The organism is Salmonella sp. NW722 (genome assembly GCF_051702785.1).
Classification (GTDB): domain Bacteria; phylum Pseudomonadota; class Gammaproteobacteria; order Enterobacterales; family Enterobacteriaceae; genus Salmonella; species Salmonella enterica.
In genome coordinates, this window is record NZ_JAMMIN010000001.1 from 57,136 (window position 1) to 172,478 (window position 115,343).

Consider the following 115,343-nt stretch of genomic DNA (forward strand, 5'->3'; position numbering starts at 1 on the left):
ATCATCGACACATTATGCCCGACCAGCTTACGCCGTTCACGAGAGGAGAGGCGCAGCAAATCGATATCATCAAAACGCATACGGTCGGCAGTGACTCGCCAGTTGTCTTTCGCGACGCCGCAAATAGCTTTAGCAATCAAGCTCTTTCCGGAACCCGATTCACCTACCAGGCCGCGAATTTCGCCTTCGCTTAATGTCATACTGACGCGATCGACCGCTTTTACCCAACCTTCGCTGGTTTTAAATTCAATGGTGAGATTGCGGATATCCAGTAACGGCATTATTCCACCCCCGCAATAATCGCACGACGAATCCCATCTCCGAGCAGGTTTACCAGTAAAACACTGAGCGTTATCGCCGCGCCGGGTAGCATAACGGTCCACGGCGCGACATAGATTAGCTCCAGCGCATCTCCCAACATGGCGCCCCATTCAGGAGAGGGAAGCTGCGCGCCGAGATCTAAAAATCCCAGCGCGGCGATGTCCAGAATCGCCATCGACAGCGCCCGGGTAATTTCGGTGACCAGACCGGCGGTAATATTCGGTAAAATGGCGAACCACAGAATATTCAGCGTTGTCGCGCCATCCAGACGGGCGGCAATGACGTACTCTTTTTCCAGTTCATCATGCACCATGCTGTAGACGGAACGTACCATTCGCGGCAACAGAGCCAGCCAGACGGCAAACATCGCGTGTGACAGATGTGGGCCGGCAAATGCCACGACGATAATCGCCAGCAAGAGCGAAGGGATGGAAAGCAGCGTGTCCAGAATATGGTTCAGCACGGCAGAGCGTAAACCGTGCGTCGCGCCTGCCACTACGCCGAGGACTAATCCACATAGCGTAGCCGCCAGCGTTACGATAAACGCGCCGCCGACCGTGGGCGCCGCGCCGCTTAACAGGCGGCTCAGCACATCGCGCCCCAGATCGTCAGTCCCCAGAAAAAAGGAGACTTCGCCATAGCGTGACCAGGAGGGCGGCAGTAGCTGATAGCCCAGAAATTGCTGATCGATGCCATAGGGCGCGATCCAGCCGCCAAAAATACACAGCAACGCCAGACCGGCGCATCCATACAGGCCCACCATCGCAGGCGCGTCGCTATAAAATTTACGCCAGGCAGTGCGCAGGGTGCCTGGCGGGCGCTTTTCGCTGTAGACGCTATCGTAAGGCATACCATTCCTTATGTTTCAGAGGGTTAGCCATAGCACCCAAAATATCGGAAATCACATTGACCACAATAACCAGCGAGCCAATGACCATCACGCCAGCGGAAATAGCGGCATAGTCCTGCTGACGAATGGCGTGAATTAACCATCGTCCCAGCCCTGGCCAGCTGAAAACCATTTCGGTAATCATCGCCAGCGTTAACATCGTTGAAAACTGCAGGCCAAGACGAGGAATGACCGGCGGCAGCGCATTATGCAACACGTGACGGCGTAAAATCGTAAAGCGCGACAAGCCGCGCGTGGCCGCCGCTTTAACGTAGTTCTGATCGTAGACCTCAATAGTGCTGATTCGCATCAGGCGGATCACTTCTGTGGTCGGCGCGACGGAGAGCGTGAGCACCGGTAAAACCATATGCCGTATGGCGCTCATCACCATTTCATCACGCCATGGCGAATCTGAAATCCAGGCGTCAATGATGGCGAAACCGGTAACCGGTTTAACTTCATAAAGCAGGTCAAATCGCCCGGATACCGGCAGCCACCCCAGCGTGAGCGAAAAGAACAGTGTGAGCAGAAGCGCCAGCCAGAAAACCGGAATTGAGAAACCTAATAGTGCCAGCGCGCTGATAAAACGATCCGGCCATTTGCTACGCGTCACGCCCGCCAGCATCCCGACCGGGATGCCGACCATCAGCGCAAAACCAAAGGCGAGAATGCACAGCTCCATCGTGGCGGGAAACACCTCTTTAAGCTGTTCGGAGATCAGCTGGCCGTTAATGCTGGACACGCCAAAGTCCCAGTGCAGCAGACCGTTGAACCAGAAAACCCAGGCATTCCATAATGATGCGCCTTGTAGCGGCGCGTGCGGCGTAAAATAGCTCAGGCTAAAGCCGATAAAGGTCAGGAAGAATAGCGTCACCAGCAACAGCAATAACCGACGCAGGGTGAAGATAATCATGGTTTTTTCACCTCTTCGTGTTTTTCGCGGGAGACGCCGGCAAAAGACGCATTGCCGAACGGGCTTAACACCAGCCCTTTAATATCGTAGCGGTAAGCCTGCAGGCGTAGTGATGATGCCAGCGGCAGTATCGGCAGCTCTTTCTCCAGGATATTCTGCGCTTCCTCATATGCTTCTATGCGCGAAGCCAACTGCTGCGACGACAGTGCTTTACGCAGCACGCTGTCAAATTCAGGGTTACACCAGTGGGCGAAATTGGTTTGCGAATTGATGGCCGCACAGCTTAACAGTGGTCTGAAAAAGCTATCCGGATCGTTGCTGTCCGTGGCCCAGCCGGATAAGGTCAGATCGTGATTCATATCCATCAGGCGCGCCTCCTGAAAACGACCTTCAACCGGCACAATGACCACTTTTACGCCAACCTGCGCCATATCCGCCTGAATAAGCTCCGCCGTTTTTAGCGGACTTGGGTTCCAGGCCTGAGAACTGGTCGGCACCCAGAGATGCAGCGTAAGATTCTCAATGCCCAGCGCTTTTAGCTGTTCGCGCGATTTTTGCGGATTGTACTCCGTAATTTTGGCATCGTTATCGTAAGCCCATGAGGCTCTCGGTAAAATGGAGGCTGCGGTTTCCGCCGTGCCGTAATAAATCGACTGCATCAGACGCTGGTTGTTGATCGATAAGGCCAGCGCATGGCGCACTGCGGGATTATTCAACGGCGGCTTATCGGTGTTAAAGGCCAGATAGGCGATATTCATCCCCGGGCGCAACGTCAGACGTAAACGCGGATCGTCGCGTAAAATAGTTAGCTGGCTGGCGGCGGGCCAGGCCAGAACATCGCATTCACCGGTCAGTAATTTCGATAAACGCCCGGTACCGCCGGAGCCTAAATCCACCACCACTTGCGGCATCAGCGGTTTGCCGCGCCAAAACCCATCGTGGCGCTGGAGACGAATAAACTGCCCGGCACGGTACTCCGAAAGCTGGAAAGGCCCGGTGCCGACCGGTTGGCGGTCTAGCAGTTCCTGACGATCTTTTCGGCTAAGCTGCGCGGCGTACTCAGCGGACATGACGGAAGCGTAGTGTGTGGCCAGATGCCATAAAAAGGAGGCGTCTGGCTGCGTCAGGCGAAACTCAACGGTGTTATTGTCCAGCTTACGCACGCTTTTTACATTGTCGGCGAACTGTAGGCTATCAAAGTAGGGGAAGCTACTGCCGTTGATGTTATGCCACGGATGTCGACGATCGAAAATCCGCTGAAAGGTAAAGACGACATCATCAGCATTGAGTTTTCGGGTCGGCGTAAACCAGGCGGTTTTTTGAAAGGAAACGTCGCGGCGCAGGTGAAAACGGTACGTTGCCCCGTTATCCAGCACTTCCCAGCTTTCTGCCAGCTCTGGGACTAAACGATAAGTATAGGGATCGACATCCAACAGGCGGTCATATAACTGGGCGGCCAGGGTATCGACGATGAGGCCGCTGCTCGCTTTTTGCGGATTAAAGGTGTTGACCTGCCCGCTAACACAATACACAAAGCCGCTATCGCGAATATCTGCACTCGCAGTTTGTTCGGGCGCAGCCGCAGCCGTAGCCTGACTACTCAGTAGACCCGCTATCACGATCAGAGACGATAAAACCAGGCGCATAATAGTTAAGTTTTTGAAGTTCAATTTGCAAAGTGTATCGCACTTCGGCCCGCCACGTAAAAATGTCGGTGGATAACTGGCGTAAATGTCGTCAATTAGCCGGAGAAATAGCTAAAGCTGATGCTTTTTAAGCAAGGCGCGAAACTGGTGGTAGGTGAGCGCCAGCAAATCGGCGGCTCGTTTCTGGTTAAATTTCGCCTGCTGTAAGCTACGTTGCAGCAGCGCTTTTTCCTGTTGCAGTTGAAACTCCCGCAAGTTGAGCGGCAGGTCAGGCGTGACGGATGCCGCTGGCAGGGCGGGCGCGGGCGGTTCAGCGGGATGGCGTTGAAAAGGATCGATAACAATTTCATCCAAAGGATGTTCACTACTGCCGTGGCGATACACTGAACGTTCGACTACGTTTTTCAGCTCGCGGACATTACCCGGCCAGGCGTAATGCAACAACGTTTCTTTTGCCCGATCGGTAAAACCGGGAAATAAGGGCAGACGTAGTTCACGACACATCTGAATAGCAAAATGCTCGGCCATCAGCATGATATCGCTCTGGCGTTCGCGCAGCGGCGGCAGTTGTACAACATCAAAAGCCAGCCTGTCGAGCAGATCGGCACGAAATGTCCCTTCCTTCACCATGGCGGGTAAATCGGCATTAGTGGCGCATACTAATCGCACATTAACCTGTAACGGCTGGCTGCCGCCGACGCGCTCTAGCTCGCCATATTCAATCACCCGCAGCAGCTTTTCCTGTACCAGCATCGGCGCTGTCGCCAGTTCATCCAAAAACAGCGTGCCGCCATCGGCGCGTTCAAAGCGACCGGGATGGCGTTTTTGCGCCCCGGTAAAAGCACCCGCTTCATGACCAAACAGTTCGGAGTCCAGCAGATTTTCGTTAAGCGCTGCGCAGTTAAGCGAGATAAGCGGCCCCTGCCAGCGTGAAGAGAGATAGTGCAGGCGATTGGCGATAAGTTCTTTACCCGTCCCGCGTTCGCCAATAATCAGTACTGGCTTATCCAGCGGCGCGAGCCGGGAGACTTGTTCCAGTACTTCAAGAAAACGGTTTGCCTCGCCGAGCAGGTTATCTTTAAATTCAGCCATGATGAAAATCGCCACTTGTTAGTGTTTTTCACCACTTTATCTTTTTTTGCTGGCGAGGTAAAACGAAATAATTCCTTTATTATCAGTAACATGAAAAGTTGGCACGTAAATTGTATTAATCATGTAGCAGGGCATCGCCCGTTATCAGAACATTATGTGAGGATTGAAATATGGGTATTTTTTCTCGTTTTGCCGACATCGTGAACGCCAATATCAATGCGTTGTTGGAAAAAGCGGAAGATCCGCAGAAGCTGGTGCGCCTGATGATTCAGGAGATGGAAGATACGCTGGTGGAGGTTCGCTCGAACTCCGCGCGTGCTTTAGCGGAAAAGAAACAGTTATCCCGTCGTATTGAACAGGCCACGACTCAGCAGATCGAGTGGCAGGAAAAAGCGGAACTGGCTCTGCGCAAAGATAAAGACGATCTGGCGCGCGCCGCATTGATTGAAAAACAAAAGCTGACCGATTTAATTGCTACGCTTGAACAGGAAGTCACGCTGGTGGATGACACGCTGGCGCGCATGAAGAAAGAGATTGGCGAGCTGGAAAACAAACTCAGCGAAACACGCGCTCGCCAGCAGGCGCTGATGCTGCGCCATCAGGCGGCAAGTTCTTCCCGCGATGTCCGTCGTCAGCTTGACAGCGGCAAACTGGATGAAGCCATGGCGCGGTTTGAATCCTTTGAACGTCGTATCGATCAAATGGAAGCGGAAGCGGAAAGCCATCGTTTTGGTAAGCAGCAATCGCTGGACCAACAGTTTGCCAACCTGAAAGCCGATGATGAAATCAGCGAGCAGCTGGCGCAGTTGAAAGCCAAAATGAAGCAAGATAATCAATAATGACAATGGCGGCGCCGGTACGCGCCGTCGCTCATCAGCTTTAGGTGTAAGGAGAACGCATGAGCGCGCTATTTCTGGCCATCCCGTTAACCATTTTTGTGTTGTTTGTGTTACCGATTTGGCTGTGGCTGCATTACAGCAACCGCGCCGGTCGGGGAGAACTGTCGCAAAGCGAGCAGCAACGCTTACTGCAACTCACAGACGACGCGCAACGTATGCGCGAGCGCATTCAGGCGCTGGAAGACATTCTTGATGCAGAGCATCCGAACTGGAGAGAGCGCTAATGGGTGGAATCAATCTGAATAAAAAACTATGGCGTATGCCGCAAAAGGGCATGGTGCGTGGCGTTTGCGCCGGGATCGCCGACTACCTTGATGTACCGGTAAAACTGGTGCGTATTCTGGTCGTGCTGTCGATTTTCTTTGGGCTGGCGTTTTTTACCGTAGTGGCCTATATCGTTCTGTCTTTTGTACTGGACCCTATGCCGGATAATCTGGCCGCAGGCAAACCGCAGCCGACCAGCGGCGAACTGCTGGATACCGTAGACAGAGAGCTTGCCGCAGGCGAAAAGCGTTTGCGAGAAATGGAACGCTACGTCACGTCAGATACGTTCACATTGCGTAGTCGTTTCCGTCAACTGTAAGTGATATATCGGGAAGGTGAAGATGAATACTCGCTGGCAACGCGCCGGGCAGAAGGTGAAGCCCGGCTTCAAAATAGCAGGTAAGCTGGTTCTGTTGACCGCGTTACGCTACGGGCCTGCCGGCGTGGCGGGATGGGCGGTAAAATCCGTCGCCCGTCGTCCGCTAAAAATGTTGCTGGCGTTTGCGCTGGAGCCAGTACTTCGTAAGGCGGCGAATAAAATTTCGCAGCGTTACAAATAGCGAGTCTGGTCATAATATTTCGTTAAGCTCTGGCGTATAGTGTGTGCGAAATACATTACGTGTCAGGACGGAAGTATGTTGAAAAAAGGAATATTTGCGTTAGCGCTATTCATAGCCATGCCGCTTTATGCCGCAGAATACTGGATAGATGTCCGCATTCCGGAACAATATCAGCGTGAGCATATTCAGGGCGCGATTAATATCCCATTGAAGGAGATTAAATCTCATATCGAAACGGTAGTTCCAGACAGGAACGATACGGTAAAGTTATATTGCAACTCCGGGCGACAGTCGGGCATGGCAAAACAAATGTTGCTTGATATGGGGTATACGCACGCGATGAATATGGGCGGTATCAGTCGTCTTGATATGCCGAAAGTAAAAAAATAGATAATCTATTGCTCAATACTCATACTAACCGCGGCGCTTAATGCGCCGTTGTTGATCTCTCCGGGTAGTTGATAATAACGTTTTTGCACATATCTATAACGCAGGCTCGTTATTATTTTTTCTTCTCTTCAGGCTCAACAGGATGTCAATGAAGCGACTTAAAACTGAACTCAACGCGCTGGTCAATCGTGGGGTAGACAGGCATTTGCGTCTTGCCGTAACCGGGTTGAGCCGCAGCGGCAAAACGGCGTTTATCACGGCGATGGTTAACCAGTTGCTTAATGTCCACGCGGGCGCGCGCTTACCGTTGCTCAGCGCGGTACGCGAAGAACGCCTGCTTGGTGTAAAGCGTGTGCCTCAACGTGATTTTGGTATTCCCCGTTTTACCTACGACGAGGGGATACTTCAGCTTTATGGCAATCCTCCCGCCTGGCCCACACCGACGCGCGGCGTGAGTGAGATTCGGCTGGCGTTGCGCTATCGCTCAAACGACTCGCTGCTGCGCCATTTTAAAGATACCTCGACATTGTATCTGGAGATTGTGGACTATCCAGGGGAATGGTTACTCGATCTGCCCATGCTGGCTCAGGATTATTTAAGCTGGTCCCGTCAGATGAACGGCTTGTTACAAGGACAACGCGCTGAGTGGGCCGCAAAATGGCGGCAACTTTGCGACGGGCTCGATCCGCTGGCGCCCGCCGATGAAAACCGGCTGGCAGAGATTGCCGCCGCCTGGACGGATTATTTGCATCAGTGTAAATCGCAGGGATTGCATTTTATTCAGCCTGGACGGTTTGTTTTGCCGGGCGATATGGCGGGTGCGCCAGCGTTGCAGTTTTTCCCGTGGCCGGATGTGGACGCCTTCGGCGAGTCAAAACTGGCGCAGGCGGATAAACAGACCAACGCTGGAATGCTGCGCGAACGCTTTAACTACTATTGCGAAAAAGTGGTCAAGGGGTTCTACAAAAATCATTTTCTACGCTTTGATCGCCAGATTGTGCTGGTCGACTGTCTGCAACCGCTTAATAGCGGGCCGCAGGCGTTTAATGATATGCGTCTCGCTTTAACGCAGCTGATGCAAAGTTTTCACTATGGCCAGCGGACTCTGTTTCGCCGCTTGTTTTCGCCGGTGATTGATAAATTGCTGTTCGCCGCGACGAAAGCCGACCATGTCACTCTCGACCAACATGCCAATATGGTGGCCTTGCTCCAGCAGCTTATTCAGGATGCCTGGCAAAATGCCGCGTTTGAAGGCATTAGTATGGATTGCCTGGGGCTGGCGTCGGTACAGGCGACCACCAGCGGCGTGATTGAGGTCAACGGCGAAAAAATCCCGGCTTTACGTGGAAACCGTTTGAGTGACGGCGCGCCGTTAACCGTGTACCCCGGCGAAGTGCCTTCGCGTTTGCCGGGACAAGCGTTTTGGGATAAGCAGGGCTTTCAGTTCGAAGCCTTTCGTCCGCAGGTGATGGATGTTGATAAACCATTACCACACATTCGTCTGGACGCTGCGCTGGAGTTTTTAATAGGAGATAAGCTGCGATGAGCGAACCGTTAAAACCGCGTATTGATTTTGCAGAACCGCTAAAGGAGGAGTCTACGTCGGCCTTCAAAGCGCAGCAAACTTTCAGCGAAGCGGAGTCGCGTACATTTGCGCCTGCAGCTATCGATGAGCGCCCGGAAGACGAAGGCGTGGCAGAAGCGGCGGTCGATGCCGCGCTGCACCCCAAACGCAGCCTGTGGCGTAAAATGGTGATGGGAGGACTGGCGCTGTTTGGCGCGAGCGTGGTCGGGCAAGGCGTACAGTGGACAATGAATGCCTGGCAAACTCAGGACTGGGTCGCTTTAGGCGGCTGTGCCGCAGGCGCGCTGATCGTTGGCGCTGGCGTGGGATCGGTGGTCACGGAGTGGCGGCGATTATGGCGCTTGCGCCAGCGGGCGCATGAACGCGATGAAGCGCGTGAACTGTTACATAGCCATAGCGTCGGGAAAGGTCGCGCATTTTGCGAAAAACTGGCGCAGCAGGCGGGGATTGATCAATCACATCCGGCATTACAACGTTGGTATGCCGCTATTCACGAAACGCAAAACGACAGGGAAATCGTCAGTTTGTATGCGCATCTGGTACAGCCGGTACTTGACGCGCAGGCGCGACGTGAGATTAGCCGTTTCGCCGCGGAATCGACTCTGATGATCGCCGTCAGCCCGTTAGCGTTGGTGGATATGGCGTTTATTGCCTGGCGTAATTTACGCCTGATTAACCGCATCGCAACGCTGTATGGCATTGAACTTGGTTATTACAGCCGCCTTCGTCTGTTCCGTCTGGTGTTGCTGAATATCGCGTTCGCGGGGGCCAGTGAGCTGGTGCGTGAAGTCGGTATGGACTGGATGTCTCAGGATCTGGCCGCACGCTTGTCCACGCGCGCGGCGCAGGGGATTGGCGCAGGTCTCCTTACCGCTCGACTGGGAATAAAAGCGATGGATCTATGTCGACCATTGCCGTGGATCGATAACGATAAACCACGTCTCGGTGATTTTCGTCGTCAGCTTATCGGTCAGCTAAAAGAGACGCTGCAAAAGAGTAAGTCGTCGCCTGAGAAATGACCTTCCACAGGGCGCTGATTGCCTGGCTTTACGCCGCAGCGCCCGTTTTTCCGTCATGCTGTCAATATTTGTTGACAGAATCCTTCCTGCCAGCCGAATAGTGGCTTATCATCTATTTAATGGTTCATTATTCAGGTGAAGGTTCCCATGCGTCTGGAAGTCTTTTGTGAAGACCGACTTGGTCTGACCCGCGAATTACTTGATTTACTGGTGTTACGTAGCATTGATTTACGCGGAATCGAGATTGATCCCATTGGGCGAATTTATCTTAATTTTGCTGAGCTGGAATTCACCGACTTTAGCAGCCTGATGGCCGAAATCCGCCGTATTTCCGGCGTAACGGATGTCCGTACCGTTCCCTGGATGCCGTCCGAACGTGAACATCTGGCCCTGAGCGCGCTGCTTGAGGCGTTGCCGGAGCCGGTGCTCTCATTGGATATGAAGAGTAAAGTGGAGATGGCGAACCCGGCGAGTTGTCAGCTTTTTGCCCAGAGCCAGGAGCGAATGCGGCACCATACCGCCGCACAATTAATCAACGGTTTCAATTTTCAGCGCTGGCTGGACGGTAACCCGCAAAGCTCCCATAACGAACATGTCGTGATCAACGGGCAAAACTTCCTGATGGAGATTACGCCGGTACATTTACAAAACGAAAATGACGAATACGTGTTGACCGGGGCGGTCGTGATGTTGCGTTCCACGATTCGTATGGGGCAGCAGCTACAGAATTTGTCCACGCAGGATCTGAGCGCGTTTAGTCAGATTATTGCCGTGAGCGCAAAGATGAAGCACGTCGTTGAGCAGGCGCGCAAACTGGCGATGCTCAGCGCGCCGCTGCTGATTACCGGCGATACGGGAACCGGCAAAGATCTTTTCGCCTATGCCTGTCACCAGGCAAGCCCTCGTTCAGCGAAGCCGTATCTGGCGCTCAACTGCGCTTCAATCCCGGAAGATGCGGTAGAAAGCGAACTATTTGGCCATGCGCCGGAAGGTAAAAAAGGCTTTTTTGAACAGGCGAATGGCGGCTCGGTGCTGCTGGATGAAATTGGCGAAATGTCGCCGCGTATGCAGGCGAAGCTGCTACGTTTTCTCAACGATGGTACGTTCCGTCGCGTCGGCGAAGATCACGAAATTCATGTTGATGTCCGCGTTATCTGCGCCACGCAGAAAAATCTGGTGGAGCTGGTGCAAAAAGGACTGTTCCGCGAAGATCTCTATTATCGACTTAACGTTCTGACGCTTAATTTGCCGCCGTTGCGCGATTGCCCGCAGGATATTATGCCGTTGACCGAACTGTTCGTGGCGCGTTTTGCCGACGAACAGGGCGTTCCGCGACCGAAACTGTCTGCCGATCTGAGTACGGTCCTCACTCGTTACGGCTGGCCGGGTAACGTTCGCCAGCTTAAAAATGCGATTTACCGGGCGCTGACGCAACTGGAAGGGTATGAGCTGCGTCCGCAGGATATCCTGCTGCCTGACTACGATGCCGCGACGGTGGCAGTCGGCGAGGATGCGATGGAAGGCTCGCTGGATGACATTACCAGTCGTTTTGAACGTTCTGTCCTGACCCAGCTTTATCGTAGCTATCCGAGTACGCGTAAACTGGCGAAACGGTTGGGGGTATCGCACACCGCGATTGCCAATAAGCTGCGTGAATATGGTCTGAGCCAGAAGAAGGGTGAAGAGTAGAAAACAAGAAGGCCTCCGGATAGAGGCCTTCTTGTGACAAAAGAGCACCGCCTGTAGCACTGACAAACGTAGCGCCAGCAGGCGCTGGCTTATGCCTTCAGGACATTAAGCGCGGCGTCGTAATCCGGCTCGTGGGTGATTTCATCCACCAACTGGCTGAAAATAACGTTGTCGTTTTCGTCAAGCACGATGACTGCGCGCGCCGCCAAACCTTTCAGCGGGCCGTCAACGATTTCGACGCCGTAGTTTTTCAGAAACTCGTTATTACGCAGAGTGGAAAGCGTAATAACGTTGCTCAGGCCTTCCGCGCCGCAAAAACGCGACTGTGCAAAAGGCAGGTCAGCAGAAACGCACAATACGACGGTATTCTCCACTTCTGTGGCCAGTTGATTAAACTTACGAACAGATGCGGCGCATACGCCAGTATCAATGCTTGGGAAAATATTCAGCACTTTGCGTTTGCCTGCATATTGGCTGAGGGAAACGTCAGACAAATCTTTTGCGACAAGAGTAAAAGCCTGTGCTTTGCTACCAGCCTGCGGAATAACGTTGGCAACGGTGACCGGGTTACCCTGGAAATGTACAGTCTGTGACATAATTATGTTCCTATTTACTTATAGTTAACGTCGAAATCCAGTTTAAGTCATTATTCATTAACACGGCAAATACTATTTGTAGCAAGCCGCGTCCGGCGCTATCAGAGGGGAAGAGATGAGATCTGTTAAGGTATATGAGGAAACCTGGCCGTTGCATACGCCTTTCGTTATTGCGCGTGGTAGCCGAAGCGAAGCGCATGTTGTCGTTGTCGAACTGGAAGAAGAGGGCGTAAAAGGCATCGGGGAATGTACGCCATATCCACGTTATGGTGAAAGTGATGCCTCGGTCATGGCGCAAATCATGAGTATTGTGCCTCAGTTGGAAAACGGGCTGACTCGCGAAGCATTGCAGAAACTGTTGCCAGCAGGCGCGGCGCGCAACGCGGTGGATAGCGCCTTATGGGATTTGCAGGCCCGCCAGCGGCAGCAAAGCCTTGCCGGGCTGCTCGGCGTGACGCTGGCCCCGGTTTTTACTACCGCGCAAACGGTAGTGATAGGCACGCCGGAACAGATGGCTGCCAGTGCGGCGGCACTATGGGAAAAAGGGGCGACGTTGCTGAAAATCAAACTCGATGCTCGTCTGATTAGCGAACGTATGGTGGCGATCCGCTCGGCGGTGCCGGAGGCGACGCTCATTGTGGACGCCAATGAATCGTGGCGTCCGGAGGGGCTGGCGGCGCGTTGCCAGTTACTGGCGGATCTGAATGTCGCGATGCTGGAGCAGCCGCTGCCCGCGCAGGATGACGCCGCCCTGGAAAATTTTATTCATCCGTTGCCCATCTGTGCAGATGAGAGCTGCCATACTCGCAGTAGTCTGAAAGCCCTGACGGGGCGCTACGATATGATCAACATTAAGCTGGATAAAACCGGCGGTCTGACCGAGGCGCTGGCGCTGGCAACGGAGGCGCGGGAGCAAGGATTCGGCCTGATGCTGGGCTGTATGCTCTGTACATCAAGAGCGATTAGCGTCGCGCTGCCGCTTATGCCGCAGGTGAGCTTCGCCGATCTTGATGGCCCAACATGGCTGGCGGTTGATGTTGAGCCCGCGCTACGCTTTACGACGGGTCAACTCCATCTTTAGGATGCCAGCGGAGCAGATTCGACATAGCCAGCAAGTATTTTTCGCTGGCTTCATCGGCGGAAACAGGGGGAAACTCGGCGGTAATGCAGTGCAGGTTGAGATCGGCGCACCAGCTGCCAAACGAACCGGGCGTTTCGTAACCTACGCTGGTTACCAGCGGCAACGCAAACGCATCGGCCAGCCACTCGCCTAGCTCGCTGCGACGTGGATCTTCAATGCAGGCTAGCGGATCGTGAAAAGAGACAACCCAGGCGGGTTGGAGTCGATGAATTAACTGGCAAAGCGCCTGGGTTTCCGGTTCTGAGCCGGGATGGTCGCCGGTTAGCAGCACGACATCACGCTCTTGCGCGCGGCTATTCCAGCGATAAACTGTCTCACCCGCTTTCCAGTTGGCGGCGGGAAAGTTACGGTTTAGATCAATGCCATTCGCATTTGCCCTTAACCCCAGTTGACAGCCATCAGGATTAACGGCAAGTACGACATGATGACGGCGAAGGGTTGGATTTAAGGTGCGTAACGCACAGGAGAGCGTCACCATGGATGAGGTTTCATCCCCGTGGGTGCCAGCCAGTATCAGACCGCTTTCGCGATTGGCGGCAGGCGCCGGAAACCAGATTAGCGGCGCGCCTAGTAGCGAACGTCCATAATGTTCAGTGCCTGGCGGAAATGCGCCGCGCTCGGCACGGGGGCGGGTGACAGTCATACGCGTTTCCCGAAGCTGAGACCAGTAGGGTAATCATCGTAGTGTTGTGTAAAACCCGCCGATTATCAAATGGTTTCTATTTACCCTCTTGTATGGCGCGATATCAACTTTCTGGCGGAAGATAATTGCATTTCTTTCTGCTGAAACAAATAATTACGTTGTCATTTAACTCATCTTTGAGGAACTTCTATGAGGCATTCTGTTTCAGTAACCTGTTGTGCGCTGTTGGTTAGCAGCTTTTCCCTGGCATATGCTGCGGATGTTCCCGGCGGAACGGTACTGGCAGAGAAACAAGAACTGGTGCGTCATATCAAAGATGAGCCCGCTTCGTTAGATCCAGCGAAAGCCGTTGGGCTGCCTGAAATTCAGGTGATCCGCGATCTGTTTGAAGGGCTGGTTAACCAGAACGAAAAGGGGGAAATTATCCCTGGCGTCGCCAGCCAGTGGAAGAGCAATGATAATCGTATCTGGACGTTTACGTTGCGGGATAATGCGCAATGGGCCGATGGAACGCCGGTGACCGCCCAGGATTTTGTCTATAGCTGGCAACGCCTCGTTGATCCCAAAACGCTTTCCCCCTTCGCCTGGTTTGCCGCTCTGGCTGGCATCACTAATGCGCAAGCCATTATCGACGGTAAAGTCACGCCGGATCAGCTTGGCGTCAGTGCCGTGGACGCGCACACTTTGCGTGTTCAGCTTGACAAGCCGTTGCCCTGGTTTGCCAGTCTGACCGCTAGTTTTGCCTTTTATCCGGTCCAAAAAGCGAATGTCGAAAGCGGCAAAGACTGGATGAAGCCGGGAAAACTGATTGGCAATGGCGCGTATGTGCTTAAAGAGCGCGTGGTAAATGAAAAACTGGTGGTCGTGCCTAATACGCATTACTGGGATAACGCGAAAACGGTACTGCAAAAAGTGACATTTTTACCCATTAACCAGGAGTCGGCTGCGACGAAACGTTATCTTGCCGGTGATATTGATATCACCGAATCTTTCCCTAAAAATATGTACCAGAAATTATTGAAGGATATTCCAGGGCAAGTTTATACGCCGCCGCAATTAGGGACTTATTATTATGCGTTTAATACGCAGAAAGGGCCGACGGCGGATTCCCGCGTTCGTCTGGCGCTAAGTATGACCATTGATCGCCGTTTGATGGCGGAAAAAGTCTTAGGTACCGGTGAAAAACCGGCCTGGCATTTTACACCGGATGTTACGGCAGGATTTAAGCCCGATCCTTCACCGTTTGAACAAATGAGCCAGGAAGAACTTAACGCCCAGGCGAAAACATTGCTGCGTGCAGCAGGCTACGGATCGCAGAAGCCGCTTAAATTAACTCTGCTTTACAATACCTCAGAAAACCATCAGAAAATCGCGATTGCGGTGGCGTCAATGTGGAAGAAAAACCTGGGGGTGGATGTGAAATTGCAAAACCAGGAGTGGAAAACGTATATCGACAGCCGGAATACCGGTAATTTTGATGTTATTCGCGCCTCCTGGGTGGGTGATTACAACGAACCGTCGACTTTCTTATCCTTATTAACGTCCACGCATACGGGGAATATTTCACGCTTTACTAATCCGACTTATGACAAAATCCTGACGCAAGCGACGATGGAAAATACCGCCGAAGCGCGTAACGCGGATTACAATGCAGCGGAGAAAATTTTAACGGAACAAGCGCCTATAGCGCCTATTTATCAGTATACCAATGGCCGGTTAATTAAACCGTGGGTAAAGGGATACCCCATTACTAACCCGGAAGATGTGGCCTATAGCCGTACAATGTATATCGTGAAGCACTGATGCGTACTGGTTACCTTTTGATGAAAGGTAACCACTGCCAAACTCAGAACTGGCGCGGCTTGCAACGCCAGTTTCTTCTTCTGACCATCTCCTGCTAAAGTTGAAACTGTACTTTCCTGACAGTATTACTGGCGTATTCAAGGAAAAACGGTTGCACTAAATTACGGATAGTACCATCCATTTCCCCTAAAATGGCGGTAGCTTAGAGCAGAGATACCGTTATTTATTCGGCAGGTTGTCGTACACATCCAGTGCGCGTGCTGTGTAGGTGAGGGCTGCCCCAGTGTTCATTTTTATAGCCACGGACAATGCTTCAGAAATCTCTTCCCGGGTTGCGCCATGTTTCACGGCCGCATCGACGTGCACTGCCAGACAACCATCGCAACGGGTAGTAACCGCCACGGCCAGCGCAATCAATTCCTGTGTTTTGGGATCCAGATGCCCATTTTCTAAAGTCCCCTTGTCCATTTGCTGAAAGCCTTTCATGAACTCCGGCTGCAATGTGGCAAATTTACCAATGGCAGCCAGCAGGCCACTACGATACTCATTCCAGTTTGAAAGCATATCTGTTCCTGTTTTATATTAGAGGATTGTGTATTCAGATCACATAATAAATGCGAATATCTGGTGCCTGGTTCAGAAAAGGCTTCAATTCTTCCACAACGTCTTTTGTAAATAATTCACTGGTAAGATACGCCTGCGCTTGAGCAGTAGTTTCAAAGCCATGTAAAACTTGCACGTCTTCATCCCGAATAAGCAATTCTTTTGAGGTCGCTCCGGCAATGGTATTTAAAAATGGCGCTTTATATTTTTGATAAACATTTGCTGCGGCAGGGCGGTTGTGGTTGCTGATATTCAGGGTGATTTGTAAGTAAGCCATAGTATTCTCCTTCAAAAGGGACCGAGATAAGCAAAGTATTCACAGTCATTGACGAATGACAGTAGGGGAATTATCAACATGACCGTCTGATCTAACAAATCACATATTCTTGTGTGGCGGAGAAGATTTTCTATGTTGTGTATTGTCCTGACGAGGACTTAATTCATCTGGGTGAGTCTGGAATATGGAGGCCTCATTAGAATATTTGTTTTGAATAAAGCCCCCTGTATAGGCAATATTAGCGGTGGAGAGGTAGGTTTTTAGTATTGATTGATAACATGGTTTGCCACTTTGCCAGTGTTAAACTCGCCAGTTTTCCCAAAGCCAGATAAAAAGGATGTCCGGCATTCTCAATGAACACCCCGAGGAAACGGGATGACCATGGGAACAGATGCCATGCCAGTAACTGTTCACATTCGCTGTGTCGACGCTGCTCTGCAAGCCAGGCCGCCATCAGTAATAAAGAACCAAAGTGATCTTCTGGCTCATTTTGCTGCATCTCGAACTGAATACTGTTCTCCCGCATCCACTGGCGCAGCGCCAGTGTGGATTCACCAAATAAAACGTTCTCACGATCCAGCCAGACGGAGCCCCATGGCGGTGACGGTAAGGCATAAGGCCCGATAAATAAACGCTGAAAGGACTCAGTAAGAGAGTCATCGCCGCCATCTTTAAACATTCTTGCCAGTTGAGGCAACTCCTCCGACGGCAGCGGCCATTGTGTTTGCCATTCATCAGATGTGAATGCTGAAACCAGCGGAGAGGCTTCAGCACTCTCTGGCGCAAAGTAAAAGAGGGCGCCCAGTACGCGTGCCGTCATGGAAAAATTGTCACATTGTGTGAAATCAGTCATAAAACCATTCCGTAAAGTGCGGGTTCCCCCGCACTAATTTGTTAACCTGCCACTGCCATACCGACAGTCATATGTAGCCCATAAAACAGGCCGCGGCCTAAAATTTCGCCGCCAAGCACCAGGATAAGACCCAGTAGTAACCCAACAATATGTGGCTCTTTGCGACGTACCAATGGGCAGATCCAGCAGCCCAGGCCGATGACAAGAAGTGCCACACGGCAGACCTGCAATACAGCATAATCCGGCATCAGACTGCTGGCCTGCTGTACTGAGCTATGAATGCTGGCCAGAGCCATACCCTGTAACGCGATGACAGCAATACAGACCAATAGAGCAAGTAAGCTGATGCTGGAAAATATCGTGCTGTTAAAGGGGACTCTGGATGCCTGGAACAGGAGTGCGGCAAACAGTGGGCCGCCGAGGAATGCAGTCAGAAAAAAGGCGAGAGTCGTATAGCCAGTATACCAGGTGGGGACGGTTTCAATCTGATAAACGCGGGTCATCGCCAGGATGAAGATGATACCGAGCACCATACTGATCAGCAGCCAGAGTTTACCAAGCGTTTCTGGCATTTTCCCCAGAACGGCCACCAGCCACCAGAAACCGCCGACAGCGAAAAAGATCGACCCTGCGGCAATTTCATTACTTAATCCGGACGCGCCGACGCGGTTGAGCGAGTTGAACGCCCGCATGGGTGAACCCAGATGCATGATTGACGCCAGAAAGCCCAGCCCCATCACCACCCAAAGAAAAAACATACCGCGTACAATACGCTGCCTGGCGGGCGGATCGTTTTTTTCCGCCAGCCAACCAAGTCCGCTGACAACCAGCGCACCCGCGACACACTGTCCCAGTACCGTAAACAGTACCAGCGGCCATTCATGCCATCCATTTCCCATTTTACACCTCCTTCGGATTGGCCAGATAGCCAGTGGTATCGCCACACGGACGTGCATTGGCATTGGGTTTAATCACTATGCTCGGTTTGGTGAAGTGCGCACCCGGCAATGGCGCTACCGCCGCCAGATCGCCATGTTTTTTGCGCAGCTCGTCGATAGGACCAAAGTCCAGCGCTCGCAGCGGACAGGATTCGACGCAGATAGGTTTTTTGCCTTCCGCCACCCGGTCGTAACAGCCGTCGCACTTGGTCATATGACCTTTGGCCGCGTTGTACTGTGGCGCGCCATATGGACAGGCCATATGGCAATAGCGACAGCCAATACAGACCTCCTCATTCACCACGACAAAACCATCTTCCCTTTTGTGCATTGCTCCGCTCGGACAGACTTTGGTACATGCCGGGTCGGCACAATGGTTGCACGAAATGGAGAGATAATAGGCAAAGACATTCTGATGCCAGACGCCGTTATTCTCCTGCCAGTCACCACCCGCATACTCATAAATGCGGCGGAAGCTGACATCCGGGGTCAAATCTTTGTAGTCTTTGCAGGCCAGTTCGCAGGTTTTACAACCGGTGCAACGGCTGGAATCAATAAAAAATCCATACTGGGTTGTCATCGGTTACTCCTTATACCTTTTCGACCTGAACGAGATTACTGTGCGAAGGATTAGCTTTTGCCAGCGGTGAAGTGCGATGTGTTGTCAGAATGTTAATTGAGCCACCGTGGTCGACTTTGTCACCAAACATATCGGCATTCAGCCACATTCCCTCGCCCATAGCAGTAACGCCAGGCATGATACGAGGTGTGACTTTTGCGGGAATCAACGTCTGGCCATACTGATTAAATACCCGAACGGTGTCTCCGTTTTTGATTCCGCGATCCCGGGCATCAATAGGGTTTATCCAAATCTCCTGTAGGCAGGCCTGTTTCAGAACATCAATATTGCCGTAGCTGGAATGCACGCGGCCTTTAAAGTGGAACCCGGTCATTTGCAATGGATACTCGCGACGGGCTGGATCTTCCCAGCCATTAAAGCCTGGAGTGTAAATGGGTAAAGGATCGATGACTTCATCAGGCTTCAGTTCCCATGTTTTTGCGATATTGGCCAGTTGTTCAGAATAGATTTCTATTTTTCCCGATGGTGTTTTAAGGGGATTGGCAATAGGGTCTTTGCGAAAATCCTTATATGCGACAACATGCTCATCCGGACATTTAAGTTTATAAATACCTGCCGTTTTCATCTCTTCATAATCCGGCATATCGGGATGACGTTCTTTCGTTTTGGCGCAAAGATATTGAACCCATTCATGTTGTGTACGGCCTTCGGTAAAAGTCTGGTAAACATCAGGTCCAAGACGTTTTGCTATTTCACTCATTGTCCAGTAAATGGGCTTGCGTTCAAATTTTGGCGATGTTGATGGTTGTCCCAGAATAACATATGCCATATTCCCGGCCTCTTCATGCGGGATAAGATCTTCCTGCTCAGTAGGCATCAGGTCAGGGAGTAAAATATCGCTATATTTTGCTGAGGCAGTCATGAAATGGTCAATGCAGACAATCATTTCGCACTTATTTTCATCCTGCAAAATATCATGTGTGCGACTAATATTGCTGTTCTGATTTATCAGCGTGTTGCTGGCGTAGCACCACATGAATTTTATTGGCACATCTAGTTTGTCTTTACCTCGTACGCCATCACGAGTAGAGGTCATTTCAGTTCCGCGCTCAATAGCTTCGGTCCAGGTAAAGGAGGATATTTCAGTTTTAACAGGATTTTTTAGAGGGGAAAACATTTCAACACCGAGATCAAAGGTGCCTTCTCGATCGCCAGAGTTGCCGCCAGAAATACCGACATTGCCGGTCAAAATGGCGAGCATTGCAATGGCTCTTGACGTTTGTTCTCCGTTTGATTGACGCTGTGGCCCCCATCCCTGGCAAATATAGGCTGGTTTCGCCTGGCCGATCTCACGCGCCAGCTTAATAATTTTGTCTGTCGGAATACCTGTGATTTGAGCTGCCCACTCAGGTGTTTTTGCTATACCATCCGGACCGTCGCCGAGTATATAAGCTTTATAATGACCATTTTTTGGTGCGCTTGCTGGTAACGTAACCTCGTCATAGCCTACACAATATTTATCAAGAAAAGGTTTATCGACCATATCTTCGGTGATGAGAACCCAGGCAAGTGCTGCAGCTAAGGCGGCGTCCGTTCCAGGACGAATGGGTAACCATTCATCTTCTCGTCCGGCTGCGGTATCGTTGTAGCGAGGATCGATAACGATCATCCGCGCATTGGAGCGTTCGCGCGCTTGTTCAACATAATAGGTAACACCACCGCCGCTCATACGTGTTTCGGCTGGATTGTTTCCGAACATTACAACCAATTTAGTATTAGCGATATCATCCGGGCTGTTTCCGCTTCTGCCACCATAGAGATAATTCATGCCCGCTGTGATTTGTGCAGTACTATAGGTACCGTAACGACCTAAAAAGCCACCGCAGGAATTCATCAGGCGGAAGGGCATTGATGATTTAGTAATATTTCCGCCAGCGACACCTGTGGCGTAAATAACATGTACTGCTTCATTGCCATAGTTTGCAATAATTCGTTTCAGATTATCCGCGATAGTATCCAGTGCTTCATCCCAGGATATCCGCTCAAATTTACCTTCACCACGCTTACCAACGCGTTTCATGGGATATTTCAATCGATCAGGATGATTCATACGACGACGAATGGAGCGTCCACGAAGGCAGGCCCGGACCTGATGGTTTCCGTACTCATCGTTGCCTGTGGTATCAGATTCTACCCAATAAACAGAATCATCTTTTACATGCAATCGAAGCAGGCAGCGACTTCCACAGTTTACTGTGCAGGAACTCCAGACGGCCTTATCTTCGACGATAGCGGTTTTGTTCGCGGCTTGACTTGTGAAACTGAATGGTAATGATAATCCTCCCACTGCGGCCATTAGTCCTGTTGTTGCCCCAGCCTGAATTAGCTTTCTCCGGGAGACAGGAACTTCGATTAACCGTTCTTCCTCGCAACGATCCATTACGTTCACCTGTTATTATGACATTGTTTAAAAAGCATACAAAAATAGCCAGTGTTAAAATATGAATATTCATTTTTATGTAATAATGAATGATATTAATTAACATTAGGCTGGCTTTTATATAATATATATGAGTTAAGGGCGAAGAAAGTTTGAGCTATTTACCTGACGGGTAAAATTCAAATTTTTCTCTATTCGGAAAACGAACCCTTTACTTCATTGTGGGTATTATCGAAGCGGATAATGGCACGGGCAAGGGAGATAAACTTTAGTTGCAGTAAAGATTTTCTATCTTAATTGTATGAAAAATAGCCTTTGATGGCTTTAGTCACTAAAATTAAAAGGATGACCTCCTGAAATTCAGGAGGTTGGGCTATTTTTAATCAAAATATCATTAATTAACCAGTCATGAAAAACTTTTACTTCAGGACGCATCACTGCTTTTTGTGGTGTAACAATGTAATAGGACCATGTTAGCGGCCAGCGTATATTTGGATGAAGTTGTATCAGTTGTCCTGTGGCAATTAACTGTTCAACCAGCGCACGGCGGACAATTGCCACACCCTGGCCGCTAAGCGTAGCCATAATAACCGCTGAGGTAGAGTTAATATGCAATCCTGTATAACGCGTAGCTGGAGCTTGCGTTGCGGCTAAGACTTCTTCCCATGAAGGAAAATTTGCACCAGGGTGCAGGGTATCATCATGGATGAGTTTTTGTTCTGCCAGCCATTCGCCGCACGTAATTTTCTCAGGCGGTACAATGCGTGGGCTGCATACCAGAACAGCTTCCTCATCCATTAACCATGTCTTATTTACCCCCGACCAGTCTCCTTTGCCACAACGAACACCAATATCTGCCTCTCCGTGAGCCACATCCATGAGTTTTTCCGTCACATTCAGGCGTAGCTCGATATTTTGATGCGTTTCGGAAAAACGATTTAATTTTTCCATTAACCAGTTCATCACCAGAACTTGTGAGGCCGTGAGAATGACGACGGATCGAGCCTGACGACCGCGCAGTTTATTAAGTCCTGACTCAAGGCTATCGAGCCCTTGAGTGATCTCTTTTAGCGCATCCTGAGCCTCAGTCACGAGCGTGAGCCTTTCTTTACCAGAACGTGTACGGTGTAAAAGGGGGTGGCCTACCCAGTCTTCAAGTGCCCGAACCAGTTGTCCTACGGCTGCCGGGGTGACGCCTAGCTCTTTGGCTGCACCTGTGAAGCTACCATGACGCGCAGTTGCTTCAAAAGCGTGCAGCCATTTCAAGCGATTAAGCGAACGCATTTTATTCTCCATCTCATACAATGGAACTAGTATACGTGATCGAGATAGATTTTCTTCCTCAATTTTCAATGTAAATACTCATGCGGAACCGGATAAACGTTGTTTTGCTTATCTTGAATAAGATAATAAGCTGATGATTTATTTCTTTGTTTATGATGATTTTTTCTGGCATCAGTGATGCCGATACAAAAATCTCTTTAGCGTGTTTTTTTTGCTCCGTCAAGGAATTTATTCTATTTGATGTTGAAATATTTTTTCATTGGTGTTCATTCATTAACAGTGACAGTATATTTAATGTAATAATTTTATATTTTAGGCGATATTATGGAATGGACTTCACTGAATATAGCGCACCATATCACCGCTCCGAATCCGTTAGCCATACGGAAAGAATTTATACCTGCAGCTCATTGTTTTCCTGAGCATAAGCATAAATGGCATCAGGTCGTTTATGCAACAGCAGGTGATTTAATGGTTAAAACAATTGAACAATCATTTTTGATTTCGCCGAAATTACAGGCTGTCTGGTTGCCTGCGGGAACTCAACATCAGGTCGGCTCATCACAAGGGGCTTATTTTAATAGCTTATGGATAGCTAACGATGCTCATAATCAATTTGACATGTCGGAACCTACCATTTTTGATGTTTCCCCATTCCTTAAGGCGCTTATCTTAGAAATATCAGACAGAAGAATAAATGATGAAGTTTATATAGAGAAACTAATACAGTTAATTTTATACCATCTGGGAAATGTTCGTAGCGCTCAATTTATTTTACCTTGGCCTCAAAATCGATCATTGGTAAAAATATGTGAATCATTATGCGAAAACCCGTCGGATACACGATCACAGGAAGAATGGTGCCATGAACTGGGAATGTCGGGGCGTACATTATCAAGACGTTTTACTATCGAAACAGGAATGAGTTTACGTTCCTGGAAAAAACGCCTGCGATTAATGAAAGCTATTGAGTTACTCGACTGTGGTAAAGGAGTAACAGAAATAGCTATAGACTTAGGATATAGCTCGAGTTCTGCATTTGTTTATGCATTTCATCTTACTATGGGACATGCTCCTCTGGATTATATGAAGAGAAGGTATTAGTTTTATTTTATAAATGTGACTTACCTCACTCACTGAATAAGTATGTTAATTTTTATATTTTTCGCTGTAACATAAATGGCGGCTACTCTACATCATTTGTCTTTTTTTAGAAATGACAAACTAGCTATCAGGCGTATAGAATTTTTCGGTACCAAATAATATATAAATGAAAGAACTTAGTAATAACAAAAGTCAGGGCGATAAATTCGGCCAGATGAAAAAATTTATCTAAAGGAGTTTTTAGAGTGAAGATTACGAAGATAGAAACACTTGAAATTGATCTGTCCGGGCAAAATGGACTTGATTTGTGGCGACCAATTTACGTGCGAATACATACCGATGAAGGAATCTCTGGTATGGGGGAAGCGAGCCTTGCTTATGGTACGGCATCAGAGGCTATTGCTCCGATGATTCGTATACTTGCTGAACGTTTTCTTCTGGGACAGGACCCTAATGATACTGAAACGCTATGGGAAATCATGCGACAGCGTTCATTTTGGGCCTTAGGGGGAGGCCCCGTGATATTTGGGGCTATGAGCGCTTTGGATGCAGCACTTTGGGATATAAAAGGCAGAGCCGCAGGCTTATCGGTTCATCGCCTGCTGGGAGCAAAAACACCAGCACCTTTGCGTTGCTATGCGAGCCAGCTTCATTTTGGTTGGACCGATGAATCATTGATGCTTAACGATCCTGCTGAATTTCGAGAAACAGCACAAATTGCGCGAGCTGAAGGCTATGATTGCGTGAAGCTTTGTCCTGTTTATGTTGATGCTAATGGGGAACGTATTCGTAAACGGGGAGTGTTTACTCCAGCCGAACGCAAACTGGCGCGTTCTCGTATGGAGGCGGTCCGTGAAGGAATTGGTGAGGAGTGTGACATCATTATCGAATGGAATTCACTTACTTCAACCTCCGGAGCGTTACAGCTAGCCGATTACTTTTCTGATTTAAATATTTTGTTCATGGAAGAACCTACCCACTACAATAGTCCAGAGGCGCAAATAAAAGTCTCCAGGGAGTCATCCATTCCTGTTGCAACAGGGGAGCGATTATATACCCGATGGGGATTCCTGCCGTATCTACAACAAGGTGCCATCGACATGATTCAACCTGATATTGGCCTGGTTGGTGGTATCACAGAAGGTATGAAGATTGCTCATTTGGCACATGCTTTTGACGTCGGGGTTCAGGCGCATAATTGTGGTTCGCCACTTGCTATCGCGATGGCATTACAATTTGAAGCAGCTATTCCAAATTTTGAGATCCATGAGCACCACTCTTTTAATCTTAAATCTTGTAACCGGGAGTTGTTTGAAGAAGATTTACAGCCAGTAAATGGAAAAATTGCTGTTCCTGTAACACCCGGTTTTGGTATGACACTTAGGAAAGATGCTGAAAAACGGATGAATATAGTAACTATCTGTGAAAAATAATTATTGGTGAAATGAATTCTACTAACTAAATAGTATGGGGGAAATAGTTCTGACAGCAGAATCTTTTCTTCCCATATGATCTAAGTAATAAGATCTAATATAAAGCTTTGCCTACTGAACATCTGTCATGGAGTTTATCAATAAATGAAACAAGAAATGGCATTAGACAATGTTAAGGAAAATGTTGGAAAAAATAAAATCCCATTTACTTCTTATGATGTCGGTTGGGTAATAATGTGTATCGGCATGGCAATTGGCTCCGGAATTGTATTTATGCCATTGCAAATGAGTGTTAAAGGTTTTTGGGCAACTGCGATTGCATTACTCATTACATATCCTATAGTTTATCTATTAACAAAATTGTATATTACCTCTCTTTCAGAAACGAAACAGACAGATTATGCGGGGACTATAACGCAATATTTAGGGAGAAACTGGGGGGCTTTTTTGAGCTTCCTCTATTTTTTTACAATATTGAAGGGGATGCTGGGTTATGCGGCTACTATAACTAATGATACTTCCAGTTATTTGCAGCGTTTTGGTGTTACTCAACATTCACTATCCGATACGTTATGGTTTCCTCTGGTATTGTTGGTAGCAATGGTTCTGGTTGCCTCCCGTGGGGAACGTTTGCTCTTTAAAATTTCCGGGCCATTTATTGTATTTAAACTCATGATTATAATTGTGTTAGGTGCATTGATGGTCCCTTATTGGAACATGAATAATGTCAGCATGGCAAGCCCTGACAGTTTAATTGATTTAATGAGAGATGTTTTGGTTTCTCTCCCTTTTGCATTATTTTCGATTGTATTTATTCAGGTTCTTAATCCAATGAATATTGCATTCAGGAAAATTGAATCAGACCCTAAAGTCGCAACATTTCGCGCTCTCAGGGCAAGTCGGATAGCATATATTATCCTTGTTGTGTCTGTTCTTTTTTTTGCGTTTTCATTTATGTTTTCAACCACCCCGGAACAAGCAAAGATGGGGATTTCTCAAAATACATCAGCGCTGGCGCTGATGGCAAAGATTATTCCTGAAAACACTGGCGGATTTATACCAGTACTTTCGGTTTTACTAAGCATTTCTGCTATTTTAACTTCTTTTTTTGGTATTTATCTCGGTTTTTACGATGCATTATCAGGAATTATTATTAATATTGCAGACCGCTTCATTGTACGTGGTAAGAAATTTAATAATTTTCTCCCTTATTTGGTTACACTTACTGCGATCGTGCTTCTTTGGGGATGGGTTGTTGCCGATGTGTCTACAATGGCATTACTCCAATGGACTGTGGGAACCTTTGGATTAGTTTCTTGCCTTATTCCGTGCTATCTGATCTGGCGAGTGCCATCTTTACAAAAATATAAATCCCCTGCGGTAATTTTCGTATCACTAATGGGCTTTATGCTGGTGGTATCGCCATTATTTAAACTCCTTGAAAAATAAAGGTTTTACAAGTCATTAAACGGTATAACATCTAAGAGAGAATCTGGCTCTTAGATGTTGCTAATTGCGAGATAGATTTTCTTTAGCGGCCAGCAAAATCTTCTGATTCGTCAGTCCTCGTCGTTGAAGCCATCATTAGTTCACATAAAAGCAGTAATCAATTATTTAAGAGGTTAACGATGAGCGCATTATTTACAGGTAAAAAATTGTTAGTAGTAGGTGGTACCAGCGGTATGGGTTTCGAAACAGCGAAACGGGTATTGAAAAACGGTGGTAGCGTGGTGCTGATTGGCAATCGCCAGGACAAAGCAGAGCAAGCCCGTCAGGCTCTGGCGACAGAAGGTCAGGTTGCCATTATTGTTGCCGATTTGATGACAGAAGAAGGAATGAAACATGTGCTGGATACCATCAATGCGGAGCATAAAGACGTTAGCTTGCTGGTGAATGCGGCTGGCGTGTTCTTCCCAAAACCGTTTACCGAGCACGAACCTTCCGATTACGACATGTATATGAGCATTAACCGTGCCACTTTCTTCATTACCCGTGATATTGTGCGCAATATGGTTGAGGCAGGTATTAAGGGATCTATCGTCAATATTGGCTCTATGTGGGCACGGCAAGCTATAGGCGCTACACCGTCTTCAGCTTACTCCATGGCAAAAGCGGGTCTTCATGCGTTGACTAAAAATCTGGCGATTGAGTTGGGCAGCAACGGGATTCGTGTGAACGCAGTTTCTCCTGCGGTCGTACATACACCGATTTACGAAGGTTTTATCCCTAAAGACGATGTGAAGGATGTAATGAACAGCTTCGATAGCTTCCATCCGATTGGTCGTGTAGGGACATCGGTTGATATAGCTGAAACGGTAGCATTCCTGCTGTCTGACAAGACAGGCTGGGTTAGTGGCGCGATTTGGGATATCGACGGTGGTGTGATGGCTGGTCGTAACGCCTGATAACAAGGCCGCACGCAGACAACCGTGTGTGGTTATTAGGGAGCAGATTCAATCCTGTTCACATTATGTCATTGATGCGGATGAACCAGAAGTGTTGGGCGGAGGAAGCATGATAAATTTATTCACATGTTGCCAATCATACGCGGAAAATAACACTAACAAGATTAAGTACGTTATTCGTGTCTGTGGAAATATCCACTAGTTTGAGGAGATCCATTACTGGGTTATTAATGCCTCACTAAATAGATGGTTTATGACACAAAACATAACATTGAGGGCGATTTAATTCCGAGCTGGGGCAAAGACGCACTTTACAAGCTAAAAGCAGGAAAGGAACGTTATCAAATTGTACTCGCCATGAATCAGGATAATTTAACTAATGACATTGGAACACACGCTGCCAGTAGCTGCGCAGAATAATAATATCATTCGCTTATCTTTAGCTCAGGCGCTTGCCGGGGCTAACTCTGTAGTCTTCTACGCTACCGGTGCCATTGTTGGTAATGCCATAGCTCCCAGTGGTGCTCTGTCCACACTCCCCATCACTATATTTGTCCTGGGCATGGCCGCCTGCATTCTTCCTTTTGGCGCACTGGCGAAAAAAAAGGGACGTAAAGCCGCATTTATGGTCGGGACGGGGGCCGGAGTGATTACTGGCTTGATTGCTGCCCTTGCGGTTTTTATTAGTTCATTTTTGCTATTTTGCCTTGCCGCTTTCCTGGGAGGGGCTTACGCTGCAGTGGCACTTAGTTTTCGCTTTGCTGCAACGGATGGAGTGACATCCGAAAGGCGAGCGCGTGCATTATCCTTGGTAATGGGGGGCGGTGTGGTAGCTGGTGTCATTGGACCAATGCTGGTGACGGGAACAATGAATCTTCTGCCACCACACACATTTGTTATTACCTTTATAGCTCAGGCTCTGGTAGCAACTATTTCAGCTTTCATTCTTAAGGGCGTAATTCCTGCCGAGCCAGCCGTGGTAGCCAAATCAGGAGGGCGTTCTCTGAAGGAAATTGTTCGGCAGCCGGGTTTCCTGAAGACCGTGTTTAGCGGCGCGGTTGCGTATATGGTGATGAATTTCCTGATGACCGCAGCTCCCCTTTCAATGCATATGCATGGAATTTCTCAACAAGCCTCCAATCTGGGTATTCAATGGCACGTTATTGCTATGTATGGGCCTGGATTCTTCACCGGTAGGTTAATTAACCGTTTCGGCGCGCTGCGGATTTCCGCAACTGGATTGCTTATTACGGCAGGTTCTGTTCTTGCCGGGCTCAGCGGAACAGATATCTTCCACTACTGGCTCTCTTTGATATTACTGGGAGTTGGCTGGAATTTTGGCTTTACCGGCGCTTCAGCGAAGATCATTGATTATCATCGCCCCGAAGAGAAGACTCAGGTGCAGTCCCTGAATGATTTTGTGGTATTTGGCGTAATGATTGTCGGGTCGTTTTCATCCGGTGCGTTGCTGAATCTTTATGGCTGGAATGCCGTATTATGGGGGTCACTTATCCCTGTTGGCATTGCATTTCTGTGTATCTTAAAAAGGAGTCACAAGACAGTTGTCGTAAAGCATGAGTAATATTTACCTCAGTGTCAGGAAGGTAACCGGTGTAAGTTATGGCAAAATAAGAGGAACGACACCCGCAATCGCAATTCAAGCTGTGGCTTTTTAGTGTTTATCTCTGGGGTGATGAGAACAAGAGAGCACTTTAATATCATTCTTTCCTTTATTCTTGAGGGCGCATTCAGTTTTGGGCCGGAACCGGAAGCTATTCGTGACGCTATCTCTATGGATTAAAGCGTTTTGTTAAAAGCATCGTTAGATCACAAAACGGAAAACTATTTTCCCTACGGTAAAAATGTCGGCATCAGTTTTTGCAGATAAGAAAAAAGCATTATCAGACATGGTGTTACAGCAGGAGCACATAACCAGGCACTGATGCGTACTGGTTTCTTGTTAACGCAAGGTAGCCACGCCCGCCGCCTGATGCTGGCAGAAGGCATGGGAATTAAGCGATCGCCTGATGCCGCCGTTCTCATTGGTGTGTTTTCAGCCAGGCGGCAATATCCTGTGTCGGCAGATGATGTTGTGCATTCCAGGTGTCACTCATCGGCCACCACATACCGTCACCACGCGCAAAGGCGACGCGATAGCGCAGCATTGGGTCATGCGGATGTAAACGGAGCTGCTCCTGTAAGTCAGGTAGCGTCAATACGCCTCGGGTAAAAGTTTGCTGCGTCACGCGTTCGACCGTTTCCGCCAGTTTTGCATAAGAGGTCGTTTCCCCCGCGACAAAGACGACTTCGTTAGTGATACGCGGCTGATGCAGATAAATTTCAGTGGTCAGGCGACCAATATCCGCAGGCGACGTGACGGTGACCTGCATTTCCCATCCGCCGAGGGCATTGATGGTTTTTTTGGCTAAGTTGACCACATCAAAGGCCGGTTCGAAGAGAAAAGAGGTAAATATACCGGTTGAAACAATCACCCACTCTGTGACGTTTTGCTCGCGCAAAAGCGTCCTGACGTCATACTGTTCGTCCCACACCGGCTGGCCGCTGCCTTTGCCGACCACATCGTAATTCACGCCAAACTGCCAGGGGAAATAGCGCTTAACGCCCGCCTCCAGTACCGCGCGGGTGATTTTTATCTGGGTACCCGCACCGGCGACAAACCCCATACAATTGATGATCGTATCAAAACCGCGGAATTGATCTTTTAACGCTGCAACCGAACTGCCCGCGATGTCGACCGGGATAAACCGCGCACCGGCATCTGCCAGTTGTTGATGAATGCTGGAACGTCGTTTGCTCTGTTTATCCCTGGATTGCCCTGACACAATAACGCTAACGGAACCATTACGCTGTGTGACCGCCGGAACCAACGACGCCAGCACTGACGCCCCCAGTTGTCCCGCGCCCAGCACCAATACTTTTTCACCTACCTGATTATTGGATTGTTTCATTTGCCCCTCTCTGTGTTGGTTCACCTGTAGATTAAAGATTACGTCAGGGTTCTGCGTTCGATAAGACGCCGAAGACGGGTTAGACTGTTCTGATAAATGGGATAATTGGCGGGGGGAAAATGGACAAGCTGGAAGCGATGCAGGTCTATGTTTGCGTAGTGGATACCCATAGTTTTATCAGAGCCGCCGAAGTGCTGGGCGTGCCGCGCTCAACGGTATCGCGGGTGGTTAAAGAACTGGAATCCTGGCTTAAGATTCAGCTTTTGCAACGTACAACCCGCAAACTTAGCGTGACCGCAGAGGGGCGGCGTTACTACGAAGAGTGCAAAAGAGTACTGGCAGATATCGCGGCCATGGAGTCGTCATTTCCCGGCCGGGCGGCACAACCCAAAGGGCGTTTTAAAGTAGGGATGCCGCAATCTCTCGCCCGGCATTGCATTATTCCCACGCTCCCGGCCTTTTTGCGCCAGTATCCGGAGCTGGAGCTGATACTTTGTTCCAGCGATAGCGTGGAGGATATTATCCTTCAAGGGTATGACTGCGTGATTCGGGCCGGCAGAATCGATGATTCCACCACGCTGGTTGCCCGTCCACTTGCTAGCTTTAACTGGGTGATAGCAGCATCGCCCACTTACATTGAGCGTTACGGTAGCCCTGAAAATTTAGATGATCTGCAAAAACACCATGCGGTCGGCTACCTGAACCACCGCACCGGGCGTACCACCGACTGGTTTTTTACGCGTGAGGGGGAGGATTACGCGATGCGGGTGCAGGAGACGCTGGTTGTCGATGATACGGACGCTTATATTCAGGCCGGAATACAGGGGCTGGGGTTAATTCGCGTCGCCAGCTATCTGGTTGCGCCGTATCTGCACAGCGGGGCGCTGGTGACCTGCATGGACAACCATTTTTATGATTTGCCGCTTGCGCTGGTCTATCCGCAAAACAGGTTTCTGCCGCCTGCGGTACGCGCTTTTTATGACTGGTGCAAAACGGCGCTGAGCCAGCCGGCGCCTCTTCGCTAAAAAATATTATTCCGGATATCGCATTGCCTGTTCAGAAAACTTTTTCACAGACGGTCAAAATGACGGTACTGGTTTTTGACGCATAAGTAAAAGGCATTATCAAACAGGTGCTACACGGCGAGGATATAGCAAGCACTGAACGTTTGGATGCAATAAAAAATCTGTACAACTGTTATTAATGAACTTTTTGTATAAATATAATCGGATTTAACAATACTCATTGTACCTGTATTTTTCTCTTATCATGGCGTCTTTGCGACGAAAGGGTGCTTTAGCGTGGAATATTCAATATTAAGTAACAACCTTAAAATGCCTATGGTGGGTTTTGGCGTTTTTAAGGTAACCGACAAAGAAGAATGTCAGCAGTCAGTGTTAAGCGCTATTCGCAGCGGTTATCGTCTTATCGATACCGCTGCGGTATACGGCAATGAAGATGCCGTTGGTGACGCTGTTCGTGAAGCCATCGCGACAGGCCTGTGTACCCGTGAGGAGTTATTTATTACTTCTAAACTGTGGGTGCAAGATATGGCTAACTACGATCTGGCCAAAGCAGGTATTGAAGCGTCGCTGAAAAAATCCGGGTTAGATTATTTTGATCTCTATTTATTGCATCAGGCAATGGGCGATTATTTTAGTGCGTGGCGCGCGCTGGAAGACGCTTATGAAGCCGGTAAACTAAAAGCCATTGGCGTGTCCAACTTCTATGCGCATGTGTTAGCCAACTTCTGTGAAACCGTCAGAATTACGCCAATGGTAAACCAGGTCGAATTGCATCCATACTTTGCACAACCCGCCGCGCTGGAAACCATGAAGCATTATAACGTTCAGCCTGAAGCGTGGGCGCCGTTAGGCGGCGGGAGACATAAACCGTATGAAAATGTCATGCTTCAAAGGATTGCCGATGCCCATCAAAAAACCATCGCGCAGGTTGTCCTGCGTTGGAACGTGCAGCGTGGCGTCACGGTTATTCCTAAATCCACTCGACAGGAACGTATTGAAGAGAACTTTGCCATCTGGGATTTCTCACTAACGGATAACGAAATGGCTCAAATCAACGCCCTTGATTTAGGCTACGTTGGCGAAGCGGTGAAGCATTTTAATCCTGAATTTGTTCGCGGTTGTCTTGGCGTTAAAATCCACGATTGATCCCGGCGCTTGCGGATGTTTTCTCGCATGAACAGCTTCTAACACGGTTGCCGGAGCGTAGACGGCAACCGTGTGATATTCGCCTGGCCGTCAGGCTCCGAAGGCACCATCGATGGTGTGCATCGCGCCGGTGACGAAAGAGGCTTCCGGACCGGCAAGCCATGCCACCATTCCAGCCACTTCTTCAGGTCTTCCGTGTCGTTTGATCGCCATGAAACTGTGCATCAGCTCTTTCATGGGGCCATCTTCCGGATTGATGTCGGTATCAATGGGGCCTGGCTGCACCACATTTATCGTAATCCCGCGGGGGCCAAAATCACGGGCCAGGCCGCGCGCCAGCCCTTGCAGGGCTGATTTACTGGCGGCGTACGCGGCCATTCCCGGTACGGGCATCCGATCGCCATTCACGGAACCGATAATAATAATGCGTCCACCTTCCGGCATGTTGCGGGCTGCTTCGACTGACGCATGGTAAGGCGCATGGATATTAATACGGAACAAACGATCTATCGCATCGCTATCTTGTTCCAGCGCATCGCCGAAGAGAGCCACGCCCGCATTGACGACCAGAATATCCAGTGGTCCGTACTCACGCACGAGGCTGATGACGGCATCCTGATCGGCGCTATCCGTCTGGATGGCGATGCTTCCGGTTTCCGCTGCCAGTTTTTCGGCAGCTTCACGCGATCCGGCGTAGCTGAAAACGACCGATGCGCCGTCAGCGCTAAAGCGTCGTACAATAGCCGCGCCGATACCACGACTTCCCCCTAAAACCAGTACAGATTTATTGCGAAATAGCGTCATCAGGATGTCCTTTATAATATTGTAGTATCCACTACAATATGCGTAATGAAATCATGCCGTCAAGGAGTTATGTAGTAATGACTACAAAACATAGCCGAACACCGGGTCGTCCTCGCCAGTTCGATCCGGAGCAAGCCATTGAAACCGCTCAACACTTATTTCATTCGCGCGGCTACGACGCGGTGAGCGTAGCGGATCTGACAAAAGCGTTCGGGATCAATCCTCCCAGTTTCTATGCGGCGTTTGGTAGCAAGTTGGGGCTGTATACTCGCGTATTAAAGCGTTACAGGATGACCGACGCGATTCCGCTCGGGGCGCTTCTGCGTCACGATCGCCCGACCGCGAAGTGTCTTATCGATGTGCTGATGGAAGCGGCAAGACGTTACGCTGCCGATCCTGATGCCACTGGATGTCTGGTTCTGGAGGGCGCTCATTGTAACGATAAACCGGCACGAGAGGCCGCCTGCGAGTTTTACATCGCTGCTGAAAACCTGATTCGCACTTATGTCGCCATGCGGTATCCGCAAGAGGCTGACCGGACGACGGACTTTATGGGGACGCTAATGGCGGGGCTTTCCGCCAAGGCGCGAGCGGGGTATGGCCTGGAGCGTCTTCAGGAGAGCGTGCTTCTGGCTGGGGATGTGCTGGAGCGATTACTGCCGGATTAACGCAGCGCATCAAAAAACCTGAGCCAGTCAGATACGGACAAACAGGGAGCAATAGCCCTAATCATCCATCTTGCCGTTGCGGTATTCGGTAAAGTACATCAAAAATAGAGGTGCCAGGGAAACGAGAAATGCAAAAATGTAGTCTTATTACGGTACTTAGCTTATCAGTGTTGATGCTAGCCGGATGTACAACGACCTATACCATGACGACCCGGACGGGAGAGATTATTGAAACGCAGGGTAAGCCGGAGGTTGACACCGCAACCGGAATGACGAAATACGCTGATGCTTATGGTTATCATCGCGTTATTAAAACCAGTGAAATAGTGCAGACGACAGAAGGCGCATCGAAGCTGGACTGGTAATGCGCTAAAGCAGTTGGGAGGCCGTGTCCAGTATGGGTACCGGACGGTTTCTGGGCCTGAATTGAATAGAGCGCCTGTATAGCCGAATTCCGGGTATCGGCTTGATTTGTGTTGTCAGTTATTTGGTTGTTCCCTGTATAGTGAAGATAAACAGTACTCATGGCTAACGGTCTGTTTTGGATTGCTAACTATCCCGGATTCTGCGCGTTTTATTTAGTCACAACCGTGGTTAAGAATATTTTGGGTCAGACTTACACGCCGGGTATTAAGATAATCCGTCGCATAGAGAGCTTGATCGGCATCATTCGGTTCAAGAAGAAACGGCGTGACTTTAGGTATGAGATCAGCAAACAGGTTATATTGATCCACAGAGGCAAAATGCCGGGTAGCGCTGGCCCAGGGCATTCGCATCAGCTCTGCGTAAGAAGGGGATAGTTGAACTGGCAAATCAAATTCTTTCAGATTAGCAAGCATCTCCTTACTCATATAAAATGTGACCCTGTTTCGCGAAAAGGTGTTAAGCACTGCCTTCAGTCGTTTAACTTTTGCTTCTTTACTCATGCTATTATCAAAAAAACGTGGTGAAAGCATAATAGCAATCGATGCATTTGGTGAAATAACATTATGTAGTGGTTTTAGGGCTACAACAATCTGATCGTTTGTGAAGATACGCTGCGTACCAGAGGAAGTAGTATAGTTTCCACCCAGCCAGATCACATAATCTGTTGTTTTGAGGGGAAGCGCTTTTTCCGGTATATTACCCCTGTCAGGTGCCACTGTTTCAATTGCTAGTGAGTCTTGTCCCCAGACATTATTTACTTTAGAACTCAAAAAATTATATTCTGAAATATTCCTTAGTTTTAGTAGAGTTATCTGCGAGCGGGTAAAAAAGAGATTGAATCTCACTTTGTTCTGCAATTGCCGAAGTAATCTGAGCGTGTTCTGATCGATCAGATGACTATACAGACCAACCGTTTTTCCGGAAAGTATTGCTGAGGCATTGTTCGCAAGAAGCATCTCTTTTATAGCTCCTTGCCCAATAATCAGTACGCAACTGTATTTTTCTGGTCTGATTTTATCTATGGGGATATCGGTAAGATTGACCAGGTCAGGAGTGCCATGCCGCCAATTATCATGAATGACTGTGGCTCCGGAGGCGTCTCCTCCGGCTCCCCTGGTGATAATAAGAGGAGGGTGGGTACTGGCATGTGCGATATACGAAAAACAAGCTACCATTGCTAGCGCTGTGTTTCTGATGGTTGTATACATATCGTCTGCCCTGATTTCGAAAATATGAATAATGTCTCCTCTTATAATGTACATCAAAAAGAGAGCATTTTAATTAAACGTTATCTCAACGAGATAAAAGGTTAGCACAGGAAAGTATAGAGAGAATGTAATCATACCAACATTATAGATGTGGGAGCATGAAGGCCCCGCAAGCCGCCCGGCCAGCATACTCCCATTAATAGTTAAAGTATGGACTTTGCTTTTACCGTAAACTGTAGCCAATATTACCTGATCACTACACCGTACAGTACTGTCAGAAATCTGTCCCCGGTGTCGCGTGCACGCAATTTATTTTTTCAATTCTTTCAAAAAGTTAACTACATTTAATAGTCACTTATTTTACCAGAATCAATACTGAGAGTTTTATTACCGTTCTGAAAAGAGAAGACTTTTCAGATGAAATGCGTGGATGGTACGAAGTCATTATAGTACAGGGATGTAATAATAAAGATCGACAATGGATTCATTATTCTGTTGCTTTTGGACGGATGCCAAATGGAAGTATTCAATATCTTCTCCTTCTCTCCTGATAAGATTCAGTTTTGGCAATATACACATATATATTGTATTGGAAAATTGTTGATATTGTTCCTTATGACCAACGAAATGGAATTTTGCATATTTACCACATTTTATTACCTTCGACATGGGTATTTTGCCTCCATCGACGGAATTATGTTCCATACCAAAAAAACTGCTTACGGCGATGACCTGGTCTTTGGTATTATCCGGCTTAAAAGACGAGAGACAATACACATTTTCGCCCCACGTTCTGAGCGTCTCATGAATGATTTTCCATTTTATAGGCGACGCTTTTTTAGGAAGGTCATTTGTTGCGATCTGATGAGATGTTTGAAATCCGAAAATTTCTTTTGACGTAAGCTGACAAATTTCGAACTGATAATGCTCATCACAGTCAAGCCAGTAAGGAGGCCGTAGGTTTCTGAGATCCCAGAAATCAGCCTTGCGATAGTTATTGGGATTGACGCCAAATGTTTTTTTGAACTCTCGACTATAGGACTGCACTGAATCAAACCCCATTCTGAACGCGATATCTGTGACCGACTGAGAGGTCAGCTTTAGCAGAGTGGCGCTTCTGCTCAACTTGCGTTGTCTGATATATTTTCCGATAGAGACGCCACACTTTTCTTTAAAAAAATCCTGCAAACTCCTTCGCGAATAACCTGTTATAACAACCAGCTTTTCAATATCAATCCTCTCTTCAAGATTTTTTTCTATTTGCTCTAATACTGAGATTATTATGGCTTTTTTCATCATCATTCCTCTTTATTGAAGCCGAAAATATAAACATTTAAGGTGTTTGACATACTGTGTTATTAAACTGGTGGGGGGGTGTTAGCTTTTCTGGCAAAACAAGAAAGATTTAAATTGCTTGACGTTTCTGAATAAACTTTACACTTGGAGATCGGCTTTTGCCAGTAAAGCTAAGTAATTAGCATGGCGAAGGGCATAATTTCACAGGCGGTTAAAATGATTGAATAACCCTGAATTTTTAGCCCGTGAGATTATAAATCTCGTAATTATTTCTAATGATTTAATAAAAGGGAATTGTTTTGTACTTCAAAAGATCTTTATTAGCGTTAGCGATTTGTGCATCCGTGGTCTCAGTAGAGGCGGTGGCGAATACCAGAGCCAATGATATGGCTTCTTCTGCTACGCCTGCTTCTGTTGGTCACCGTCCTGTGGCAACTACTAATGCAAAAAAGATAGAAGTGTCTGGGGAACTGACGACCGGTTCAACCCTCCAGATAGCGGATGTTTTTATTGAGGATGAGGATGGGGATCTCTTATCGCTGGATAAAATGAATAATGCCGACGATATTAAATGGTATCTGGTGGATAATGAGGCCGCCGATCCTTCTGGAACCCCGGCGGCAACCGGGACGGCTTTTACCATTCCTGCTGATGCAGGCGGTAAAAAAATTAAAATCGTTTACCGAATTAAGACGGCAACGGGGACGCCGGATAGTGCATTCTTGCCTGCCACTGTCTTATTAACTGCTGCATCTTCTGGGGTGAGCGGCGACTCCGCCGCAGACGGTACAATTTCTAATAAGCTACGTTCTGTCACTATCAAAGTCGTGAACGAAAACAACAAGCCAACTCCAGAACTCAACGGTACCAATGACGCCAACACTCCAGTGGTAGGCGGCACCCTTGAAGCGGTACTGGAATGTGCCGCCACAGCGGCGGCTGAGTGTGAGGTCAGTAATTATAACTTTACCTGGCAGATGGCGGATGCCGGGACACCAGATAAGTTCACCGATCTGAATAATACCAACGTTGAAAAGCATAAATATATTATTAAGGGAACTGAGCAGAATAAACTGTTCCGTGTCCACGTTACGCCTAAAACGACGAAAGCCACGCCGGAGAATAAACGCGCTATCCGTCGCTGATGGTTATCGCTAAATAAACATCTTATTTAAATACTCCCCCTGCCAGGCAGGTGGGTATAGCAGGAGGCAATAAAGTGGTTTTTTCTAAAAAACCTATTACTAAATATATAACCTGGGCCATTGTTAGCAGTCAGCTTTCACTCCCGGTTATCGCTGATAGCGATAATGAAATTCAGTCGTGGATTGCGGGGACGGCATCGTCTATTTCTCCGCATCTGCAGGAGGGGACGCTGGAGGATTATGCCAAAGGAAAAATAAAGGCATTACCAGGGCAAGCCGCTAATCATCTGGTGAACGAGGGGATGAAGAGCGCTTTTCCGGAGATTATTTTCCGTGGTGGCGTCAATCTTGAAGATGGCGCGAAATATCGCTCATCAGAGTTCGATATGTTTATTCCCGTCCAGGAAACAACATCGTCTTTACTCTTTGGTCAGCTTGGCTTTCGCGACCACGACAACAGCAGTTTCGATGGCCGCACCTATGTTAACGTTGGTATGGGTTACCGCCAGGAGGTCAATGGATGGCTGCTCGGCGTCAATACGTTTCTGGATGCCGACATCCGTTATTCCCACTTGCGTGGCGGCATTGGCGGGGAAGTCTATAAAGACAGTCTGGCCTTTTCCGGCAACTATTATTTCCCTCTCACCGGCTGGAAAACGTCAGCAGTTCATGAATTACATGATGAGCGTCCGGCATATGGCTTTGATCTGCGAACAAAAGGCACGCTTCCCGATTTTCCCTGGTTCAGTGGCGAGCTGACATATGAACAGTATTACGGAGATAAAGTTGATCTATTGGGTAACGGTACATTAAGCCGGAATCCCCGCGCCGCAGGTGCGGCGCTGGTCTGGAATCCTGTCCCCTTGCTTGAGGTCAGAGCAGGATATCGGGACGCCGGTAACGGCGGCTCGCAGGCAGAGGGCGGTCTGAGAGTCAACTATTCCTTCGGTACGCCGTTACATGAACAGCTTGATTACCGCAACGTTGGGGCGCCGTCGAATACGACTAATCGGCGTGCCTTTGTCGATCGTAATTACGATATCGTCATGGCGTATCGGGAGCAGGCCAGTAAAATCCGCATTACGACAATGCCGGTGTCAGGCCTGTCCGGGACGCTGGTGACATTAATGGCGACGGTAGATAGCCGTTACCCGATTGAGAAAGTTGAGTGGTCGGGTGATGCGGAGCTTCTCGCCGGACTCCAGCTTCAGGGGAGTCTGGGCAGCGGCCTTATCCTTCCACAACTTCCGCTGACGGCGACCGACGGTCAGGAGTATAGCCTTTATTTAACGGTGACTGACAGCCGGGGTACTCGCGTGACCTCCGAGCGTATCCCGGTAAGGGTGACACAGGATGAGACCAGTTTCCGTTCATGGATAAATGTTATCAATGACGATGTTCAGGTTGAGGACGGCAACTTTGTTATCAGTACGCCGCTTCCTGCCGGAGAAGAGGGGAAGGTTATTGAGTGGCACTACGTGCGCGAGCGTTCTGAAGAGGAGTGGGCGTCGCTCAAACCACGTCATATTAAGTATCAATCAGATATGCCGGGTCTGGCATTTAAAGCGCTCGGTGGTACAGAGCGTGACGGCCATTGGGTTGAACGGGTTCTGGTGACCCATATCGGCGATGATGCCCGCTCGCTCAAATTACATATTGAAGCAAGCGGACCAGACGATAAACATCCGGTGAAGGGTACCGTACTACTACAAGCGCAGTCAGACAGTATTGCGCAGAAGGTCACTTCTGTGGAGGTGCTTTTTACGCCGGGTACTGAAGAAGCCAACGGAAGCGTTACTGCGCCAGTCGTCGGAACAGAAATGCGAGCCAGAACGCTTTGTGTAAATAACACGGACTGTACTGATGCGTTTAATTATCAGTGGGAAATCTCGGATGAAATGAAATCCTGGCAATCCGTACCGGGGGCGACAAAGGCCACCTGGCTTCTTCCTTATAGTCTTAATGGGGAATCGCTTCAGAATAAATATATCCGCGTCAGAATTATTTCTGATAAAGAAAATGCCAAGAGTTCTACCGCAGCATCTGATGCGAATTAATGTTTTAAAAAGGATCAACAGTGTGTATGTCGAAACATAATCTTATTATCTATAGCCTGCTTCTGGCGGCTGCGCCGATAAGCGTCTTGGCGGATTCGCCAACAACGTCCGCGGCAACCGTCGGGATGTTTTCTCCTCCTACGGCGCCGAGCGTTGGGCACAGGCCTGGAACACCTCGTGATACCTACGAATTGCAGTTTAATGGACTTGGCTTTTCTATTGAAAAGTATACACCTTTTCCGGGAATGACTATTGCGAGGAATGCCAGAAATGTAGGCATCAGAGATCCGGATAATAACTATCAGTCTGCGGAAACTTTTACTACAGTATGTACGTATTATCAGATCAATAAAGATAACTCTCAGCATATACTTAAACGTGAAAAGCCATGTGAGCATAAATTTAATATCCAAAAGGAACATCGGGGTTCAAAGATTAAACTAGAAATTTATAATGAAACGGATATGGCTTCAGCGTCAGGGTACACGCCTGTGCCATCGGTATCTGAGTTCCAGTATATTGAAACAGAAACTATATCTAATACGCCAAGCCCAGATTTAACAGTTATGAGTATAGATAAGTCTGTATTATCGCCGGGTGAAAGTGCCACCATCACAACTATTGTTAAGGATATCGACGGGAATCCTGTAAATGAAGTTCACATTAATAAGACTGTAGCGCGTGAAAATTTAAAAGGCTTATGGGATTATGGCCCTCTTAAGAAAGAAAATGTTCCAGGTAAATATACACAAGTTATAACCTATCGTGGGCATAGTAATGAACGTATTGACATATCTTTTCAATATGCAATGAGTTTCACGAAAGAAATTTCCATCAGAGGAAGACTATAAAACTATATTAATTATTATGTCTAATATAATTCTTTTTATCACCATCATCTTATTATGGATGTTCACCTGGTTTTTTAGCGGATTGCTAAATAATTATTATGGCTAAAATAATACAAACGTTAAAAGGAGAAGTTTTTATGACGCCAACAACAACACAGGATTATATCTCATTGGGTCAGGAACACGCTGTCACCTTTGGCAAAACGCAACTGACCCTCAAACCCGGTATACTGGCTGAAGGCGAACCATTACCCTGCACAAAGGGGCTGGTGAGCCATAATTTATTACCGGGTTACTGTATCCCGGGGATAAAAAAGCGGATTATTGTCGTCCCGTCACTGGATACGCCGGTTTGTGAATGGCAGGTAAAAGACTATAGTGACCGCCTTAAATCAGCGGGTAGCCACTCAAACCGGGCGGTATATGTGCTGAGTATGGATACGCCATTTGCTCAGGCCCGTTTTATTCGGGAACATGATATTCATCCTGGCATAATTTTTGTTTCTGACTACGCTTGCCGCCAGTTTTTGGATAATTCCGGGCTGAAAATTAATGAGCTCAGTATTTTTGCCAGAGCGTTGATAGAGTGCGATGAAAACAATGTGGTTACGCGTGTTAGTGTACCACGAGATATCACTCATCTTCCTGTTTACTAATCACTTATATCAGCACCGCCCCTGCACAGAGAACCGAATAACCGGCAATGCAGGGGCGCAGGCATTCTCTTGTGTGCCCCCACATTTAATATATATGCTATTGCATCACGCATAAGGAACTGAAAATGATGCCAGCGGATGGGGCAGGTTAACGTTATGGCACCCCTGAATTTCTGCAATAATCGTCTGGTAACCGGAAAGCCACTTATGACTTTGTGATTTGGCCTGCTGGTGCTGTAAATTATTTATCAATAGCTCCATTGATTCGCGGGTCTGCCAGTAATAATTATTAACCATTCTTCCGCTGGCGGCATCGGTATAGCTTTCCATCCCAATATAGCCATCAATAGACTGCGTATAGCGCTCAATCCAGCCATCCAGTTGATAAAACTCTTCGTCATACTCTTTTTTTTCGAAAATAAAACTTGTCAGAAACAGCGACATGGTATTTCTCCTGTTACGCAATATCAATCAAACACCCATCAACGTGGATTCAAAACGTAAACCCGGCATCATTTTTTCAAGGCCGTCAGTCAGCATGTTTCCTGCCGCGTACAATTCATCAACCGGCATTTCCGGCAAGCTTTCAAGGATAAACCACATCGCTTTATCTGAAGCGCTTAGTCGGGTACGTACTCCCTGACGCCAGTTCCAGCGCCGACAGGTGACGCCTCTGTCATCGCGCCAGATAACTTCGCCCGGTTCTGGCGACTCGGTGGCGGGTTGTCCTTCTTTCAGGGTATCAAATGTTTCACTACCGTCTGCGAAAACCAGCCGCGGCGATCCACAATAAGCCGCGCTATTTTCGCCGCCTACCGGTACGGCATAGCGCAGGCTCACGGCGTTATAAAGATCAACGACCGGGTCCAGCGACGCCATTGTTCCATCCTTCAGCACGCGTTTTCGTAGCGCTTCAGCCGAGCAGGGGGTGCGCTTTGGTTTTGCGCCGAATGCTTTAAACACCGCATTCCAGGCGTCTATATGCGCCTGTGCCCACGTCGGTTGGCCGTTAATTACGGCCTGACAGGCCTCTTTTAACGCGATTTCTCCGACCTGCGCATCGCGAATCGGAGCGGCAATAACATTAATACTTAATGCACGAAAGCCGGGAGCGATACGGGCCAGTTCCGGGCTGATTGACGGTAACATAGAAGACATCGCATAATCCTGTAATGACTATTTTATTCTATGATATCGACCAATGACCAAAAAAGTCAACTTATCGACCACGGCGGGCGCCGACGTCAGCACAATAAATGAAGCTGTTTCCCAACGTATCAAACAATTTCGTAGCCAAAAAAAGATGTCGCTGGATGAGCTTGCGCGGCGTTCCGGCGTCAGTAAAGGAATGCTGGTGGAAATTGAAGGCTGTAAAGCCAATCCAAGCATTGCGCTGTTATGTAAGATCGCGGCGGCAATGGGAGTGTCCGTGGCGGATGTTGTCAACGTCGCCAGCGAGCCGATGGTCCATCTTATCGACCGGGATGCTATTCCGGTGTTGTGGCGCGGCGAGAAAGGCGGCAGCGCAAAACTGATGGCGGGAACCAGCGGGCCGGATATGCTGGAACTCTGGCAATGGATAATGCATCCTGGTGAACAGTTTGAATCGGCAGGGCATCCGGCAGACACCTGTGAATTACTGTTTGTTAATCAGGGAACACTGACATTAACAGTCAATGGTAGACGCTTTATTATTCGGGAGGGCTGCTCCGCTGTAGCCAGAACCGACATGCCTCATGCCTACGTTAACGACACTAATGAGGTGCTTGAATTTACCATGACGGTGAATGAAAAGAGCCGTTGATCACCGTAAGGTGCTAACAACCCGTCATCCGGACAGGGAAGCCTCGGTGCCCGATAAGCGTTATCGGGCACCGGCTATCTTTTATTTTGTCGCAGGCGCGGCCTCCGGGTCATCGATATAGAGCGTCTGGCTTGGGAAGGCGAAGTCAGCGCCGTTTTCCTGGACAATCGCAATAATTTTCAGGTAAACATCCTGCTGTACGGCAAGCCATTCCTGCCATACTGTTGTTTTGGTAAAGCAATACACCATAATATTCAGCGAAGAGTCGGCGAATTCATTAAAATAGACCAACAGCGTCTGTTTCTGATCGATATCGCTGTGCGCCTGCAGCATGTTTCTGATAGCGTCAACAATGAGGCCAATTTTGTCGGCATCTTCGTAACGTAATCCAATAACCGTTTTTATTCGACGGTTGGTCATCCGTCCCGGATTCTCAACGCTAATGGATGAAAAGACGGAATTAGGCACGTACAACGGGCGGTGGTCGAATGTGTTAATTCGTGTAATTCGCCAGCCGATTTCGGCGACCGTACCTTCGATATTTCTGTCAGGAGAACGAATCCAGTCTCCGATACTGAAGGGGCGATCGAAATAGAGCATAATACCGGAGAAAAAATTGCTCAGGACATCTTTGCCCGCCATACCAACAGCGATACCGCCGATACCGCCAAAGGTCAGCAGACCGGACAGACTCATGCCAAAATGTTCGCCATACAGTAAGACAATCGCGACAATAATGGTTATTTTTATGACCCGTGCCAGAATACGTGTACTGGTGACATCTCTACCTTTATTGACCTGTGCTTTTTCAAATTGGTTAATAATCAGGAAAAGTTTTATCGTCAGAATAAGCGCAATGAGCGAGGTGCAGATAAAATCAATGACCCCGGAAGAGATAAAACGCAAATTATAATCTTCAATAGCATTATTCAGTATGCTCCCGATGGTCCCAATAATAATCGCGTAAATAAAAAACTGTGCCGCATGGAACGTGAATCCTTTCTTCCACTGTACGTTACGGCTGAGCCAAAATCTCACGACCAGCAACGCCATACCGCAACTGAAAAGTATCGCCAGATTAAATGCGTTTTTGAGAAAAAATTCAGTGAACATTATTGTTTTCCGCTCCTTCCTACGATAACAGCTCAGAATGACCTGATTAACAGGTATTTTACCCAGGATAAACGCGTAGATCATCGATAAGTAAAAAGAAGAAATAGTGCTATCAGCTTTAATCTCAGCGGTTTACTTTTTATGTAAATACAATGTCACGTTTTATAGAGCAGACATCGCGCGATTGTCATGGTATTGTTGCTATCAGGTAAAAAGTCATCTGTAAAGGACAATACTATGATCATGATGAAGCTGAAATCGGCGAAGGGGAAAAAATTTCTGTTATGCCTGCTGGCAGTGTTTATCGTTGCGGCATCGGTGGTAACGCGCGCGACTATCGGCGGTGTGATTGAGCAGTATCATATTCCACTGTCCGAGTGGACAAGCTCTATGTATGCCATTCAGTCGGCAATGATTTTCGTTTACAGTCTGGTGTTCACTATTCTGCTGGCGATTCCTTTGGGGATCTATTTCCTCGGCGGAGATGAGTAACAGGAATAGGGTATTGGCCGGATGGCAGCGCCATCCGGCAGGACGCAAGAGGGATTAATCGTCCTCGTCGTCCAGTTCAACCGGTGTTTGATACTCATCAGGCTTAATGACTAACAGGTCGCAGCGCAGATGGTCAATGACCTGTTCGGCCGTGTTCCCCAAAAACGCGGCCGAGAGTCCGGTACGTCCAACGGTGCCAAGCACAACGATCCCCGCCTGGAGATGTTCGGCAAGATCCTGGATAACTTCTTCCGGCAAACCTTTTTCTACATGCGTAACTTTTTCATCGATGCTGAATTTCTGGCGCAGCGCTTTCATCGCCAGTAAATGCTGGCCTCTGATGGCGTCGTTATACACGCTGGGATCAAATTCCGGCAGCTCAATGGCGATATTGATTGGCGTAACGGGGTAGGCGCCGACCAGGTGTACTTCGGTATGATTAACCTGCTCCGCCAATTGTAAGGTCTCTTTTACCAGCTTTTCGTTGAGAGCATTGTGATAGGGCTCTTCGCTTGCCAGGTTCACGGCGACCAGGGCTTTGCCGCCTTCTGGCCACGGCTGATCTTTGACCATCCACACGGGGCTTGGGCATTTACGCAGCAAATGCCAGTCGGTAGGGGTAAAAATGACCGCTTCCAGTCGATCGTGCTGATGCGCCATTTTCAACACCAGATCGTGACTGCCGGCGATAACCTCCTGGATGATGGCCTCAAAGGGACGATTGTGCCAGACCACTTTAATTTCAATGGGGACACCGGCTTCAAGATAATATTTCGCCTGCTCACGTATCCAGGCTGTGCGTTGACTTATTACGCCCTGACGCATTGCGGTGCGTTCGTCAGGAGAAAGCAGGGTGGTCATCTCATACGAGAAATCGTAAATAGGCAGGAAAGCTTTAATTTTGCCGCCAATCCGTTGATGCAAATAAACTGCTCGCCGTAATGCGGGTTGGTCGTCCTGATTGGGATCGATGACCACCAGCATATTTTGATACATAGCCATACAGGGTCTCCTTACAACTGTCATCGCAGTTTGTAACTAAAGAGTAACTCAAATATGGTGAATGAAACAGAGGAAGCGCTTCTGCCAGATCAATAAATGAGAAAAATTTAACGATATGGCAGAAGATAACATCAATGGTTTAGCTGACGTTTAAGCGACGTTGCGGGTATGACCGGCGAGGGCCGCCAGCGCATCGCTGTTTTCAATAGTAATATACTTACCTTTCACCGCCAGCATACCGCTTTTCTGGAAACGCCCCAGCAGACGGCTAATGGTTTCGACTGTTAAGCCCAGATAGTTGCCGATATCGCCACGGGTCATCGTCAGGCGGAATTCACGCGGTGAAAAACCACGCTGCGCAAAGCGGCGGGACAGGTTGTAAATAAACGCAGCCAGACGTTCTTCGGCGTTTTTCTTCGACAATAACAGGATCATATCCTGATCGCCTTTAATTTCACCGCTCATCAGGCGCATCATTTGCTGACGCAGGTTAGGCATTTTGCCGGACAGGTCATCCAGCGTCTCAAAGGGAATTTCACATACCATTGAGGTTTCCAGCGCCTGTGCAAAGCTCGGATGATGACCGCTGCCAATGGCGTCAAAACCCACCAAGTCGCCTGCTAAATGGAATCCAGTAATCTGCTCATCGCCTTGCTCGGTAATGGTGTAGCTCTTAATCGTTCCGGAGCGGATAGCATAGAGCGATTTCAATTCATCACCTGCTTTAAACAGAGTTTGCCCTTTCTGAATGGGCTTTTTGCGCTCGATGATATTATCAAGCTGATCAAGCTCATGCTCGTTAAGTGTGAACGGGATGCAAAGCTGGCTGATACTGCAATCCTGGCAATGGATAGCACAACCGCCAGACTGAATGCGCCGTATAATTCGCTTTTCCGGGATCATAGGTCTGCTCAAGCCGTAATTGATATTTGTCAATTTTAACATCTTTTTGGTGAGCGCGTAAGTCTGAGCTATCCCGGAGAAGGAATAATTCAAGTATAAGTTTGATGAATACTTTTATCTATTTGAAAACACGTAATTTATTTGTTGTTGCTTTACATAAAAGTGTGACCGATAAGGCACTTTTTGCCTGTATTTTCATAATAAAAGATAGCCTTCATGGCGTAATAGCCACTCTTTTCGCTGCACGCCGCCTGCGTATCCGGTCAGAGTGCCGTTACGCCCAATGACGCGATGGCAGGGAACAACAATACTGATGGGGTTCGCGCCATTCGCAGCACCGACTGCGCGTGCGGCGCCCGGTCGTCCCAGTTGCGCCGCCAGCTGACCATAGTGCATCACCTGCCCGCAGGGGATAGCGCGCAACGCCTGCCATACTTCCCGTTGAAAAGGCGTGCCCCCCGTGGCGGTTTCCAGGGTATCAATTACGGCGAGATTGCCTGCAAAATAATCTGCAAGCTTATCGCTGAGTCCACCGGGGTTAGTCGCGGAAACGCGTTCATAGCCTTCGTGACGGTAGTGGATATTGAGCAGTTGCTCCATACGATCGCGGTACTGTTCCCACTCAATGGCCCGCAGTCGAAACTGCTCATCGCAAACCACCCATAACGGACCTAATGGCGTGGCTATCTTCTCTTCAAGTAATCTCAGCATCCGTTCTCTCACATCGTCTTAGCCTAACGTAAGAGACAAGATATCATGCCAGGAATACCCGCAACCATACTCCTTAAAAGATAGTCAGGGATAACACATTTAGCGACAGTAATATCGTTGGCGGAGAAAAAGAGAGCCGGGCGAGGCGGTTAATTGCCTTACATTGTCGCTGTTATTGGAAATAACTGTAAACCGTTGTCGGTATAACAGGGCACGGTTATGATAACGGCAGTCGCAAAAACGCTGGAGGATGAACCATGAACCTTGACGATAAAGCGCTGTTTCTTGACGCCATGGAGGATGTCCAGCCGCTGAAACGCCATACTGATGTACACTGGCAGCCAACGCGTAATCTTAAAACGCCCCAGCGTATCGACACGCTTCAGCTTGATAATTTCCTGACGACGGGCTTTCTGGATATTCTGCCGCTGAATGAACCGCTGGAATTTCGTCGGGAAGGATTGCAGCAGGGTGTCATCGACAAGTTACGCAGTGGGAAATACCCTCAGCAGGCCAGCCTCAATTTGTTACGCAAGCCGGTCGAAACGTGCCGAAAAATGCTATTTCGTTTTATCCTTGAGGCGCAGAAAGAGGGGTTGCGTAATGTCCTGATCATTCATGGTAAAGGGCGAGAGGCGAAGTCGCATGCCAATATCGTCCGAAGCTATGTGGCCCGCTGGTTGACAGAGTTTGAAGATGTACAGGCTTATTGTTCGGCGCTGCCGCACCATGGCGGCGGCGGGGCATGTTATGTCGCGTTACGTAAAACGGTGCAGGCTAAACAGGATAACTGGGAGCGCCATGCGAAGCGTAGTCGGTAAATCGTTGCCGCTGGCGGACAGGACCGCCAGCGCAAGCTCGCGCGAACCCGATTTTATGCCTGATGCTCAGGATTCTGCAAGAGAACGGGCGATAACGCTGTCCGCGGTAATAACACGGAGAAACAGTCATTCGCTTATTTAAGCGTCTATTAAAATATACTGGCTTTCGACTTAACTATTAAGCAGAAAATGGTGATAAGTACATCAGTTGTCAATATGGATGGATGAATATCCTGGCATAGCGAATATAGGTGATTTTATCTGTTGCACTAAGGGAAATGGCGATGGTCTGGTATTGAATATGGAGAATGTCAAAGAAACGAATGGCAATAGCTATCTGAAATGCTATAAAAATAAAACCTGTCTCCTATCCTGGTTGTAGGCCGTACAAAAATGTTGAGAAATATCAGCGTCAGGACATGCATTATTCTATTCATGGTATGTACGTTTCTTTTGGTGGATACTTTACAAATAGCTTTTCTGCACGACCTCCCTATTTTAATTACGTGTAATATCATTTATCTGATCTCGGCATTACTGCTTTGGTGGTATATGACCTGCTATCTGGTAGTGCCAATTAATACCGTGAAGAAAAGTATTGAAGAGGTCGCAGCAGGAAACTTGTCTATTTATATCTCCGAATTTGGCAATAATTGCGCCGGGCGACTCATCCCCGGGATTAATAGCCTGTCGGAGAATATTTCCGCGCTGGTACGTGAAATCAGATCCTCTTCGCAAACGGCAATGACCCTTTCCGAACAACTGGCGGCGCGCAGTCTGTCGCTATCCGTAAAGACGGAACAGCAGTCGGCCTCGCTAATTCAAACTGCCGCCAGTATGGATGAAATGGCGGCGAGTACCAAAAACAATGCGGATAATACCCGAATGGCGAGCATACAGGCGGATTGTGCAACCCAATGCGCCCGTAAAGGCGGTGAATTAATGGTGCGGGTTACAGAAAATATGCGTTCTATTACCGACTGTGCCTCGCAGATGACGGAGATTATATCATTGATTGACGGTATCGCATTCCAGACTAATATTCTGGCGCTTAACGCGGCGGTAGAGGCTGCGCGGGCGGGCGATCATGGAAAAGGTTTCTCCGTGGTGGCTGGGGAAGTGCGTAATCTGGCGCATCGTAGCGCCGAGGCGGCAAAAAATATCAAGGCGCTGATCGACGTTACGCATGACAATGTGCGGCAGGGGGCCGCCATAGTGCAGGAGGCTGAAAAAAATATGCAGGAGATTGTTGGCGGTTCCGGGCAATTAAACGTGCTGATGAGTGAAATTTCCACCACCACGCGGGAGCAGGAAAAAGGCATTAACCAGATAACACTGGCGTTGAGCGATCTGGAAAGCGCAACCCATAGCAATGTCTTAATGGTTGAAGCGCTATCTGCTTCTTCGGATGTTTTAAAGGCGCAGGTGATCGAGTTACAGACTAAAACCGACAAATTTCGTTTAAGCCAGCCGGGTTACAGTGAACATGCGCTGTCGCGCTCTCATGTATCACCTCTTTCGACCATCACCAGGCGCGGCCAGGCCTGATAATACATGTTTGGTAAGCGCCTGTTGCTAAGGCGCTTTTTTCGCACGTTCCCGTAATTCTTTTTGCGCAATGAGAAAATGAGAGATTGCTTAACCTTTCCCGAAAGCTAGACTAACGGCATCAGAGTTGTAACGTGGAGGCGCTGTGGAAGCCATTAAGGGATCGGATGTGAACGTGCCGGATGCCGTTTTCGCATGGCTACTGGATGGTCGTGGTGGAGTAAAACCGCTCGAAGATAATGATGTGATCGATAGTCAGCATCCCTGTTGGCTACATCTTAATTATACCCACCCGGACAGCGCCCGCTGGTTGGCTTCAACGCCTTTACTCCCCAATAACGTGCGTGATGCGCTGGCTGGTGAAAGCTCGCGCCCGCGCGTAAGTCGTATGGGGGAAGGGACGCTCATTACGCTGCGCTGTATTAATGGCAGTACTGACGAACGCCCGGATCAATTAGTGGCAATGCGTTTATATATGGACGAGCGATTCATTGTGTCTACCCGTCAGCGAAAGGTTCTGGCGCTGGACGATGTGGTCAGTGATTTGCAGGAGGGCACCGGGCCCGTAGATTGCGGCGGCTGGTTAGTGGATGTGTGCGATGCGTTAACCGATCACGCCAGTGAATTTATTGAAGAGCTACACGATAAAATTATCGATCTGGAAGATAATCTTCTCGACCAGCAAATCCCACCGCGCGGTTTCCTCGCATTGCTACGTAAACAGCTAATTGTTATGCGCCGCTATATGGCGCCGCAGCGCGACGTCTATGCCCGGCTTGCGAGTGAACGGCTGCCGTGGATGAGCGACGATCACCGGCGCAGAATGCAGGATATCGCCGACAGGCTGGGAAGGGGGTTGGATGAAATTGACGCTTGTATCGCGCGTACTGGCATCATGGCGGATGAAATTGCCCAGGTGATGCAGGAGTCTCTGGCGCGCAGAACTTATACCATGTCGCTTATGGCGATGGTTTTTCTGCCCAGCACCTTCTTAACGGGGTTATTTGGCGTTAACCTGGGCGGTATTCCCGGCGGCGGATGGCGGTTCGGCTTTTCTCTGTTTTGTATTCTGTTAGTTGTCCTGATCGGTGGTGTTACTTTATGGTTGCATCGCAGTAAATGGTTGTAACAAAAGCGCTTTTCAGACCATTTCGGGTGAAAAAACGCCGAGAAATTTGAGCGAAGTCAATAAACCATCTACCTATTCGGGGCAATATCTCTCTCGCAGGTGAATGCAACGTCAAGCGATGGGCGTTGCGCTCCATATTGTCTTACTTCCTTTTTTGAATTACTGCATAGCACAATTGATTCGTACGACGCCGACTTAGATTAGTCGGCTTTTTTTTGCCTGTAGACTATCTGCGTCTACCCTTTAAGAGTCTGAATGACATTCTGGAGGGTAATATGAGCTGTCTTTTGACCTTATTATATCTACACTCGTCCTTGTCGGACCCGATTCCCACTGACCCTGTTCCCATTCCTGAGCCGCTTCCCCGTCCTCAGCCGATGCCCGACCCGCCGCCGGACGAAGAACCGATTAAAATGTCGCATCAAACGCGCGGATCTGCGAGGATACGCGCCTGCTGACTATGAGTCGTTACCGCGAGAGTAAATTGTGACCGCTTTTTCAACCCTGAATGTTTTGCCCGCCGCCCAGCTCAATAACCTTACTGAGCTGGGCTATCTTGAGATGACGCCTGTTCAGGCCGCAGCATTACCCGTCATTCTGGCGGGAAATGATGTGCGTGTGCAGGCCAGGACCGGTAGCGGCAAAACGGCGGCGTTTGGTCTTGGGCTCTTGCATCGAATTGATGTCACTCTGTTCCAGACACAGGCGTTAGTGCTTTGTCCGACGCGGGAGCTGGCGGATCAGGTAGCCGGGGAGTTACGTCGCCTGGCCCGTTTTCTGCCAAATACCAAAATTCTGACCTTGTGTGGCGGGCAACCCTTTGGCGCACAGCGCGACTCGCTTCAGCACGCTCCGCATATCATTGTCGCGACGCCGGGGCGCCTGCTGGATCATTTACAAAAAGAAACCGTATCGCTGGATGCGCTGCATATTCTGGTAATGGATGAAGCAGACCGAATGCTGGACATGGGATTCAGTGACGCCATTGATGAGGTGATCCGCTTTGCGCCTGCGACGCGCCAGACGTTGTTGTTTTCAGCAACCTGGCCTGAGGCCATCGCGGCGATTAGCGGTCGTGTACAGCAGCAGCCAATACGTATTGAAATCGATACGGTAGATGCGCTACCGGCTATCGAACAACAGTTCTTCGAAACGTCTGCGCATGAAAAAATTTCGCTGCTACAAACGTTGCTTAGCCAGCATCAGCCAGCGTCCTGCGTGGTGTTTTGCAATACCAAAAAAGATTGTCAGGCCGTTTGTGATGCGCTTAATGCGGTAGGACAAAGCGCGTTGGCGCTCCACGGCGATCTGGAACAACGCGACCGCGACCAGACGTTGGTGCGTTTTGCAAATGGTAGCGCGCGCATTCTGGTTGCCACCGACGTTGCCGCGCGAGGATTAGACATTAAATCGCTCGAACTGGTGGTTAACTATGAACTGGCCTGGGACCCGGAGGTGCATGTCCACCGTATTGGCCGTACGGCGCGCGCGGGAAGTAGCGGTCTGGCGATCAGTTTCTGCGCGCCGGAAGAGGCGCAGCGGGCAAATATTCTTTCAGAAATGCTGCAACTCAAACTGAACTGGCTGAATGCGCCCGCCCGGCAGTCGTTGCTTCCTCTGGCCGCAGAGATGGCTACCCTATGTATTGACGGCGGCAAAAAAGCGAAAATGCGTCCGGGAGATATTTTAGGCGCGCTGACCGGCGATATTGGATTAGACGGGGCGGATATCGGCAAAATTAATGTGCATCCAATGCACGTTTACGTCGCCGTACGTCAAGCAGTAGCGCAAAAAGCCTGGAAGCAGTTGCAAAACGGGAAGATCAAAGGCAAGTCATGCCGGGTACGACTATTAAAATGATCGATAGTATGGCGTCTCAGCGGAGTGCTGAGACGCCTGCAGATTATTTCACTTCGATAACATCAAGCCGCAACGCCTCTAAGGCGGTGTCATCTTCTTCCGGCTGCCAGCCAGCGGGCTGCAAGGGAATCTCTTCACGATCGAACGCTAAATCGCCGCCGTCGACGACCTCGGAACCGTGAGTGATCCCTTTGAAATCGAACAGGTTAGTGTCACAAAGGTGAGACGGCACGACATTCTGCATGGCGCTAAACATCGTCTCGATCCGTCCAGGATAGCGCTTATCCCAGTCGCGTAGCATGTCGGCAATCACCTGGCGTTGCAGGTTGGGTTGCGAACCGCACAGATTACAAGGAATGATAGGAAAGGCTTTGGCCTCAGCAAAACGGACAATATCTTTCTCGCGGCAGTAAGCCAGCGGGCGGATCACAATATGTTTGCCGTCATCGCTCATCAGCTTCGGCGGCATCCCTTTCATTTTTCCGCCATAGAACATATTCAGAAACAGGGTTTGCAGAATATCGTCGCGATGGTGGCCCAGGGCGATTTTGGTCGCGCCTAATTCAGTCGCCGTACGATACAGGATACCCCGACGCAAACGCGAGCACAGCGAGCAGGTGGTTTTTCCTTCCGGAATCTTCTCTTTCACAATGCCGTAGGTGTTTTCTTCGACGATTTTATATTCTACGCCCAGCTGCTCAAGGTAGGCTGGCAGGATATGCTCCGGAAAACCTGGCTGCTTTTGATCGAGGTTGACGGCGACCAGTGAAAAATTGATCGGGGCGCTTTGCTGCAAATTACGTAAAATTTCCAGCATCGTATAGCTATCTTTGCCGCCAGAAAGGCAAACCATAATGCGATCGCCTTCTTCAATCATATTAAAATCGGCAATCGCTTCGCCAACGTTACGGCGCAGGCGCTTTTGCAACTTGTTGAGGTTGTATTGCTCTTTTTTTGTATTCTTTTGAATTTCTTGCATTATTTCAGTTCTCTGGTACTAAATGGGGCGAACTTTGCAACTACGATAACCGCGCATTCAACATCGCTACTTGTTCGTCGTTCATGTCATCAATCTACATACCGTAAATTTCATACACCATCTGCGCAGTTTCATGCCCCATTTGGCTGGCGATAAATGCCGGGTTCGCTCCTGCCGTCAACAGCCAGCAGGCAAAAGTATGTCGCGTATGGTACGGATTACGGCGACGAATGCCAGCACGTTTTAATAGAGATAGTACCTTCGGATATTGTCAACTGTATACATCATGCAGCCAGGTCCGTTAAGAAGTGACGGGCTCAACTGAAATTCAGGCGCTGCTGCGTCCTGATGATGGTACGTTTCAAGTGGTTTCGTGGAGTGAACCGGGACTGGTGTAAAATGATATTCGGCACACCCTTTTTGCTCTTTTATTGGTGATATAAAATAACGTATCAGTATTTTATTATCTAATAAGATAGTGCAGAGTGTTTAATTATCGTTGGGTAAGATCATTTTACCGTATACTATTTAAAATTTTCTTGTTTATTCTGGTGGTCGTATTGAATTAAAAATAGCCTGTATCATATGTACAGTTCAGACAAATTATTTGCGATGAGAATTGCTACCTGATATCTACACCTTATGAAGCATACCATAATTCTGGCTGGAGAACGTAATGCGTATAACAGTAAGTGATATATCAACCAGAGAATCACAGCAGACGGTACAGATACAAGCTATCAGAAGTTGGGATACCATACCGTACCTTTCAATGTTGGATGGACTTTATCAGGACGATATCTTTCATGAGCAAGTGTCTAATTTACCAGAAGAATATATTAAGCTGGATGAGATGGCCAAAGATGAAGAAAAGAACAGATTAAATATTTACGACTTCTTCTTTGAGTCAACACATGAAATTATATATGAAGATATTAAGTCAACATTGGATTTTTATTATTCAAATAGCGCAACCTTCCGTAGGTTGGTTAATTATAAAGTAGAGCGCAGTATCAATGACGATATAGATACCAATAAATGCGAGGTAAAGATATCTCTAAATTACAGTTACGAAAATATTGATGGGGGGCGAGGATATTTATCGCTTCCATTTGATAAGAACGGCTATCCAATTCCCCCTGACTTTCACAACTGTGTGAATGGAATCACATCAGAAAAATTGTTTTTAGATCTATTTCTAAAACATATATTGCACGATCATTTAAATGCAAACGGTGAAGTTACAAACGTTTACGCCAATGTTATTTATAAAGAGATTGATCCTGCTGCAATTGCACATACATCGTCGTGTTTTTCTCAGGTAACGATGAGTGGTGAACATGAGCTATTTAATGTAGATAGCGTAACTGTTCCACCTAAAAGTACTGAGCAAATTATATCTGAGGGAAAGGAAATTCAAAGGCAAATTTTCTTATCTTCCCATAGCAGCAATCATCTTCAGCCAGTAACCATTCATAAAATGGACAGGAGTATTAAAAACATTGCAGTAACTGGTTTGTTATTATCATCAAGATTAGCAGTAACATCTGGTGATTATAGGATAAAAAATGGTAATTCAGAAGGTGAGAATAATTTTTTACCCGTTAAAGAATTACAGAGATATGAAAGGGCTCTCCCGGAGGATCATCCTGCCCCAACTACGGAGCCTAACCTGGCAGGTAAGGTGTTAGATGGCCTATTTGAACACTTTACATCTATGGCGGGAGGACGCCTTATCTCAATACTCAAACTACTGGTAAAAGAACAAGAGGCAAATAGTTATAAAAGAGGCTATCATGAATTACTTGCGTTTTCTCAAACTGGGCAGTGGACGCATGATGGAAGAGCTATTGCCGCTGAATATATGTTCAAAGGTCTTTTAGTTCATTTAAGTGATCGTCTCATTGTTCTCGGTGAGGGAAGTTTCATTTCTGTTCTATCTTTTGTAAGAGAAAATATTCAACATCAATATAAAATATATGAGCTAATGGCGCGTGATATGCTGGTTCATCCTATGCATTTCAGTACTGAGCCTGAACCACTCATGATAGACAGGCCTTTATGGACAAGGGAAAGCCACTATGCGAAAGTCCTGTATGAAAAGTTTCCTGCTATTTCTGGTTCAAGCTTTGACGTTTTCTATGGTAAGGATGCTATTATTACAGCATTAGAAATAGTATCTTTCAATAGACAAGAAAGAGGAAAGAGCGCTTTTAATAAAAAAAGGATGAATCATCTTTTTAAGCTGATTCAATTAGTGATACACCATTTATCCAGCAATGGTGGTGATAGAGTATTGCTTAGCCCTGAAGGCATAAAAAATAATTTTATTATTATGCGTAATATTATTTTTTGGTGTGCAAATATAACGGGGCCAATTAATGATGAAAAAATAGACACAATAGCAAGAAAAATTGTGGTTAATAATAAATTTACCAAAGGTGTTAAATCAACACTTCCCAAAAGTAACGATCCTTTAATATTGTTAATGAAAGCTGCGATCAATAAACAGCTAGACTGGGCGGAGAAATATTATCGAGCAGAGACTCATATGAAGGAACATATGCAGGAGTGTGATATCTTAGGACTAATGGATATCAACAAAATGGTGCAAGAGGTCGTTGTTGGGCTTATTCACGAGATCAGTGATATTGCGCAAAGCAGTTGGCTGACATTAGAAGAACAACATGAGAGACAGGCTCAGGCTCTCGAATCGTTCAAGGAGAAGCTTTCCTCCATGAATGGCGGGCAAGAATTCGTTTATGCATTTAATAAGATTATTCAGGAGGGGTTGGGAGGATTAATTGAGCTGAGCTTTGATCTTGATGATACTATACATCATCGCACAACTTCCTCATTAAGTCCGGCTGCAAGGGCAGGACTTCACCTCTTAGGAACGGTCTGGAATATTGTAATGGGTCTTGTCCCTGGTTTTAACGCTCTGGCTGGTACCAGCAGTATTCTTAACCGGGCTGTTGTGGAAAACTCTGCGGATGTATGTGGTTACGTACAGGATATTGTACGTATCGGTATGGAGGCTGTTCCTGTTGCTGGAGCGAAGTTCACAGAAAGAGCGGCAAATGCAAAGTATACGGGCCTCCGATTTGTTGAAGATAAAATACAAAGAGGTGTAATACGAGCGCCGATTCAAAAGGGGAGTAATTATAAATCTATAGAGTCAATAGAAAATACAGATTTTATTTATCAAAAGAGTGGTCAGAAAGTTCTTGAGTTAGGTCCGGCGGGAAACGATGGGCTCTATCGCGCTACCGGTTTTGATAAACAAACGTATGGTTATTACAAACCGTCAGGAGAAGGCTTTTACAGAAAGCAAGCCTCATATCCACCGCTGTCATCGGAAGCGCCTAATACGATAAAATATGGCGACAGAGAGCTCGTTTTAACTAAAGAACCCGGTTCAGAAACGTATCGGGCAACCTATTCGGATAGCGGAAAAGATTCAGCTATGACATTTTACCGATCTTCTGATGGAAGATTTTATCAAGCGTCAGGGCTGAAAGGTGGGGGGCTTATTCGCCATATTGATAAGCCTTATTCAGAGTTAAGAGAAGGAGACGCGGGTTATGATGAAGAGCTTCTGGATATTACGGATGATTCCCCCTTACTGGAAGATATACTGGCCTCTCTGTCAGAAGATTTATACCCTACATCAGAAGAAAATGTACAAAGTATTTATAAGAAATACCGGAGTGGGGATGTAGCAGCAGGGGAGACTGAAGTTGTATTATGCCGAGGTACAATAGGTCCGCAGGCTGAAAATATTGTTAGTTTTAAAACAGCAGGCGGTATTGAGGGGGGCGATGTAGAGGTATTGCCTGTCTCTGCTAAAATAGCCCAAGAGCAGGTTCGAAGTGGAAGAATCGTACCTGAATATACCACGGAACTTAGTGTTGCAGACAGGTTCAGCAGGGAGCATTTTCTTATTATCGTTAAGGTAAAAGTCAGATATCTTACACGAGGTAGTGTCAGCGAAAGCGGCTGGGTTATGCCAAAAAACACACCAGTGGACCCTGTTGGTATAATTGACAGGACATATGGTAAAGCAGAAAATACGGGGCAGGCAAACGCTTCTAAGTAATCATAAATCCTGAACAAGTTTATTGTTTTTATCTCTTGTGTATGAAAGATTGCTTTTATACTTTAAATAATTCGACTTGCAGGAAGGCGGCAAGCGAGCGGATCCCCAGGAGCTTACTCAAGCAAGTGACTGGGGTAAGGGAACGCAGCCGCAGCACATGCAACCTGAAGTATGTTATGGCGAGATACGCAACGGGTCAAAAGCGTCTTTATTCTGTCATCCGTATTAATTAAGATGTCACCACGACCCGAAAAATATCGGAACGAAGAGATGTATGACTAAAGAAGCTGTAATCTTTCTATTTATCGCCATCGTGGTAGAAGTTATCGCCACGATCTCATTAAAATTATCGGATAGTTTTACGCGTCTGGTACCGAGCCTCGTTACCATCATCGGATATTGTATCGCGTTCTGGTGCCTTACCATCCCAATGCGAACCATCCCTGCTGGTATCATTTATGCCATTTGGTCTGGGGTAGGGATTGTTCTTATTGGATTGATAGGATGGTTGTTTCTTGGCCAAAAACTGGATGTGCCGGCTATTATTGGCATGTTGCTTATCATCTGCGGCGTAATCGTAATCAATCTGTTTTCAAAAAGCGTCAGTCACTAGGCGATGATGATGGTTGATTTGAGCCCGCACTCTCTTATGCGGGCTCGAGTATTTAGCGCACCACCAGTACGGAGCATTCCGCATGACGCACAACGGCTGCGGCGTTGGAACCCAACAGATAGGTAGTAATATCCGGACGATGCGAGGCGATAATCACCATATCGGCCGGTAATTTTTTTGCCATTTCCAGAATCTTATCTTTAGGAGAGCCTTCTGCCACGTGCGCCTGCACGCGGTCCGCGGGAAGGTTGAATTTCTTGATAATCGCTTCCAGTTGAGATTTGGCTTCGGCTTTCAAATCGTCCATTGCGGGGAGCTCTGCTGAATAAGCCAGTCCCAGTGAAGCGTAATAGGGCAAAGACGGGATTACAGTCAAAAAGTGCACTTTAGCGTCGTCAATCTTTGCTTCGGCTTCAACATGTGAAATCACGCGTTGAGTTAATTCTGAATCTGAAATATCGATGGGTACAAGAATCGTTCTGTTCATAAAACCTCCTGTTTAAGTATCCACTGAAATTCTACTCCCTAAAGGCACTTTATGTACAATGACATACGTCACATTTTAGGTGCTGCTCCACGATACTCTGCGGGGACTACCAACAGGGGAGGACGGCGTAATATTAAGCGCATTCCCCGTAAATAATCAGCGAGTTGACGTTAAAACGTTATTTCTGCCTTGTCAGGAAAGACCTAAAAAGAGATGTTACCGTTTAATTCAATAATTAATGAAATAATTCGCAGTGAAATAGATATAATTTATACGAATGCTTTTGGGAGTATTATACGAAATAAAAATTATACAATATCATTCGGTTACGATATTCTACGCCTGTTATATGCCTTTATTGTCACATATTCATTTTGTCGCTGGGCCATTGCGTTAACCTTTGCTTTCCAGCGTATAAATTGACAAGCCCGAACGAATGTTCGGGCTTTTTTTGTTTCCAGGTTAATCCTTAGAATATTTTTTAATCTGCGCCGGGTTTTTCCGCTTTTCCTGCCAGCAAGGCAAGAAAGTCATAGCGTTTTTGCAAATCCAATGCGGCATCTCGCCATAATTGTTCAGCTACTTCAGGCTGTTGCGCATTCAGGCGACGGAAACGCTGTTCATTAAGCAACGTTTCCGCAAGCGCATCTGACGGTGGCCGAGAGTCCAGAGCCAGCGGCGGCTTGCCTTCATCCGCGCGGCGGGGATCAAAGCGGTATAACGGCCAGAAACCGGTCGCCGTTAACTGGCGCATCTGGTCATGGCTTAGCGCCAGATCGTAACCATGTTCCTCACAGGGGCTATAGGCAATGATCAGCGACGGTCCTGGCCAGGCTTCGGCCTCCTGGATGGCTTTCACCGTCTGGTTTAACTGCGCGCCCAGCGAAATTTGCGCGACATAAACATGACCATACATCATCATGCTGACGCCAAGATCTTTACGGGCTTTACGCTTGCCATGTTCGCCAAACTTAGTGACGGCGCCAAGCGGCGTCGCCTTCGACGCCTGGCCGCCAGTATTGGAATAACACTGCGTATCCAGAACCAGAATATTGACATTCTCCGTCAGGCTTAACACATGGTCTAAACCGCCAAAGCCGATGTCGTATGCCCAACCATCGCCGCCAATCAGCCAGATTGATTTTTCTACCAGCGCATCAGCATCCTTTAACAGTTCCTCTGCGCCCGCAACCGATTTCAGATGTTGGCGTAATGCGGCGACCTGCTCACGCCGAACGTCAGGCGTTGCTTCGGCATGCAGCGCATCGTTTAATTCCGCCGGAATGCGATCGGCGAATTGCGCCAGTAAACGCATGACGCGCGCCCGGTGCTGATCCACGCTCAGACGGAAACCGAGACCAAATTCCGCGTTATCTTCAAATAACGAATTCGCCCATGCCGGGCCGCGTCCGTTGGCATCGGTGGTATAAGGCGTTGAGGGTAAGTTACCGCCGTAAATAGAGGAACACCCCGTGGCGTTAGCGATTAACATTCTGTCGCCATATAACTGAGTCAGCAGTTTAATATACGGCGTTTCACCGCAGCCGGAACAGGCGCCGGAATATTCAAACAGCGGCGTAATAAGCTGCGATGTGCGGATATCAATTCGTTCCAGTTTGCTGCGATCGATTTCCGGTAAGTCGAGGAAAAAGTCATAATTCACTTTCTCTTCTTCCACATGCTCAAGGCGCGACATCATGTTAATCGCCTTGATCTGTGGATTTTGCCGATCTTTAGCCGGGCAGACCTCTACGCATAAATTACAGCCAGTACAGTCTTCCGGCGCGACCTGCAGCACATATTTCTGGCCGCGCATATCGCGGGACTTCACGTCCAGCGAATGCAGACTGGCTGGCGCGTTCTCCATCGCCTGCGGGGAAACGACTTTTGCACGAATCGCCGAGTGAGGGCAGGCGGCGACGCAGTGATTACATTGTGTACACAGTTCCTCTTTCCAGACAGGAATCTCTTCGGCGATATTGCGTTTTTCCCAGCGGGTGGTGCCCATTGGCCATGTTCCGTCCGGCGGCAGCGCGGAAACAGGCAGTGCGTCGCCAAGGCCCGCCAACATTGCGGCGGTAACGGTTTTCACGAAATCCGGCGCGGCGTCGGAGACGACCGGCGGGCGATGCGCACTGTGCGGATTAACCGCCTGCAACGGCACTTCCGCCAGCGATTCCTGCGCCAGAGCCAATGCCTGCCAGTTACGCTCAACCAGATCCTGACCTTTGCTGCTATAGCTTTTGGCAATCGCGCCCTGCAGCTCAACCAGGGCGCTATCGCCCGGAAGAATATGCGTCAGGTGGAAGAAAGCCATTTGCATGACGGTATTGATGCGGGCGCCAAGTCCACATTCGCGGGCGATTTTCGCCGCGTTAACCACGTAAAAACGCGCCTTTTTCTGATTCAACACCGCCTGAACTTCTTGCGGCAGACGCGACCAGACCTCGTCGGCGCTGTACGGCGTATTAAGCAGAAAGATACCGCCGGGCTTTAGACGCTCCGCCATCTGATATTTATCGATAAACTGTAATTGATGGCAGCCGACAAAATCCGCCTGAGCAATTAAGTAAGCGGAACGAATGGGTTTTTCGCTGACGCGCAGGTGCGATACCGTGAGCCCGCCAGCTTTTTTAGAGTCATAAACGAAATAACCTTGCGCATACCACGGCGTAGAATTACCGATAATTTTAATATTATTTTTCGTGGCGGATACGCTGCCGTCGCTTCCCAGGCCGTAAAATAACGCTTCAAGTTTAGCGCTGCCGGGCAGGGTATTTTCCGGTAATGGCAGCGAGAGGTTAGTAACGTCATCATAAATGCCCACCGTAAACCGTGGTTTGGGTTTCGCGCGGCTGAGTTCATTAAAGACCGCCAGTACGCACGCCGGGCCGAACTCTTTGGATGATAGCCCATAACGGCCGCCAATGGTGCGCGGCAACGTTTCGCGCTCGCCATTATTAAAGGCTTCCGCCAGTGCGGTCATCACGTCCAGATAAAGCGGCTCGGCCTGCGCGCCAGGCTCTTTGGTGCGATCCAGCACGGCGATAGCGCGAACGGTTTCCGGTAATGCCTGTAACAAATGTTTGGCGGAGAAGGGGCGGAACAGACGGACTTTCAGAACGCCGACCTTTTCTCCGCGTATCAGTAACTCGTCCACGACCTCTTCGCAGGTGCCGAGGGCGGAGCCCATCATAATGATGACGCGTTCAGCCTGGGGATGGCCATAATATTCAAATGGCTGGTACTGACGGCCCGTAGCGTCGCCAAATGCCTTCATCGCCTCTTCAACATGATCATAAACGGCGTTGTACCACGGGTTGGTCGCTTCGCGAGACTGGAAGTAGGTATCCGGATTCGCTGAAGTTCCACGAATCACCGGATGTTCCGGATTCAGCGCGCGGGCGCGGTGAGCGTCGATCTCCGCCTGCGGCATCAGGTTCAGAATGGTTTCATCCGTTAGCGGTATAATTTTGTTGATTTCATGCGATGTGCGGAAGCCATCAAAAAAATGAATAAACGGAACGCGGCTTTTCAGCGTAGCTCTGTGCGCGATCAGCGCAAAATCCTGCGCTTCCTGAACGCTGGCGGCGCATAACATCGCGCAGCCTGTCTGGCGGACCGCCATCACATCGGAATGGTCGCCAAAAATAGAAAGCGCGTGTGTGGCGACGGTGCGTGCGGCAACGTGCAGTACAAACGGCGTGAGCTGCCCCGCCAGTTTATACAGCGTTGGAATCATCAGCAGCAGCCCCTGCGATGATGTAAATGACGTAGAAAGCGAACCGGTTTGTAACGCACCGTGAACGGCGGCGATCGCGCCGCCTTCCGACTGCATCTCTACCACACGCGGCGTATCGCCCCAGACATTTTTAAGCCCATTACTGGCCCAGGCATCCGCTTGTTCAGCCATTGTTGAACTGGGCGTAATCGGGTAAATGGCGATAACCTCGCTGGTACGGAACGCCACCGACGCTACCGCGCCATTACCGTCAATTGTTTGCATATGACACCCTTACATTGCGCAAAAAAGAGGGACACGCATAATCGTGAGCGCATCCTGTAGTTATCCTTTTATTTTAGCAAAGCCCTTCAAGCCCCATTTTCGCTTTTGTGTCCCTGGCGGGAGGAGAATGGCGATTTCTTGCCGAAAAGACGTAAAAAATTGCCAATAAATGTTAATGAAGCGCATAAATGCGCGCTTTGCCTCTCGACGCGTCAGTTTCTGCTGCCTATTATTTAGGGCGGTGTCGTTTGGATGAATAAACAGAGGGGAGAGAAATGCGCGCAGCGTTTTGGGTGGGATGTGCCGCGTTATTATTGTCGGCTTGCAGTAGCGAGCCTGTTCAGCAGGCAACTGCGGCGCATGTTTCGCCAGGGATGAAAGCGGCGATGTCCAGCGCCGGCGAAGCGAATTGCGCTATGATTGGCGGTTCGCTTTCAGCGGCCCGGCAGCTTGATGGTTCAGTAATTGGTATGTGCGCGCTACCCAACGGCAAACGTTGTAGCGAACAGTCGCTTGCCGCCGGAAATTGCGGGAGTTATTAAGCGCGGCGTTTCGCCTGACGCGTATAACTTTTCACTTAATGGCTTAGTGCGCTAAATCCGCCAGTTTATACATTAGCGTTGTTTCTGCGGTCGCCAGCGTTAATTGGTTCGCGGTTAAATCGACCTGCGCGCCTTTGCTGAAGAGCTCGCTGAGGGTGCCGTCCAGCGCATTAAGCTGCGGATCGGCGCACATCATTCGGGTCATCGCTAAATTTTTCACTTTTAATTCGCCGTCCGATAGTTTTCCTTCGCCGGTGAATTGATTGCACATTTTGCCGGATACCGTCATGTCCTCGCCAAAGCTGAGCTCCGGGCCGGTGACCGTTTTACCGTTTACGCTTTCCAGAACAAAGCGGTGGTGCTCCAGTTGCTCGCGTTTGACGGACACTTTTCCACTGCTCACACACCCCGTCATTATGATGCTCAGGGCGACCAGCGTGACGATTTTCTTCATTGATATTCTCTGTAATCTGATTGTTAACACTGACTATAGTAATGATATGACCGGATAGATCTTCAGGGGTTATCCGAAAATGCTCCCCTGAGCGCAGGGGAGCGACAGGATTAGAACAGCGCGTTCGGGCAGGCTTCGCCCTTCTCAAGCTGGCTTAAGTTTTGTAACGTGGTTTCAGAGATGCTGATCAGCGCTTCTGCGGTCAGGAATGCCTGGTGCCCCGTAAACAGTACGTTATGGCAGGCCGACAGACGGCGGAAAACATCATCCTGGATAACATCGTTTGACTTGTCTTCAAAGAACAGGTCGCGTTCGTTTTCATACACATCCATCCCCAGCGAGCCGATTTTCTGATTCTTCAGAGCTTCGATAGCCGCCTGGGAATCAATCAGCGCGCCACGACTGGTATTAATGACCATAACGCCATTTTTCATTTGATCGAATGCCGCATGGTTCAGTAAATGGTAGTTTTCCGGCGTGAGCGGGCAGTGCAGGGAAATGACATCCGATTCGGCAAACAACGTTTGCAGATCCACATACTCTACGCCGAGGTCAAGCGCGGCGGTGCTGGGATAGGGATCAAACGCCAGTAAACGCATTCCGAAGCCTTTCAGGATACGCAGCGCGGCGACGCCGATTTTACCGGTACCAATGACGCCAGCGGTTTTTCCGTGCATGGTAAAGCCGGTCAGTCCCTCAAGGGAAAAGTTAGCGTCGCGGGTGCGTTGATAAGCGCGGTGGATACGGCGGTTCAATGTCATCATCATGCCAATCGCATGTTCAGCGACGGCTTCCGGAGAATAAGCCGGTACGCGCACCACCTGCAAACCGAGCTCTTTAGCGGCATCCAGGTCGACATTATTAAATCCGGCGCAACGCAGCGCGATGTATTTCACGCCGTGTTTTTTCAGCTCTTCCAGTACCGGTCGGCTCCCGTCGTCATTCACGAAGATACAAACTGCTTCACATCCATTGGCGGTTTTCGCCGTTTTCTCGGTTAGCAGAAAATCAAAAAACTCCAGTTCAAAACCGAACGCTTCGTTCACTTGCTGTAGATATTTCTTGTCATACTGTTTGGTACTATAGACGGCGAGTTTCATATGACCTTCTCCAGTGATGTTAGAATCACACAAATATGCTTAAAATTATCTTACAAAAAATCAAAAATAATTGATAGTCATACATATAATGAATAATTTTAGGTTATCATTCTCCACAACGCCTCAAATAGCCGGAGGGCGTCCCTGCAACATGAACTATTAGGCTATGTACGGGCAATCATGCCAAAATAAAGAGATAGCCGACTGAATTTTTCGTTAAATCAGGAAATTAATGGCCCATGAAGGGTAAATATAAAGCCGCCCTTGCGCTACTGTTACTGCTGATTCTTATCCCTCTGACGCTACTGATGACCCTCGGGCTGTGGGTTCCCACTCTGGCGGGAATTTGGCTACCCGTCGGTACCCGTATCGCTCTGGAACAAAGTCCACGCCTGACACGTCATGGGTTAGTGATTCCCGATCTTCGCTATCTGGTCAATGATTGTTCGTTAGCGCATATTACCCAGGCGGAACTGACGCATCCCAGCCGTTGGTTGCTGAATATTAAAAGCCTCAAACTGGATGCCGCATGCCTGGCGAAACTGCCCGCTACGGAAGCTTCTCCCGCCGCGCCGCGTACGCTGGCGCAGTGGCAGTCAATGCTGCCCAATACCTGGATTAACGTCGATAATGTCATTCTCGCGCCCTGGCCGGAATGGCAGGGCAAGCTGGCGATCTCCATGACGCCGGTCATTCAGCAGATACGTTATCAGGGCGAAAAAGTAAAATTTCAAGGGCAGCTACGCGGTCAGGCATTGACTGTGAGCCAACTGGAGATCGCCGCGCTGGCCAACCAGCCTCCCGTTAGCCTGGCGGGGGAGTTTATGTTGCCGCTGGTACCGGATGGCCTGCCGGTCAGCGGTCATGCGGCAGCGACCTTGCGTCTGCCGCAGGAACCGTTGCTGGTGGATGCGGAACTGGAGTGGCGTGATAACGCCGGACAGCTCATCGTGATGGCGCGAGGTAATCCTGACCCGATTCTCGATCTCCCCTGGGCGGTAACGCGTCAGCGGCTTACCATCAGCGATGGCCGCTGGAACTGGCCATATCAGGGATTCCCCTTGAGCGGACGTCTGGCTTTTAATATCGATAACTGGCAAGCCGGGCCAGATAATGCGCGAGTCAGCGGACGCCTGAATATTCTGACCCAGGGCGATGCCGGTAAAGCGAACGCGGTACTGACTATCGGCCCGGGAAAACTCAGCATGGATAGCAGTGAGATGCCTCTACAGCTTACCGGCGAGGCTAAACAGAAGGATTTAATCTTTTATGCCGTATTGCCCGCTATGTTCCGCGGCAGTCTGGCCGATCCGCAGCTCACCTTTGCACCTGGCGCATTGCTACGCTCGCGCGGACGGGTGATTGATGCGTTAGATATTGATGAAATTCGTTGGCCGCTGGCGGGCGTTAAGGTGACGCCGCGCGGCGTTGATGGTCGATTACAGGCTATTTTACGGGCGCACGAAAATGAGATGGGCGATTTCGTTCTTCATCTTGATGGCCTGGCGAATGATTTTCTCCCTGATGCTGGTCGCTGGCGGTGGCGCTATTGGGGGCAAGGAAGCTTTACGCCAATGCGCGCCCGCTGGGATATTGCCGGACAGGGCGAATGGCATGATAACACCATCAGGTTGACCAGTTTGTCCACCGGTTTTGATCAGTTGCACTATGGCGCAATGACCGTCACATCGCCAAGACTGGCGCTGAATAAACCTATTGTCTGGGTTCGCGACGCCACAACGCCGTCGCTACAGGGCGCGCTGTCTCTGGAGGCGGGAAAAACCGTATTTACCAGCGGGAGCGTGCTGCCGCCTTCTACCATTAATTTTAGCGTTGAAGGGCGCGAGCCAACCCTGTTCCAGTTTAAAGGCGACCTCCGGGCGGGGGCGATAGGGCCGGTACGGCTGAATGGGCGCTGGGATGGCGAACGCCTTCGCGGGCAGGCCTGGTGGCCGAAGCAGTCGCTTATCGTTTTTCAGCCGTTGCTTCCACCGGACTGGAAAATGACGCTGCGCGAAGGCTCACTGTATGCGCAGGTGGCTTTTTCCGCCGCACAGGGGCAGGGGTTTGAAGCAGGTGGACACGGCGTGTTAAAAGGCGGTAGCGCCTGGATGCCGGATAACAAAATCAACGGCGTCGATTTCATTCTGCCATTTCGCTTCCACAACGGCGCGTGGCAATTGGGGACGCGCGGGCCCGTCTCGCTGCGTATTGCCGGGATAGTTAACCAGGTCACGGCGAAAAATATCACCGCTGATTTACAGGGCGGTTATCCCTGGAGCGAGTCGAATCCATTACTGCTAAGCGATGTCAGCGTAGACGTGCTGGGCGGTCAAATCATTATGAAACAGTTGCGAATGCCGCAGCACGACCCGGCGCTTTTGCGGGTGCAAAATATTTCATCCAGCGAATTGATTAGCGCCATAAATCCAAAGCAATTCGCCATGTCTGGTCCGGTCAGCGGCGCGCTGCCGCTGTGGCTGAACAATGAAAAATGGATAATCAAAGATGGCTGGCTTACGAATCCCGGGCCAATGACGTTGCGCATCGATAAAGATACTGCGGATGCGGTGGTGAAGGATAATGTTACGGCAGGCTCGGCGATTAACTGGCTACGTTATATGGAGATTACGCATTCGTGGACGAAAATTAACGTTGATAACCTGGGCGTACTAACGATGCAGGCGGCTATTACCGGCAAAAGCCGGGTAGATGGTAAAACCGCGATCGTTAACTTGAACTATACCCATGAAGAAAATGTGTTTACGCTGTGGCGCAGTTTGCGTTTTGGCGACAATTTACAGGCATGGCTTGAACAAAATACAGCGTTGCCGCAACCTCCTTGCCGGAAAGACAAGGACTGTGAGGATAAATAATGAAAATGAGTATTGCCATGCTGTCAGCGCTTGCGTCATTTATCGTGGTGGGCTGCACGCCACGTATTGAAGTCGCCGCGCCGGAACAGCCGATTACCATCAACATGAATGTAAAGATCGAGCATGAAATACATATCAAAGTCGATAAAGACGTTGAAGAACTCCTGAAATCACGCAGCGATCTATTCTGAGGCCATAATGAAAAAGTATTTAATACTATGGGTGCTGACGCTGAGCTTGCTCACACCTTCTGTGTGGGCCTTAACCCTGGACGAAGCGCGCACGCAGGGCCGGGTCGGGGAAACGCTGAATGGCTATCTGGTGGCCTTAAAGAATGATGCCGAAACCCAGAAACTGGTGCTTGATATTAATCATGCCCGCCGCGCCAGTTATCAGCAGTTAGCGGATAGCAATCATCTTCCCGTGGACGAGGTGGCGAAGATGGCAGGGCAAAAACTAGTTGAGCGCGCCAGGCCGGGAGAATATGTCCAGGGAATTAATGGCAAATGGATGCGTAAATAACCGCTTTCCGACAATTTTTTTACCGCAAAATGCATTTTTATATGGGTAATTTCTGAATACGAAGGTCGTATTTATATTAGGCGAACCGGAAACGCCATTTCTATACTGTTGACTGGTATCACTATTCGCGAGAGTAACCAGGTATGACGTCTGAAAAGTTATCTGCTGCCTGCCATTGTGGCAGCGTCGTGTTTACCGTTCAACTTAGCGATGGCTTTCATACCGCCAGGCGCTGCAACTGTTCGTTTTGCCGGATGCGCGGAGCGGTGGCAGTGTCTGCGCCGCTATCGGGTATTAAAGTGCTAAAAGGGCAGGATAAGCTTACCGAATATCGCTTCAATACGGGCAAGGCGGTGCATTTTTTCTGTTCGGTATGCGGGATATATACTTTTCATCAACGTCGATCCAATCCCGATCAATATGGGGTCAATGTGGCGTGCATCGAAAATGTGTCGCCTTTTGATTTCGCCTGCGTTGAAGTCAATGATGGGGTAACGCATCCCAGCGATGGCGGCAGTAGCGGCGTGGTAGGATATTTGCGCTACGAACCGAAGAAGTCACCTCCCGTCGAAACGGGAGGCAAAAATATTTAAGCGGCCACTACGCTGTCAATCGCGGCTTTTGCGTCGGCCTGGGCTTTAGCCGCCACTTCCGGCCCGTAGGCGATGCCTTCGGCAAAGACAAAATTCACGTCGGTAATACCGATAAAACCAAGGAACACTTTCAGGTAAGGCGCAATCAAATCCGTCGGGGTGTCTTTATGGATACCGCCGCGACTGGAGAGAACCACCGCGCGTTTACCGGTTACCAGACCTTCCGGGCCTTTTTCGGTATAGCGGAAAGTGATACCGGCGCGGGCAATCAGATCAAAGTAGTTTTTCAGCTGCGTCGGGATATTGAAATTGTACATCGGCGCCGCAATAACGATGACGTCGTGGGCTTTCAGTTCAGCAATGAGTTCATCAGACAGCGCCAGAGCGTCCTGCTGACGTGGCGTTAAAGGCGCATCGCCCGGACGCATCGCGCCCACCAGCTCGCCATCCAGCACCGGAACAGGGTTGGCCGCCAGATCGCGGACAGTAATTTCATCTGCGACGTGTTTTTCGCGCCATTGTTCAATAAAATAGTCAGTCAACTGACCAGACTGAGAGTACCCTGCCAGAATACTGGATTTAAGAACTAATACCTTGCTCATGGGTGTTTCCTTTTATGTGTTTGAAGGGGCGTGCCCCGTTGCTTGTTGACACTTTATTCACAAATATGTCGCAGGGATAGCGCAATATATCGAACCCTTTGTTCGAAATTATTGAACAACACAAAAAAAGCCCCAATGTGGTACTCTATACCTATCATTTAAAACGATTTTAAACAGGCAGAATGCTGCCCAAGAGCTTTATGACTGAACAATCTATGTTGACGCTTCAGGTGTTACAGCAGCGGCTGGATGCACTGATGCTGCGCGACAAACAGCGCTTTGCGCGCCGCCTGCATGGCGTAAAGAAAGTAAAAAATCCTGATGCGCAACAGGCCATTTTCCAGACGATGGCGAAAGAAATTGAACAGGCTGCGGCGCAGGTCGCCCTCCGCGAAGCGGCGCGCCCCTCAATCACTTATCCGCAAAATCTGCCTGTTAGCCAGAAGAAACAGGACATTCTGGAAGCGATCCGCGATCATCAGGTGGTGATCGTGGCAGGGGAAACCGGTTCCGGTAAAACCACCCAGTTGCCGAAAATTTGTATGGAACTGGGACGCGGAATTAAAGGACTTATTGGGCATACTCAACCGCGTCGCCTGGCGGCGCGCACCGTCGCTAACCGTATTGCCGAAGAGTTGCAAACGGAGCCTGGCGGCTGCATCGGCTATAAAGTTCGTTTCAGCGATCATGTCAGTAGCAACACCATGGTCAAACTGATGACGGACGGTATCCTGCTGGCGGAAATCCAGCAGGACAGGCTATTGATGCAGTATGACACCATCATTATTGATGAAGCGCATGAACGCAGCCTGAATATTGACTTCTTGCTCGGCTATCTGAAAGAGCTTCTGCCGCGTCGCCCCGATCTGAAAGTGATTATTACCTCTGCGACCATCGACCCGGAACGCTTCTCGCGCCACTTTAATAACGCGCCGATTATTGAAGTCTCTGGCCGAACGTATCCCGTAGAAGTTCGTTATCGCCCCATTGTGGAAGAGGCTGACGACACTGAACGCGATCAGCTACAGGCAATTTTCGACGCTGTCGATGAACTGGGGCGTGAAAGTCCCGGCGATATCCTGATTTTTATGAGCGGAGAGCGGGAAATCCGCGATACCGCCGACGCCCTGAACAAGCTGAACTTACGGCATACCGAAGTGTTGCCGCTGTATGCACGCTTGTCGAACAGCGAACAGAACCGCGTTTTCCAGTCGCACAGCGGACGCCGTATCGTGCTGGCGACTAACGTGGCGGAAACGTCGCTGACGGTGCCGGGTATCAAGTATGTGATCGATCCTGGCACTGCGCGCATCAGCCGCTACAGCTACCGCACTAAAGTGCAGCGCCTGCCGATTGAACCGATCTCACAGGCTTCCGCCAACCAGCGTAAAGGGCGTTGCGGACGCGTATCGGAAGGGATTTGCATTCGTCTGTATTCGGAAGATGACTTTTTGTCACGTCCGGAATTTACCGACCCGGAAATTCTACGTACCAACCTGGCGTCGGTTATTTTGCAGATGACCGCCCTGGGGCTGGGTGACATTGCCGCCTTCCCGTTTGTCGAAGCGCCGGATAAGCGCAATATTCAGGATGGCGTGCGTTTGTTGGAAGAGCTGGGGGCGATTACCGCCGACGAACAGCAAACGGCATATAAGCTGACGCCGCTGGGCCGACAATTATCCCAGTTGCCGGTCGACCCGCGCCTGGCGCGTATGGTTCTGGAAGCGCAAAAGCATGGCTGTGTGCGCGAAGCGATGATCATTACTTCCGCACTCTCTATTCAGGATCCGCGCGAGCGCCCAGTGGATAAGCAGCAGGCTTCCGATGAGAAACACCGGCGCTTCCATGATAAGGAGTCCGATTTTCTGGCGTTTGTTAACCTGTGGAATTACCTCGGCGAGCAACAAAAGGCCCTGTCGTCGAATCAATTCCGCCGTCTGTGTCGCACCGACTATCTGAACTATTTACGCGTGCGTGAGTGGCAGGATATCTATACCCAACTGCGTCAGGTGGTAAAAGAACTGGGGATTCCGGTAAACAGCGAACCCGCAGAATACCGGGAAATTCACGTTGCGTTGTTAACGGGGTTGTTGTCGCATATCGGGATGAAAGATGCCGATAAACAAGAGTACACCGGCGCGCGTAACGCCCGATTCTCTATTTTCCCCGGTTCCGGTTTATTCAAAAAACCGCCGAAATGGACAATGGTCGCAGAACTGGTGGAGACCAGCCGCCTGTGGGGGCGCATCGCTGCCCGCATTGAGCCAGAATGGGTGGAACCGGTAGCCCAGCACCTGATTAAACGTTCATATAGCGAACCGCACTGGGAGCGGGCGCAAGGCGCGGTGATGGCGACGGAAAAGGTTACTGTCTACGGTCTGCCGATTGTCGCCGCGCGCAAGGTGAATTACAGCCAGATTGACCCGGCGTTGTGTCGCGAGTTGTTCATCCGCCATGCGCTGGTGGAGGGGGACTGGCAAACCCGTCATGCCTTCTTCCGTGAGAATCTAAAATTGCGTGCGGAAGTCGAGGAACTTGAGCACAAATCTCGCCGCCGCGATATCCTGGTGGATGACGATACCCTGTTTGAGTTTTATGACCAGCGTATTAGCCATGACGTTATTTCCGCCCGCCACTTTGATAGTTGGTGGAAAAAAATCAGCCGCGAGACGCCGGATCTGCTCAACTTTGAAAAAAGTATGCTGATTAAAGAAGGCGCGGAAAAAATCAGCAAACTGGATTACCCGAACTTCTGGCACCAGGGCAATCTCAAGCTGCGTTTGAGCTATCAGTTTGAACCGGGCGCGGATGCTGACGGCGTGACCGTCCATATTCCGTTGCCGCTACTTAACCAGGTTGACGAGAGCGGTTTTGAATGGCAGATCCCGGGGCTGCGCCGTGAATTAGTGATTGCGCTGATTAAATCGTTGCCAAAACCGGTACGTCGCAACTTTGTTCCGGCGCCAAACTATGCTGAAGCTTTTTTAGGTCGCGTAACGCCGCTGGAGCTGCCGCTGCTGGACGCTCTGGAGCGTGAACTGCGCCGGATGACCGGCGTCACGGTCGACCGGGAAGACTGGCATTGGGATCAGGTGCCCGAGCATCTGAAAATCACGTTTCGCGTGGTGAATGACAAAAACAAGAAACTGCAGGAAGGGCGTTCGCTCGCCGAGCTTAAAAATGCGCTGAAAGGCAAAGTGCAGGAGACGCTCTCGGCGGTGGCGGATGACGGCATCGAGCAGAGCGGGCTGCATATCTGGAGTTTCGGCGAGCTGCCGGAAAGCTACGAACAGAAACGCGGTAATTATAAAGTGAAGGCGTGGCCGGCGTTAGTGGATGAGCGTGACAGCGTCGCTATCAAATTGTTTGATAATCCGCTGGAACAACAACAGGCGATGTGGTGCGGTTTACGCCGTCTGCTGTTGCTCAATATTCCTTCACCGATTAAGTATCTGCATGAGAAATTGCCGAATAAAGCCAAGCTGGGACTGTACTTTAACCCGTACGGCAAAGTACTGGAGTTGATTGATGACTGTATCGCCTGCGGGGTAGATAAGCTGATAGATGCCAACGGCGGACCGGTGTGGAGCGAAGCAGGTTTCACCGCGCTGCACGAAAAGGTACGCGCCGAGCTGAATGATACTGTGGTGGATATCGCGAAGCAGGTCGAGCGGATCCTGACGACCGTATTCAATATCAATAAGCGTCTGAAAGGGCGGGTGGATATGAGCATGGCGTTGGGGCTTTCCGATATCAAGGCGCAGATGAGCGGTCTGGTATACCGTGGTTTTGTGACTGGCAACGGCTTTAAACGTCTCGGCGATACGCTGCGTTATCTGCAGGCAATTGAAAAGCGGCTGGAGAAACTGGCTGTCGATCCGCACCGCGATCGGGCGCAAATGCTGAAAGTCGAAAGCGTCCAGCAGGCGTGGCAACAATGGATAAATAAATTGCCTCCAGCGCGTCGCGAAGATGATGATGTTAAAGAGATCCGTTGGATGATTGAAGAACTGCGTGTCAGTTATTTCGCGCAACAGCTCGGTACGCCTTATCCTATTTCCGATAAGCGTATTTTACAGGCCATGGATCAGATTACGGCCTAAAAAGCCAGGCGACGATGTCTTTCAAAGAGATCCGGTACAAGTTCGGAACAAAAAGGAGGAATTATGAATACAACGCCATTTCCGGCGCTCTCTGCGGAAACATTGCTGGCGGTGAATACCGTCGGACAGTGGCTGGCGCAAAATGATTTTTCCGGCGAACAACCTTATTCGTCGGATTGCGTCGTCCTGGCGGGCAATGCGGTGATCCCCACTATCGACGCGGCCTGTCGCATCGCCAAAGCGCAAGGCGTTCCTTTACTGATTAGCGGCGGTATAGGTCATTCGACGCCGTTTTTGTACGCCGTGATTGCCCGGCATCCGCGCTACCACACTATTCGTACAACCGGACGCGCTGAAGCCGCGATCCTCGCGGATATCGCGAACCAGTTCTGGCATATTCCGGCTGAGAAAATTTGGCTGGAAGATCGGTCAACTAATTGCGGCGAAAATGCCCGTTTCTCTTGCGCACTGATCCGTCAGGCGAAAGAAAACATTAACACGGCTATCGTTGTGCAAGACCCCACCATGCAGCGGCGCACTATCGCGGCATTCCGGCGCGTGACAGACGACGACACCGATGCGCCGCGCTGGCTGAGTTTTCCTGGTTTTGTTCCGGTACTGCGCCACCTTAACGGCGGTACACATTTTGCCAACGTTGAAGAGGGCATCTGGACGGTGGAGCGTTATCTGTCTCTGATTGCCGGCGAGCTGCCACGTTTGCGTGACGATGAAACAGGGTATGGACCGCGTGGTAAAGATTTTATCATTCACGTTGATATCCCACGCGATATTGAAAAGGCATGGCAGGTATTGCAGGCAGATACTACGCTGCGCAGTGCGTTAGAACAGAGAGCTTTACGCTAAAAATCGCCCGTTTGCGAGGGTGAACGGGCAAGTGCGACCACCATCTCATAAATTTGATGAATTATTTATAAAAGCTGGTTATGTTGTCGCTTTACGGTTTTCATTCAGGACGCGCTATGGGCAATAAGTATTCCGGCCTGCAAATTGGTATTCACTGGTTAGTCTTTTTTCTGGTTATTGTGGCTTACGCCGCGATGGAGCTACGCGGTTTTGCGCCGCGTAGTTATCGGCCCTGGTTTAATATGACGCATGTTTCATGTGGTATCACTATTTTGCTTTTAATGGTGGCGCGCTTGATTATTCGGCTGAAATATCCCACGCCGCCCATTGTTCCTCGTCCAAAACCGATGATGACCGGAATGGCGCATTTAGGACATCTGGTGATTTACCTGTTATTTATCGTGCTGCCTGTTATTGGTCTGGTCATGATGTATAACCGCGGCAATCCCTGGGTCGCATTTGGCATTACTATGCCGCATGCCGCCGAAGCTAACTTTGAACGCGTAGATATGCTGAAATCCTGGCACGTCACGCTGGCGAATCTGGGCTATTTTGTTATTGGACTTCATGCCATCGCTGCTTTGATGCATCACTATTTCTGGAAAGACAATACGCTGTTACGGATGATGCCGCGTAAGCGTGACTGACCGTCCTGCATGACGTTTGTCACTGGTGGGGTTAACTGCTTTAGGCAAACAAGGCATCTATCGGAGGGGATGGCGTATTCCATACAGAAAACGCCTGCGTCTAACCAGGACCCGTGACGCAGGCGAAGGAGGACGGGTCTACATCGGAAGCGGGTATTATACTTATTTGTATGACAAATAAAATAAGCAATTGCTATCCCGTAATCCAATGTTTAATCAACGGGTTAAACCCACATGATCGCGCTGCCGACCGCTCGGAAGTGCCTGTACTTACAATGAACGTGGCATAGTGGCGGAAAATAGCGCAACGGCGCCATGTTGCTCCAAAGTCACCTTAGCGAAATGTTCGTCCAACACGCTGCGTAACGTATCGGCTGAATCATTGGTATTACTGAATATTCCTTTCTTGTTATAAACAGCCATTAATTTCTTACCAAAAGCATTGTGAGGAACCTCTTTGCCCAGAATCGTGGCGCCAAAAAGTGTGCCGCCGGGTTTAAGCGCCATACCGGCATTTTTAATTGCCTTCGCTTTTGTTGTCATCTCACCAGGTAAGCAGTGCAGAAGATAGTACATCGAAACGGAATCGAAGCGCCCGTGCCAGTCCGCCGGGAACGTGTCGAAAACATCGTGTTGTAGTGTGGCGCGGATTTTCGTATTACCCACTCGGCTGGCGGCTATTTTCAGGCTATCCGGATTTAAATCCATCAGCGAAATGGCATGAGTCGCAGGTGCATGTTTCAGGTAATAACCTGTACCTACGCCAATATCCAGGTGAGTCTCGCCCATGTGATGCAGGAAGAAAGGAAGTAGTCGTGTATCAGTAGGACACTTCCAGGCATATTTGTTTGAGATATTGAGTACCCACCAGTCATATAAGCTAAGCGTGAATGGGTTATAGACTTTTGCGCCTGATTGTTGTGTATGCTTCATTGTTCTCTCACTAAATAATTTCGCGCTGGAATTAAAACAACGAAGCAATCGTTAGGCAAGCATTAATCAGGTGAGTGAGTAATTTAATGCGATGAATAAAGGCGATATTATGAATTAAACGGCTATCTTAAAGAATATAGAGGATAATAATAGCTGATAAATGAATTGGACAGTCATATTATCATAAGCTGATAATTAATAATCGTTAATATAAATATATTAAGCCTTATGATAATAGCAATGCAATTAAATGCATGAGGAACAATATTTATTCATACACATAAAGCGATTATTGCACATTAATTGATATTTTAAATGTTACGCTGAGATAGCCATCTTTATTTAATATCACCTACCTGGAGGCGATATGATTGAGGTTTTTGAAGCGTTTGGCTGGACCTTACTTTTAGGCGGTCTGGCAGTGGCAGTACTGTTTATCACTGCACTGGATAAAAAACGGTAATCATTGCATTTGACGCGCCTGTTGAGTTGGTATTACAAATAATTGTACCTGAAATCTACCACTTCTGAAGTTTGCGATATTTTGCCATTCTGACGGCAAGGGGTAATCCTGACTGAAGTTACCGCCGCTTATCAACCAGACACGATGGTAACTTTTTGAAAGCGTTGTCAGATTATCAATATATGTCTGATCGGCTTGCGCATAAAACAGTGAACCAAAGCCATAGGCATTCGGTCTGCCTGATGTTCCGTGTGCGTTAGGCGGTGTATAAAGAAACGTACGATAATCTCGCTTATTATAATAAACATAACTTAAATAATCGAACATTTTACTGACTACCACGGCATCATTAGGCTGGTGACGGGTATTAATATAGTTTACCAGTGGTTTAAACTCATCTATGTGCTCAGGGTTATTATGATATGAACCATAGCCGAATAATAAAGTGAATAAGATAAACCCGAAGCCACAAACCGCTTTTTTTGCGCGGGTAAGTAATACCGCGAGCAGGGGAGGAATGCTCAGCGATGAGAAGAAGAAATAACGATCGATAAATAACGGCATCCACCAGGAAATGATGAAGACCAGCATTACAGGGATGACCAGATTACAAAATAATATCAGCTGATATCTTTCATATTCTCCGTTGCATAAAGATATTCGCCCCACAGTACCGATAAAACCTCCCACAGCCAGCCACAGAATGAACGACGGAAAACCCTGTCCGTTGTTTCCGGTAAAGAAATGCCAGAACATCGCAGGCAGGTCACGCCATGTTACGGGGGGAATCCAACCGATATCATTACCGGCTCTCAACTGCGCCAGATGAGTCAGTAAATTAAACAATACGGGCAACCAGGGGAGATAAGCGACAGCAATCGCCAGGTTAGCAAACCACCAGCCAGGAAGTTTAAGGTAGCAGGCCGTTTTATGGCTTTGGCAGGATAATATTGTTACTGCGATCCAGTGGGCAATAAGTGCAAATAGGGTGAAATAATGGGTGTAAAAGCTGAACGTCATAAGTAAAGCATACGCGACAAGGTAGCGATTATGGGTGGGTGTTTTTATCCACATCATCAATGCTAACGCGGCAGCGAGCGTTAGCATTCCCATTAACGCGTACATGCGCGTTTCTTGACTGTAATGGACTGCCATCGGCATCAGGGCGGCGAACCATCCCGCCAATAAGGCTGTACGTTCATTTGCCAGCCATCGCGTAAGCGCGATAACCAGCACAACTGTCAGGATCCCAAAGAGTAGACTGAGAGAGCGTACCGCTGCAATGCTATCACCCCATAATATCATCCAGTCATGCAGTAACAGATAATAAAGCGGGGGATGCACGTCAAAAGCGGCATGGAAGAGCAGATTATCTACGCTATGTCGACTAATCAGCACGCTGGACGCTTCGTCACACCAAAGGTAGCGGTCAGTTAAAAACAGCAACCGTATAAGGACGGAGAATATAACAATGAGACAAACATGATATTTATACTTTATTTTTCTTAACCCATCGCCGGGCTGCCATATTGATAGTTGTGGTAGCGCCATAATATCCTCAATGGAGTAAGACTTAGACCAGAATGGACACCTAACGCAATAATGAAGGTTAAAATCTTAACCAACACTAAATAAAAATAACTTTGATAATGTCAGCGATGAATTAATCAGAATAGTGCAGTGCAACTCAGTCATCCTGACCGTAATGGCGAAGCAGTCTATGCTCTAAAAACCGGGTCAAACCGACGATAAAGGTAACGCCAATAAGATACACTATGGCGGCAAAAAGGTAAGCATGGAAGAATTTAAAGCTAGTTGCAGCAACCTCCTGAATTCGCGCGAAAAACTCAGTATATTGGATAAGAAAAACGATGGTGCTGTCTTTAAGGTTATTAATCACCTGATTCGTTAAGGCTGGAATGGAAGACAGCAATACCTGAGGCAGTATAATCCACAAAAAGACCTGCCGTTTGTTCAACCCCTGAACGACTGCTGCCTCCGTTTCATACTTATTCAATGCGTTATAGGCCGTTGTCATGTACGCGGCATTATATGCGCCGACATTTAAGGTAAAACCTGTAACCGCCACGGTAAAAGAGGACAGGTGAATGCCAGATTGAGGTAAACCATAATAGATAACAAACAGAATAAGAATGAGTGGCGTACCGATAAAGAAATCCATGTACAGTCGAGTTATGGCTTTTACCACGGGTCGACGGCTAAGACTCAGAAAGAAAATAATAATTCCCCACAAAAAACCGGTGATGGAAACAATCAGCGCAAGTTTACAGGTTTCTTTAATACCGTCCACAACAAGTGGCAGTTGTTCAGTCAGGTCATTAAAGAAAAGAGACCAGCCAGCGATCATCGTTGTGCCTCGCTAAAAAAACAGTGGATATCTGGATCCGTTTCTCGTAAGGCAAGATCGGTAAAAGCGCCTTCTGCACGAATCTTGCCATGATTAAGAAACGTTACGTTATCGCTTAGTAATCTGGCGAGGCGAATATCATGAGTGACGCATAATATAGTGACGCCATTGTCGTGAAGTTGTTTGATCAACATTCCGACTTCACGAGTCATGAGCGGATCAAGCGCAGACGTCGGCTCATCAAAAATAATGAGTTCTGGGTCGGTGACCATTGTTCGGGCCAGGGCGACGCGCTGCTGCTGGCCGCCCGATAATTGCGAAGGGTATTTCGCGCTATGCGAGGCCATATCAAGTTTTTGTAGCTCATGTAAGGCTTTCTCCCGGGCTAGTTGTCCCGGCATGCCAAACACTTTACATAGGGCAAGGGTAATGTTATCCATGACGTTAAGATGGCGATACAAAGCGTAATTCTGGAAGACACAACCGACTTTTTTTCTGAACTCAAGAATAGTAAATTCCTTGTCATAAATATTTCTCCCGTGAAAATAAATATCACCATAATCAGGCTCTTCTAATCGAAGCAGACAGCGTAAAAGCGTCGTTTTTCCACAACCCGATGGCCCCATTACTACTTTCATGTCTCCCGATTGAATTTTTAGACTAACCGTATCAAGAACCTTTTTTCCTGAATATTCCTTACTTATCTCTTTTAGTTTCAGTAAAGCCATGAGTATCACCTCTATTTTTATGCTTCAACTGATGCGATATTTTTTCTCAAACACTCCGGCCAGAAGAGTAAAAACTTTATAAATAATGAAATATAATACCCCGGCAAGAGTATAAATCTGTAACCCGTTCAGCGTGATGGCTGTCAGTGACATTGCCTGCTTCGTTATTTCAGCGATGCCGACAGTATAAGCAAAGGGCGTCGCTTTTAATACAGAAGAAAACTCATTGATAATACCGGGCACAGAAAATCGCAACATCTGTGGCAGTTCAATATTTATTATAACCTGTAATTGACGCATTCCTGCTACTTTCGCTACCGTTATTTCGAATGGCTCAACTAATTTAAGCGCTCCTCTGAACACCTCGGCAAGATAACTCCCGCTGATTAAGCCGACGCTGAGGTTCATGGCCACCAGAGGTGAAACATATATGCCAATCGATGGCAATCCAAAATAAACAAGAAAAACAGCAATAAGTATTGGAATTCCCCGAAGAATAAAGACCAGTACGTCGAGTATCTTCTGTAGTGGAAGGGGGGATAGTCGCCGTAATACGGCGACTGTAAGCCCGAACAAAAACGCTGAGAGAAAACAGGTAAAGGTTACAAGCAGCGTATTACCAATCCCTTCCAATAGGAAATAAAATATAGCCAGCATATTACCTGATGACATAGCTTACTATTTCATCCAGTTATCGACGATGCCAGATATTTTTTGTGGCCCTTGCTCTTTAAGCCATAAGTTAAAATCATCGCGCACGGGCGAGCCTTTCTTAAAGGCAATGCCAAGCTGATCAACATTCTTGAAAACATAACGACTTTCTATCGGCATCTTTTTCTTATTTTTGAAGGTAAAATAAACCGGCTCTTCTATAAAAGCCAGATCAAGATTGCCATTTTTTAGATCAGCCATCGTCTCATTATAGGTTGGATACAATTTTACTTTACTTAACGAGTAGTATCCTTTGGGCTCCAGATCGTTTTTGATAAGGTCGGAGTAAGCCATTCCTCGAGGGTATCCAATAGAATATTGATTTAATTCATTGAGGTTATTGAGCGTTATTTTATGATTGGCCATACTGACCAGATAAAAAGAGTTGATGTAATAAGGTTCAGAAAAATCAATAACTTTCTTACGTTTATCTGTGATTGAAATTCCCGAAAATGCGACATCTGCCTGACCACTCGCCACTGCGCCAAGCATTCCATCCCAGGCATATTCGGTGATGTTTAGCTTACAATGCCGTGACTGACAGTAAGACGAAAAAAGCTCCAGATCTATCCCCTGCAATTTGCCATCAGCACTTTTAAATAACATAGGGGGAGAGGCCGGTGATACTGCGACATTGAGTGTTCTCCCTTCAACGATGCTATCAGCAAACGCTGAAGACGACATTATTCCCAACACTATCATCGATAAGCCAATTTTTTTGGATAACATGCTATCTATTTCCTGTGGTAAGGTAATGCGTATTATAAATTAAGCATTAGGGCGTGAACCTGACATTTGCAGGCGTAAAGTACTTAACGTTATGTATTCCATCGCTGTTAACTAATTTAATCAGGAGGTTTGACAGGAATCATCAAAGGGAATGGATTGAATATACCATGAGATATCAACTGGATATGAGTGCAGCGGCCCCATGAAAGGTGAAAATGTAAAGATACCATAGACATTAGTATACTGGACATAGTTTATGCTCCATTTACGCATACATATTTACATGATAAGCAGATAAATGCTTCAGTGACGGTGTATTTAATGTCTCTAAGTATCATCTTATCACTCTATCCAGGGCCAATATAAAGACTTATCTTTGCTTGTCAAATACATTTTCTGAGCTAAGTTGATTTGCGTGCTATCTATATTTGCAAGCATATAAATTATTTATCCTATGAACAAACGACAACAGATCAGGATTTCTGACGATGTTGTTATGTTTATCAAAACGTTAACTTGTTTTAATCGATAATAATCTTAATTCAGAAATATCTTAATATATGCGGTTGTCGAGATAAAATTCTCAAATTAACATCGTACATCTTATGTAATAAATATAAATACGATAAATAAATCCAAAACTGAGACTGCCAACCGGATAACAAACAGCAATAAAGAGGGCTCTCCATTAAGTTATCCTGGCAATGGTTAAGGTGGTAACATTTTTGGTGGCTTTACCCATTTTAATCGTGTTCACAACACGTTAATTACCTTATGATTACCATGGTAATTAAAAATGAATCCTCGATGATTCGATGACTCGATGACTCGATGACTCGTTGGCTGAATGAAAAGAAAATTCTGCATCACATAGGCGCATGTATCGCGTATAATGGGCTCCGATGACCCTAATCATTGCTATGACATAATAATATGTATCTTAACCGCTTTTGTTATTTACTCCTGATCTCCGCTGCGGTCGGAAGCATTTTTACATCGCATCCCGTCGCGATGTGGTTCCTGCTCGCCAATGTGCTAACGCTGGCGATCTACGGTGTAGATAAAACGGCGGCACGTAAAACCTGGCGCAGAGTGCCGGAATCCACTTTGTTGGTGTTTGGGGTTGTCGGTGGGTGGCCTGGTGCGATTGTTGGTCAACAACTTTTCCGTCATAAAACGCAAAAGCAGCCATTCAAAACATACTTTATCGTCAGTGTGATAGTGAGTACCGTAGTTACGGTGGCGATCTATCGACTCTATCCATTTTTGTCCTACTGAACATAGAGTATGGATCACTTATTGACCAACCGGCAGCAAAGACAACCTCATATTTTCATGCCACCGGCACTATGATATTGAGCGGTGTTTTGCTCAAGGCATACCGCAGCCGATGGAACATTATTCAGTGGAATAATGATGAGCTATAAAACTTTCTAACATTGTGGCAAAACAATGATGGACTTCCTGGGTTGGATGGACAAAGTCATTGAAGACGTATTGCGGACATATATCCAGTTGAGGGTCTTTAGCCCCGGGAAGATGTACATAGCCGTGGTGAGTATAAGGGTTTTCCGTATCATAACCAATGTTACTGGCCACCTCCATTATCATCTTAAATGCATCGGCAGTCTCGAAATAGCATATTTTGTGCTGGGGGTATTTTTCTTTTAATTCTTCAACATTAGTTTTTAGCAGGGCATTGTGAGCGGTGCTTTCATCCTTAAGTTTTCTTTTTTCATCAGAATATTTGCCATAGGGCGTCAAAGACAAATCGGGAATCCCCATGACTAAAATATTATTAACTCCACCGGAAATTATTTTTTCAATATCATCAATTTGTTGCTCAACGACCATCATTACATTATCTTTGTGTAGTGTCATATAGTCATTAGCCCCCAATAAAAATATCGCCAGGTCCTGGTGAGAAGGGGTGTAAGATGCGACTTGTCTGTCCGTATTTGATACAAAGTCACCGAGGCAATTAAAGCAGGAATAGCTTGCCGATGTACTTCCCCCTTCAGCAAAATTAAGCATCTCTTTACCTAAGAAGTGTGGAGATGATAAAAACTCAGTCCAGGTAAATCCATTAGTAAACCTTCCGCCAAAGTATTGACCATAGGAAGGTAAAATATGATGTGTTTTTTCAAACATACGCCCCATGGAGTCAGATAAACTGTCGCCAAAAAATACCAGTCTGGTAATATCACCTAAAGAAATATTTTTTGGCTTGGGATGTAATTTATTGATTTCTTTGGCAAGACCAAAAGCTTCCGGATGACATTCAACCTCAATAGATAAAATATTTTCACCATTATCATCTTTAATAATCAACTTATCGGCCTGTTCCTGTGATTCTATAATAAATTGTTCTTTACATCCCTGAGACGCTAAGGCTCGAAGTTTGATGTAGGCTCCGCGAACTTGTACCGGTGTTAGATTCAGTTCCTGATAGTGGTAAAGTTTAAAGATACATTCGAGCGCTTCTGCATGGTAGGTGGTGAAGAAATATGCTTTGATTTTCTCCCATAAACTTAATTCCGGAGGGCGTGCGCTTTCTTTTATCACATTAAATCTTTCAGCACTGATAGATGATGTGAAATACCCCTGTCCAACACTCAATGGCATAGTGTCCTCCTTACTCTATTAAACGCGCTTTAGTAAAGTATTAACTAGCAAATATTAGCAAGTAAAGTAATCAGGTAAATGGTGTATATGGAATTGCGCTTCTTTAACAGTTTGCCGTCGCCAATAAAATACATGCAATATTTATTATTTTTCAACGAAGTAAATATATCATCAACAACGTGAGGTTAATGCCGGGTACATATTATCTGACTGCTATCATTATTGACTGTGCGTCTGGTTAAGGCAAAGCTCTAAAAAAAGTAGCCACTCCTGATTTTAGTGTGCTGGCGTGGGTATGAGCTGGCTTGATACTCAGGAAAATTAGGTAAACTTATCATCCAGCTATTATTTCTAAGGGGGGCGTTTTATATAACGTGTTGATTTCTATTTTCATATTAAATCTTTGTTAAGTGAGTTAACTATAATGAGTGATGATTCAATTATTAAAAACTCTTCAATGCTTTTGGCCTATTTAGGTGGTCTGGGATGGGGGAGCGCCTATTTTTATGGCTGGGGCGTCTCCGCGTACTATGGTTTCCCGTGGTGGTATGTAGGCGTCGGCCCTGACAACATTGCCCGAAGTCTATTCCATGCGATTAGTCTGATGGCTATATTCATAATAGCATGGGGAGTGGGTATCCTATTGTTTTTTCTAGTAAAGCAAAAAGCACGTATCCACGACCTTAGCTTCTTACGCCTTTTTTTGGCAGCGGTTTTGTTCTTTATTCCAATTGTTATCGAGTTTTCTCTCTTAACAGAATCGTTTTTGTGGGAGCTTTTTTTTATCATTTTACTGGTGGCTTTATGCTTATCGGTGGGGATGCGTTTTTATAGTAAATTGATGCCAGTGATTTGTTTTACGCAACTCAGTTGGGTGCGAAGGCATTGTTTCACTATAGTTATGCTTGGTTTTATTATATATTTTTTTATATTTTCTTTTTTTGTTGGGATCTATAAGCCACAATTAAAGAAAGAATACGAAATGATATTGTATGATGGAGGCTGGTACTACGTCCTGGCCAGATATCATGATAGTTTTATTTTGTCGAAATCCTTTACTAAAAATAACAATAGATTTATTATTTTTAGACCAGAAGATGGACACTCTTATGAAATTACCCTGGTAAAAGTCAGACTTTAATAAAATACTGGTTGGCAAGAGCGTGAAATGACGCCAGAGCTTCCCATAGCAGAGATTAGAGAAAGAACTGAGCGCCCATATCTGTAGGCTGTGGAATAGCAATGCCGGGAAGGGCATGGCATGACACTTTATCTGACATTACCATTTGAGTGACAGGTTAGCAGATGTTTCAGGCCAAACCCAACTTGAACTGGAGCGCTCAGAAGCCGATTACCTACATAACAAATATTGGCCGCAAGCTTATGCTGTGGGCGAAATATACGACCGCTATTAGCCAGACTGGCTGTTAACTTATTTACCTTCCCATAGTAACCTATAACAGGGCTCCCTGAGGCATTGGCTAGCATCTGTGCATTGGAAAAACAGCTTCCATTTGCACTATAGCAACTTATAAAGTTTATTGCCTCATGAGAGTTGCTAATATGGTGGATTGATTTTGAAAGTAATGATGACTGACTTGCCCCGGAACCGTACCGATTTTCATGTTGAACAACAAAAGGAGCACCATGTTTACAAATCGAAATAGGCATGGATTATTACCTGAGATTGATTTCAAATTAACAATAATGATGACGCTTTTGGGTATTAAAAATCTTTCAAATAACGCTCATTTGATTTTTTGTCCACATTGACTAAGCCTGGAAAGACACGGGGTTGAGATATTTTTGCTACCCGTCGGCGGTGTATCGCAGTTGTGATGTTACGTTCTTACAAGACTGACATCTGCATATCATAACCTTTATTCATTACCACCTGGTGAGTAAGTAAAAACTATTGAGCAAATATTTACTTCTGGGTAATGGGACTGGATTCACACGGCATTACCTCTGTGCCCCAGTCGGGCAGAACATTGCAGCTTAGAAAGGAAGCTTTGGCGTTTATTGTCTGTGGCCAGAAAAAGTTCCCGTGAGCTGAATATGCTGAATGTGAACTGATTCTTGATGACCTATGCCGGTAAGTTATAAGCGATTGATTTTTATATTGCGTGTAATTTTACAATTACATAAACATTAAATTCTGATAGTATACCCCCCTATAGTATATGGAGGTCGAATGCCGCATTCACCTGAAGATAAAAAACGTATCCTTACCCGTGTTCGTCGCATACGCGGGCAGGTCGAAGCGCTGGAGCGGGCGCTTGAGTTTGGCGAACCTTGTCTGGCGATTCTGCAACAGATTGCCGCCGTGCGCGGCGCGTCTAATGGCCTGATGAGTGAAATGGTTGAAATCCATCTGAAAGATGAGCTGGTCAGCGGGGAAACTACGCCAGATCAGCGCGCGGTCCGGATGGCGGAAATCGGCCATCTTCTTCGCGCTTATCTAAAATAACAATTTCCCTCACCGTAACAGGAAGAGATATATGAAATCACGTGCAGCAGTTGCTTTTGGTCCCGGTCAGCCGCTAAAAATTGTCGAGATTGACGTTGCGCCGCCGAAAAAAGGCGAAGTTCTGGTCAAAATCACCCATACCGGCGTTTGCCATACCGATGCTTTTACCCTTTCCGGCGATGATCCGGAAGGCGTATTCCCGGCAGTCCTGGGTCACGAAGGCGGCGGCGTGGTAGTCGAGGTCGGCGAGGGGGTAACCAGCCTGAAACCCGGCGACCATGTTATTCCACTGTACACGGCGGAATGCGGCGAGTGTAAGTTCTGTAAGTCCGGTAAAACTAACCTTTGTCAGGCCGTACGCGCCACTCAGGGAAAAGGGCTGATGCCGGATGGCACTACCCGCTTTTCTTATAACGGCGAACCCGTTTATCACTATATGGGAACCAGCACGTTCAGCGAATATACCGTTTGCGCGGAAATTTCTCTGGCGAAAGTGAACCCGCAGGCGCCGCTGGATAAAGTGTGTCTGTTGGGCTGTGGCGTGACGACGGGTATTGGCGCCGTCCATAACACCGCTAAAGTGAAAGCGGGCGACACCGTTGCCGTTTTTGGTTTAGGCGGTATTGGGCTGGCGGTTATTCAGGGCGCGGTTCAGGCTAAAGCCGGGCGTATTTTAGCTGTCGACACGAATCCGGAAAAATTTACGCTGGCGGGCGAAATGGGGGCCACGGACTTTATTAATCCGAATGATTACGACAAACCGATCCAGGACGTTATTGTTGAGCTTACTGATGGCGGCGTAGATTTCAGTTTTGAATGTATCGGCAACGTTAACGTGATGCGAGCAGCGCTGGAATGTTGTCATAAAGGCTGGGGCGAAAGCATTATTATTGGCGTAGCGGGGGCAGGGCAGGAAATCAAAACCCGTCCCTTCCAGCTAGTGACCGGTCGCGTCTGGCGTGGCTCCGCTTTTGGCGGCGTGAAAGGGCGCACGCAGCTGCCAGGGATGGTAGAAGATGCGATGAACGGTAAAATCCATTTAGATCCTTTTATTACTCACCGCCTGCCGCTGGAGCAGATTAACGATGCCTTTGAACTGATGCATCAGGGTAAATCCATCCGTACTGTTATCCACTTTAGCGATAACTGATTCATCCGCCAGCGGATTTTCCGCTGGCGCTTTTCTGAATTTTCTGGAATGAATGTTGTGAAAATGTGACGAAGGCGATGCTTTTCGCGGTAAGCAAACGTCACGAAGTGCCGATGACTATCTAACGGGCGTGTTTTTACGCATTAAACCTACAAGAGAGTCGACGGTCATGGGCAACACATTCTCGATGCAAGCCTCGCATAAACTGGGCTTCCTGCATCATATTCGGCTGGTTCCGCTGTTTTCCTCCATTCTCGGTGGCATCCTTCTTCTTTTTGCTTTGAGCGCCGGGCTGGCAGGCTATTTTCTGTTACAGGCCGATCGCGATCAGCGTGATGTCACGGACGAGATTCAGGTACGGATGGGATTATCCAACAGCGCTAACCACTTACGTACCGCACGTATCAATATGATCCACGCTGGCGCGGCGAGCCGGATTGCTGAAATGGATGAAATGAAAGCCAATATTGCCGCTGCGGAAACGCGGATCAAGCAGTCTCAGGACGGCTTTAACGCTTATATGTCCAGAGCGGTGAAAACACCCGCCGATGACGCATTGGATAACGAGTTAAACGCCCGCTACACCGCCTATATCAACGGCCTGCAACCGATGCTGAAATTTGCCAAAAATGGCATGTTCGAAGCGATCATTAATCATGAAAACGAGCAGGCAAAACAACTGGATGCCGCATATAACCATGTCCTGTTGAAAGCGATTGAACTGCGCACCGAGCGGGCAAGACTACTTAGCGAACAGGCTTACCAACGTACCCGGCTCGGTATGATGTTTATGATTGGCGCATTTACGTTGGCGCTGGTATTGACGTTAATGACCTTCATGGTGCTGCGTCGCACGGTGATACAACCCTTGCAGCAGTCTGCGTCACGTATCGAACGCATTGCGGCCGGCGATCTGACCATGGCTGACGAGCCCACAGGACGCAGTGAAATTGGTCGCCTGAGCCATCATCTTCAGCAGATGCAGCATGCGTTGCAACAAACGGTAGGGGCGGTGCGTCAGGGGGCGGAGGAAATTTATCGAGGCACCAGCGAAATTACTGCTGGTAATACGGATTTATCTTCTCGTACTGAACAGCAGGCTGCCGCCATTGAACAAACCGCGGCCAGTATGGAACAGTTGACGGCAACCGTTAAGCAGAATGCGGATAATGCGCATCACGCCAGCAAACTGGCGGAAGATGCTTCCGGTAAAGCCAGTCGCGGAGGCCAGATGGTTTCCGGGGTCGTACAAACGATGGGGAATATTTCCACCAGCTCGAAAAAAATCTCGGAAATTACCGCCGTCATTAACAGTATCGCTTTCCAGACCAACATTCTGGCGCTGAACGCGGCGGTCGAGGCGGCACGCGCCGGGGAACAAGGACGCGGTTTTGCGGTGGTCGCCAGTGAGGTTCGTACCCTCGCCAGTCGCAGCGCGCAGGCGGCAAAAGAGATTGAAGGCTTGATCGGCGCATCGGTCAGCCTGATTGAACAAGGATCTGAAGAGGTTATCGCTGCGGGGAGCACCATGAATGAGATTGTGGATGCCGTCAAACGCGTCACCGATATTATGCTCGATATCGCGGCAGCCTCTGATGAGCAAAGTCGCGGTATTGTTCAGGTCAGTCAGGCGATTTCTGAGATGGACAAGGTTACGCAACAAAACGCGTCGCTGGTCGAAGAGGCGTCCGCGGCGGCGGCTTCGCTTGAAGAACAGGCCGCCCGCTTGACGCAAGCCGTTGATGCGTTTCATTTACAGGATACTGGCGCGACGATGCGATCATCCTTCCTTTAGTAAGCGTCGCGCCAGCGGGCTATTTTAGCCGCGGGCGCGGTTAATGTCCGACAGCCGCTATCACAGCGGCATCGATTTACGGATCGCCGCAATCAGCATTTGCGCCCCGGTTGAGAGCGGGATATCAACTCGCGTAAGAATACCTATCGGTTCGCCTGCGCTCTGGGTCGGCACGGGTAATGAGACCAGCGTCGCCTGGCGAAGATCTTCTTTAACCGCGCCAGAGGGGACGAACCAGACGTAATCGTAATCTACGGTCAGTTGTCGTGATAACGATGCGGATAGCGTTTCGATACATCCGGCAGGCATTTTACACCCCTGGCTTTGCAACAGGGCTTCCGCATTCTGGCGCGGTACCGTGCCTTTTGGCGAGACGACTACCGGCCACTCCATAACCCGACTGAGCGTGATCGTCTCCTGTAACAGGGGATGACCGGGGCGTACCACTAATTTAAGCGATTCTAAAAACAGCAGTTCGTAATTTAAACCGCCCATTAATTCCGGGTCTGACATGCGGCCAATACCCAGATCGATCTCGCCTGATTTCAGACCTGCAAGCAACATCGTATTGTTCATGGTCGCGACCTGTAACGAGGTCGATTTTTGCTGTTGATGGAACCGCCCAATAGCCGCCGGGAGTATACCCAGCGCAGCGGTGGGGAGCGCGCCAACACGCACCACATCGGCGCTGGCGTCCTCTTTGCGATTCAGCGCCTGCCCGGCGGTATTCAATGCATCTAATACTTTTACCGCATGAGTCAAAAATTGTTCGCCAGGAACCGTTAATTGCGCGCCCAGTCGCCCGCGTTCGAACAGACGGGTTCCGGTGAGTTGTTCCAGTTCGTTCAGCGTTTTAGAAAGCGCTGGCTGGCTCAGGTTAAGGGTTTCAGCCGCGCGCCCCAGAGTTCCCTGTTGTGCAACGGCGACAAATGTATGAAGGTGGCGCAACCGAATGCGCTGACTAAACAGACCATTTTTTTCCATAAGTGATGTTAAAAACAGAGCCGTGCGGGTGACAAGTAAAGTTGTTTGTTTTTGATAACCTGATAGCAAAATATTATTAACATTTTACCATTTCAAGTTACAACTGTTTTATTTTACTGATGATTCAACTGCCGTTAAGCGTGTTAAGCCGCGATCTGGTCGGGGATACGCCAGCTCATGTCAATCCGTTCTGCATAATGAATTCAGACCGGATCACACTTTATAAATTCTTCTCCCCGGAATGGATGAGGTTTTCTACACTCCAGGTAACATTCACTGGAGGCATGACATTATGGCGAACACCATCACGGCAGATGAGATTCGGGAACACTTTTCGCAGGCAATGTCGGCAATGTACCAGCAGGAAGTTCCGCAGTACGGTACGTTACTGGAACTTGTGGCTGACGTGAATCTGGCGGTGCTGGAAAATAATCCCAAACTGCATGAGCAGTTGGCTAATGCCGATGAACTGGCGCGATTGAACGTGGAACGACATGGCGCCATTCGTGTTGGCACCGCAGAAGAACTTTCTACCTTGCGTCGGATATTCGCCATCATGGGGATGTACCCAGTAAGTTATTACGATCTCTCTCAGGCGGGCGTGCCTGTGCACTCCACGGCATTTCGTCCCATTGACGAGGCTTCGCTCTCGCGTAATCCCTTTCGCATGTTCACTTCGCTATTACGCCTGGAGCTCATTGAAAACGCGGCATTACGCCAGCGGGCGGCGGAAATCTTATCGCAGCGGGATATTTTTACATCGCGCTGCCGACAATTGCTGGATGAGTACGACGAGCAGGGCGGTTTTAGTGCTGCTCAGGCCGAAGAGTTCGTCCGTGAAACGCTGGAGACTTTTCGCTGGCATCGTCAGGCTACCGTTGATGAAGAAACGTACCGCAGCCTGCATCGTGAGCATCGTTTAATTGCCGACGTGGTCTGTTTTCCGGGATGTCACATTAACCATCTGACGCCGCGTACTCTGGATATCGACCGGGTACAGGCCATGATGCCGGAGTGCGGCATTACGCCTAAAACTCTTATCGAAGGTCCGCCTCGCCGCGAAGTGCCTATTCTGTTGCGGCAAACCAGTTTCAAAGCCCTGGAAGAGCAGGTGCTCTTCGTTGATGAAAAGCAGGGTACGCACACGGCGCGTTTCGGCGAAATTGAGCAACGTGGCGTCGCGCTGACGCCAAAAGGTCGTCGATTATATGACGAACTGTTGCACAAGGCGGGAACGGGTAAGGATAACTTCACGCATCAACTCCATTTGCGGGAGGTCTTTAACGCCTTTCCGGATAGCGAATTTCTGCTTCGCCAGCAGGGGCTTGCCTGGTTCCGCTATCGCTTAACGCCATCCGGCGAGGCGCATCGTCAGGCGATCCATCCTGGCGACGATCCGCAGCCGCTTATTGAGCGCGGTTGGGTGATCGCGCAGCCGATTACCTATGAAGATTTTCTTCCGGTCAGCGCAGCCGGCATTTTTCAGTCGAATTTGGGAAATGAAACGCTGGCCAGAAGCCACGGCAATGCCAGCCGCGACGCCTTTGAACAGGCGCTGGGATGTGCTGTACGGGATGAATTTTCGTTATATCAGGAAGCGGAAGAACGCAGTAAACGCCGTTGCGGTCTGCTTTAAAAGCGGTAAGCTTCACAGGCTGTGAGGATACTGTAAAAGGAAGGCGTTATGTTGAATCCCTCCATCCCGCTGGTGGCGACGCGTCACGGTAAAATCGTGGGCGTCGTACAGGAAGACATCCATATCTGGCGCGGTATACCTTATGCCGCGCCGCCAACAGGGGAGCTACGCTGGCGTGCGCCGCAGCCTGTTACGCCCTGGCAGGATGTGCGCCAGGCGGATTGTTTCTCCTGCGCCAGTTGGCAGGATATTACATGGTGTCGTGAACTCGGCGGTGGCGATCCGGGAAATTTTTCCGAAGACTGTCTCTATCTGAACGTCTGGGCTCCCGCCGTGCGTCATGAACCGTTGCCGGTCATGGTCTGGCTACACGGCGGCGGTTACACCATTGGCGCGGGGAGTTTGCCGCCCTATGACGGTCAAGCGCTGGCGAAGCGCGGCGCGATCGTGGTGACGGTCAATTATCGGCTTGGCCATCTGGGCTTTTTCGCGCATCCGGCGCTGGAAGGCGAAGGGGCGGAGTGTATTCATAATTTCGCTTTACTCGATCAAATCGCTGCGCTGCGTTGGGTGCAGGACAATATTGCCGCGTTTGGCGGCGATACGCAGAATGTGACGTTATTTGGCGAATCCGCCGGCGCCCGCAGCGTGCTGTCGTTGATGGCTTCGCCGTTGGCGAAGGGGCTTTTTCATAAAGCGATTATTCAGAGTGGTTATACGCTGCCGGATACGCCCCGCGAGGTGGCGCTAAAAAAAGGCGTTGCGCTGGCGGAACATTTTGGCTTAGCCCATGCCACTGCCGAACAGCTACGCGCTTTACCGGCAGAGACGTTTTGGCCGCTGGACGCGCCTTTTAAAATTGCGCCGACGCCGATTTCCGGCGACGTCGTGCTGCCGCATCCGATGCTGGAAACCTTCTTTGCGGCGAAACAGCATCCCATACCGGTGATGATCGGCTCGAATAGCGATGAAGCCAGCGTATTGGCAGTTTTTGGCGTCGATATTGCCGGTCAAATTCAAAAAATGCGCCGTGAGCGGCGTGTTGGCCTGGGGTTAATCCGGCTGCTTTATCCTGGAGTGAAAGGCGACGAAGCGCTAGGGCGGCAGGTCTGTCGGGATATGGTATTTACCACGTTGGGTTATGTCGTCATGCAAGCGCAGCAGCGGATCGGCGAACCGTGCTGGCGTTACTGGTTTGATTATGTCGCCGAAGCGGAGCATAACACCTACGCGAATGGCGCCTGTCATGGCAATGAAATACCGTATGTATTCGATACGTTAACGCGGGCTGAGCCCACATGCCATTATGTGAATGAGAATGACCTGGCCTTTGCCTCGCAGGTGGCGGATTACTGGGTGAATTTCGCTCGTCATGCCAGCCGCACGCGCGACGTGCTGCACGGCCCGGTTCGCTGGCCCGCCAGCATTCGGGGGCGAGATCGTCTGTTGCGGATTGGGCTGAACAAACTTGCCGGTTTTAAAGTGGAAAACCGCTTTATGCGTGCGCGTCTGGCGCTGTTTAAACGAGTCATGAAACATCACGTTAGTCTGGAATAAACTTTTCATAACCTGAAGAATGCTGCGTGAGGTTTACATCCGATTAGGTCGGTTCTTATCGACATAAAATATTTACGCTTTTGCACAGTTTCCAGGCGACCAACAATTGGATTATTAATGAATTTTGTCTAGAGTGAGCGGTCAGAAACGGGCACATTCTTGCTGCTGAAAAAACCAGCGCGGGACCATTCACAAGACCAGAAGGACTCATTTTCAGGTATGAATCGTAGACGATTTATTAAAGGTTCAATGGCAATGGCCGCCGTGTGCGGTTCCAGCGGTATTGCTTCCCTCTTTTCTCAGGCGGCGTTTGCCGCGGAATCCGATATTGCGGATGGTAAAATTGTCCGTTTTGATTTTGCTGGTCTGCAATCAATGGCCCAGGCGTTAGCGAAAAAGCCCTGGGGCGGCGCGCCGGGACCCTTGCCGGATACGCTCGCCAATCTGACGCCGCAGGCCTATAACAGCATTCAGTATGACGCGGCGCATTCACTCTGGAACGGTGTCGCCAACCGGCAGCTCGATATTCAGTTTTTCCACGTAGGGATGGGCTTTCGTCGTCGCGTACGCATGTTTTCCGTTGATACGACGACGCATCTTGCTCGCGAGATCCATTTTCGCCCGGAACTGTTTAAATACAACGATGCCGGCGTCGATACGACGCAACTGGAAGGGCAGAGCGATCTCGGTTTCGCCGGTTTCCGTGTCTTTAAAGCGCCGGAACTGGCGCGGCGCGATGTCGTCTCCTTCCTGGGCGCCAGTTATTTCCGGGCGGTAGATGATACTTATCAGTATGGCCTGTCGGCTCGCGGGCTGGCGATAGATACCTATACTGACGGTCAGGAAGAGTTCCCTGACTTCACCGCATTCTGGTTTGACACCGCGAAGCCGGGCGATACTACGTTTACCGTTTACGCTCTGCTGGACAGCGCCAGCGTGACGGGCGCGTATAAATTTGTGATCCATTGCGAAAAATCGCAGGTGATCATGGATGTAGAAAACCATCTCTACGCCCGTAAAGATATTAAGCAACTTGGCATTGCGCCGATGACCAGTATGTTTAGCTGTGGGAATAATGAACGCCGGGTATGCGACACCATTCATCCGCAAATTCACGATTCCGATCGGCTGGCGATGTGGCGGGGTAACGGCGAGTGGATTTGCCGCCCGCTGAATAATCCGCAGAAATTGCAGTTCAATGCATATATGGACGATAACCCGAAAGGGTTCGGCCTGCTGCAACTCGATCGCGATTTCTCGCATTATCAGGATGTGATGGGCTGGTACAACAAACGTCCGAGCCTGTGGGTGGAGCCGCGCAGTAAGTGGGGGAAAGGTGCAGTTAGCCTGATGGAGATCCCAACCACTGGTGAAACTCTGGATAATGTGGTCTGTTTCTGGCAGCCGGAAAAAGCGATCAAAGCCGGGGATACGCTGGCGTTCAATTATCGTTTGTACTGGAGCGCGCAGCCGCCGGTACAATCCCCGCTTGCGCGGGTCATGGCGACCCGTACAGGGATGGGTGGCTTTCCCGAAGGTTGGGCGCCGGGCGAACATTACCCGGATAAATGGGCGCGCCGTTTTGCTATTGATTTTGTCGGCGGCGATCTGAAAGCGGCCGCGCCAAAAGGCATTGAGCCGGTAATTACACTCTCCAGTGGCGAGGCGAAGCAGATTGAGATCCTCTACGTAGAGCCTTTCGACGGTTATCGTATCCAGTTTGACTGGTATCCGACCTCGGATTCTACGGCACCGGTGGATATGCGAATGTTCCTGCGCTGCCAGGGGGAGGCTATCAGCGAAACCTGGCTGTATCAGTATTTCCCGCCCGCGCCGGATAAGCGCCGTTATGTCGACGATCGTATCATGCGTTAGTCAGTTTGCCTTCTGTACCGCCACAAAGGCGGTACAGGTTGCGGAAATTGCCCTGGCATAAACTCATTCGTGAGCTGCTGTTTTTGTGACGCGGCCTTTTCATCGTTCTATTTTTGCAACAGTCCTTCCTGTTTATCCCTCTCGATCCTGCGGACAGGGGACATTAAGATAGCTTCACCTTATTTAAGATATAAAGTGAATATAATGAAAAAGAGTTTTCTTGGTGCTCTCCTGTCTCTGGGTTTATTAAGTGCTGCTCATGCAGATGTATATAAATTTGATAATACGCATACCAATGCGGTATTTAATATCGATCATTTCCAGACCTCAACCAATCATGGCGGGTTTTATGCTATTAGCGGCGAACTGAAATATCAGCCGGAAAAGCAAGTCGCAGAGATGCGTGTGGCGATTCCCGTGAGCGCCTTAAATACCGGGGTGGATGCGTTTGATAACCATATTCGCAGTAGTGATATTCTGGATGCGGAAAAATATCCAGAAATAGTATTTAAATCGACAAAATGGCATTTTGAAGATAATAAACCAGTTTCTATTGACGGTTTGTTAACAATGAAGGGAGTAACTAAGCCCGTCACCTTAACCACCACCAAGTTTGGCTGTTATATGAGCCCGATATTCAAGGCGCAGGTTTGCGGTGGTGATTTTGTCACGCAAATAGATCGCACCCAGTGGGGTGTAGATTATCTGGTCGATATGGGGATGACGAAAGTTGTCGATATAAAAATCCAGGCAGAAGCGGTTAAGCAATAAAGGGAATGATGATGAAAATTATTGTATGTTAAGGGGGATTGGCTATTTGAAGCTTCGCTGATTTCAGGCCGCACTGCCACGATTTTAAAGTGGGACTATGTCACTAAATAGTTGATGGCAACTATTTCGGATTCAGATATGTTAAATTGTCCTACTACTTGAGCTTGTAACCAACGGTTATTTTGTCCCTGATGTCTCTGTAGATTTGATTTTTTCGATCGCAATAATATTGCCTGACATCGCTTCATTGAGCACTTCGACGGCCGTGCTGGCATCGCGATTCTTTATCGACATGTAGACCTTGATATGGGCTTCCACACTTTCAAGGGTAATACCCAGCGCACGGTTAAGCTCTTCAAGATAGTAGTAATAGATGTCTTTAATCGAGCTCATCACGTTGTAGAACACGCTGTTGTGCGATGCCCTGACAATCGCCAGATGGAACTCGTAGTCCGCTTCCGAGTATTTTTTATAATCACCTTTGTGGATCAGCATGTTGTTCAATGCTTCCTCGAGCTGGCGAATGTCATCATCGGTGGCGTGTGTGACGGCGAGCTCCACGCATTTGAACTCCACGGTCTGACGAAAAATCATCATATCGTGAAACTCTTCGCGGCTAAGGTGCATGATTGGGCGGGGATCGTTACTCAACATCTGCGGGGTGAAGTTTTCGCTCACGTAGCTGCCGCTGCCCTGACGCGTCACTACAATCCCCAGGTCACGAAAACGCTGTACTGCGCTGCGAACGCTGACCCGGCTGACGTTAAATGAGGTGGTCAGTTCCGCTTCTGAGGGCAAACGGCTACCCGGCGCCCAACTGCCATCCAGCAGTTTGCTGCTTATCTGATCATAAATTTCATTTACAACATTCTGTTTTTGAATGGATTTTATGCTCAAGATGGGTATCCGTTAAGATGTCGCCGAAGTGCTTTATTATATAACAATTCTCTTTTAAGAACAAAGCGCCCGGCCGGGCGCTTTTCACCGTTAATCGAAACGAATGAGTACCTTAGCAGAGACATTTTTGTCTGTGGCGGTAATCAGCGCGTCTTCAATTTGCTGGGGCGGGAACTCGGCGCTGATAAGCGGGCGAGGATCGACACGCCCATCTTCCAGCCAGCGTACCGCGGTGATGAACTCACCGATAAAACGGAATGAGCCGACCCAGTTGAGTTCTTTAACCAGCATCGTTGACACCGGCCAGCTTACCGGGCTGGCGCCCATCCCCACCTGAACGATAGTGCCGGCAGGGTGGGTGAAGTCGACGCTGGATGCCACGGCAATCGGCGCGCCGGAGGCCTCAAACACGACATCAAAGTAGCCTTTATGCTGCTGATAATGAGCAACCTGTTCTTCATCGCGCGGATCCATCACCGCTGTGGCCCCCATCTGGCGTGCCAGTTCCAGACAGCGTGGGCTGAGATCGGATGCCACCAGTTCAGATGCTCCGGCACTGCGTGCCGCCGCGAGGATCAGACAACCAATGGGGCCTGCGCCAATCACCAGTACGCGTTTGCCGGTCAACTGGCCCGCCTTTTTTACTGCATGAATGGCGACCGCTAGCGGTTCCGAAAAGGCCATTACGTTTGCGGGCACGCGCCTGTCATAAGGAATGCATTGCTCCGGTTTTACCACCACGTATTCAGAAAAACCGCCATTCACATGCGGATTGAACTGCGCGCTGCCCATAAAGCGCATGGAGCCGCACAGATTTTGATGGCCGGAAAGGCACATCTCGCACTGATTGCAGGGGCTGGACGGGTTCACCGCAACCGTCTGGCCCACTTCCAGGTCGCTGCCTGCTGGCACTTTGCTGATCACGCCAACAAACTCATGGCCAATCACCATCGGATGCTTGAGGACAGACATCCCCGCGCGGCCATGCTGATAGTAGTGAATATCAGAGCCACAGATGCCGCCGCAGGCGACCTTCACGACGACGTCATGTTCACTGTGCTCGATTTCACGTGATTCAAAGCGTACGTCTTTTTCCGCATGGGCCAGACAAGCGTTACAGGTTATTTTTTCCATTTTGATAATGACCTCATTATTTGTTGGCAGTTGCCGGGTTAATGGCATTCTTATCCACAGTGTCGGCATTCTTTTTTTCAGGCAGGATCACTTCAATTTTGCCCACCAGGAATATGTAGGCTAATAAGCCCAGTCCGGCGACGCCTGCGATATACCACATGGCATACTGGAAGTTTTGCGTGCGCTGGAGAATAACCCCAATAACAATTGGGCTAACGATCCCTGAAAGGTTGCCGCAAATATTTAAAAAGCCACCCATAGTGCCGAGAAAATTACGGGGAATTACATCGCTCCAGACCACCCAGCCCAGGTTTGAAAAGGCGTTGGCAAAGAACGCAACAGACAGAATGACAATCGCAATAACCGGCTGGTTTTCAAAGAAATTGACCAGGCCAATAATCATGGTGACGCACAGGCCAGCCATAACGGGTAATTTTCGTGCCAGCGTTCGGGATTTTCCTTTTTTCAGCAGCATGTCGCTTAGCGTACCGCCACAGAGCACCCCAAGCATCGCCATAATATAGGGCAGCATGGCGCCTATCCCGGCTTTGGAAATAGAGAGATGCAGTCCTTTTTCCAGGTAAACAATAAACCAGGTCAGGAAAAAATAGAGCGTAGACGAGCAGGCAAACTGGGTGATGAACAAACCCCAAATCGTTTTTTTGCTGAGGAAGAATTTAATATTTTGCCAGCTGATTTTTGCACTCACGGAGGATTGGTTCTCCGAGCCATAGCCGCCGCCTGCTTTGATATAATCCAGTTCGGCCTGGTTCACAGCAGTGCTGTGCTGTGGATCGCGGTAATACATAAGCCAGTAGATGCCAAACAGAATACCGGCGCCACCGGACAGATAAAACGACATTTCCCAACCGTAGTTAGCCACAATAAAGGCGAGGGCAGGCGTCAGCAGCGCGAGACCGATATATTGTGCACTGGAATAAATCGCGGTCGCACGGGCACGTTCATGGTCCGGGAACCAGGTGGCGATTATTTTTGTGTTAGACGGGAAGGATGGCGCTTCGGCAACACCAATTAATGCGCGGCAGGCCAGAAGCATTGCAAATGAAGCGGTTGCCGTCGCGAATAAATGGTGTGAGGCGAACCCCATCATAAAGGTAAAAATACTCCACAGAATAATCGCACCACCATAAAGAATACGTGAGCCAATGCGATCAAGAACATAGCCGACAGGAATTTGACTGGCAGCGTAGGCCCAGGTAAACATGGAGAAAAGCAAACCCAGTTGTGTTGGCGTCAGACTGAAATCATTCTGGATATTCGAACCAGCAACGGCAAGATTGGCGCGATCCATATAATTAATTGCAGTCACAATAAACAGCAATGTGAGAATAAAGAGTCGTTGTCTTGAAGCCTTCATAATAATACCTGTGTTATATCGGCATGCATCGGGGTAAACACATGCCATCAATTTTAAAGGCGAGTAGGTAGAGTGCGGGCGACTTATAAAACTGCGAGCCAGCCACCATCGACGTAAATAATCTGCCCGTTGATATAATCTGATGCTCTGGATGATAAGAAGATGGCGGTGCCGATGAGCTCTTCCGGACGACCCCAACGTTGAGAAGGGGTGCTGCTTTTCACCCAGCTATCGAACTGCTTGTCTTCAATAAGCGCGGTGTTCATGTCGGTCAGAATGTAGCCAGGTCCAATGGCGTTGGTCTGGATATTAAACTGCGCCCATTCAGCAGCCATCGAGCAGGTGAGCATTTTGATGCCGCCTTTTGCTGCCGTGTACGGGGCAACAGTCGGGCGGGCCGCCTGGCTGGTGAGCGAGCCGATATTAATAATTTTGCCGCCGCTGTTGCGGGCGATCATCCGTTTTGCTGCCGAGCGGGAGACTAAAAATGCGCTGGTCAGGTTAGTGTCGATCACCTTCTGCCAGTTTTCCAGCTCCAACTCGACCATTGGTTTGCGGTACTGAATACCGGCGTTATTGATCAGGATATCAACATGGATCCCTTCTGCATCAAGTTTGCTAAAAGCTGCCTCAATCGCCAGTTCATCGGTGACGTCAAAAGCCACGCCATGCGCGTCGTAGCCTTTTCTGGTCAGCGTATCCACTGATTCGGCCAACAGCGTGGCGCGAATATCATTCAGGATAACCCGTGCACCCGCAGCGGCAAGACCCTCTGCGTAGGCAAAGCCCAGTCCTCGTGCAGAACCCGTTACCAGCGCCGTTTTCCCAGTTAAATCAAATAAAGCGGTCATGTTGTTTCCTCACTTGTTTAATTTGTATGACGACTATCCTTTTTAGGTTGAATTTTCGCCCTGATAAAATCAACAGTTCACCCATGAATTTGCAACAAGGATCACAAACAGCTCCACATGGCGATCGCGTAATTAATATTAATTAATTGAATTATATGTATATATTTGATTTGAATTTAACGCAGTTTGATCGCTGTCACAGAATGGCACTCGCAGCGATCCGCTGTAAAAGAAGCGTGATATAACAGCGTAAAGTTGTAGGACAACTTACGTATATCTGTTGTATCATCCACAACGGTATGACATGCGGTAAATTCGCTGAGTTAAGGAGTGAAAGTGAGTAACCTGAAAATTACCAACGTGAAAACGATTCTGACGGCGCCGGGCGGCATTGATTTGGCAGTCGTTAAGATAGAAACCAACGAGCCAGGGCTGTATGGGCTAGGATGCGCGACATTTACCCAGCGTATCTTCGCGGTAAAAAGCGCGATCGATGAGTACATGGCGCCTTTTCTGGTTGGCAAAGATCCGACCCGTATTGAGGACATCTGGCAGTCAGGCGTGGTGAGCGGCTACTGGCGCAATGGCCCGATCATGAACAATGCATTGTCCGGCGTGGACATGGCACTGTGGGATATCAAAGGTAAGCTAGCGGGGATGCCGGTTTATGATCTGCTGGGCGGCAAATGTCGTGATGGGATCCCACTGTACTGCCACACCGATGGTGGTGATGAAGTTGAAGTGGAAGATAACATCCGAGCCAGAATGGAAGAGGGTTACCAGTACGTTCGCTGCCAGATGGGAATGTATGGCGGTGCGGGGACCGATGACCTTAAACTGATCGCCACGCAGCTAGCTCGTGCGAAGAACATTCAGCCGAAACGTTCACCGCGCAGCAAAACGCCCGGCATCTACTTTGACCCGGATGCCTACGCCAAAAGCGTTCCGCGTCTGTTCGACCACCTGCGTAACAAGCTCGGTTTTGGCATCGAATTTATTCATGATGTACATGAGCGCGTGACCCCGGTGACTGCCATTAATCTGGCCAAAACGCTTGAACAGTATCAACTATTTTATCTTGAGGATCCGGTGGCACCGGAAAACATCGACTGGCTGAAAATGTTGCGCCAGCAGTCTTCCACTCCGATATCCATGGGTGAGCTGTTTGTGAATGTGAATGAGTGGAAGCCGCTAATCGACAACAGGCTCATCGACTACATTCGCTGCCACGTGAGTACCATCGGCGGCATTACGCCGGCAAAGAAACTTGCTGTCTACAGCGAACTGAACGGTGTGCGCACCGCATGGCACGGGCCGGGCGACATTTCTCCAGTCGGGGTTTGCGCCAATATGCATTTGGATTTGAGTTCACCGAACTTTGGCATTCAGGAATACACGCCAATGAACGACGCGCTGCGTGATGTCTTCCCGGGCTGCCCTGAGATTGACCACGGTTATGCCTATCTGAACGATAAGCCGGGTCTGGGTATTGACATTGATGAAGCCAAAGCGGCGAAATATCCGTGCGAGGGGGGAATCCCATCCTGGACAATGGCGCGCACACCAGACGGTACGGCCTCAAGACCGTAAGCAATGAAGGCCCGGCTTGCATCTGCCGGGTCTTATTCCCGACGTCCTGATGGACTCCGTTTTAGAAACAGGAATTATTGTATATTGAGGCTGCTTTTTAATCAGTGACCACTTCTCTATAAGGAGCCTGAATATTTCCCTCAACAACGCTTTCGGTAGAAAATGACGCGCTCTGTTTCCTCAAATCCTAACGCCTGGTGAACTTTCTGGGAAATTGTATTTTCCGGCGTGGTATCAGAGGCCATTTCCCGACACCCTTTATTCGTTCCCCATCGTTGCACCGCTGCAATCAATTGTTTCGCTACGCCGCGTTGACGGAACGAGGGGAGAACAAAAATACCTTCAAGAAAAGCCACGGGCGAACTGTCACAGCCATTGACATAATCGTGGCGGATTGAGGCATCCGCAAAGCCAATCGCCACCCCGTCTGCCATCGCAATAAATGATGCCAGATGATCGGCTTGCAGAATTTCTTCGCCGTCCGCCAGATGGGCGTCATCCGGGTGACCAGGCCAGAGCTGTTTTCGCAATCCGCGCCAGTGATCCAGATGGGTTCTGTTCATTTGCCTGATGTCCATTAACGCACTCCTGATGAGGGGTCTGACATGATGAGACGGCATCCCGCTTGCTGATAACGTCGGGCGATAGCAGACGGGAGCGCACTGTCGCTAAGAATGGTAGTAATACAGGACAGCGTCGCCACCGCATGGGGTTCTACAGTATCAAACTTTGAGTGATCGGCCATCAATATGACCTCGCGTGAGCGCTGAATAATGCGCGTTTTAACGCCCACTTCAAACATGGTAGCGTTGGTGATGCCCGTTTCAATCGACAGCGCATCGCAGGAGATAAAGGCGCGTTCAACGGCAAAGGCGTTAATCATCTCCAGCGCCAGACTCTCGCCCACCGAAAAGTAACCGGGGCGAATCAGTCCGCCGATAATGTAACTCTCTACGTGTGGGAAGCCCCCCAGTTCATTAGCGATTTTGATGTCATTGCAAATGACTTTTACTTTGGCGTCGACCAGACATTTTGCCAGTTCCAGACAGGTGGAGCCGGAGTCGAGAAAAAAGCAGTCTCCATCCTTGATGAACGTGCGGGCGAGGGCGGCGATTTCGCGTTTCGCCTCGCTTTGTAACGTTCGCTTAACGTCGAAAACATATTCTTTATCTTCCGTACTGTCGTCGAAGTCAATACAACCATGGCCGCGAACCATACCGGGATAACGGCTGGCAATATAGTGAAAATCCCGGCGCACGGTTGCCTCTGCATAGCCAAAAAGCTCAATAGCTTGCTGTGTTGAGAGGTGCCTGTGTTGCCAAAGGTAATGCAACATCTGTTTGATACGGTCAGGGCGCTGTTGGCTCATCAGCATATGACTCCTTTATAGCGCGGTGAATTGTGACAACGTCACATCATAGTTCGCCGTCGTGAATAACGCCCGGCCAATCACCAGATGCTGTGCGCCTGCGGCGGCAAGCAGCCGTGCGGCGCGAAGTGTAATACCGCCGTCCGCCCAGCATTCCGCAGCAGGGAAATGCTCTCTGCTTTGGCTCACTTTTTCACACATCGCGGCGATAAATTGCTGCCCGCGCCCGTCGGGTTCGCTGGTCATGATCATCAGCGCATCCAGTTGCAATGCCAGATAACGATAAGGCAATAGCGGCGTTGCCGGGTTAAGCGCCAGTCCTGCTTTCGCCCCGATAGCGCGAATATCCGCCAGAATCTCTGAGGGGTTTTGCACGCTTTCGGCATGAATGAAAATCCAGCCGGGGCGGATAGCTGCAAGCCAGGGTAGCCAGCGTTGCGGTGATGAGACCATCAGGTGCAATGAGAGCGGATGGCGAGTGTATTGTGCGACTGCCTGAATGGTTTTCATACCGAAGGTAATATTGTTGATGAAACTGGTATCTTCGATATCCAGATGCAGCGAGCCGATAGGCGCATCGTGTAAAGCGGTCAACGCCTCGGCATAGCGCAGCGGATCGGCGGAGGCCAGTGAAGGGTGCAGGATCATCGAAACCTCCATCAGCGCAATGCGGTTAATTGCGCGAAAAGCGCGGCGTCATTTGGCGCATCTTGCAGCATCGCGACGCTTTCCGGCGAGTCGAGCCACTGGCTGATGCGTTGAATGGTGCGAATATGTGCTTCGGCATCCGTGGCGCTGGCGCAAAGCAACAGCCAGATGGGATCGCAATCCGCATTGCCGAAAGCGACCGGCGTTGCTAACGTAGTGACGCTGATTTGATTATGGTTAGCGCCTTGCTCCGGTCTGGCATGGGGCAGCGCAATCCCCGGCGCGATAAGATAATATGGCCCCCATTTAAGGGTGTTCTCAATAATACCGTCCAGGTAGCAGGGGGCCGCCGCGCCGAAGGTAATCAGCGGACGAACGGCGATATCCAGCGCGTGTCGCCAGTCGCTGGCATGGCGTTGCGCCTGAACCCACTTAACATCATTAATCATCGATCGTTGACTCCTTGCCGGTTCGGGTTACTCTGAAACCGATCCCCGGCGTGTCTTTTGGCGAAGGCGACGGAGATCGGCAGAAGAGTTATCGCTCTCTGCAGGGGATAAGCGTTTTGCTTATCCCCATTTTATTGTCGGATATGGCGTACTTTCTCCATAAACTTCGCCACGCGCGCCTGGTCGACAAAGTTGGCGAAGACGCCGTCTTTTTTAAACGTGGTTGCCGTTACGCATCCGTCGGCAATGCAGAGCTGCTCCTCGACGTTTTCCAGACACACCCCGGTATTCGCCAGCACGACCGTGTCGGGAACGGTCTCTTTTACCCGCTTCAGTATGGCGCTATCCGTGCGGGCGCCCGCCGTCAGCCCCGAGACGCACAGGGCATCGGGGTTATTGTTAAATACGGTCGATTTCGCAATTGAACAGACATCCCGGTTTCCCAGATACACCGCCGCTTCCGGCACGATGTTAAACAGCGTTTTCACGTGACTTGCGCCGATGCGATGCTGATGGCGAATGGTTTCGCCGACATTCGTATCCCAGACGCCAAAATCGCTGGCGTAAGCGCCGGTGAAAATTTCGCGAATAAATTTTGCGTCGGTCGCCATTGCCAAATCAAACGAGGCCACAGGGTCCCACAACACGTTTACCCCAAACGGTACGCGAATTTCACTCATTAACTGACCGATGATTCTTGCCATCGCGGTGGTCGTTTCCGGTCTGACTTTCGTTAAATAAGGCAGACTAAATTCGTTGGAGAACATCACCGCATCCACGCCGCCATTTTGTAGCGCCATTAAATCGTCATGGGCGCGGTCAATTACCCAGTTCATGCCTTTCCTGGTATCGAACCCGGGATCGCCCGGCAACGCCCGTAAATGGCACATGGCGATAACGGCTTTTTCTGTTCCTATTACCTCTTTTAGCCAACTCATTCTGGGTTGCTCCTTATTCCGGTAGTTCACGTTTACGTAAGACAAGTATGATGCTGGCGACAATGCCGACCACAATAACCACGCCAATCATGCCCAGCGACATCAATTCAGATATTGACCAGCCAAACATATTTCCCACCGACAGCGCGGTAATTTGCGCGTTTTCAGCGGCGAAGCTAAAGCCGCCTTTGAGCGCCATATCGGTAAAGTACGGCGCGAACTGGGTGGCGATCAGCAAAACGGTAATCATGACAATGATGCCGCTGAGCAGAGTACGAATCAGATCGCCGCGATGAATAACTGTGGCCATGCAGATAAAAAATGGCGCGACCGGTAAATCAGCCAGCGGCAGGACTTTATTGCCCGGCAGTATGCTCGCCAGAATTAACATGATGGGAATTAACAGCAGTCCAACCGCGATGGTGGTCGGGTGGCCTAACGTCACTGCGGTATCCAGACCGATAAAGACTTCGCGCCCTTTAAAGTGTTTCTGGAAGAACTTACGCGCGCCGTCGGAAATGGGCATTAATCCCTCAACGATAAGGCGAATCATGCGCGGAAACAGCACCATAATCGCCGCCACGGTAATCATTAAGGTTGCGCACCCTTTAAAGCCTTCGCCTGCGGCAAGTCCGAAGATCAGCCCGAGAACAACGCCAATGATCACCGGGTCGCCGACCATCCCATACCGTTTTTGGATCTCCTGAGCGTCTATATTGCGTCCTTTCATAAACGGTATTTTTTCGTATATCGCATCCAGCAATACGAACAACGGCACGGAACTGGAGCCATACCCTTGCGGAATAGAAATCCCTTCCAGACCCACAATGTTCTGTACCCGTTTCGCCGTCCAGTCGGCCATTTTCAACGACAAGGCGGCGTGGCAAATCGCGCCCAGTACGCCATAAATCAGACTGCCGGTCATCAACTGGACGACCGTTCCGGTAATGGCGTAGTGCCAGTAGTTATAAATATCAACGTTCATGGTTTTGGTCAGACGAGTCACCAGCATACCGACGTTGAGCAGAAAGATAACGGGAATGATCATCGCGCCGATGGCCGTCGCATAGCCGACGCCGGATGCGGGCCCGGCGCCGACGTCAAACACATGCAGCGTCAGGCCAAAACGCTCAATCATCACTTTAATCGGCGGACTGAGACTGTCGATCGCCATGACGATCACCAACCCCATGCCGACAAAACCGATGCCGACCGTCACCCCGGCTTTCACTGCCTGCAGCCAGGGAATACGAAAGATTAAGCCGATGATAATCATAATGATGGGCACAAAAACGGTGCCGCCGAGAGACAGGATGTAATCAAACATAATGCCCCCTTTATTGTGTTAACAGCGCCTTGATTTCTTGTTTTAATGCGTCGTCGTTGATGCCTGTCAGCAGGGCGGCGCCGTTGAGCGTCGGGATGCCATAGTCACTGTGCGTACGCATGGACGTTACGATGAGATCCATACCGTTACAGTTCAACGGGATCTCATTCAGACAACATTGCGCCGTGGTTGCCGCAATGCCTTGCTCCGCAAGAAAGTCCTGCAGTTTTTGTGCAATCATGGTTGATGTCGACATGCCGGTACCACATGCCACAAGGATCTTCTTCATCATGGTCGTGCCTCTTGTGTAGCGCCTGTTTCAGGCTCAATGGGAAACTGCTCTGGCGACATATTGGCCAGCGCAGTCAGTAAACGGATACAATCAGCCAGGTCGCGCAGGCTGGCGACTTCGGCTGGCGAGTGGGTATAGCGGCAGGGAATAGAAAGACTGGCGCAGGGAATACCGTCCAGTTCAACCTGAATGTAGCCGGTTTCGGTGATGACGCCTGGCGCGACTTCTCGCTGTACGGGAATATTATTTTCGTGCGCGGTGGTCTCCAGCATCCGCAGCAAACGCGGCGGCGTAATCAGTCCCGCCAACGTACCGCGTCCGTGATAGTTCAGACAGGTGATGCCGACGCCGTGGTTGACCCGCACATCCGAGTAATCCTGCAGGTCAGGCGTGTCGCAGGAGGGGGTGATATCAATACCAATCGCCAGGTCGGGGCGCACGCGTCGTAAAACGGGAATAATACCGCGAATATTGAACTCTTCCTGTACCGACGCGACCAGGAATACCGCGATATCAAGCGGTGTGGAGGCGATAGCCTCGGCGACGCCCAGTAGCGCCGTACACCCCAGCCTGTCATCCAGCGCCTTACTGCACACCAGGTCGTTGCCCAGACAGTGCGGCGGGTTGTAAAGGGTTACTGGCGTCCCCACCTGAATACCCATTCGTTCGGCATCCGCTTTATCTTTTGCGCCGATATCAATCCAGAGTTTATCGAGAGCGGGTGGCTGGGTGCGCTCGTCACCCTTCGCGAAGTGATATGCTTTAATACCGATACAGCCCATGATATCGCCTGAACGTCCGGCAAGCGTCACAATCGAACCGGGCATAGTAATTTGCGCCGGGCCGCCCACGCGTTCAAAACGTAAAAAACCGGAGGGTTCGATCTTGCGTACCATAAAACCCACTTCATCCATATGCGCAAAAATCATCAGGCGAAGCGCGTCGGGTTTATCGCTGCCATAACGGGCGACGACATTGCCTAAGCGATCCCGCCAGACGTCTTTGGCCTGCTGTTCAAACGCGTGCTGCATAACGTTTGCAATACTGCTTTCATGTCCTGAAATCCCGTTTAGCCGCAGTAAAGAAAAAAGCGTTTCCTGCACAGAAAAGGTCATTGGCGTCTCCGTGGTGATAAAACAATCAGTCGTTGAGCGTTTTATAGGCGGAGAATGGTTGGATAAGTGTGAAATGTGTCACGCGGAAATACGCTAAATATGGCCAATAAAAAATAATGTGATGGCGATACAATAAAAACGCTCATATCACCTGCGGGTTATCGGTAAACCAGGCTATTTATGTGATTACGACCAACAACGAAGAAGGGCAACGCGATGGTGGAAATTATTCCTGTTAGCACGACGCTGGAACTACAAGCGGCAGATGAAAGTCATGTTCCGGCGCTGCACCAACTGGTACTCAAAAACAAAGCGTGGCTACAACAGTCGCTCGACTGGCCGCAATATGTCACGTCGCAGGAGGAAACGCGTAAGCATGTGCAGGGTAATATGCTGTTGCACCAGCGTGGTTACGCCAAAATGTACCTGATTTTCTGCCAGAATGAGATGGCGGGCGTACTCTCATTTAATGCCATCGAACCGATAAACAAAGCCGCCTATATCGGTTACTGGCTGGATGAGTCCCTCCAGGGACAAGGGATAATGTCGCAATCATTACAGGCGCTGATGACACATTATGCCCGGCGCGGCGATATTCGGCGCTTCGTCATTAAATGCCGCGTTGATAATCAGGCCAGTAACGCAGTCGCACGGCGCAACCATTTTACGCTGGAAGGCTGTATGAAGCAGGCGGAGTATCTTAACGGCGACTATCACGACGTTAATATGTATGCCCGCATTATTGATGCGGATTAAAGGGAACCGACTAAGGGGGTACGCGTAATACGATCCTCGCCATTGATCACTTTTGGGCCGCGCAGGTGAATAGTATTGCCGTCAAAGGCTATCACCGCCGCCCGTCCGCTAATCTCGACCTGGTGCTCAATCAGAATTTCGCCCTGTATACAGGCATGGCCTTCAATCAGCACGCGGTCGTCCAGTAAAATCGGGCCTCCGCGTACCTCAGCATGTCCGCCTACCAGCACATGATGTTTTAACACACAGTTGCCTTCGATTAACGCATGTTCCGCTACCTGTGAGCTGTAGCGAAGGGTAGGGATAGCATCTTCCTCTGTGCCGGCGATAACCCGCGCATGGCCATAGACTTTGGCGCAGTCACAGATCCAGACATTATTGTCTTTGTTGCCTTCGATGAGCGCGAAATCAAAGACCTCCGCCCGGTGCTCAATAAAAGCGAGTGTGATAGTGGCGTCGCCATAAAGCTGTACCTGATGGACAATCCGCGAATGGTTCACGGTGGCGCGATCGTAAATTTGTAAAATCTGCGCATGTTCATGCGTTAGTCCCTGAACGGCGAGAATTTCTGACTGGTTTAACACGCGGGCATCGCCATAAATCGCACACTCTCCGCGCACGGAAGAGGACTGAATGGTGACGTTGTCACTTATCCGTGCGCCATCGCTGATATCAGCGCGATCAATCCAGACGTTATCGCCTATTCGCACGTTATTGTAGAGCGTGCACGGCTGCGTGATACGCGCGTTACCCGTAATTTCCGTGCCCGCAAAGGCCATCGCGTTTTCATCATAAATCCAGCAATCCCCCTGTTGTGACAGCACATTATCGGCATCAACCCAGCCGCCGGAGGTTCCGGCTTTAACATCGTTAAAATCCGTTACGGCAATAACTTGTCGTAATAAGACGCTTTTCTTCTCACCGTCTACCTGATAAGTAAAAGCACGAGGTTCCTCACTCAGTCGATATTTGATCATAGGGAAATTCCGTGTGAACGATTAAGATAACCGTAGCAAAGGTACTGGCGAAACAACCAGAAATTCCATAAAATGCATTTCAAATATACTTTATAAATTAAACAAAATGCGTAATCACAAGCAGAGCGATCGCGTGCTCAATCTGCCTGCGGGCTATTTTGGCATCGTCCTTGGCACTATCGGTATGGGATTCGCCTGGCGTTATGCCAGCCAGATATGGGGAATAAGCCACTGGCCCGGCGACATCATGGTGATCCTGGCGATGATTATTTGGGCACTCTTGACCCTGGCGTTCCTTAGCCGTCTGGTGCGCTTTCCCCATAGCGTGATGGCTGAAGTGCGACATCCGGTAATGAGCAGTTTTGTCAGCCTGTTTCCCGCCACCACGATGCTGGTCGCGATCGGTTTCGTTCCCTGGTATCGCCCGTTGGCCGTTGCGCTATTCAGCGTGGGGGTCGTCATACAACTGGCGTATGCCGCCTGGCAGACGGCGGGACTTTGGCGCGGAGCGCATCCGGAAGAAGCGACAACCCCAGGACTTTATCTGCCCACGGTAGCGAATAATTTTATCAGCGCTATGGCCTGTGGAGCGCTCGGTTACAATGATGCCGGACTGGTGTTTTTAGGCGCAGGCGTCTTTTCGTGGTTAAGTCTGGAGCCGGTTATTTTGCAGCGACTGCGTAGCTGCGGCGAATTACCGGCGGTGCTGCGTACGTCGCTGGGTATCCAACTGGCGCCCGCGCTGGTCGCCTGTAGCGCCTGGCTGAGCGTCAATGGCGGGGAGGGCGACACGCTGGCGAAAATGTTATTCGGCTACGGTCTGTTACAGCTTTTATTTATGCTGCGATTAATGCCCTGGTATTTATCACAACCGTTTAATGCTTCCTTCTGGAGTTTTTCGTTCGGCGTTTCCGCGCTGGCGACCACGGGGTTACATCTTGGGCACGGTAGTGAATCAGGGCTTTTCCATATTCTGGCCGTCCCGCTGTTTATTTTCACTAACGCTATTATCGCCTTATTGCTGGTTCGTACATTTCTATTGCTGGTGCAGGGAACGTTGCTTATTCGCACTGAACGCGCTGCACTGTTGAAAACGGAGGAAAAAAATGACCGTTCGTGACGAAAATTACTTTACTGAGAAATACGGTTTAACCCGCACGCATTCGGATGTGCTGGCGGCGGCAAAGGTTGTCGCGCCGGGCCGAACGCTGGATTTGGGATGTGGCAATGGCCGTAATAGTCTGTATCTGGCCGCGAACGGTTATGACGTTACCGCGTGGGATAAAAATCCGGCCAGTATGGCTAACCTTGAGCGTATTAAAGCGGCAGAAGGGCTGGATAATCTGCAAACCGACATTGTCGATCTGAATACATTGACCTTTGACGGCGAGTACGATTTTATTCTCTCGACGGTGGTTATGATGTTTCTTGAGGCGCAAACCATTCCCGGTTTAATTGCCAATATGCAACGCTGCACAAAACCCGGCGGGTATAATTTGATTGTTGCGGCAATGGATACGCCGGACTTTCCCTGTACGGTGGGATTCCCGTTTGCTTTTAAAGAAGGCGAATTACGCCGCTATTACGAAGGATGGGACATGCTGAAATACAACGAAGATGTCGGCGAGCTTCACCGCACGGACGAAAACGGCAACCGTATCAAACTGCGCTTTGCTACGATGCTGGCGAGAAAAACGGCCTGAGCGATGCAAGTTCTGTAAGTCTCGCTGCGTTCGGCATTTTTTTGTCGGGCGCTGCGCTCAAATTGTGCTGTCGTTACCATTTTTAGTGCATCCAGAATGATTTCGTTTTGCTATTATTTCCTTTGCATCATTGCGAAGACTAAAGGGATCGTTTCATGCGTACTCATACTTTATTTAAAGTTGCAGTGCTTACTGGCTTGCTGGCGTTATCCGGCTGTGCGTCTAAAGTCACACAGCCGGATAAGTATTCTGGATTCTTAAAAAATTATTCGGACCTGCAGGAAACTACCTCCGCCACGGGGAAACCGGTGTTGCGCTGGGTAGATCCACATTTCAATGACTCTAACTATGACAGTATTGTTTACAATCCGATAACATACTATCCCGTCCCCAAACCAACGACCCAGGTCGGGCAGCAAGTTCTTGATAAACTGCTGGCTTATACGAACACTAAAGTAAAATCAGCAATTGAACAGCGCAAACCGCTGGTCACGACGCCAGGGCCGCGCAGTTTGATTTTCCGCGGGGCGATTACGGGCGTGGATACCAGCAAAGAAGGGCTGCAATTCTATGAGGTGATCCCTGTAGCGCTGATTGTGGCGGGCACGCAAATGGCGACGGGCCACCGGACCATGGATACCCACCTCTATTTTGAAGGTGAGCTGATAGATGCCGCGACCAACAAGCCGGTCGTCAAGGTAGTACGCCAGGGTGAAGGTAAAGACCTGAGCAATTCCAGTACGCCAATGGCGTTTGAGACGTTGAAACAGGTCGTGGATGATATGGCGACGGATACCTCTATGTTTGACGTTAATAAAAAATAATTCTGCGGCGCCATCGCAAGATGGCGCAAACCCCGGCAGATTAGCGGCCACCATCAGCCAGACAACGATGGGCGGCGCGTTCTCGTTAATACTGCGTAGCCTATTCCGCCAGCGATCAACCCCCAGAATGCCGATCCGATGCCCATCAGCGTTAGCCCGCTGGCGGTGACGAGAAATGCGATAACTGCCGCGTCACGCTCACTTTCGTGAGTAAGCGCCTGATACAGGCTACCGCTAATCGTACTTAACAATGCCAGACCAGCCAGCATTTGCACCCAGCTAACCGGCAGGGCGACCATCAGCGCGGTTATCGAACCGCCAAACCACCCGGCAAGTAAATAAAAAACGCCTGCGGCGGCGGCCGCTAACCAGCGACGCGTTGGATCGGGGTGTGCGTCCGGGCTTTGACAAATGGCGGCTGTAATGGCGGCAATGCAGATAGAATAAACGCCAAATGGCGAAAGCAGCAGCGCCAGCAACCCGGTAAAAATCATTAACGGAGAGACAGGAAGCTGATAGCCAGACGCCTTCATTGTGGCGACGCCGGGGGCGTTTTGCGATGCCATCGTCACCAGGAAGAGCGGTACCGCGACGCTCAGGCTTTGAGCGAATGAAAAGTGGGGGGGAACGAAGGTGGGCCACACCGGCGCGAAATGAATACCGCTCATCGCCACCTTACCCTGGATGAGCGCCACCGTTATTCCCATCACCATGGCAGCAATAACGGCATAGCGGGGCGCGAATACTTTAAAGAGTAGCCACGCCAATAGCATACCGCCGCACATGACAAACTCTCCGTTGAGCGTCCCGAACGCCTGCAGGCCGAAGCGTAGCAGTATTCCCGCCAGCATTGCGGCGGCAAGAGAATGGGGGATTATCCGCATCAAACGCGCAAACAATCCCGTGACGCCGCACAGCACAATCAGGGCATTGGCGACAATGAATATGCCCACGGCATCTGGCAACGATAATCCCTGAAGCCCTGTCACCAACAGGGCGGCGCCAGGCGTTGACCAGGCGGTTAAAACCGGCGCACGATACCACAAGGTTAACGTTAGTGTGCTTATGCCCATGGCTATACCGAGGGCGGTCATCCAGCCGGCGATCTCTGCGGGTGTTGCGCCAGCGGCAAGCGCCGCCTGCCAGATAATGGCGGCGGAACTCGCATAGCCGACCAGAACGGCGACCAGACCAGATAATACAGTAGGTAACGGCAGTGATAACAGACGCATGATCGCCTCTTGTGCGTTATAACGGTCAGTCAATGTAGCATTGTGCGTTATAGCGTACAAGTGATACGCTATGGCCTTACAGGGGGGGAAAATGGATAACCTGACACACTATCTGGCGACCACGTTAAGAACGTTACGCCATCAGCGAGGCTGGAGTTTATCGCGTCTGGCGGAGATCTCCGGCGTCTCAAAAGCCATGTTGGGGCAGATAGAGCGTAATGAATCCAGCCCGACAGTCGCAACGCTGTGGAAAATTGCGACGGGCCTGAACGTTCCATTCTCAATGTTTATTTCGCCGCCCCAGGCCGAATTTCCGCCAACCTTCGATCCCCAGCAGCAAGCGATGGTAATCACACCGCTGTTTCCGTGGGACCCTGAACTCTGTTTTGACTATTTTTCTCTATTGCTGGCGCCTGGCACGGTCAGCGAATCAACGCCGCATAAAGCCGGCGTTATCGAACATGTGGTGGTGATTCAGGGTCGGCTGGACATGTGTACTGGTGGGGTATGGCAAACCATAGACGCCGGTAAAGGTTTGCGTTTTGCCGGCGATACGGCGCATACCTATCGCAACAGCAGTGACCAGACGGTTCATTTTCACTCGCTGATCCATTACCCGCGTGATTAAGCGGGAAAACTATTTCGTTAGTTTGCGCTTCTGACTACAATAGCCGCCATTTCGCTGCTATTGGATAAGAAAGACTGTATGCGCCAGCAACCTCACTATCTCGAATTGTTAAGTCCGGCCCGTGACGCCGCAATTGCTCGCGAAGCGATTTTGCATGGCGCAGATGCCGTCTACATCGGCGGACCCGGTTTTGGCGCACGTCATAACGCCAGTAACAGTCTGCGCGATATCGCCGATCTGGTCCCGTTTGCTCACCGTTACGGCGCCAGGATTTTTGTCACGCTGAATACTATCCTGCATGATGATGAGCTGGAGCCCGCGCAGCGGTTAATCACCGATTTGTACAACACCGGGGTGGATGCGCTGATTGTGCAGGATATGGGCATTCTGGAACTGGATATCCCGCCGATTGAGCTTCACGCCAGTACACAGTGTGATATTCGCAGCGTGGAAAAAGCGAAGTTTCTTGCCGATGTCGGTTTTTCACAGATTGTACTGGCGCGCGAGCTTAATTTGAGTCAGATAGCGGCTATTCATCAGGCTACTGACGCCACGATTGAGTTCTTCATTCATGGCGCGCTGTGTGTCGCTTATTCTGGACAGTGTTATATCTCTCATGCGCAAACCGGGCGCAGCGCCAATCGGGGCGACTGTTCGCAGGCCTGTCGTTTACCGTATACGTTAAAAGACGATCAGGGGCGGGTGGTCTCTTACGAAAAACATTTGCTATCGATGAAAGATAACGACCAAACGGCTAACCTCGGCGCGTTGATCGATGCAGGCGTACGTTCCTTCAAGATTGAAGGGCGCTACAAAGACATGAGCTATGTCAAAAACATCACCGCGCATTATCGTCAGATGCTGGACGCGATTATCGAGCAACGTGGCGATCTGGCGCGTGTATCGGTTGGTCGGACCGAGCATTTTTTTGTTCCCTCCACGGAGAAAACCT

The 115,343-nt window shown here is 49.2% G+C and carries 110 protein-coding genes and 1 pseudogene (2 of these 111 only partly in view); 56 read left to right on the forward strand and 55 right to left on the reverse strand.

Annotation, left to right across the window (positions count from 1 at the left end):
- The 5 genes from sapD to pspF all read right to left on the reverse strand — a co-directional run.
- On the reverse strand, nt 1–281 hold the 5' end (the start) of the coding sequence (sapD, locus tag NA330_RS00295) for a peptide ABC transporter ATP-binding protein SapD (protein ID WP_001649208.1). It extends 712 nt beyond the left edge of the window; 281 of the gene's 993 nt are visible here — the first part of the coding sequence; its start codon is at nt 279–281; the stop codon falls past the left edge of the window.
- Complete coding sequence (gene sapC / locus NA330_RS00300) at nt 281–1,171, reverse strand: peptide ABC transporter permease SapC (RefSeq protein WP_001146150.1); 891 nt, start codon at nt 1,169–1,171, stop codon at nt 281–283. The genes sapD and sapC overlap by 1 nt, the downstream gene beginning before the upstream one ends.
- Nucleotides 1,158–2,123, reverse strand: a complete 966-nt coding sequence (gene sapB / locus NA330_RS00305) for a peptide ABC transporter permease SapB (RefSeq protein ID WP_000583298.1) — start codon at nt 2,121–2,123, stop codon at nt 1,158–1,160. Before sapB ends, sapC begins: the two co-directional genes overlap by 14 nt.
- Nucleotides 2,120–3,769, reverse strand: coding sequence for a peptide ABC transporter substrate-binding protein SapA (gene sapA, locus NA330_RS00310; RefSeq protein ID WP_001241622.1), 1,650 nt, complete (start codon nt 3,767–3,769; stop codon nt 2,120–2,122). Before sapA ends, sapB begins: the two co-directional genes overlap by 4 nt.
- A gap of 111 nt (nt 3,770–3,880) precedes the next feature.
- The gene (gene pspF, locus NA330_RS00315; RefSeq protein WP_023200298.1) at nt 3,881–4,861 is read right to left on the reverse strand and encodes a phage shock protein operon transcriptional activator; all 981 of its coding nucleotides are present in this window, start codon (nt 4,859–4,861) and stop codon (nt 3,881–3,883) included.
- A gap of 170 nt (nt 4,862–5,031) precedes the next feature.
- Here pspF and pspA point away from each other — a divergent pair, with 170 nt between their 5' ends.
- From pspA to tyrR, 8 genes are all read left to right on the forward strand, one after another.
- Nucleotides 5,032–5,700 carry a phage shock protein PspA gene (gene pspA / locus NA330_RS00320; RefSeq protein WP_000511005.1) on the forward strand — a complete coding sequence of 223 codons (669 nt, stop codon included), beginning with the start codon at nt 5,032–5,034 and terminating at the stop codon, nt 5,698–5,700.
- 59 nt (nt 5,701–5,759) lie between these two features.
- Nucleotides 5,760–5,984 carry an envelope stress response membrane protein PspB gene (gene pspB, locus NA330_RS00325; protein WP_001274953.1) on the forward strand — a complete coding sequence of 75 codons (225 nt, stop codon included), beginning with the start codon at nt 5,760–5,762 and terminating at the stop codon, nt 5,982–5,984.
- On the forward strand, nt 5,984–6,343 hold the full coding sequence (pspC, locus tag NA330_RS00330) for an envelope stress response membrane protein PspC (protein ID WP_000508938.1): 360 nt from the start codon (nt 5,984–5,986) through the stop codon (nt 6,341–6,343). The genes pspB and pspC overlap by 1 nt, the downstream gene beginning before the upstream one ends.
- 22 nt (nt 6,344–6,365) lie before the next feature.
- Nucleotides 6,366–6,584, forward strand: a complete 219-nt coding sequence (gene pspD, locus NA330_RS00335) for a phage shock protein PspD (RefSeq protein ID WP_001097607.1) — start codon at nt 6,366–6,368, stop codon at nt 6,582–6,584.
- A 75-nt stretch (nt 6,585–6,659) separates the two neighbouring features.
- Entirely contained in the window at nt 6,660–6,974 is a 315-nt protein-coding gene (pspE, locus tag NA330_RS00340) for a thiosulfate sulfurtransferase PspE (protein ID WP_000913428.1), read from the forward strand.
- Between the two features lie 148 nt (nt 6,975–7,122).
- The gene (locus NA330_RS00345; protein ID WP_000825858.1) at nt 7,123–8,520 is read left to right on the forward strand and encodes a YcjX family protein; all 1,398 of its coding nucleotides are present in this window, start codon (nt 7,123–7,125) and stop codon (nt 8,518–8,520) included.
- Entirely contained in the window at nt 8,517–9,578 is a 1,062-nt protein-coding gene (locus NA330_RS00350) for a YcjF family protein (protein ID WP_023241601.1), read from the forward strand. The genes NA330_RS00345 and NA330_RS00350 overlap by 4 nt, the downstream gene beginning before the upstream one ends.
- Before the next feature lie 147 nt (nt 9,579–9,725).
- Nucleotides 9,726–11,267, forward strand: coding sequence for a transcriptional regulator TyrR (gene tyrR, locus NA330_RS00355; RefSeq protein WP_001235493.1), 1,542 nt, complete (start codon nt 9,726–9,728; stop codon nt 11,265–11,267).
- An 89-nt stretch (nt 11,268–11,356) separates the two neighbouring features.
- Here tyrR and tpx read toward each other — a convergent pair whose 3' ends face one another.
- Nucleotides 11,357–11,863 (reverse strand): thiol peroxidase, encoded by a 507-nt coding sequence (gene tpx / locus NA330_RS00360; RefSeq protein WP_000084401.1) that lies wholly within the window; start codon nt 11,861–11,863, stop codon nt 11,357–11,359.
- 115 nt (nt 11,864–11,978) lie between these two features.
- Between tpx and ycjG the strand changes: the two genes are divergently transcribed.
- A complete protein-coding gene (gene ycjG / locus NA330_RS00365) occupies nt 11,979–12,944 on the forward strand; it encodes an L-Ala-D/L-Glu epimerase (RefSeq protein WP_023241603.1) in 966 nt (321 codons plus the stop codon).
- On the opposite strand, the gene mpaA is transcribed toward ycjG, so the two are convergent.
- The gene (gene mpaA, locus NA330_RS00370; RefSeq protein WP_023241604.1) at nt 12,919–13,647 is read right to left on the reverse strand and encodes a murein tripeptide amidase MpaA; all 729 of its coding nucleotides are present in this window, start codon (nt 13,645–13,647) and stop codon (nt 12,919–12,921) included. The two genes, ycjG and mpaA, sit on opposite strands and share 26 nt — an antisense overlap.
- 189 nt (nt 13,648–13,836) lie before the next feature.
- On the opposite strand from mpaA, the gene NA330_RS00375 reads away from it, so the two are divergent.
- Nucleotides 13,837–15,450, forward strand: coding sequence for a peptide ABC transporter substrate-binding protein (locus NA330_RS00375; RefSeq protein WP_001216563.1), 1,614 nt, complete (start codon nt 13,837–13,839; stop codon nt 15,448–15,450).
- A gap of 219 nt (nt 15,451–15,669) precedes the next feature.
- Here the strand turns inward: NA330_RS00375 and NA330_RS00380 are convergent, their stop codons facing one another.
- From NA330_RS00380 to NA330_RS00410, 7 genes are all read right to left on the reverse strand, one after another.
- Nucleotides 15,670–16,014 (reverse strand): carboxymuconolactone decarboxylase family protein, encoded by a 345-nt coding sequence (locus NA330_RS00380; protein WP_000950636.1) that lies wholly within the window; start codon nt 16,012–16,014, stop codon nt 15,670–15,672.
- 34 nt (nt 16,015–16,048) lie between these two features.
- Nucleotides 16,049–16,330: a hypothetical protein gene (locus NA330_RS00385; protein ID WP_000323820.1), complete on the reverse strand. Its 282-nt coding sequence runs from the start codon at nt 16,328–16,330 to the stop codon at nt 16,049–16,051.
- Nucleotides 16,331–16,568: 238 nt separating this feature from the next.
- Nucleotides 16,569–17,183 carry a Tat proofreading chaperone DmsD gene (gene dmsD / locus NA330_RS00390; protein ID WP_000129294.1) on the reverse strand — a complete coding sequence of 205 codons (615 nt, stop codon included), beginning with the start codon at nt 17,181–17,183 and terminating at the stop codon, nt 16,569–16,571.
- A 41-nt stretch (nt 17,184–17,224) separates the two neighbouring features.
- The gene (locus NA330_RS00395) at nt 17,225–18,082 is read right to left on the reverse strand and encodes a dimethyl sulfoxide reductase anchor subunit family protein (RefSeq protein ID WP_052894852.1); all 858 of its coding nucleotides are present in this window, start codon (nt 18,080–18,082) and stop codon (nt 17,225–17,227) included.
- Nucleotide 18,083: 1 nt separating this feature from the next.
- Complete coding sequence (locus NA330_RS00400) at nt 18,084–18,701, reverse strand: DMSO/selenate family reductase complex B subunit (protein ID WP_023182218.1); 618 nt, start codon at nt 18,699–18,701, stop codon at nt 18,084–18,086.
- A gap of 10 nt (nt 18,702–18,711) precedes the next feature.
- Nucleotides 18,712–21,141, reverse strand: coding sequence for a DMSO/selenate family reductase complex A subunit (locus NA330_RS00405; RefSeq protein ID WP_024149265.1), 2,430 nt, complete (start codon nt 21,139–21,141; stop codon nt 18,712–18,714).
- Nucleotides 21,142–21,501: 360 nt separating this feature from the next.
- Nucleotides 21,502–22,425 (reverse strand): LysR substrate-binding domain-containing protein, encoded by a 924-nt coding sequence (locus NA330_RS00410; protein WP_001257182.1) that lies wholly within the window; start codon nt 22,423–22,425, stop codon nt 21,502–21,504.
- Between the two features lie 324 nt (nt 22,426–22,749).
- Here NA330_RS00410 and NA330_RS00415 point away from each other — a divergent pair, with 324 nt between their 5' ends.
- The 5 genes from NA330_RS00415 to NA330_RS00435 all read left to right on the forward strand — a co-directional run bounded on the left by NA330_RS00415 (nt 22,750) and on the right by NA330_RS00435 (nt 28,949).
- Nucleotides 22,750–23,529 carry an AraC family transcriptional regulator gene (locus NA330_RS00415; RefSeq protein WP_001649234.1) on the forward strand — a complete coding sequence of 260 codons (780 nt, stop codon included), beginning with the start codon at nt 22,750–22,752 and terminating at the stop codon, nt 23,527–23,529.
- Between the two features lie 245 nt (nt 23,530–23,774).
- Entirely contained in the window at nt 23,775–24,962 is a 1,188-nt protein-coding gene (locus NA330_RS00420) for a mandelate racemase/muconate lactonizing enzyme family protein (RefSeq protein ID WP_000704980.1), read from the forward strand.
- Nucleotides 24,963–25,106: 144 nt separating this feature from the next.
- Entirely contained in the window at nt 25,107–26,411 is a 1,305-nt protein-coding gene (locus NA330_RS00425; protein ID WP_000807034.1) for an aromatic amino acid transport family protein, read from the forward strand.
- 179 nt (nt 26,412–26,590) lie between these two features.
- Nucleotides 26,591–27,367 (forward strand): SDR family NAD(P)-dependent oxidoreductase, encoded by a 777-nt coding sequence (locus NA330_RS00430; RefSeq protein ID WP_023242348.1) that lies wholly within the window; start codon nt 26,591–26,593, stop codon nt 27,365–27,367.
- 379 nt (nt 27,368–27,746) lie between these two features.
- Nucleotides 27,747–28,949 (forward strand): MFS transporter, encoded by a 1,203-nt coding sequence (locus NA330_RS00435; protein ID WP_023242347.1) that lies wholly within the window; start codon nt 27,747–27,749, stop codon nt 28,947–28,949.
- A 457-nt stretch (nt 28,950–29,406) separates the two neighbouring features.
- On the opposite strand, the gene NA330_RS00440 is transcribed toward NA330_RS00435, so the two are convergent.
- A complete protein-coding gene (locus NA330_RS00440) occupies nt 29,407–30,336 on the reverse strand; it encodes an aromatic alcohol reductase (protein WP_000814357.1) in 930 nt (309 codons plus the stop codon).
- Nucleotides 30,337–30,455: 119 nt separating this feature from the next.
- On the opposite strand from NA330_RS00440, the gene NA330_RS00445 reads away from it, so the two are divergent.
- Both NA330_RS00445 and NA330_RS00450 read left to right on the forward strand, forming a co-directional pair.
- Nucleotides 30,456–31,361, forward strand: a complete 906-nt coding sequence (locus NA330_RS00445; protein ID WP_023242346.1) for a LysR family transcriptional regulator — start codon at nt 30,456–30,458, stop codon at nt 31,359–31,361.
- 276 nt (nt 31,362–31,637) lie between these two features.
- Nucleotides 31,638–32,507 carry an aldo/keto reductase gene (locus NA330_RS00450; protein WP_000456775.1) on the forward strand — a complete coding sequence of 290 codons (870 nt, stop codon included), beginning with the start codon at nt 31,638–31,640 and terminating at the stop codon, nt 32,505–32,507.
- Nucleotides 32,508–32,597: 90 nt separating this feature from the next.
- Here the strand turns inward: NA330_RS00450 and bdcA are convergent, their stop codons facing one another.
- On the reverse strand, nt 32,598–33,311 hold the full coding sequence (gene bdcA / locus NA330_RS00455) for an SDR family oxidoreductase (protein ID WP_023242345.1): 714 nt from the start codon (nt 33,309–33,311) through the stop codon (nt 32,598–32,600).
- 77 nt (nt 33,312–33,388) lie between these two features.
- On the opposite strand from bdcA, the gene NA330_RS00460 reads away from it, so the two are divergent.
- Both NA330_RS00460 and NA330_RS00465 read left to right on the forward strand, forming a co-directional pair.
- Nucleotides 33,389–33,979 (forward strand): TetR/AcrR family transcriptional regulator, encoded by a 591-nt coding sequence (locus tag NA330_RS00460; RefSeq protein WP_000208473.1) that lies wholly within the window; start codon nt 33,389–33,391, stop codon nt 33,977–33,979.
- Nucleotides 33,980–34,107: 128 nt separating this feature from the next.
- Nucleotides 34,108–34,344, forward strand: a complete 237-nt coding sequence (locus NA330_RS00465) for a YgdI/YgdR family lipoprotein (RefSeq protein WP_001168016.1) — start codon at nt 34,108–34,110, stop codon at nt 34,342–34,344.
- Nucleotides 34,345–34,557: 213 nt separating this feature from the next.
- On the opposite strand, the gene NA330_RS00470 is transcribed toward NA330_RS00465, so the two are convergent.
- Nucleotides 34,558–35,667 carry a hypothetical protein gene (locus tag NA330_RS00470; protein WP_023242344.1) on the reverse strand — a complete coding sequence of 370 codons (1,110 nt, stop codon included), beginning with the start codon at nt 35,665–35,667 and terminating at the stop codon, nt 34,558–34,560.
- A gap of 390 nt (nt 35,668–36,057) precedes the next feature.
- Nucleotides 36,058–36,915, reverse strand: coding sequence for a GyrI-like domain-containing protein (locus tag NA330_RS00475; protein ID WP_077943775.1), 858 nt, complete (start codon nt 36,913–36,915; stop codon nt 36,058–36,060).
- A 293-nt stretch (nt 36,916–37,208) separates the two neighbouring features.
- On the opposite strand from NA330_RS00475, the gene zirU reads away from it, so the two are divergent.
- From zirU to NA330_RS00495, 4 genes are all read left to right on the forward strand, one after another.
- Nucleotides 37,209–38,054: a two-partner-like secretion system exoprotein ZirU gene (gene zirU / locus NA330_RS00480; RefSeq protein WP_023242342.1), complete on the forward strand. Its 846-nt coding sequence runs from the start codon at nt 37,209–37,211 to the stop codon at nt 38,052–38,054.
- Nucleotides 38,055–38,128: 74 nt separating this feature from the next.
- Nucleotides 38,129–40,111 (forward strand): two-partner secretion translocator ZirT, encoded by a 1,983-nt coding sequence (gene zirT / locus NA330_RS00485; protein WP_023242341.1) that lies wholly within the window; start codon nt 38,129–38,131, stop codon nt 40,109–40,111.
- Nucleotides 40,112–40,131: 20 nt separating this feature from the next.
- Nucleotides 40,132–40,962 (forward strand): two-partner-like secretion system exoprotein ZirS, encoded by an 831-nt coding sequence (zirS, locus tag NA330_RS00490; RefSeq protein ID WP_072103188.1) that lies wholly within the window; start codon nt 40,132–40,134, stop codon nt 40,960–40,962.
- A 98-nt stretch (nt 40,963–41,060) separates the two neighbouring features.
- Nucleotides 41,061–41,618: a redoxin family protein gene (locus tag NA330_RS00495; protein WP_001062626.1), complete on the forward strand. Its 558-nt coding sequence runs from the start codon at nt 41,061–41,063 to the stop codon at nt 41,616–41,618.
- Between the two features lie 105 nt (nt 41,619–41,723).
- Here the strand turns inward: NA330_RS00495 and NA330_RS00500 are convergent, their stop codons facing one another.
- Together NA330_RS00500 and NA330_RS00505 are read right to left on the reverse strand one after the other, a co-directional pair.
- Entirely contained in the window at nt 41,724–42,062 is a 339-nt protein-coding gene (locus NA330_RS00500; protein WP_000051812.1) for an antibiotic biosynthesis monooxygenase family protein, read from the reverse strand.
- Nucleotides 42,063–42,089: 27 nt separating this feature from the next.
- Complete coding sequence (locus tag NA330_RS00505) at nt 42,090–42,776, reverse strand: B3/B4 domain-containing protein (RefSeq protein ID WP_023242339.1); 687 nt, start codon at nt 42,774–42,776, stop codon at nt 42,090–42,092.
- A 43-nt stretch (nt 42,777–42,819) separates the two neighbouring features.
- Here NA330_RS00505 and NA330_RS00510 point away from each other — a divergent pair, with 43 nt between their 5' ends.
- Nucleotides 42,820–43,422, forward strand: coding sequence for a helix-turn-helix domain-containing protein (locus NA330_RS00510; RefSeq protein WP_000163372.1), 603 nt, complete (start codon nt 42,820–42,822; stop codon nt 43,420–43,422).
- An 81-nt stretch (nt 43,423–43,503) separates the two neighbouring features.
- On the opposite strand, the gene NA330_RS00515 is transcribed toward NA330_RS00510, so the two are convergent.
- Nucleotides 43,504–44,535 (reverse strand): mechanosensitive ion channel family protein, encoded by a 1,032-nt coding sequence (locus NA330_RS00515; protein ID WP_000493671.1) that lies wholly within the window; start codon nt 44,533–44,535, stop codon nt 43,504–43,506.
- Between the two features lie 237 nt (nt 44,536–44,772).
- Here NA330_RS00515 and NA330_RS00520 point away from each other — a divergent pair, with 237 nt between their 5' ends.
- Nucleotides 44,773–45,027, forward strand: coding sequence for a DUF2534 family protein (locus NA330_RS00520; protein ID WP_000605645.1), 255 nt, complete (start codon nt 44,773–44,775; stop codon nt 45,025–45,027).
- A 54-nt stretch (nt 45,028–45,081) separates the two neighbouring features.
- On the opposite strand, the gene uspE is transcribed toward NA330_RS00520, so the two are convergent.
- The 3 genes from uspE to ogt all read right to left on the reverse strand — a co-directional run bounded on the left by uspE (nt 45,082) and on the right by ogt (nt 47,643).
- Complete coding sequence (uspE, locus tag NA330_RS00525) at nt 45,082–46,029, reverse strand: universal stress protein UspE (RefSeq protein WP_052894854.1); 948 nt, start codon at nt 46,027–46,029, stop codon at nt 45,082–45,084.
- A 150-nt stretch (nt 46,030–46,179) separates the two neighbouring features.
- Nucleotides 46,180–46,932 (reverse strand): fumarate/nitrate reduction transcriptional regulator Fnr, encoded by a 753-nt coding sequence (gene fnr, locus NA330_RS00530; protein ID WP_000611914.1) that lies wholly within the window; start codon nt 46,930–46,932, stop codon nt 46,180–46,182.
- Nucleotides 46,933–47,127: 195 nt separating this feature from the next.
- Nucleotides 47,128–47,643 carry a methylated-DNA--[protein]-cysteine S-methyltransferase gene (ogt, locus tag NA330_RS00535; protein WP_000945036.1) on the reverse strand — a complete coding sequence of 172 codons (516 nt, stop codon included), beginning with the start codon at nt 47,641–47,643 and terminating at the stop codon, nt 47,128–47,130.
- A gap of 257 nt (nt 47,644–47,900) precedes the next feature.
- Here ogt and smrA point away from each other — a divergent pair, with 257 nt between their 5' ends.
- The 5 genes from smrA to dbpA all read left to right on the forward strand — a co-directional run bounded on the left by smrA (nt 47,901) and on the right by dbpA (nt 53,001).
- Nucleotides 47,901–48,464 carry a DNA endonuclease SmrA gene (gene smrA, locus NA330_RS00540; protein WP_023242338.1) on the forward strand — a complete coding sequence of 188 codons (564 nt, stop codon included), beginning with the start codon at nt 47,901–47,903 and terminating at the stop codon, nt 48,462–48,464.
- Between the two features lie 393 nt (nt 48,465–48,857).
- On the forward strand, nt 48,858–50,012 hold the full coding sequence (locus tag NA330_RS00545; RefSeq protein WP_023242337.1) for a methyl-accepting chemotaxis protein: 1,155 nt from the start codon (nt 48,858–48,860) through the stop codon (nt 50,010–50,012).
- A 145-nt stretch (nt 50,013–50,157) separates the two neighbouring features.
- Nucleotides 50,158–51,141, forward strand: coding sequence for a zinc transporter ZntB (gene zntB / locus NA330_RS00550; RefSeq protein WP_000387373.1), 984 nt, complete (start codon nt 50,158–50,160; stop codon nt 51,139–51,141).
- Nucleotides 51,142–51,416: 275 nt separating this feature from the next.
- A complete protein-coding gene (gene ynaL, locus NA330_RS00555) occupies nt 51,417–51,599 on the forward strand; it encodes a proline-rich small protein YnaL (protein ID WP_015405931.1) in 183 nt (60 codons plus the stop codon).
- Between the two features lie 28 nt (nt 51,600–51,627).
- Nucleotides 51,628–53,001, forward strand: a complete 1,374-nt coding sequence (gene dbpA / locus NA330_RS00560; protein WP_000123688.1) for an ATP-dependent RNA helicase DbpA — start codon at nt 51,628–51,630, stop codon at nt 52,999–53,001.
- Nucleotides 53,002–53,044: 43 nt separating this feature from the next.
- On the opposite strand, the gene ttcA is transcribed toward dbpA, so the two are convergent.
- On the reverse strand, nt 53,045–53,980 hold the full coding sequence (gene ttcA, locus NA330_RS00565) for a tRNA 2-thiocytidine(32) synthetase TtcA (protein ID WP_001156217.1): 936 nt from the start codon (nt 53,978–53,980) through the stop codon (nt 53,045–53,047).
- Between the two features lie 94 nt (nt 53,981–54,074).
- Nucleotides 54,075–54,227: pseudogene (locus NA330_RS00570) on the reverse strand (tyrosine-type recombinase/integrase); the annotation flags it as partial.
- Nucleotides 54,228–54,656: 429 nt separating this feature from the next.
- Here NA330_RS00570 and NA330_RS00575 point away from each other — a divergent pair.
- Nucleotides 54,657–58,079, forward strand: a complete 3,423-nt coding sequence (locus NA330_RS00575) for a DUF4765 family protein (protein ID WP_023242336.1) — start codon at nt 54,657–54,659, stop codon at nt 58,077–58,079.
- Nucleotides 58,080–58,353: 274 nt separating this feature from the next.
- Nucleotides 58,354–58,692: an SMR family transporter gene (locus tag NA330_RS00580; RefSeq protein WP_000159242.1), complete on the forward strand. Its 339-nt coding sequence runs from the start codon at nt 58,354–58,356 to the stop codon at nt 58,690–58,692.
- Between the two features lie 52 nt (nt 58,693–58,744).
- Here the strand turns inward: NA330_RS00580 and uspF are convergent, their stop codons facing one another.
- From uspF to NA330_RS00595, 3 genes are all read right to left on the reverse strand, one after another.
- Nucleotides 58,745–59,179: a universal stress protein UspF gene (gene uspF, locus NA330_RS00585; protein WP_001082296.1), complete on the reverse strand. Its 435-nt coding sequence runs from the start codon at nt 59,177–59,179 to the stop codon at nt 58,745–58,747.
- A gap of 481 nt (nt 59,180–59,660) precedes the next feature.
- Nucleotides 59,661–63,185 (reverse strand): pyruvate:ferredoxin (flavodoxin) oxidoreductase, encoded by a 3,525-nt coding sequence (gene nifJ, locus NA330_RS00590; protein ID WP_023242335.1) that lies wholly within the window; start codon nt 63,183–63,185, stop codon nt 59,661–59,663.
- 60 nt (nt 63,186–63,245) lie between these two features.
- The gene (locus NA330_RS00595) at nt 63,246–63,557 is read right to left on the reverse strand and encodes a hypothetical protein (protein ID WP_031606601.1); all 312 of its coding nucleotides are present in this window, start codon (nt 63,555–63,557) and stop codon (nt 63,246–63,248) included.
- Here NA330_RS00595 and NA330_RS00600 point away from each other — a divergent pair.
- The gene (locus tag NA330_RS00600) at nt 63,461–63,727 is read left to right on the forward strand and encodes a putative hemolysin (RefSeq protein WP_001200679.1); all 267 of its coding nucleotides are present in this window, start codon (nt 63,461–63,463) and stop codon (nt 63,725–63,727) included. The genes NA330_RS00595 and NA330_RS00600 overlap by 97 nt on opposite strands.
- Nucleotides 63,728–63,770: 43 nt before the next feature.
- Here NA330_RS00600 and hslJ read toward each other — a convergent pair whose 3' ends face one another.
- Complete coding sequence (gene hslJ, locus NA330_RS00605) at nt 63,771–64,181, reverse strand: heat shock protein HslJ (RefSeq protein WP_000725242.1); 411 nt, start codon at nt 64,179–64,181, stop codon at nt 63,771–63,773.
- A 110-nt stretch (nt 64,182–64,291) separates the two neighbouring features.
- Entirely contained in the window at nt 64,292–65,281 is a 990-nt protein-coding gene (gene ldhA / locus NA330_RS00610) for a D-lactate dehydrogenase (protein ID WP_000762206.1), read from the reverse strand.
- Nucleotides 65,282–65,520: 239 nt separating this feature from the next.
- Here ldhA and NA330_RS00615 point away from each other — a divergent pair, with 239 nt between their 5' ends.
- From NA330_RS00615 to NA330_RS00630, 4 genes are all read left to right on the forward strand, one after another.
- A complete protein-coding gene (locus NA330_RS00615; protein ID WP_023194745.1) occupies nt 65,521–68,157 on the forward strand; it encodes a YdbH family protein in 2,637 nt (878 codons plus the stop codon).
- Complete coding sequence (locus tag NA330_RS00620; RefSeq protein ID WP_000784063.1) at nt 68,157–68,348, forward strand: YnbE family lipoprotein; 192 nt, start codon at nt 68,157–68,159, stop codon at nt 68,346–68,348. Before NA330_RS00615 ends, NA330_RS00620 begins: the two co-directional genes overlap by 1 nt.
- A gap of 7 nt (nt 68,349–68,355) precedes the next feature.
- Entirely contained in the window at nt 68,356–68,679 is a 324-nt protein-coding gene (locus tag NA330_RS00625; protein ID WP_000760345.1) for a YdbL family protein, read from the forward strand.
- 143 nt (nt 68,680–68,822) lie between these two features.
- Nucleotides 68,823–69,272 carry a GFA family protein gene (locus NA330_RS00630; protein ID WP_001518898.1) on the forward strand — a complete coding sequence of 150 codons (450 nt, stop codon included), beginning with the start codon at nt 68,823–68,825 and terminating at the stop codon, nt 69,270–69,272.
- Here NA330_RS00630 and azoR read toward each other — a convergent pair.
- Nucleotides 69,269–69,874, reverse strand: coding sequence for an FMN-dependent NADH-azoreductase (azoR, locus tag NA330_RS00635; protein ID WP_000048924.1), 606 nt, complete (start codon nt 69,872–69,874; stop codon nt 69,269–69,271). The two genes, NA330_RS00630 and azoR, sit on opposite strands and share 4 nt — an antisense overlap.
- Nucleotides 69,875–70,074: 200 nt before the next feature.
- Here azoR and hrpA point away from each other — a divergent pair, with 200 nt between their 5' ends.
- From hrpA to cybB, 3 genes are all read left to right on the forward strand, one after another.
- On the forward strand, nt 70,075–73,977 hold the full coding sequence (gene hrpA / locus NA330_RS00640; protein ID WP_023137906.1) for an ATP-dependent RNA helicase HrpA: 3,903 nt from the start codon (nt 70,075–70,077) through the stop codon (nt 73,975–73,977).
- A 63-nt stretch (nt 73,978–74,040) separates the two neighbouring features.
- The gene (locus NA330_RS00645) at nt 74,041–74,841 is read left to right on the forward strand and encodes a YdcF family protein (protein ID WP_023242334.1); all 801 of its coding nucleotides are present in this window, start codon (nt 74,041–74,043) and stop codon (nt 74,839–74,841) included.
- A gap of 116 nt (nt 74,842–74,957) precedes the next feature.
- The gene (gene cybB, locus NA330_RS00650; protein WP_000527279.1) at nt 74,958–75,488 is read left to right on the forward strand and encodes a cytochrome b561; all 531 of its coding nucleotides are present in this window, start codon (nt 74,958–74,960) and stop codon (nt 75,486–75,488) included.
- Between the two features lie 270 nt (nt 75,489–75,758).
- Here the strand turns inward: cybB and NA330_RS00655 are convergent, their stop codons facing one another.
- The 6 genes from NA330_RS00655 to NA330_RS00680 form a co-directional block, all read right to left on the reverse strand.
- Nucleotides 75,759–76,421, reverse strand: coding sequence for a class I SAM-dependent methyltransferase (locus NA330_RS00655; protein ID WP_000683309.1), 663 nt, complete (start codon nt 76,419–76,421; stop codon nt 75,759–75,761).
- 463 nt (nt 76,422–76,884) lie between these two features.
- Nucleotides 76,885–78,435 (reverse strand): glycosyltransferase family 39 protein, encoded by a 1,551-nt coding sequence (locus NA330_RS00660; protein WP_023242333.1) that lies wholly within the window; start codon nt 78,433–78,435, stop codon nt 76,885–76,887.
- Nucleotides 78,436–78,571: 136 nt separating this feature from the next.
- Entirely contained in the window at nt 78,572–79,252 is a 681-nt protein-coding gene (locus NA330_RS00665; RefSeq protein WP_000560174.1) for an amino acid ABC transporter permease, read from the reverse strand.
- Nucleotides 79,249–79,980, reverse strand: a complete 732-nt coding sequence (locus NA330_RS00670; RefSeq protein WP_023194418.1) for an amino acid ABC transporter ATP-binding protein — start codon at nt 79,978–79,980, stop codon at nt 79,249–79,251. Before NA330_RS00670 ends, NA330_RS00665 begins: the two co-directional genes overlap by 4 nt.
- Before the next feature lie 24 nt (nt 79,981–80,004).
- Complete coding sequence (locus NA330_RS00675) at nt 80,005–80,652, reverse strand: amino acid ABC transporter permease (RefSeq protein WP_023242332.1); 648 nt, start codon at nt 80,650–80,652, stop codon at nt 80,005–80,007.
- A gap of 6 nt (nt 80,653–80,658) precedes the next feature.
- The gene (locus NA330_RS00680) at nt 80,659–81,420 is read right to left on the reverse strand and encodes a transporter substrate-binding domain-containing protein (RefSeq protein ID WP_001727062.1); all 762 of its coding nucleotides are present in this window, start codon (nt 81,418–81,420) and stop codon (nt 80,659–80,661) included.
- Between the two features lie 933 nt (nt 81,421–82,353).
- Here NA330_RS00680 and NA330_RS00685 point away from each other — a divergent pair.
- Nucleotides 82,354–82,698 carry a DUF1294 domain-containing protein gene (locus NA330_RS00685; RefSeq protein WP_017441316.1) on the forward strand — a complete coding sequence of 115 codons (345 nt, stop codon included), beginning with the start codon at nt 82,354–82,356 and terminating at the stop codon, nt 82,696–82,698.
- 120 nt (nt 82,699–82,818) lie between these two features.
- Here the strand turns inward: NA330_RS00685 and sseJ are convergent, their stop codons facing one another.
- Nucleotides 82,819–84,045 carry an SPI-2 type III secretion system effector SseJ gene (gene sseJ, locus NA330_RS00690; protein ID WP_023203154.1) on the reverse strand — a complete coding sequence of 409 codons (1,227 nt, stop codon included), beginning with the start codon at nt 84,043–84,045 and terminating at the stop codon, nt 82,819–82,821.
- A 424-nt stretch (nt 84,046–84,469) separates the two neighbouring features.
- On the opposite strand from sseJ, the gene NA330_RS00695 reads away from it, so the two are divergent.
- The gene (locus NA330_RS00695; protein WP_001588428.1) at nt 84,470–85,186 is read left to right on the forward strand and encodes a hypothetical protein; all 717 of its coding nucleotides are present in this window, start codon (nt 84,470–84,472) and stop codon (nt 85,184–85,186) included.
- A gap of 128 nt (nt 85,187–85,314) precedes the next feature.
- Here the strand turns inward: NA330_RS00695 and NA330_RS00700 are convergent, their stop codons facing one another.
- Nucleotides 85,315–85,716, reverse strand: coding sequence for an effector protein (locus NA330_RS00700; protein ID WP_077908703.1), 402 nt, complete (start codon nt 85,714–85,716; stop codon nt 85,315–85,317).
- Between the two features lie 523 nt (nt 85,717–86,239).
- On the opposite strand from NA330_RS00700, the gene NA330_RS00705 reads away from it, so the two are divergent.
- The 3 genes from NA330_RS00705 to NA330_RS00715 all read left to right on the forward strand — a co-directional run bounded on the left by NA330_RS00705 (nt 86,240) and on the right by NA330_RS00715 (nt 89,460).
- Nucleotides 86,240–86,515: a metal/formaldehyde-sensitive transcriptional repressor gene (locus tag NA330_RS00705; protein WP_023242331.1), complete on the forward strand. Its 276-nt coding sequence runs from the start codon at nt 86,240–86,242 to the stop codon at nt 86,513–86,515.
- A gap of 31 nt (nt 86,516–86,546) precedes the next feature.
- Nucleotides 86,547–87,665 (forward strand): S-(hydroxymethyl)glutathione dehydrogenase/class III alcohol dehydrogenase, encoded by a 1,119-nt coding sequence (locus NA330_RS00710; RefSeq protein ID WP_017441318.1) that lies wholly within the window; start codon nt 86,547–86,549, stop codon nt 87,663–87,665.
- A gap of 169 nt (nt 87,666–87,834) precedes the next feature.
- A complete protein-coding gene (locus NA330_RS00715) occupies nt 87,835–89,460 on the forward strand; it encodes a methyl-accepting chemotaxis protein (protein ID WP_000528480.1) in 1,626 nt (541 codons plus the stop codon).
- A gap of 60 nt (nt 89,461–89,520) precedes the next feature.
- Here NA330_RS00715 and NA330_RS00720 read toward each other — a convergent pair whose 3' ends face one another.
- Complete coding sequence (locus NA330_RS00720) at nt 89,521–90,444, reverse strand: LysR substrate-binding domain-containing protein (protein ID WP_000414259.1); 924 nt, start codon at nt 90,442–90,444, stop codon at nt 89,521–89,523.
- Between the two features lie 292 nt (nt 90,445–90,736).
- Between NA330_RS00720 and hglS the strand changes: the two genes are divergently transcribed.
- The 4 genes from hglS to NA330_RS00740 all read left to right on the forward strand — a co-directional run bounded on the left by hglS (nt 90,737) and on the right by NA330_RS00740 (nt 96,283).
- Complete coding sequence (gene hglS / locus NA330_RS00725; RefSeq protein WP_000024100.1) at nt 90,737–92,080, forward strand: 2-oxoadipate dioxygenase/decarboxylase HglS; 1,344 nt, start codon at nt 90,737–90,739, stop codon at nt 92,078–92,080.
- A gap of 48 nt (nt 92,081–92,128) precedes the next feature.
- The gene (locus tag NA330_RS00730) at nt 92,129–93,637 is read left to right on the forward strand and encodes a carboxylesterase/lipase family protein (protein WP_023242330.1); all 1,509 of its coding nucleotides are present in this window, start codon (nt 92,129–92,131) and stop codon (nt 93,635–93,637) included.
- Between the two features lie 219 nt (nt 93,638–93,856).
- Nucleotides 93,857–95,512 carry a glucan biosynthesis protein D gene (locus tag NA330_RS00735; protein WP_001081947.1) on the forward strand — a complete coding sequence of 552 codons (1,656 nt, stop codon included), beginning with the start codon at nt 93,857–93,859 and terminating at the stop codon, nt 95,510–95,512.
- 195 nt (nt 95,513–95,707) lie between these two features.
- Nucleotides 95,708–96,283, forward strand: coding sequence for a YceI family protein (locus NA330_RS00740; RefSeq protein ID WP_023242329.1), 576 nt, complete (start codon nt 95,708–95,710; stop codon nt 96,281–96,283).
- Between the two features lie 177 nt (nt 96,284–96,460).
- Here the strand turns inward: NA330_RS00740 and NA330_RS00745 are convergent, their stop codons facing one another.
- The 4 genes from NA330_RS00745 to NA330_RS00760 all read right to left on the reverse strand — a co-directional run bounded on the left by NA330_RS00745 (nt 96,461) and on the right by NA330_RS00760 (nt 100,543).
- On the reverse strand, nt 96,461–97,180 hold the full coding sequence (locus NA330_RS00745) for a FadR/GntR family transcriptional regulator (RefSeq protein ID WP_000023780.1): 720 nt from the start codon (nt 97,178–97,180) through the stop codon (nt 96,461–96,463).
- Nucleotides 97,181–97,270: 90 nt separating this feature from the next.
- Nucleotides 97,271–98,362, reverse strand: a complete 1,092-nt coding sequence (gene idnD / locus NA330_RS00750; protein WP_023242328.1) for an L-idonate 5-dehydrogenase — start codon at nt 98,360–98,362, stop codon at nt 97,271–97,273.
- A complete protein-coding gene (locus tag NA330_RS00755; RefSeq protein WP_000648129.1) occupies nt 98,331–99,692 on the reverse strand; it encodes an MFS transporter in 1,362 nt (453 codons plus the stop codon). Before NA330_RS00755 ends, idnD begins: the two co-directional genes overlap by 32 nt.
- Before the next feature lie 83 nt (nt 99,693–99,775).
- On the reverse strand, nt 99,776–100,543 hold the full coding sequence (locus NA330_RS00760) for an SDR family oxidoreductase (RefSeq protein WP_000125687.1): 768 nt from the start codon (nt 100,541–100,543) through the stop codon (nt 99,776–99,778).
- Between the two features lie 336 nt (nt 100,544–100,879).
- On the opposite strand from NA330_RS00760, the gene NA330_RS00765 reads away from it, so the two are divergent.
- Complete coding sequence (locus NA330_RS00765; protein ID WP_000067285.1) at nt 100,880–102,133, forward strand: D-galactonate dehydratase; 1,254 nt, start codon at nt 100,880–100,882, stop codon at nt 102,131–102,133.
- Nucleotides 102,134–102,273: 140 nt separating this feature from the next.
- Here NA330_RS00765 and aac(6') read toward each other — a convergent pair whose 3' ends face one another.
- The 8 genes from aac(6') to NA330_RS00805 form a co-directional block, all read right to left on the reverse strand.
- Nucleotides 102,274–102,711, reverse strand: coding sequence for a cryptic aminoglycoside N-acetyltransferase AAC(6')-Iy/Iaa (gene aac(6') / locus NA330_RS00770; protein ID WP_001649384.1), 438 nt, complete (start codon nt 102,709–102,711; stop codon nt 102,274–102,276).
- Nucleotides 102,711–103,502 (reverse strand): DeoR/GlpR family DNA-binding transcription regulator, encoded by a 792-nt coding sequence (locus NA330_RS00775; protein ID WP_023195771.1) that lies wholly within the window; start codon nt 103,500–103,502, stop codon nt 102,711–102,713. The genes aac(6') and NA330_RS00775 overlap by 1 nt, the downstream gene beginning before the upstream one ends.
- 15 nt (nt 103,503–103,517) lie before the next feature.
- Complete coding sequence (locus NA330_RS00780; RefSeq protein WP_017441321.1) at nt 103,518–104,150, reverse strand: ribulose-phosphate 3 epimerase family protein; 633 nt, start codon at nt 104,148–104,150, stop codon at nt 103,518–103,520.
- 11 nt (nt 104,151–104,161) lie between these two features.
- Entirely contained in the window at nt 104,162–104,599 is a 438-nt protein-coding gene (gene sgcA / locus NA330_RS00785) for an SgcA family PTS sugar transporter subunit IIA (RefSeq protein WP_000606454.1), read from the reverse strand.
- A gap of 131 nt (nt 104,600–104,730) precedes the next feature.
- Nucleotides 104,731–105,537, reverse strand: coding sequence for a BtpA family protein SgcQ (gene sgcQ / locus NA330_RS00790; protein WP_000118620.1), 807 nt, complete (start codon nt 105,535–105,537; stop codon nt 104,731–104,733).
- 13 nt (nt 105,538–105,550) lie between these two features.
- On the reverse strand, nt 105,551–106,864 hold the full coding sequence (gene sgcC, locus NA330_RS00795; protein WP_000460835.1) for a PTS sugar transporter subunit IIC SgcC: 1,314 nt from the start codon (nt 106,862–106,864) through the stop codon (nt 105,551–105,553).
- A 10-nt stretch (nt 106,865–106,874) separates the two neighbouring features.
- Nucleotides 106,875–107,156, reverse strand: coding sequence for a PTS sugar transporter subunit IIB SgcB (gene sgcB, locus NA330_RS00800; RefSeq protein ID WP_000976132.1), 282 nt, complete (start codon nt 107,154–107,156; stop codon nt 106,875–106,877).
- On the reverse strand, nt 107,153–108,271 hold the full coding sequence (locus tag NA330_RS00805; protein ID WP_000144619.1) for a M42 family metallopeptidase: 1,119 nt from the start codon (nt 108,269–108,271) through the stop codon (nt 107,153–107,155). Before NA330_RS00805 ends, sgcB begins: the two co-directional genes overlap by 4 nt.
- 216 nt (nt 108,272–108,487) lie before the next feature.
- Between NA330_RS00805 and rimL the strand changes: the two genes are divergently transcribed.
- On the forward strand, nt 108,488–109,027 hold the full coding sequence (gene rimL / locus NA330_RS00810; protein ID WP_023206029.1) for a 50S ribosomal protein L7/L12-serine acetyltransferase: 540 nt from the start codon (nt 108,488–108,490) through the stop codon (nt 109,025–109,027).
- Here rimL and ydcK read toward each other — a convergent pair.
- The gene (gene ydcK / locus NA330_RS00815; RefSeq protein ID WP_017441323.1) at nt 109,024–110,004 is read right to left on the reverse strand and encodes a YdcK family protein; all 981 of its coding nucleotides are present in this window, start codon (nt 110,002–110,004) and stop codon (nt 109,024–109,026) included. The two genes, rimL and ydcK, sit on opposite strands and share 4 nt — an antisense overlap.
- Before the next feature lie 106 nt (nt 110,005–110,110).
- On the opposite strand from ydcK, the gene tehA reads away from it, so the two are divergent.
- The 3 genes from tehA (at nt 110,111) to NA330_RS00830 (ending at nt 112,531) form a co-directional block, all read left to right on the forward strand.
- Nucleotides 110,111–111,124 carry a dicarboxylate transporter/tellurite-resistance protein TehA gene (tehA, locus tag NA330_RS00820; RefSeq protein WP_001244002.1) on the forward strand — a complete coding sequence of 338 codons (1,014 nt, stop codon included), beginning with the start codon at nt 110,111–110,113 and terminating at the stop codon, nt 111,122–111,124.
- Nucleotides 111,111–111,707 carry a tellurite resistance methyltransferase TehB gene (gene tehB / locus NA330_RS00825; protein ID WP_000218276.1) on the forward strand — a complete coding sequence of 199 codons (597 nt, stop codon included), beginning with the start codon at nt 111,111–111,113 and terminating at the stop codon, nt 111,705–111,707. Before tehA ends, tehB begins: the two co-directional genes overlap by 14 nt.
- Before the next feature lie 155 nt (nt 111,708–111,862).
- Nucleotides 111,863–112,531 carry a DUF3313 domain-containing protein gene (locus NA330_RS00830; protein ID WP_001259025.1) on the forward strand — a complete coding sequence of 223 codons (669 nt, stop codon included), beginning with the start codon at nt 111,863–111,865 and terminating at the stop codon, nt 112,529–112,531.
- A 53-nt stretch (nt 112,532–112,584) separates the two neighbouring features.
- Here NA330_RS00830 and NA330_RS00835 read toward each other — a convergent pair whose 3' ends face one another.
- Nucleotides 112,585–113,763, reverse strand: coding sequence for a benzoate/H(+) symporter BenE family transporter (locus NA330_RS00835; protein ID WP_001238501.1), 1,179 nt, complete (start codon nt 113,761–113,763; stop codon nt 112,585–112,587).
- 91 nt (nt 113,764–113,854) lie between these two features.
- On the opposite strand from NA330_RS00835, the gene NA330_RS00840 reads away from it, so the two are divergent.
- Nucleotides 113,855–114,391, forward strand: a complete 537-nt coding sequence (locus NA330_RS00840) for a helix-turn-helix domain-containing protein (protein ID WP_000369552.1) — start codon at nt 113,855–113,857, stop codon at nt 114,389–114,391.
- A gap of 78 nt (nt 114,392–114,469) precedes the next feature.
- Nucleotides 114,470–115,343, forward strand: partial view of a peptidase U32 family protein gene (locus NA330_RS00845; RefSeq protein WP_023242326.1) — the 5' portion only. Its footprint extends 1,091 nt past the window's final position; only the first 874 of its 1,965 coding nucleotides appear in the window; its start codon is at nt 114,470–114,472; its stop codon lies off the right edge, out of view.

Coding starts and splice junctions, on each gene's coding strand:
- sapC (WP_001146150.1), bottom strand. CDS start 1,171: ATGCCTTACGATAGCGTCTACAGCGAAAAGCGCCCGCCAGGCACCCTG.
- sapB (WP_000583298.1), bottom strand. CDS start 2,123: ATGATTATCTTCACCCTGCGTCGGTTATTGCTGTTGCTGGTGACGCTA.
- sapA (WP_001241622.1), bottom strand. CDS start 3,769: ATGCGCCTGGTTTTATCGTCTCTGATCGTGATAGCGGGTCTACTGAGT.
- pspF (WP_023200298.1), bottom strand. CDS start 4,861: ATGGCTGAATTTAAAGATAACCTGCTCGGCGAGGCAAACCGTTTTCTT.
- pspA (WP_000511005.1), top strand. CDS start 5,032: ATGGGTATTTTTTCTCGTTTTGCCGACATCGTGAACGCCAATATCAAT.
- pspB (WP_001274953.1), top strand. CDS start 5,760: ATGAGCGCGCTATTTCTGGCCATCCCGTTAACCATTTTTGTGTTGTTT.
- pspC (WP_000508938.1), top strand. CDS start 5,984: ATGGGTGGAATCAATCTGAATAAAAAACTATGGCGTATGCCGCAAAAG.
- pspD (WP_001097607.1), top strand. CDS start 6,366: ATGAATACTCGCTGGCAACGCGCCGGGCAGAAGGTGAAGCCCGGCTTC.
- pspE (WP_000913428.1), top strand. CDS start 6,660: ATGTTGAAAAAAGGAATATTTGCGTTAGCGCTATTCATAGCCATGCCG.
- NA330_RS00345 (WP_000825858.1), top strand. CDS start 7,123: ATGAAGCGACTTAAAACTGAACTCAACGCGCTGGTCAATCGTGGGGTA.
- NA330_RS00350 (WP_023241601.1), top strand. CDS start 8,517: ATGAGCGAACCGTTAAAACCGCGTATTGATTTTGCAGAACCGCTAAAG.
- tyrR (WP_001235493.1), top strand. CDS start 9,726: ATGCGTCTGGAAGTCTTTTGTGAAGACCGACTTGGTCTGACCCGCGAA.
- tpx (WP_000084401.1), bottom strand. CDS start 11,863: ATGTCACAGACTGTACATTTCCAGGGTAACCCGGTCACCGTTGCCAAC.
- ycjG (WP_023241603.1), top strand. CDS start 11,979: ATGAGATCTGTTAAGGTATATGAGGAAACCTGGCCGTTGCATACGCCT.
- mpaA (WP_023241604.1), bottom strand. CDS start 13,647: ATGACTGTCACCCGCCCCCGTGCCGAGCGCGGCGCATTTCCGCCAGGC.
- NA330_RS00375 (WP_001216563.1), top strand. CDS start 13,837: ATGAGGCATTCTGTTTCAGTAACCTGTTGTGCGCTGTTGGTTAGCAGC.
- NA330_RS00380 (WP_000950636.1), bottom strand. CDS start 16,014: ATGCTTTCAAACTGGAATGAGTATCGTAGTGGCCTGCTGGCTGCCATT.
- NA330_RS00385 (WP_000323820.1), bottom strand. CDS start 16,330: ATGGCTTACTTACAAATCACCCTGAATATCAGCAACCACAACCGCCCT.
- dmsD (WP_000129294.1), bottom strand. CDS start 17,183: ATGACTGATTTCACACAATGTGACAATTTTTCCATGACGGCACGCGTA.
- NA330_RS00395 (WP_052894852.1), bottom strand. CDS start 18,082: ATGGGAAATGGATGGCATGAATGGCCGCTGGTACTGTTTACGGTACTG.
- NA330_RS00400 (WP_023182218.1), bottom strand. CDS start 18,701: ATGACAACCCAGTATGGATTTTTTATTGATTCCAGCCGTTGCACCGGT.
- NA330_RS00405 (WP_024149265.1), bottom strand. CDS start 21,141: ATGGATCGTTGCGAGGAAGAACGGTTAATCGAAGTTCCTGTCTCCCGG.
- NA330_RS00410 (WP_001257182.1), bottom strand. CDS start 22,425: ATGCGTTCGCTTAATCGCTTGAAATGGCTGCACGCTTTTGAAGCAACT.
- NA330_RS00415 (WP_001649234.1), top strand. CDS start 22,750: ATGGAATGGACTTCACTGAATATAGCGCACCATATCACCGCTCCGAAT.
- NA330_RS00425 (WP_000807034.1), top strand. CDS start 25,107: ATGAAACAAGAAATGGCATTAGACAATGTTAAGGAAAATGTTGGAAAA.
- NA330_RS00430 (WP_023242348.1), top strand. CDS start 26,591: ATGAGCGCATTATTTACAGGTAAAAAATTGTTAGTAGTAGGTGGTACC.
- NA330_RS00435 (WP_023242347.1), top strand. CDS start 27,747: ATGACATTGGAACACACGCTGCCAGTAGCTGCGCAGAATAATAATATC.
- NA330_RS00440 (WP_000814357.1), bottom strand. CDS start 30,336: ATGAAACAATCCAATAATCAGGTAGGTGAAAAAGTATTGGTGCTGGGC.
- NA330_RS00445 (WP_023242346.1), top strand. CDS start 30,456: ATGGACAAGCTGGAAGCGATGCAGGTCTATGTTTGCGTAGTGGATACC.
- bdcA (WP_023242345.1), bottom strand. CDS start 33,311: ATGACGCTATTTCGCAATAAATCTGTACTGGTTTTAGGGGGAAGTCGT.
- NA330_RS00460 (WP_000208473.1), top strand. CDS start 33,389: ATGACTACAAAACATAGCCGAACACCGGGTCGTCCTCGCCAGTTCGAT.
- NA330_RS00465 (WP_001168016.1), top strand. CDS start 34,108: ATGCAAAAATGTAGTCTTATTACGGTACTTAGCTTATCAGTGTTGATG.
- NA330_RS00470 (WP_023242344.1), bottom strand. CDS start 35,667: ATGTACATTATAAGAGGAGACATTATTCATATTTTCGAAATCAGGGCA.
- NA330_RS00475 (WP_077943775.1), bottom strand. CDS start 36,915: ATGATGATGAAAAAAGCCATAATAATCTCAGTATTAGAGCAAATAGAA.
- NA330_RS00495 (WP_001062626.1), top strand. CDS start 41,061: ATGGCTAAAATAATACAAACGTTAAAAGGAGAAGTTTTTATGACGCCA.
- NA330_RS00500 (WP_000051812.1), bottom strand. CDS start 42,062: ATGTCGCTGTTTCTGACAAGTTTTATTTTCGAAAAAAAAGAGTATGAC.
- NA330_RS00505 (WP_023242339.1), bottom strand. CDS start 42,776: ATGTCTTCTATGTTACCGTCAATCAGCCCGGAACTGGCCCGTATCGCT.
- NA330_RS00510 (WP_000163372.1), top strand. CDS start 42,820: ATGACCAAAAAAGTCAACTTATCGACCACGGCGGGCGCCGACGTCAGC.
- NA330_RS00515 (WP_000493671.1), bottom strand. CDS start 44,535: ATGTTCACTGAATTTTTTCTCAAAAACGCATTTAATCTGGCGATACTT.
- NA330_RS00520 (WP_000605645.1), top strand. CDS start 44,773: ATGATCATGATGAAGCTGAAATCGGCGAAGGGGAAAAAATTTCTGTTA.
- uspE (WP_052894854.1), bottom strand. CDS start 46,029: ATGGCTATGTATCAAAATATGCTGGTGGTCATCGATCCCAATCAGGAC.
- fnr (WP_000611914.1), bottom strand. CDS start 46,932: ATGATCCCGGAAAAGCGAATTATACGGCGCATTCAGTCTGGCGGTTGT.
- ogt (WP_000945036.1), bottom strand. CDS start 47,643: ATGCTGAGATTACTTGAAGAGAAGATAGCCACGCCATTAGGTCCGTTA.
- smrA (WP_023242338.1), top strand. CDS start 47,901: ATGAACCTTGACGATAAAGCGCTGTTTCTTGACGCCATGGAGGATGTC.
- NA330_RS00545 (WP_023242337.1), top strand. CDS start 48,858: ATGTTGAGAAATATCAGCGTCAGGACATGCATTATTCTATTCATGGTA.
- ynaL (WP_015405931.1), top strand. CDS start 51,417: ATGAGCTGTCTTTTGACCTTATTATATCTACACTCGTCCTTGTCGGAC.
- ttcA (WP_001156217.1), bottom strand. CDS start 53,980: ATGCAAGAAATTCAAAAGAATACAAAAAAAGAGCAATACAACCTCAAC.
- NA330_RS00575 (WP_023242336.1), top strand. CDS start 54,657: ATGCGTATAACAGTAAGTGATATATCAACCAGAGAATCACAGCAGACG.
- NA330_RS00580 (WP_000159242.1), top strand. CDS start 58,354: ATGACTAAAGAAGCTGTAATCTTTCTATTTATCGCCATCGTGGTAGAA.
- uspF (WP_001082296.1), bottom strand. CDS start 59,179: ATGAACAGAACGATTCTTGTACCCATCGATATTTCAGATTCAGAATTA.
- nifJ (WP_023242335.1), bottom strand. CDS start 63,185: ATGCAAACAATTGACGGTAATGGCGCGGTAGCGTCGGTGGCGTTCCGT.
- NA330_RS00600 (WP_001200679.1), top strand. CDS start 63,461: ATGCGCGCAGCGTTTTGGGTGGGATGTGCCGCGTTATTATTGTCGGCT.
- hslJ (WP_000725242.1), bottom strand. CDS start 64,181: ATGAAGAAAATCGTCACGCTGGTCGCCCTGAGCATCATAATGACGGGG.
- ldhA (WP_000762206.1), bottom strand. CDS start 65,281: ATGAAACTCGCCGTCTATAGTACCAAACAGTATGACAAGAAATATCTA.
- NA330_RS00615 (WP_023194745.1), top strand. CDS start 65,521: ATGAAGGGTAAATATAAAGCCGCCCTTGCGCTACTGTTACTGCTGATT.
- NA330_RS00620 (WP_000784063.1), top strand. CDS start 68,157: ATGAAAATGAGTATTGCCATGCTGTCAGCGCTTGCGTCATTTATCGTG.
- NA330_RS00625 (WP_000760345.1), top strand. CDS start 68,356: ATGAAAAAGTATTTAATACTATGGGTGCTGACGCTGAGCTTGCTCACA.
- NA330_RS00630 (WP_001518898.1), top strand. CDS start 68,823: ATGACGTCTGAAAAGTTATCTGCTGCCTGCCATTGTGGCAGCGTCGTG.
- azoR (WP_000048924.1), bottom strand. CDS start 69,874: ATGAGCAAGGTATTAGTTCTTAAATCCAGTATTCTGGCAGGGTACTCT.
- hrpA (WP_023137906.1), top strand. CDS start 70,075: ATGACTGAACAATCTATGTTGACGCTTCAGGTGTTACAGCAGCGGCTG.
- NA330_RS00645 (WP_023242334.1), top strand. CDS start 74,041: ATGAATACAACGCCATTTCCGGCGCTCTCTGCGGAAACATTGCTGGCG.
- cybB (WP_000527279.1), top strand. CDS start 74,958: ATGGGCAATAAGTATTCCGGCCTGCAAATTGGTATTCACTGGTTAGTC.
- NA330_RS00655 (WP_000683309.1), bottom strand. CDS start 76,421: ATGAAGCATACACAACAATCAGGCGCAAAAGTCTATAACCCATTCACG.
- NA330_RS00660 (WP_023242333.1), bottom strand. CDS start 78,435: ATGGCGCTACCACAACTATCAATATGGCAGCCCGGCGATGGGTTAAGA.
- NA330_RS00665 (WP_000560174.1), bottom strand. CDS start 79,252: ATGATCGCTGGCTGGTCTCTTTTCTTTAATGACCTGACTGAACAACTG.
- NA330_RS00670 (WP_023194418.1), bottom strand. CDS start 79,980: ATGGCTTTACTGAAACTAAAAGAGATAAGTAAGGAATATTCAGGAAAA.
- NA330_RS00675 (WP_023242332.1), bottom strand. CDS start 80,652: ATGTCATCAGGTAATATGCTGGCTATATTTTATTTCCTATTGGAAGGG.
- NA330_RS00680 (WP_001727062.1), bottom strand. CDS start 81,420: ATGTTATCCAAAAAAATTGGCTTATCGATGATAGTGTTGGGAATAATG.
- NA330_RS00685 (WP_017441316.1), top strand. CDS start 82,354: ATGTATCTTAACCGCTTTTGTTATTTACTCCTGATCTCCGCTGCGGTC.
- sseJ (WP_023203154.1), bottom strand. CDS start 84,045: ATGCCATTGAGTGTTGGACAGGGGTATTTCACATCATCTATCAGTGCT.
- NA330_RS00695 (WP_001588428.1), top strand. CDS start 84,470: ATGAGTGATGATTCAATTATTAAAAACTCTTCAATGCTTTTGGCCTAT.
- NA330_RS00700 (WP_077908703.1), bottom strand. CDS start 85,716: ATGCCTATTTCGATTTGTAAACATGGTGCTCCTTTTGTTGTTCAACAT.
- NA330_RS00705 (WP_023242331.1), top strand. CDS start 86,240: ATGCCGCATTCACCTGAAGATAAAAAACGTATCCTTACCCGTGTTCGT.
- NA330_RS00710 (WP_017441318.1), top strand. CDS start 86,547: ATGAAATCACGTGCAGCAGTTGCTTTTGGTCCCGGTCAGCCGCTAAAA.
- NA330_RS00715 (WP_000528480.1), top strand. CDS start 87,835: ATGGGCAACACATTCTCGATGCAAGCCTCGCATAAACTGGGCTTCCTG.
- NA330_RS00720 (WP_000414259.1), bottom strand. CDS start 90,444: ATGGAAAAAAATGGTCTGTTTAGTCAGCGCATTCGGTTGCGCCACCTT.
- hglS (WP_000024100.1), top strand. CDS start 90,737: ATGGCGAACACCATCACGGCAGATGAGATTCGGGAACACTTTTCGCAG.
- NA330_RS00730 (WP_023242330.1), top strand. CDS start 92,129: ATGTTGAATCCCTCCATCCCGCTGGTGGCGACGCGTCACGGTAAAATC.
- NA330_RS00735 (WP_001081947.1), top strand. CDS start 93,857: ATGAATCGTAGACGATTTATTAAAGGTTCAATGGCAATGGCCGCCGTG.
- idnD (WP_023242328.1), bottom strand. CDS start 98,362: ATGCCATTAACCCGGCAACTGCCAACAAATAATGAGGTCATTATCAAA.
- NA330_RS00755 (WP_000648129.1), bottom strand. CDS start 99,692: ATGAAGGCTTCAAGACAACGACTCTTTATTCTCACATTGCTGTTTATT.
- NA330_RS00760 (WP_000125687.1), bottom strand. CDS start 100,543: ATGACCGCTTTATTTGATTTAACTGGGAAAACGGCGCTGGTAACGGGT.
- NA330_RS00775 (WP_023195771.1), bottom strand. CDS start 103,502: ATGAGCCAACAGCGCCCTGACCGTATCAAACAGATGTTGCATTACCTT.
- NA330_RS00780 (WP_017441321.1), bottom strand. CDS start 104,150: ATGATCCTGCACCCTTCACTGGCCTCCGCCGATCCGCTGCGCTATGCC.
- sgcA (WP_000606454.1), bottom strand. CDS start 104,599: ATGATTAATGATGTTAAGTGGGTTCAGGCGCAACGCCATGCCAGCGAC.
- sgcQ (WP_000118620.1), bottom strand. CDS start 105,537: ATGAGTTGGCTAAAAGAGGTAATAGGAACAGAAAAAGCCGTTATCGCC.
- sgcC (WP_000460835.1), bottom strand. CDS start 106,864: ATGTTTGATTACATCCTGTCTCTCGGCGGCACCGTTTTTGTGCCCATC.
- sgcB (WP_000976132.1), bottom strand. CDS start 107,156: ATGATGAAGAAGATCCTTGTGGCATGTGGTACCGGCATGTCGACATCA.
- NA330_RS00805 (WP_000144619.1), bottom strand. CDS start 108,271: ATGACCTTTTCTGTGCAGGAAACGCTTTTTTCTTTACTGCGGCTAAAC.
- rimL (WP_023206029.1), top strand. CDS start 108,488: ATGGTGGAAATTATTCCTGTTAGCACGACGCTGGAACTACAAGCGGCA.
- ydcK (WP_017441323.1), bottom strand. CDS start 110,004: ATGATCAAATATCGACTGAGTGAGGAACCTCGTGCTTTTACTTATCAG.
- tehA (WP_001244002.1), top strand. CDS start 110,111: ATGCGTAATCACAAGCAGAGCGATCGCGTGCTCAATCTGCCTGCGGGC.
- tehB (WP_000218276.1), top strand. CDS start 111,111: ATGACCGTTCGTGACGAAAATTACTTTACTGAGAAATACGGTTTAACC.
- NA330_RS00830 (WP_001259025.1), top strand. CDS start 111,863: ATGCGTACTCATACTTTATTTAAAGTTGCAGTGCTTACTGGCTTGCTG.
- NA330_RS00835 (WP_001238501.1), bottom strand. CDS start 113,763: ATGCGTCTGTTATCACTGCCGTTACCTACTGTATTATCTGGTCTGGTC.
- NA330_RS00840 (WP_000369552.1), top strand. CDS start 113,855: ATGGATAACCTGACACACTATCTGGCGACCACGTTAAGAACGTTACGC.